Genomic DNA, 105,687 nt, shown 5'->3' on the forward strand with positions numbered 1-105,687 from the left:
TGGTTTTCTGGTATCATAGTCATCGAGTAGAGTCCCTTCTTGGTGGCGTGGTAACCCCGAGGATACTCTACTTTTTTGTGTTTTGGATAGACTCCAAAACTTGGTACACAAACAATTGTACGTCATCTCCTCATTTGAAATTAATGCAAATCTGCAGGATTTTTATGAGAATTGAAGCTCCTCATTTGAAATTAATGCAAATCTGCAGGATTTTTATGAGAATTGAAGCTCCTCATTTGAAATTAATGCAAATCTGCAGGATTTTTATGCAAACTGAGCCCAGATATAACTCTAGTCAAGAAAATGATGTAGAATTGCATCATTTTTCTGTGATCGCGTCCTTTACGAGAAGAATTGATGCACAATTGCATCATTTTTCTGGGATCGCGTCCTTTACGAGAAGAATTGATGCATCATTGCATCATTTTTCTGTGATCGCGTCCTTTACGAGAAGAATTGATGCATCATTGCATCATTTTTCTGAGATCGCGTCCTTTACGAGAAGAATTGATGCATAATTGCATCATTTTTCTGTCATCGCGTCTTATACGAGAAGGATTGACGTAGCTGCAGCATGTTTACGGATGGTTCCACATCGGTGCTAAGAAAGTTACTGGTCCTATCGCTCAATGGCCATGCAGCTCACTGGCCTTTCAGCTCAGGATGGCCATGCAGCTCACTGGCCTTTCAGCTCAGGATGGCTTTTCAGCACCCTGGCGCTCAGCCTCGTCGCCCGAACCATGCCCGCCGCGGCCCAGGGAGCGGCGCGAGCCAGGCCCGGCAGCGCATGCGAGAGGAGCGGCGAGCCAAGCAGCGCCTGGGCCAGCCTGCCCCAGCGCAGGGGACGGCGGAACTCCCGCATAAGGGCCGCGCTATACGCGCGCTCCCACTGCGGAAGCGTCAGTCCGCCGCGCAGATAGCGGTCCGCGAACGTGACGCACAGCTCCGCCGAGCGCAACGCCATCGACATGCCGTCGCCGCAGAGCGGCGGGATGCGGCAGACCGCGTCGCCGATGAGCGGCATATCCGCCCACGGGACAGGCCGCAGGCTGATCCGAACCGGCGATACGGCTGAGGCCGTCTCGGGCAAAGCGGTCAAGTCCGCCATCCGCTCCCGAAGGCGAGGATGGCGGGCCGCCGCTTCCTCCAGCATAGCGGCGACAGACCGATGCGATGCGGGGATATCGTCTCGCCTAAGCAAAGCCGCGGCATTTAGGTTCCCGTCCTCCACCGCGTTCAGCCCTAAGTAGCCCCCTTCGAAGAAGTACAGCTCGACGGCCTCAGAACCGCTCTGGCCGCTTCGCCCATCAGACCTCGCCCGGTAATGCATTTTTACCCCGACATAACTTTCCGCGGCATGGCTTAGCCCCTCCCGGACAATGCCCTTTAATCCTGCGCCTCCCCATGCGCCGATTACGCTGCGCGCGAGCAGCTTCTCGGTCCCGTTACCATGACCCGTACGCGCGGTAATTTCATAAAGCTCTCCGCGCCGCTGCACCGACAGCGCCGTCATGCCTTGGCGAACGAGGACGCCTGCCGTCTCCGCAGCCCGAAGCAAGATCGCGTCCAGCAGGTAGCGGCTAATCCCATACGCCGCCCCTGGCAGCGGAATGGCGATCGCCCCTCCTCGGTGCATATAAAGCTCCGTACGCGTAATCCGGCTCGGCGAAAGCTCCTTCACCGCTTCCTCCAGCCCTAGCCTGGCAAGCGTTCCTTGCGATTCGGGCGACAGAAATTCCCCGCATACCTTATGACGGGGAAACCGGTGGCGGTCAAGCAGCGCGGTACTCCAGCCGCAGTCAGCGAGCGCCTTCGCCGCCGCGCTCCCCGCAACGCCCGCTCCAAGCACGACAGCGTCATACACGCACGTCACTTTCGCATCACCCCGGATTTTTTGGTATCGTCACCACGTAGCGGAATAAAGGTCTCCATGAATAGTGCAGCCCCTCCATGCCCGGCGTTTGCTTCAGCTTCTGCCAATCCTCTGCGCGGAAGCCTTTCGCGACGGACAACGGCCCGTCATGCCGGATATAGGGATTGCGGGACAACATGCGAGTTGCAAGCCAGACGGCCGACCACGGAAGCCAGTGGCGGTGAATGTCGTTCACCACAACGCCAAGCCGGGACACCTGCAGCATATGCTTGGCCGCTCTCACGAGTTCAGTTCCCGAGAAATGATGCAAAAACTGCGTCCCTGTCACAATATCCGCCGAGTCCGGCTCCAGTTCGTACAAATCCGCCTGCACCACGTGGACGCGAGCTTCGTTCCAATAAAAGAGGCTTGCCTCCTTTACCGCTTCCTTCGTAATATCCGCAAGCGTCACGCGAAGATGAACGCCTTCCTCCGTCGCCCATTGCAGCAGCTTCCTGTTGACATCGCCCGATCCCGCTCCAATATCCAAGATGGACAGCTCCTTCGGGCAGCCCGCGGACCGCCACAGCCTCTTCACGCCATAGAACGTCGGTCCTGCCGCGCCGAACAGCGAGTTCAACCTGCGCAAATGAACGAACGCCTCCCGCAGCTCCGCACCGCCCTGCGACCAGTCGTCCATCAGCTCCGGTCTGCTTTCCCGCGCCGCAAGCATCTTAGGCATAGGCATCAGCCTCTGTGCATTTTTTTGCAGCGGCCCCTTTAGGATTGTAGGTCAACCGGAGCATCTCCGCAGTCACGCCCGGCCCAAAAGCAAGCGCGACGCCTTCCTGCAAGCCGGCATTTTCTTCAGACAGCCTCCGCTTCATCTCTTCCAGCACGAACAAGATGGTCGCGGAAGACATATTGCCGTAGTTCCGCAGAATGGAGCGGCTTGCCGAGGTTTGCTCGTCCGACAGCTCGAGCACCTCCTGTAAGACATCCACAATACCTCTTCCTCCGGGGTGAATCGCCCATAGCGGCGGCTTCGTCATACCTTCCAGCAGCCGCTCTACCTCAGCAGGCACATGCTGGCCGATCAGCTTCGGAATGGATGTCGACAGATAGAGGTCAAACCCATGGTCCCCGACCTCCCATACCATCTCCCCGGCGCTGCCCTCCAGCAGAACGCTCCGGGCGTCTCCCAACACGAATTGGCTTACGCTCTTCCCTTCGCCCGCGGCGCCTACGATGCAGGCGGAAGCGCCGTCCCCGAAGAAGGACGCGCCGTACAACGCCTCGCGGCTGCTCGACGGCTGGATATGGAGCGTACATAGCTCGACACAGACCACAAGCACCTTCGCCGACCCTTGACCCTCCACGATTTCCTTCGACAGACTGACCGCTTTAAGACCGGCCGCGCATCCGAGGAACGTGAGCGGGTAACGCGTGACCGCAGCGCGAAGACCCAGCTCCGATACGAGAGCCGCATCCATTCCGGGCAAATATTGACCCGTGCAGCTGACGGTGATCAGATGCGTAATGTCTGCGGCGTCTACGCCGCTGTCCGCAATCGCCTTGCGAGCCGCCTCCGCGGCAAGCGGCACGGACGCGAGCTTGTATGCGGCCATCCGCTCGCTTGTCTTCGGCACTTCGTCCGCCTCTCTCCCGGCGCTCGGAAAATACCTGCAATCCGCGGCCGGTTCCAGCAGGTTGGGCTCGCACGTATAGCGGAAGTCTACGCCGCATTGCTTGAAAATTCGTTTCGCCCACCGGCTGGAATCCGTTTGTCCCGCCCCCGATAACGCCTCCACGAGCCTGCGCGCTGTGTCCTCCTGCTCCATCCGATGCTGCGGTACCGCCGTTCCCAGACCCCATATCGCCGCGTTAAACGCTTGTACGTTCATCGTTATCCCTCATTCCTTCGTTTCTGACCGATTAGAACAAGCATATTCGGACGAGCCGGAATTTATGAGAGAACCTCCGCTCTCCAACAGGCAATAACCGTTATTGGCTGGAGAAGGGGTTTCATGTAAAATACAACTAACAGACAGGCAGAATCGAATGCAGGGATGCGCCTGCCCGCAGTCCGGTATGCCAAAGGAGAGACTAATCGATGCAGCACGAGCGGCATTCTACCGTTTCCTACAAAAAAGAGCTGACGCCAGAGGAAATGCTAAGGACCATATTCGACTATACGGCCAAAATCGCAAACGAAAAAAATCTGGAATCCGTCCTCATCCTGATGGCGAACATGGGACGGGAGCTCGTTGTCGCTGACCGCTGCGCCGTTTGGCTGATCGATTCCGCCCGGGGAGAGCTTTACACGAAGGTCGCGCACGGCGTCAGCGAAATTCGCGTCCCTTACGGCTCCGGTCTCGTTGGCGCTTCCATCTGCTCCGGGGAACCGATCATCATTGACGACGCCTACAAGGACAGCCGTCACAATGCCGAGAACGACAGGAAGACAGGCTATCGCACCAAAGCGATTATGACGATTCCGTTCCGGAATAACGAAGGCGACGTCATCGGCGCTTACCAAGCGATTAACAAAATGACGAAGGCTGAAGTTTTTTCTCCAAAGGATTTGGAATACCTGACCTTGGCGGCCTCCTATTCCGGCAAGTCGCTGGAATCCGTTATGCTGTACGAGGAAATTTTGGAGACGCAGAAGGAAATTATTTTTTCCATGGGGGAAATCGGCGAAAGCCGCTCCAAGGAAACAGGCCGTCACGTCAGAAGGGTCGCTCAGTATTCCTATATCCTGGCGCTTGGACTCGGCATGAGCGAAAGAGAAGCGGATATGCTGCGTTGCGCGTCGCCTATGCACGATATAGGGAAAGTCGCCATTCCGGATGATGTCCTGAAAAAGCCGGGCAAGCTGACGGATGAAGAATTCGACCTGATGAAATCCCATACGGTCACGGGCTATCGTTTGCTGCAGAGCTCGAAGCGCGAGCTGATGAAAACGGCCGCGATTATCGCGCACCAGCATCATGAGAAATGGGACGGAAGCGGCTACCCGCAAGGGCTCAAAGGCGAAGAGATCCATATCTACGGCCGGATTACGGCCGTGGCCGACGTGTTCGACGCGCTTGGGAGCGCCAGAGTGTACAAGCCCGCCTGGGAGCTCGACCGCATTATCGAGCTGTTCCAAGAAGAACGCGGCAAGCATTTCGACCCGCGGGTCGTCGACGCTTTTATGGAGCAGCTGCCTCTTCTTCTAGAAGTAAGAGACAGAGAATCGGACTTGTAAATCATCCATGAACAAAAGCCACCTTCCGATCCGCTCAGAAGGTGGCTTTGCTATGGTATAAAGGCTTGCCGGGTTACCGGCTGCTCAGAACTACCGCGTTATTGTCATTATCGATGACCATTAAAAATCCGGCTAGCTCCTCTACGTATTCCGCATCGGCATATGCAACGCCCCCGCGCAGCGCAATATCGCCATTCCCTATTGTGCGCAGCGCCGCATTCCACTTGCCTTTACTCACTTCGATCGAACGCGCCGCCTCGATCCACCGCACTTCCGCGCCCCACGCTTCAAACAGCTCCCTTACGGGAATAAAAATGTCGGAGCCTTTCTGGAACGGCGCGGCATCATCGGTGAACGTAACCAAATGCCCGTTCAGCCATACTTGAGGCTGTTCGCCTGCAGGCAGCAAGTCCGCCTCCGCCAGTATATCCTCTTCGCTTCTTACCGGAGTAAGCGCCTCCGGCTCGACCGCCAGTGACTTCAAATCACCGTTCAGCGTATCCGTTACATATAGCTTGCCGTTAAGGTACAACAGCCCCGAGGGCTGATTGAACCGCGCTTTATCGCCCGTACCGACCTCTTCGCCCGGAACGCTTGCGCCCGCCAAAGAAATGACTTCGCCATCCGGCTGCACCGCGCGGATCCGGTAGTTCAAGCTGTCCGCCACGAACAGCACGCCTTCGGCATAAGCAAGACCTCTAGGACGATTGAACAACGCTTGCTTCGCCGGACCGTTTCGGTACCCGCCCTCCAGGTAGCCGGTGAACTCGTCTGCCGGCGTCAGCTTGCCGGCATACGTGCTGACGCGTCCGTTGTAAATATAACGGATGACATTATTGCCGGTATCGGCGACGAACAGTCCGCCCTTCTCATCAAGAGCAAGCCCGGTCGGCTCATTAAACCTTGCGAATTCGGCAAGCCCGTTCATAAAGCCGCCTTCCTCGCTTGCGGAGCCCGCAAAGTTCGAGACTTTGCCGTCCTTGCCGATCCGGCGGATGACATGGTTAAGCGTGTCGGCCACGTATACGTTGCCTTCCTTGTCAACGGCCAAACCGGATGGCGCATGAAGACGCGCTTCGTGGAACAGGCCGTTCCGGTAACCCGCGGCGCCGCTTCCCGCAGTCGTATACACTTCGCCGTCTTCCAGTCTGCGCAAGATATGGTTATCCGTGTCGGCGATAAGCAGCTCCCCGTCGGCACTCATCGCGGCAAAGGTCGGGTAACGAAAGGCCGCCTTGTCAGCCGGACCATCCCCAAAGCCTTCTTCGCCAATTCCCGCGACAGCCTTTGTTTCCCCATCCTTATATTGCAGGATGGAGCCCAACGCGTTAACGACATAGATGCCGCCATCTCTGCCAGCCGCCAGCCCCCATGGCTCTCCAAGCCCTTCGGCCTCGAGCACGACCTCATGCCCTCCGCGCGAGGCTGCCGGATCGGCCGGCGACGCGTATACCGGCACGCTTATTGCTAGGGCGAGCGCCGCAAGAAAGGCGCTGCCGATTGTTTTTCTTGCGGATAACCCGCTCTTGCCCGGTGATTGAATTGGTTTCAGCATACTATACCCCGACTCCTTCTGCAGGCGGCGCGGGACACGCCGCATTTTCCGATTCCTCGCATACTTCAATATCGATATATAATGCTGCGTCATTTTCACGGTCGATGTAAACCGGAACGATTAGTCCGTGAGTCCATCCGAGCTTCAATTTGATAAGGAACGAATCGAACAGGCGGAGGTTCCATCCGTTTCCGTTCTTTACCCATTCATAATCATCTTCTGTTAACTCCGTAATCTCGTCTTCAAACACGCCTAATTCAGGATCAATAAAGTACGATAGGATGTACGGCTGGCTGAGCAGCAATGATTCTAAGCCTAAGTTCGAAGGGACAAAAATATCCGTATAGCCGGTAGAATTCGGATGCTCTTTGTTGAAGCTGATCAAGCTAGGTTCAGTCACGATGACAAAAAGGAATCCCTCGATAAAGGGGTATTCCTCTCCTTCATTAGGAGACTGAACGTTGATCGCCATGCGCACCGATTGAATCTCGGTCTGAACCTTCTCCGGGAAATGCTTGTTGCGAAGGGCTCCGGCGCGCACGTCTACATACACATGGTCGAAATAGGTCATCGGATCGCTTAACGTGATGACAAGCTCGTTCCCCTCCGATTGAACGCCCTGTACTTCCAATTTACACGGACCATAACCGTCTGAAGTCTCACACCATTCCCCTAAAGTCACGCTAATCGGCGAAGCCCCATTTTCATTCGAGCTCGGCACCAGCTCAACATCGGTTGTGAACGGCATGCGAATCGTATGTTCATCAATCACATACGAATAGAAATCGCCATAGAACGCCTCCGCGTCAAACTCCGGCGCTCCGGACGGAGCCGGAGTCGGCGACGGACTCGATGATGGGCTGGACGATGGACTCGATGACGGATTCGATGTTGGACTCGACGACGGACTCGGTGACGGCGACGGCGTAGGTGTCGGGCCAGGTGTCACAACGGGTGCCGGAGTCGGCTTCTCATACACGATGTTGGTCGGACGCGGTTCGTCCTGCTGCTCCGCCGCCTTCGCCGCTTCCGCGCGTTTCGTCTCAAGCAGCGCCTGCACCTTCTTCACAAGCTCGGCGTCGCCGCTATCTTTCATGCGCTCCGTATAATCTTCCAGCGCCACAAGCGGCAGATCTTCAGGCTCGAGCGGAGCGACCTCTCCCGCGCCGTCCGTGCCGATCAGCAGCTGTTCGCCCGGGCGGACAACCTCCTGGCTGCTAAGGCCGTCGCCGAAGCTTGTCGATACCGCTCCTTCGAATACGCCGACGTAGCTTTCTCCGCCCTCGTAAGCAACGGTGAACTCCGTGCCCATAACGCCCATGATCGCCGTCGGCGTCTCGACCTCAAACCTTGAGTCGCCCTCCAGCTTCTGCTTGATTTTGATCATGACGCTGCCTTTGGAAAGCGTGATGCTCGTTTTCCCTCCCATAGACTTGGCGCTTTTGGTCAGCTCGGACACCGTCAAAGTCGTATTGGCGCCAAATACTACCTCTTTATCGCTGCCAAGGTCCATCGTCAGCTTGCCGTCCTTGCCTGTCGATATCGTATCGCCCTTGCCGATGGCCATTCCCTTAAACGCGGCAAACTTCTTGGAGCCCCCGCCCTTCTTCACTTCCGCTTTGCCGGATGTGGACGTGACTTTGCCGGCCATGTCGGAATCCTTGGCGATAGCGATAGCCGGCGCCAGCAGAGCAATAACAAGCGTAAACAGCAGCGCTAGCTTGAATGCCTTCATTTCAACCCCTCCAATTCATAGATCGCGATCCCTTGCTCCTTGCCCTTCACCTTCGCTTCTCCGAGCGGAGCGGCAATCGCTCTGTCCTTCACTTTTTCATAAACGGATTGACTCAAAATAATCTGTCCCGGCTTCGATATGCTTTCCAGCCTCGCCGCCGTGTTGACCGTATCGCCGATGGCGGTATAATCCATCCTCGCCCTCGAACCGATATTTCCGAATACGGCCGGCCCTGTATGGATGCCTATGCCGAAGGAAACCGACAAGCCGTACTTTTCCTGCAGCCTGCGCTGCAGCCCGGATGACGCTTCCTTCATGGCCCATGCCGTCTCGACCGCCTTCACCGCATGGTTCTCGAGCAGCAGCGGAGCGTTATAAATCGCCATCGCCGCATCCCCGATAAATTTGTCCAGCGTTCCGCCGTATTGGAAAATGCAGTTCGCCGCAAGCTCCAAATATTCGTTCAAGATGCCGACGACCTCTTCCGGCTCCGCCTTCTCCGACAGCGGCGTAAAGCCCCGGATATCGACGAACAGCACGGTCAGCTCGCGCCTTGTCCCGCCGAGCCGCAGCCCTTCGTCGCCGCTCTTCAAAATTTCGTCGACGACTTGCGGCGCGACGTAACGGCCGAATATATTCGTCACCCTGCGGCGCTCCAGCCTTTCGCTCACATAGCGGTATATGATGGCGAACAAGATGCAGGCTCCGAGAAGAAGGACCGCATAACCTGTCGATAAAATAATGCCCGATTGATACAAGTATCTGCCGCCGAAGAGCAAGGCGGCTGCCGCGAGGGCGGTGCCCCCGATCGCGAAGCCCAGCCACAGCTTCCGGAACAGCCCGTAAGAAAGAGCGGCCAGCAGAGCCATAATAAGCGCGTCCCATCGCCAATCCAGCTTACTCTTCATGCGCTCGTCAAGAAGCGACTGAATGATGTTGGCGTGAATTTCGACCCCGTACATCGCCGTCTTGGCCGACATCGGCGTGTAATATTCATCTTTAAAGCCGGTGGCATAGGGACCAACCAGCACAATGCGGTCCGTAAAATAATCCGCCGGAACTTCGCCGCTCAGCACGGCCGTATACGGGATCGCTTCGAACTGGCCCGGCTCGTTCGTATAATCGATATGGAAGCGGCCGAAGTCATCCAGACGCAGCTTATCAGGTTCGGCGTTCTCCCCGTTCTTCTCCATAAACATCCGGTAAATCGTCCAAGCAAAGCTGTCTACGACGCTGTCACCGTACCGGAACTGGTACAAGGTGCTGCGCACAACGTTATCGCGGTCCGGAATCGTATTGATATGTCCCGTGGCCGCCGCCGCTTCTTTCAGCTCGGCGAACGGCTCCGATATCGCCTCCGCTTCCATCAAGCCCCTGCCCGCAAAAGGCGGGAAGGTGCCATAGACCGGAAGCACGACATTGCCTGCTCTACTTACCGCATCGACAAATTGCGCATCCGCTTCCGTATCCTCCGTCGGGGCTGGGAACGTGACGTCGAACGCAATAACGGCCGGCTTGCCCTCCGACAGCATGTCCACAAGCATGGCATGCGCCGACCGGCTCCATGGCCAAGCGCCCAGATCGAGAAGGCTTTGATCGTCAATCGCGATAATGGCGATCCGCGTGTCCACGTCGCTTTCCTGCTGCATGACCCGATCTTGGAAATAGTAATCGACGGAATCCAGCGTCCCCCTGTACATCAAAAAAATCATAACGGCCGTAAGCAAACCGAATATCGGCCCCAGCTTGACTCGCAATTCGTCTGACTCCCCTCTTGTTCCCGCCCTCCGGGAACCAATGCGGTAATATGTATGAAATGTCTCTATCTTTTTTCCTAGTAACCTAGCAGCATGCACAGGATATGCAGATTTTATCCTATAGGATAAAAGCCCGTTTTACAACTAATTTTTGTTAAACGATGTCGAAATAAATCGTATTTTGCGCCTAAACAAAAAAGCCTTCTCCCAACGATTGAGAGAAAGCTTCTAATTTAAATATTGCCGCGGCTCTTTAATAGGGCGTCCATCCTGCCCGACGCTTCATTCAGCGTCTCCTCGATGTCCCGGCCCCGAATAAAGATATCCTCCATCGCCGCGTCGTACAGCTGCTCGATCTCGTTCCACTCGGGTATAGCCGGACGATAGAAGGCGTCTTTGATGCCGTCCATAAACGGGTTCAGGTAGCTGTTCACCGGCAGGCTTAAGCTTCTTCCTTCCTCGAACGCTTCCGAGTTGGCCGGTATCAGTCCCGCTTCCATCAGCTTCAGCTGCGTCTCCTTTCGGGTCATCCAGCTCATGAACGTCCAAGCCTCCGGTTTGTTCCGCGCGTCTTTTGTCATGACGAGGCTCTCCCCGCCTATTATCGAGCGGTATTCGCCACCGCCCGGGAAAGGCGCCACCGTCGTGCGCTGAAGCAGATTCACATCGACGCTGGAGCTGTTCAGCAAAATGCTGTAGTACCAAGGGCCCTCATCAATCGTAAGCAGGCGGCTTGAAGTGTAGATCTCGCTCCAGAGATCGGCGCTCCCTTCGAGCATCCAGGGGTTGATGACGCCATCTCGGAACAGCCGAAGCAATTCCTCCATCGCCGCAACGCTTTCCGGACTGTTGAAATAACCGTCCGTCTTCGTAAAACCGGAATCCGCCAGCCGTCCGCCCAGCGAGAAAAAATAAGGGATGCTGTTCCACAGCTCAATGCCCGACATCCCGATGATATAATCGTTGCTTTCGGCCAGGCTTATTACCTCGGAGAAGGACGACGGCGGTTCGGCAATGCCCTGCTTCTCCAGCAAACGGGCGTTATATAACGCCGCTTTCGTCGTGATATTGAGCGGTAGACCGTAGACATGGCCTTTATAACGGTTCGTATCCAGCATTCGGCCTTGCAGCTGGGACGACACGTTCTCATAGTCCGGGAACGAATCGACGGCGTGCAGCAGCCCCCTCTGCGCGAATCCCGGTATCCAAGTGTAGTCCATGCGAATGATATCGGGCGTCTTGCCGGCCGAAGCGCGGGCCAGCAGGGCGGAGTGGTACTCTTGATTATGCGTTTGTCTTACCGATTCAACAACGATATCGGGATACTCCGCTTCGAAAGCCGGAATGACCGCCTGCTCGAAAATCATCGTCTCTTCATCGCTGTACGTATGCCAGATCACAATCCGTTTCTCCTTCTCGTCGCCGATCCGTTGAACGGCTTCCGGAACATCGATAATGGAATTGTTCATGCAGCCGCCAAGCGTCATCGCCGCGAGGACGATCCCGGCAAGAAGACGGCGCCGGACCACCGCTGCCATCACGCGTCTCCCCCTTCCTTCGTCCCGCTGCCTTTGCCCTCGTGATGCCTTTGCTCCCGGTAATCAACCGGAGACAGGCCCGTTATTTTTTTGAAAAGCTTGCTGAAATATTTCACGTCATTGAACCCGGACTGCTCCGCAACCTCGTACACCTTCAAATCCGCTCCTGCCAGCAGCTCCTTCGCCCGCTGCACGCGAAGCTTAATGACATAGTCGATAAAATTTTCACCGGTCACTTTTTTGAACAGGATCGAAAAGTAGTTTTTGCTGACATGAACATAATCAGCCACCTGCTGCAGCGTCAGCGTCTCTACATAATGGGAGCGGATATAGTCCAGCGCCTTGTCGATCGGATGGGTGGAGCCCATCGCGTCGAAGCTGTCGGAACGGGCTTTGCGCAGATCGGCTATACAGGCCAGCAGCGTCTTACACAGCTCCTCCAGCGTCTCCGACTTGAACAGACGGTCAAACGACTCGACCAGCGTGTACGGATCGACCTGCTGCTTGAACAGATTGGAGAGCACGCGGCTCGCCTCCTCCTTCAGCTGCAGGGGCGGACAGCCGCCGCCGGACCAATCCCTGCGCCAGTCGGCCAGTAGAGAAGCCGCCTTTTCGCCGCTCGCTTCGGCGATCTCATGGGCTAGCTCAGGCAGCCTTATGCCGTTCCGGCGAACGTCCAGGTCAGGGTGATAGCGGTAGATGCCGATTCCTTCGAAGAAGCCCCGGTTGGAGGCCGATTGACTCTCAGCGTAGACGGCTCGAATCCGATCCGCTCCGCGCCCAAGCGTGTAACCGATCGTGACGCTCGCCCCGATCTCCGACTTCAGCTTGCCTGCAAGCCGCTGCAGCCTGGCGCTGCAGGCATCCTCTTCCCATGCGGCGGCCTGAGGCGGCTTCGGCAAGAGAAAGAACAGCTCGTTCTCGCCCGTCTGAACCGCAAGCCCTTCCCGTTCGTGCTCGTGCAATGACTCTGTCAGCTGCTCCAGCAAGACGGATTTATGCAAATAGCCCTCCTGCTCTTCGATCCAGTACACCCGGTTCAGAATGAGGACCAGGCCGACATATTCGCCGTTCAGCCATTCCGGAAATCCGCCGTCCGGAAGACGATCGCTTCTTTGGAGCAGATGAAGCTTTAATTCTCCTTCGTGACGCTTCCGCACGGCCGCGCGATCCTCTTCACTGTCCGGCAAGCTTCGTTCTTTACGCGTTGTCTCCAGCATCGCCTTGCATCTTCGGATCACTTGAAGCAGCTCTTCGGGCTCCAGCGTATGCTTCAAAATGTAATCCGCGACGCCAAGCTTCAGCCCTTCCCGGACATATTCAAAGTCGTTATAGCTGCTTACGAGCACGATCTTCAGGTCGGGGTAACGCTCAAGCGCCTGCTTCGATAAGGTGAGGCCGCCCATAACCGGCATCTTAATATCTGTAATTAATATATCGACGGGGGTCTCCTCCAGCAGCTTCATCGCTTCCGCGCCGTTCGCGCAGTCGGCGACGATCTCGATCTCCTCCCGCGTCCAATCGACGGAGGCCTTAATTCCGAAGCGGATAATCGGCTCGTCGTCCACAATCATTGCCCTCCACATGCTCTGCTCACCCTTCCTGCTTTGGCGTTTTTTTCGGATACAAGACGATTCTCGCCAGCATGCCGCCTTCCTCCCGCGCTTCAAGCGTTACGCCCGAACCGAGGCCGAAATACAGCCTTGCGCATTCATGGACGTGATGGAGCCCGATGCCGGCGTGGCCTTCCTTCACCGCCTTTTCCACCGATTCGATGACGTCTCCCTTCTCGGGAGGCAAGCCGATCCCGTCATCCGTGACCGCAATCATAACCGCTTCGCCTTCCCGACTCACCTCGATGCCAATCTCCCCGTCCGTGCCCTTAGGCACGATGCCGTGGAACACCGCATTTTCGACGAGCGGCTGAATCAGCATCCGAGGCACGAGAAGCCCAGCCGCCTCCGGGTCAAGCGCAATATTCAGCTTAAACCGTTTATGGTACCGCATCTCAAGGATAACCAAATATTTTTCGATAACCGAAAGCTCCTCGGCTATGGTGACGAAATTGCCTTTGCGGCCCATATTGGCTTCCAAAAGCCGGGTCAAGGCAGAAATCCCCTCGTAGGCCTGTTCGGATTGCCCGTATTTAATCAGCCAACGGATCGTGCCGAGCGTGTTGAACAGGAAATGCGGGTTGATCCGATGAACGGCGGCGCGCAGCTCGGCCTCCTGCTTCCTCTGCTGCTCCTCCGTCACCTGCTCCATCAGCACGTTGATGTCGGTAATCATTTTGTTGAACTGATGGCTCATCAGTCCAAATTCGTCATTCGTACGCACATCGGTGCGAACGTTCAGATCGCCCTTCTGCACCTGCTTCATTCCCCTGGTCAGCTGTTTGACTGGCCGCGTTACCCGGCTTGCGATGACGAGCCCCATGCCGATTCCAAGCAGCGTGAAGATGCCGAACGACCGCAATATATTGCTGTGCAATGCGCTCAGCCGGTCCGTAATTTCATGGACGGGCACCGTGCCGACAAGCTGCCAGCCGTTGCTGAGCGGCTGCTTTATGCCGTAGTAAGGAATATCGCCTTGTTTATATTCGAATTCGATATGGGAATCCTCCGTAATGTGGCCGAGCAGCTCCTTGTTCGGCACGATGCTGCCGATGCTGCCCGTGTCGGACGACACCATGATCCGCCCTTCATCGTTGACGACCAGAAAGCCGCCCGTCTCGCCGAGCTTCATCTCTTTTATCTTATCGATGACCTTTCGTCCGTTCAGATTGACCAGAATATAACCGACCGTGTCGCCGCTCGCGTAATCCGTAATCGCCCTCCCGATCGGCAGCACCATCTCGGTATAATCGCCGCCGCTGCTAAGCTGGTCCGCGGCAATCGCATTCCAGACCAGGCCGCCCTCAAGCGCTGTCGCTTCCTTGGCCCACGGCTGCTCCTCGACGAAATACCGGGCCAGCTTAATGCGCGAGAACGTGCCGCTGCCCCATCCCGTTTCGTGATTCTTCAGGACGTATACGATATTTACGAAGGAGCTCGAGTAAACGACGTTGTTCAAAAAGCTCTTCATATAATCCTCGTTCTCCCGCCACTGCGCGAGATCGAGACCGCCCGAAGGCTGATTCGTCAGCACATGCCGGATGCGCGAATCGATATAGATCATGTCGGATACGTCGCTTCCCGCATTGAAGATGAAGGACAGGGAATCGGCGCCTTGCTTTGCGATTTGGATGGAAGCCTCCCGCACATTCCGCTTCACGGTCGAGCCCGACACCACATAGAAGGAGTAGCTGGTGAACAAGGTAGGAATGAGAATCACAAGAACAAAAGCCGTAATCATTTTGGCCGTAAAAGACATCCGCATCCGCTTTCGCCATATCTCCGCCACGCGCATCCCGCCTTTCTCGTCGTCCTTTGTCCGGATTTCTAGTATACATGGTCATTCGTATCTCTGCATGCAGGGCTGCATGAACGACGCAAAGACGCCCCCCATGAGGCGCCTTGCATTGTATTAATATTCCAAAACAACCATATCCCAATACTTCAGCTTCGGAAGGGTCAGCGTAACCTCGCCGTCCTTCTGCTTGAAGTCCAGCTCCACGGCCGAACCGTTGTAATAATCCGGCGTAGCGAGCCAAGCCTTCTTCACCTTGGCGTCCGCTTTTACGGTCAGCTTCAGATCCGAAATTTCAATCGGCTCGGCTTGATCGGCCTTGTTATCCTGCCAATTAAGCGTCGTCGCATCCGTGAAGTTGATCAGATGCAGCATCGTCCGGCCTTGCGCTTCCTTGGCGAAGCTCCATACTTTGCCAAGCTCCGGCGTATCCGACAGCTCCGCCCCTTCCGCCGAAACCGATTCCAGCTCCTTTTCGGCCGTTCCGTCACGGAGCAAATTTTGATAAGCGGTCAAGAAATCGTAGTAGACGACCAGCGCGTCCTCCAGCTCTGCGGGAATCGAAAGGTTCCGGTTCGGGAAATATTCCTTCGCCAGCATGTTCTCGCCCAGCTCCAGATGCGACGCGCCGGAGGCGAACATAACGGCATCCGTCAGCAGGACGCCCGGCGTATTGAACTCGCCTTTGGAGTCGGCGTGGTCATAGTTCATGTAGGCTGCGAAAACAGTGTTCAGCGCGCCTTTGCCGTACTTGGCATTCTGGTCGGCAATTTCCTTCAAATTACGGTATCCCGGATGCGCGTCCCATACTTCCGTGTACAGGAATTTCACCGGCGTCTTGGCGATGTTCGCCTGCCCGAATTGGCTGACGGCGTTCATGACGTAGTCGACGTCGATCGCTTCCTTCGCCGCGTTCATGAACGACTCGTATGCAGCCGGCAGGTTGACTTTGTCCGCGTTGCCGTCGTACAGGTTGCCCCGGTCGCCGAGCTGGTCGACATGCCAGCCGTCGAACGGCAAATGCTCGAATACGTTCTTCTCCTGCTCGAACAAATAATTTTGCCACTCGGCGTTCGCCGGATTCATCAGCAGGATATCGCTGGCCCAGCTGTCTGGCAGAGGATGCATATCCTGATTCGTCAGCAGCGGGTCCTTGAACAAGCCCCACTCGCGCTTTACGCCGTCCGCTTCCGCATCCTCGAAGGCGCCGAACAGCAGGTTGTAGTTCATCGCCTTCATATTGCTCTCATGCGCGAGGTCGATATAATTTTTCACCGTGTCGTAGGCGACTAGTCGGTTTGCGATTTCAGGCCATTCGGATGCCGGAGCGCCGCCGTCCAGCTTCAGCGGCATATGATGCTTCCACTGCCAGTCATAGAACTGGATGCCGTTAATCCGGAACCGATTCAGCCGGTCGATCACCGCTTCCTGCTCGGAGGCGTCCATCGCGTGGAAATCGGCCAAATAGCCGTAACGCGGGAACTTGCCCCAATCGGAGGAGACGTCTACCGCGATATTCGCGTGGTCGACGATTTTTTTGTCCTGCTTCAAATAAATTTCCGTCATATAGCCTTTGAAATCATCCTGCGCAGGCGTCCACTCCCAAGCCACCTCCGGCGAACCGTCCCACTTAACGGTCGTCTCTTCCACAACCTCGTTCAAATGCTTGTAGCGGACGACCAGCTCGCCGCCCTGCCCGGACTCGTTCATCGTAAGCGTATAGCGGACCGGATCGCCGGGATTATACCTTGCTTTATCGGTTGTCACATAAGCAAGCAGATCGCCGTTCTCCGCCTCTTGCGGATGGACGGCGGTTTTGCCGCCGCCGAGGCACCCGGCCAGAAGCGATGCGAGGACGAGCGCGCCGGCGCAGGTTACGGCCGTTTTCGTGCGAAATACGTTCGATTTCATCGATTCATTGTTCTCCTTGTCGCGAATAATGGGATCAGCCCTTCACGCCGCCTTCGTTGAAGCCGGATTGGACGAATTTTTTTTGGAACGTGACATAGAGCAGGATGACCGGCAAAAGCGCGATGATCGATGCCGCGAACACTTGGCCGTAGTTGGTCGAATATTTGTCGTTGAACATCAGAATCGCGATCGGCAGCGTCCGCATCGCTTCGCTCTTGATGAGCGTCAGCGCCAGGAAGTATTCCTCCCATGTGCCTTGGAAAATAAAGATCGCAAGTGTGCCGAGCGCGGGAAGCGACTGCGGCAAATAAATGTTCCAGAAGATGCGCCAGCTGCCCCCGCCGTCGATCAGGACGGACTCCTCGAGCTCCTTCGGGATGCTCTCGAAAAAGCCGCGCAGGAAGAAAACGTTGCCGATGACGCCGCCCGCGATGTAGACGAGCCATAAGCCGCTGTAGGTGTTCACGAGTCCCATATCTTTGATGATGACGAACTGCGGGATAATGTTGATGACGCCCGGGATAAACATCGTGAGCAGGAAGATCCGGAATACCAGCTCCTTGCCCGGGAAGGTAAATCTGGCGAAGCCGTATGCCGTCAACGCGCCCAGGAATAGGGAGCCCACCATCGCAACCGACGTCACAATGACGCTGTTCATGAAGTAGTTCACGAAATTGTTTTTGTTCCAAACGGTAACGTAGTTGGAGAAGTTGACTTTCACCGAGAATACTTGATCCGGCTTAGGCAGCGTGTTGGTTCCTTGGAAAAACGTCGTCAGTATCATGTAGATGAACGGGAAAACGAACAGAAGAGCGCCCGCTATGATAACCGCGTAGACGATGAACTTGTTAATAAACGATGTTTTCATGTGCGCTCCTCCTTAAAACATTTTTTGTTTTCCGATTTTTTTCATCTGCGTATACGTCAGGACGAATACCAAGAGTCCCATCATGACGCCCATTGCAGCCGCCGGACCGAACTTCAGATTTTGGAACGCTTCAATATAAATCAAGCTCGGGATAACATGCGTCTGGTTCATCGGACCGCCAGCCGTAATGAAATAAACCTGCGGGAAGAAACCGAATGCCCCGTTGATCAGATTGATGACGATAAACAGCGTGATCGGCTTAAGCAGCGGAATCGTAATGCGCCAGAACTTCTGATAAGCATTCGCTCCGTCGATGTCGGCCGCTTCGTACATGTCCTTCGGTATGCCTTGCAGCGCGGCAAGATAAATCACGACGCCCCAGCCGACCGTCTTCCAAATATGGAACAGCCAGATCATCACCATTGCGGACCAGTAGTTGCTGCGCCAGGAGATCGGCTCGGATAAGATGCCCAGCTTGGCATGAAGAATGTAGTTAATAAAGCCTCCGTCGCCGTCGGCGAATAGGTATTTGAACAAGAGTGCGATAATAATCCACGAGGTTACGATCGGCAAATAATAGATCGTGCGGAACGCAATCTTGAATTTGACGAATTTAGCGTTAATCAGCACCGCGAAAAAAATCGCGAGAAACCAGTTGACCGGCACAGTGGCCAGTACGTTTAGAAAGGTGTTGCGAAGCGCGATAAGGAACCGGTCGTTCGGATCCTGGAATACTTTCGTATAATTATCGAAGCCAACCCACGGATTCGCCGCGTTCGGCATAATGCTGTAGTCTTGAAAGCTGATCATGATGTTGCGAATCATCGGGTAGATGACGAATACGGCGATGCCGATGAAGCCTATTGCCACGAAGGGCAGCACAGCCATCCATTGCCGCAGGCCTAGCTTGAATTTGTTCTTGCTTGATACGGGCACTTGCTTCGTCTCCGGCGTCAACATGGAAGTGGACATGAGCTGAAGGCCTCCTTTCAATAGATGAAACACGTTCGCGTTAAGTCAGGAAAGGGCTCCTTCGCCGAAGCGTCCGCTGCTCCCCGCGAATTCGCCCTTCCCGCTTTCGCTGCTTCTTGTTAGTTCAAAATCGCTTCGATTTGCTTAACCGCTTCGTCCAGCGCGGCCTTCGGCTCCTGCTCGCCGCGGATCGCTTTCTCGAACGCTAGGTTGAAGATGCCTTCCACTTCTCCCCATTGCGGGATCGGCGTACGCGGCAATGCCGTTTCAAGCTGCTCGACGAACGTGTCGACGAATGGAATATCCATTGTTTTCATAGCGTCTGCAGCCGCTTTGTTGGATGGGATCAGACCCGTTTCCGCCATCATCTTCTGCGGCTCCTCCGTCAGCATCCACTTCGCGAATGTCCAGGCTTCTTCCGGATGCTTGGAGTTGGCGAACATAACGAGATCCTCGCCGCCGATTACGGAACGGCTTCCGCCTTCGCCCGCAGGCATAAGCGCTCTAACCGTTTGCTCCATCGGATCAAAGCCGGTTTGTTCTTTTTCTGCAATCTTCGTGCTGTAGAACCAAGGGCCGTCGTCGCTCATCAGGTAGTCGCCGCTAATAATGCCGTCCCATGTGCCAGGCTCGCCGCCCAGCATGACCGGCAGTACGAGTCCTTCGTTGTTCCAATCTACAATTGTTTGCAGCGCCTTCACGCTTGCTTCGCTGTTCAGGTAACCGTCGACTTTGGTGTAATCTTCGTTCGTGATGGAGCCGCCAAGGCTCCAGAACCAAGGGCCAAGCCCCCATGCATGAATGCCGGATACGCCGATGCCGTATTTGCCTTTTTCCTTCAGCGTTCTAGCCGCGGCAACCAGTTCATCCATTGTTTTCGGAGCTTCCGTCAGCCCCGCTTCCTCTAGCGTCGCTTTGTTGTAGATCGCGATCTTTGTGTTCGTGTTCACCGGCACGCCGTAGTAGCCGCCGTTATAGAAGTTAGTTGCCATCGGAGCTTCGAATACGCTTGCTTTCAACTCTTCGAAGCCTTCCAGCTTGCTTACGTCCATCAGCGCGTTCTGCGCCGCGAACTCAGGCACCCATACGATGTCCATACGCATCAGGTCCGGAGCAGCGTCGCCCGCAACGCCTGCAATTACTTGCTGCTTCAAGCCTTCATACGGCATGCGAGTCAGCTTCAGTTCGATATTCGGATATGCAGCTTCGAATGCAGGCTTGATCTTTTCAACCAATGCCTTCTCTTCCGCGTCGCTGTAAGTGTGCCAATATTCAATCGTTACTTTTTTGCCGGACGGTTTATTTTCTCCGCCGTTGCTTGTGCCGTTGTCGGCTGCGTTGTTCGCGCCATTATTGCCGCTTCCGCATGCCGCCATGACAAGCACCAGCACTAGAGCCATTACCGCCAAAGCCGATTTTTTCATCGCTTTCATTCTCTATTGCTCCCCTCTGTTCTCTTGAGTAGTTACATTCTGATTATCTCGCGGGAGACGATCTGGGGTAACCGTTTTCATTCTCATTGTCGTGTCGTATTTTCTCGTGTGTGGATGCTGCTTGTACCTGGCATGGTGTGCGATATTCCGATAGGGTGTAAATGTTACACCCTTTCGGAGCGGTGCCGGGAAGCTCCCTTATACCGTTAGCTTGTACACTCTCGCCTCGTATGGACGGAGCTTCAAATGTCGGATGTCTTGCGCCGCGTCGACATCATCATAGCTGCTGATCATCAGCTCTCTTGCGTTATGCGCCAAATGCTCCGGAAGCTCGAATACGGGCTCTCCGCCGAAGAAGTTCAGCATGACAAGCCACAATTCGCCGTCCAGCTCTCGCGTATAGGCATAGATTTCATCATGCTCCGGCAGGATGAGCTCGTAACGGCCGTAGGTGATGATGGCGTGCTGCTTGCGAAGCGCGATGAGCTTCTTATAATAATGGAAGATCGAGTCCGGGTCGTTTATAGACTGCTCCGCGTTAATGGTTACGTAGTTCGGATTGGACGCGATCCACGGCGTTCCTGTTGTAAAACCGCCGTTCGGTGAAGCGTCCCACTGCATCGGCGTCCGTGCATTGTCTCTTCCTTTGGCATAAATCGATGCCATGGTTTGAGCCTCTGGCTTGCCTTGCTCGATATGATGCTCGCGGTACATATTGAGCGTCTCGATATCGCGGTAATCGTTAATCGACGGGAATTTGACGTTTGTCATGCCAAACTCCTCACCCTGGTAAATATACGGCGTGCCTTTCAGCGTATGGAGCAGCGTCGCCAGCATTTTGGCGGACTCTTTATGGTAGCGCTCCGCGTCGCCGAATCGCGAAACCATACGCGGCTGGTCATGGTTGTTCAGATACAGGCTGTTCCAGCCCGTATGTTCCAGGCCTACCTGCCATTTGTGCAAAATATCCCGCAGCCCTTTCAGCGTCCAAGGCCGCACATCCCACTTGCCGCCGGGGCCGGAGTCGACGTCCATGTGCTCGAATTGGAACACCATGTTGAGCTCGCCGCGGTCCTCGCCCGTGTACAGCTTCGCTTGATCCACCGTCGCGCCCGGCATTTCCCCGACCGTCATAATGTCGTATTTGGACAGCACCTCGCGGTTCATTTCCTGCAAAAACTCGTGGATGCGGGGACCGTTCATAAAATGCTCGCCGCCCCACGCGTACCGGTCTTCGCCGACGCTAGGCAAGCCAGGTGTCTTCGAAATGCAGTTGATAACGTCCATGCGGAAGCCGTCGATGCCTTTATCGAGCCAGAACGTCATCATATCGTACACTTCTTTGCGAAGCGTCGGGTTTTCCCAATTCAGATCCGGCTGCTTCTTCGAGAACAGGTGCAGGAAGTACTCGCCTGTCGCCTCGTCGTACTGCCATGCGGAGCCGCCGAAGAACGACACCCAGTTGTTCGGCTCCTCGCCCTTCTCGTTCGCGGGGCGCCAAATATAATAATCGCGGTACGGGCTGTCCTTGGACGACCGCGATTCCATGAACCACGCATGCTCGTCCGACGAATGGTTCACGACGAGGTCCATCATCAGCTTCATGCCCCGGCCGTGTATGCCTTCGAGCAGCTGCTCCCAATCCGCCATCGTGCCGAATTCGTCCATAATGTCGCGGTAATCGCTTATATCGTAGCCGTTGTCGTCGTTCGGCGACTTGAACACCGGGCTCAGCCAAATGACGTCCACGCCCAGCTCCTTCAAGTAATCCAGCTTTGACGCGATGCCCTGCAAGTCGCCGATGCCGTCCCCGTTCGAATCCATAAAGCTCCGAGGGTAGATTTGATACACAACCGCTTCTTTCCAAAACGCTTTTTTCATCTCGCTCACTCCTTGCGTGCTTATGCTCTAAGTATGAAAGAGCCGCCCGCCCGCGGAAACGTGCAATAATCACATGTTGCGGAATAAAGTGCACCCCCCGCACGCCGGCGTGTTAAGCTGCTCTCACCGCCTTCGTTCCGCCCAACTCCCGCATTCCGCACATTTAAGCCGGTCCCGCCGCCTTCGTTCCACCAAGCTCCCGCATTCCGCACATTTAAGTCGGTCCCGCCGACTTTTTCCTGCCAAACTCCCGCATTCCGCTCATTTAAGTCGGTCCCGCCGCCTTCGTTCCGCCCAACTCCCGCATTCCGCACATTTAAGTCGGTCCCGCCGACTTATTCCAGCCAACTCCTGCATTCCGCACATTTAAGTCGGTCTCACCGTCTTCGTTCCACCAAATTCCCGCATTCCGCACATTTAAGCCGGTCTCGCCGACTTATTCCTGCCAAACCCCCGCATTTCACACATTTAAGCCGGTCCCGCCGCCTTCGTTCCGCCCAACTCCCGCATTCCGCACTTTTAAGTCGGTCTCACCGTCTTAGTTCCACCAAGCTCCAGCATTCCTCACATTTAAGCCGGTCTCGCCGACTTAGTTCCACCAAGCTCCAGCATTCCTCACATTTAAGCCGGTCTCGCCTACTTATACCTACGTAACTCCCACATTTCACACATTTAAGCCGGTCTCGCCGACTTATTCCTGCCAAACTCCCGCATTCCGCACATTTAAGCCGGTCTCGCCGACTTATTCCTGCCAAACTCCCGCATTCCGCACATTTAAGTCGGTCCCGCCGACTTTTTTCTGCCAAACCCCCGCATTCCGCACATTTAAGACGGTCTCGCCGACTTATTCCTCATTCCGTTCTGCCTCAAAACAAAAAAAGCATCTCCCTGCGCCGGTTCGGCCGACGTGGAGAGACGCTTTGTCTTTAACTAGCTTGTTCTTTACTACTTGTTCTTTACTACTTGTTCTTACTACTTGTTCTTTACTACTTGTTCTTTACTACTTGTTCTTTACTACTTGTTCTTTACTCACTAGTTCTATACGAAATCGCCCTGTTTACTTCGCCTTCCCGATCGGCTCGATCGGGTCGACGCGGCCGGCCTTGGTGGATGCGCCTGCAACAGGCTCCGCCCAATAGACGGCGTTGGAGATGACCTTCAGCACCTCCGGCTGGTGGTAGATCGGGAACGTCTCATGGCCCGGACGGAAGTAGAACAGCTTGCCTTTGCCGCGGCGGTAGCAGCAGCCGCTGCGGAACACTTCGCCGCCTTCGAACCAAGAGATGAAGACGAGCTCGTCCGGAGCCGGAATTTCGAACCGCTCTCCATACATCTCTTCCTTCGGAATTTCAAAATAATCGCCGAGCCCTTCCGCGATCGGATGGCCGTGCTCGATCACCCATACGCGCTCGCGCTCGCCGTCGTCGCGCCATTTCAGCGTGCCCGTCTTCGTGCCGAGCAGGCGCTCGAACAGCTTGGAGCCGTGTCCGGAATGGAGCACGATAAGCCCCATGCCGTCCAATATGCGCGTCCGCACCTTCTCCACGATATCGTCGCGCACTTCGCCATGCGCCAAATGTCCCCACCAGATCAGGACATCCGTATTTGCCAGCACCTCGTCGGTTAGTCCGTGCTCGGGCTCATCCAATGTCGCCGTCCGCACCTCGATACGCTCCTGCGTTTTCAAATAATTCCCGATCGCATTGTGAATGCCCTCCGGATAAATGCTTGCCACATGCTCGTTCTGTCTCTCATGCCGATATTCGTTCCATACCGTTACTTTAATCGCTGCCATTGCTTCTCCTCCTATGAAAAATGCTGATCTGCTAAAAAGCCTCCATCAAGCAAATCGCCTTCTACTTCGCCGACACCCACCGCTCCTGCTCGAACGATTCAATAATCGCGTCCAGCGTCCGCTGATTGATATAACCATCTTCGATCGTCGCGTCCAGCCCGTCCGCCTTGCCGAGCAGCAGGTTGAAGAAGGACTGCATCTGCTCCGCCCGGCAAGCCTCCGGAATGTCCGCGCTGCGGAAGCCGCCTTCCTCATCGGCGAAATTCACCTCGAGCGTGTCGTTCTCTTCCAAGCTATAAACGAGCGAGCCCTTAGAGCCGTAAATTTCGATCCGCTGGTAGTTGCCCCGTCCGTAAGCGAACCTCGAAATTTCCATGGAGGAAGAAATGCCGCCCTCCAGCTTGGCCAGCACATGACAGAAATCGTCGACGTCAACCTCGCCTGTGCCCTCGCCTCTCGGAAGGCTGCGTTCCCGGATAATCGTGTCGGCATGCCCGATCACCTTCTCCGTCTCGCCTACCAGGAACCGGTGAAGATCGAGAATATGCGAGCCGAGATCGCCCAGGGCGCCGGAGCCTGAAAGCTCTTTGCTGAAGCGCCAGACGAGCGGAACCTCCTCATTGATCGCCCAGCCCTGCAAATATTGGCTGTACACGTGATGGATGCGGCCCAGCTTCCCTTCGCGGATCAACTGCCGGGCGTAGCGCGCTGCCGCTTTATACCGGTACGTGAAGCACACCATATGCGGAATCGGCGACTTCCCCAGCTCCTCGCGCAAAATTTCCGCTTCTTTCGTATTCATCGCAATCGGCTTCTCCAGCGCAAAAGGCATGCCGTATTGGATCGCGTCAAAAGCCACTTGAAAATGATTGAAGTTCGGAGTCCCGATCATCACCGCGTCGAGCTCTTTATTTTGGAGCATATCCTCATGCTTTGCGTACCTGCGTTCCTCCGGAATGCGCAGCGCGTCGCCTCTTTCGGCAAGCGCCTTTTCGTTCACGTCGCATATTGCCCACAGCTCCGCGTCCGGGCTTTGCTCGATGCCCCCAATATGAAAATTCGCGATGCCGCCCAGTCCGATTACGCCGATTTTCAGCTTTTTCATATGCACCATCCATTCGTTATACGGATTGTCGTTCCATGAACAGTATAGGGTGTGCTAGAATAATCGAAAATGCGAAAAGGTGACCCTTTTTGTACAATAGCGACTTTTTAAGCAGGGGAGGTTAGGTGCGGCATGCTGAAAATGAACGTCGGGCTCGTCCCCAAAATTTTGCTGATCGGCTACGTTTCTTACAAGTCCCCCTGGATCCATTTCCATCGGAATACGGATGAGCAGATTTTATACGTCATAAAAAACGGCGAATTGCACATGAGGGAGAACGGCGTGGAATACGTCCTGCGGCGCGGCGATATGCTGCTTCTCGAGCCGGGACTCGATCACGAAGGGACAAAAAAAGCGACCTGCGACTACTACTATTTTCACTTCAAGCACCCGGAGATGAGCGCGGCTGCCGAACAAGACCCGTTCTCGCTTGCGAAAAGCATCCTGCTCGAGGACAGCGGAGAGCTCGAGGATGAGAGCGGTTATTACTTCCCGAAACGCCATACGCTTTCCGACAAAAACAGCTTCCATCAGACGATGTACGCGATGAATGAGCTGCTGCTGCTATACCGGCGCAAGCATTACAACCGCGGCTTAACCGCGCTTCGCTTCTCCGAGCTCCTGATCGAGCTGTCGCGGGATTATTTCCTTCATGTGCTGCAGAACGAGAGAGGGAAGGGCTCCAAGGCTGTAGCCAAGGTGCACGCGCTGCTTGACTTTATTCACCTTCACTACACCGAAAAAATAAGCAGCGAGCGGATTGAGCGGGAATTCGAATCGAACTACGATTATTTGAACCGGATTTTCAAAGACATTACGGGTCACACCATTACGCGGTACGTCAACAAAGTCCGCATTCAGCACGCGCAGGAGCTGATTCAGGCGACGCATATGAGCTTTGGGGAAATCGGCTATTTGACGGGGCTGAACGATCCGTATTATTTCAGCAAGGTGTTCAAGCAGTTTACGGGGGTGTCCCCGGCTCAGTATTACAAAAAAGTACGGGAGACGATTTAAGGGGGAGTAGAAATGTCCACAAAACGAGAACTGACAACTGCTCAGCTGCAGGCTTTGGAGCATGTTGCGCAATATGCCAAATCCCGAAGGAGCGAGGCGCGGCAATCTCTGGAGGACATTTTCGGCATGTCCAATATCGGATGGGAAACGTTCGAAAACGCGGCGGCTAAGTTTAAGCATAACGCGTGTGTAGCCCTGCATTTCCATCCCGACCGCCCGGCTGCCGGCAAGCGCAGCGTCGCCCAGGCGCTTCTGGAGGACGGCGTATATGAAAGCCAATTCGTCACCCGCATTTCGAACGGCAGCGTTACCGCCTATTCGGGCGGCGCAAGAGATTTGTGGGAAGAGCGGCTGTTCGGCGGCGCCTATCAGCAGGAAGGCGTTCCGGACAGCGATCGGCCCAAATACGGCGCGCTTGACTTTATGCTGCATCCCGACGGACCGGCGCCCCGATTCGGCTCCTGCTACTTCCTGCTTAAGCCGGAGGTCTCCTCGCGCTGCACGTTCACCTATCTGGATTCGCACCAGGACCCGAAGCAACGAGGCACCTTGGCGGAATTCGACGATGTGCTCGCCGCATTGTTCACGGATGCCTTTATTCTGGAATATGCGATCGGCGAGCGCGATTTGACGCCTCCGAGACTGATCCGCCGCCTGCAGGATTGTACCGATCAGCCGCTTGGGAATTTGTCTGACCGGAATGCCGGACGGAATCTGAATCATTACATCGAGGCTCAAGTTCATGGCCCTGTTTCGTTACGGGAGGACGCGGACCTGCTCGTTGCCGATCCTTCGTTCAAGGGGACGGAAATCGGAGAAACGCTTCAGCAGCTTTGCTCCAAATATAGCATCAAGCTCCACTGGCATATGGGATTTGCGCTGAGGGCGGATGAGGTGCCCGCCGATTTCAGAGGACCGGGTATGCCTTCTTTGGGCAGAAGGATCGCGTGTGGCGGCTTTATCGACGCCGCCGCGATCGGCGCCGCCGTCGTCGATCTGCGGCGCGATCCGGATGCGTGGGCCGACCGCGGAAGCGTAGATGAAGTGCTGCAGGAGCTAAAGTATATGTGGCATGTGCTGGTCCGGTTTGGCGGGCCATTTGGAGGCGGCAATACTCGGTCTAACTCTTAAGCTGAGCTGCGTTTAATACAACAGCCGCCACAAGTAGAACGTAGCGTACGCCTCCCAGCCGCTCCAGCCCTTCGACAGCTCAAGCAGCTCCGCCTTCGTCGGCTTCCGGTCGAGCCCGAGCTGCTGCTTGAGCGCGTTATGCAGCCCGACGTCGTCGATCGGGAACGCGTCCGGAAGCCTGAGGCAGCGCATCACCGCGTAGTTCGCGGTCCAAGGCCCGATGCCGCGCATGCCGGTCAGAAGCTTCTCCGCTTCCTTCAAGCTGCCGGCCGCCGTCAGCCTTTCCTTGGACAATGTTCCCGAGGCGATGGCCTCGGCCGCGCCAATCAAATATTCGCATTTCTTAACCGTCATGCGAAGCGGCTCCAGATCCGTCGGCGACAGCGCCGCGATTTCCTCGGGCCGAGGGAACAGCCAGTACCGATGGCCGTCCGCATCAATCGGCCGCCCATAGGCTTCCACCAGCCTTCGCTTCAGCGTATACGCGAACGCCAGATTAATCTGCTGGCCGATAATGCCCCAGCAGAGCGCTTCGAATAGGTCGGGAATGCCCATAAGGCGCAGCCCGTAAAAACGCCGCGCCGGCTCCACCAGCAGCGGATCCGAAGCCGCCAGCGCATAAAAGGGCGACAGATCGCGCTCCAGGTCGAACCATTCCTTCACCTCCCGCATCGCCGCTGCGCGCAAACCTTCGCCAGCTCTACTGCCAGACGCAGCGCCTAACAGCCGAACGGCAAGTCCGCCTTCCGGCGACTCGCCCACTTGTATGACAGCCGCATCCTCCCCAGCTGAAATCGCTTTATACACGAAGCCGTCCTCGATTCTGTACATGCATTCGTTCGACGACCTCGCCAAATAACGCAAATTCGGCTCGAACCGGAACAGCTCCGGCGTCTGTACGACGAACATCTCAGACGAGGCCGCTCCGCGCTCCCCGCTCTTTTCGTGCAAATGCTCCTTACGCTTCCCGTTATCCATTCTCAACCTCCTTGCCTTCGGTTATCCTACTTTAGTTGTACCACATGGCAGAGCCCTGTAAGCCGCACAATCTTGCGGTTTTATCCCTCCCTCAGCGCAAGCAGCTCCTCGGCAAGCCACTCCTTCGCCGCCAGCTCCTGAAGGGCGGAGGATAGCATTCGCGCCTGCTTTTGCAGCACATCCGCCTCGTCCGTTCCGTTCAAATACCGGGTCAGGAAATGCAGAAAAACATCCACCTGCCGAAGCCGGATCATGGCCGGTATGGCCTCCATTTCATCCGCGTGAAGCCGCACCTGACTGCCGAACCCCCGGCAAAATAAACGGACGGCCTCCCTTTCTCCCGCAGCGCCAAGCAAGCCGGAGAGGATAACCGCCGGCTCCATGACCCTTAGATCCCGCGTGCAAAACTCAAAATCGAGAAGCGCCGTCACTTCGGACGGAGATTCGGGAGAAACGAGCAGGTTGGATGCGTTCAAATCGCCATGCACCAGCTGATGAGGAAGCTTCTCCAGCCCTTCGAGCGAATCCATAATTTGAGTGTAAGCCGCGTGCAGCACCATTAGCTCCTCCCGCAGATGCTCAAACGGCGCCGGCGGACGAAGGCAAAAATCGCGGGTGGTCCGGATATCGCAATCCGGATACGCCTCCTTCAGCCGATAGTATGGCGGATAAGCTGCGGGAAGACCGGGCCGCACGGCGGTCAGCGCAGCTGACAGTTCTCCGGCCGCTCGTCCGAAGGAATAAGCAAAAACATCGCTCCCTCCGGCCGGAGACACCCCTTCGATATAACGGAACAAGCATGCGAGCTTGCCGCTGCCGTCGCCGAGCGGAACGATTGTGCTGCCGGATCGCGACGGGATCGGGGACGGCACCCCGAAGCTAAGCGGCAATCCGCTTAATCGGATTAACAGCTCATGCTCGAAGCGGATTTTCTCCAAATCGCCGTGAGCGTAGACGCGCAGCACGGATCGGTAATGTTCGTTGGCGATAAAATACGTCGAGTTGTTCCAACCGCCGTCTCTCTCCCGCAGCTCCCCCGCCCGTTCCGGCCAGTTTTCACGCAGCAGCGCTTTAAGCATGACTGCTACCTCCTTGATAGGTTTGATGGACCCAATCGGCCACGTAATCGATTAGCTTTTTAGCGGCGGGGGAGCATTTCCCGAACGACCTGGCCGCCAGTCCGACCGCGCGGTAATGGCCGCCGGCCAGCGGGAGGACGCATATGCCGTCCGATTGCCCCGCCACGATCATCTCCGGCAGTATGCTTACCCCAAGTCCGTTCCTTACCATGGCGAGAATCGCTTGATCGTCCTCCAGCTGATATTTGATATTCGGAGCAAACCGGCTTTCCGCGCAAATTCTTCTGACATCGTTATCGCAGCCCGCGGCCGGCATAATAAAAGGCTCATCCTGCAGCTGCCCGACCTCCAGTTCGGATAGCCGGCCAAGCGGATGCCCGGCTTCCAGCACGCATACCATCCTGTCTTTATGGAGGGCGATGGTCTCCAGGCCTTCCGCCGCCGGCAGATTGACGAACCCGATATCGATGCCTCCATTCGCGAGTGAATCCTCGATTTCCTGGTAGCTGCCATCCTGCAGGGTGATTTCGATAAGCGGATACTGGCTGTGAAACTGTTTGAGAATACCCGGCAGCCATTGAATCGAGACGCTGGTGAAGGTGCCGAGCCTGACCGTTCCTCGTTCAATCCCTTTAATGGCCGCTACTTCCTGATGGAGCTGTTCGTTTAATTGCAGCATCTCCCGCATAAGACGGATCATCCGTTCACCGTCCGCCGTAAGCCGTACGGCGGTTCGATTCCTCGCAAGCAGCGTCACTCCAAACTCCCGCTCCAAGCTGGAAATGGCATGGCTGACCGCCGATTGCGTAATATTCAGCTGCTCGCCCGCTTTCGTTAAGCTTTCAAGCTCCACGGCCGTGCAGAGAATCTGATATTTAAACAGAGACAAGACGCTCCCGCCTTTTCCATGAAATGAATTCATCCTTTGATTGACAAACATTCATTTTATTTATCTTTATTATAAAGCTATAATCAAAATATTCAATGACACCCCACCGATAAAAGGAGAGTTTCAGGATGGAGAATACGGCGCGGGAAGGCCAGAACTTTTATTATGCGGTTATTTTTACAAGCCAGCGGACGGAAGGAGATAACGGATACGGAGCGATGGCGGATCAAATGGTTCAGCTTGCCTCCGAGCAGCCTGGATTTATCGGCGTCGAAAGCGTCCGGGACGCGTCGGGCTCAGGCATTACCGTCTCTTATTGGGACAGCCTTGAAGCGATAAGGAACTGGAAAAGAAACGAAGCCCATCGCGTCGCGCAGGACCGGGGCAAGCAGGAATGGTACCGGCAGTACAAGGTCCGCATTTGCAAGGTCGAACGGGAATACGGACTGGAGTAACCGGTCGATGAGCAGTCGAAAGCCCGCCAACTTGACGGTTGGCGGGCTTTTACCTGCATTTCGTCTCCACGCGCGTTGAGCCAGATTTGCCCATACGGCTATGCGGCGTCTACCTTGTCGATATTTCGGAAGCTGAGATAAGTCAGCAGCACCCCCAGCACGCCAAGCGAGAGCGGAATCGCGATAATCGAGCTTAGACTAAAGCCCATGTTATTCGAGCATACAACCATTACGATAAAAACAGAGCTGATAACGGTGGACGTTATCGATTTTTTACGCATGCCGACGGCGAGCGGAAGCAAGCTCATGCCGGCAGCCGCGATGGCATGCATGACCACATGCGCGCCATGGCGGTACAGCAGCTCCGTTGTGATCGTGTCGTCCACGTACCCCATTTTCGTATTAACGGCCAGAAACAAAGCTCCCATAATCGCATTTGCAAGCACGATATTGACGAATGTCCAGGAGAAGACAATGCTGAGCTTGGCGAAAATCAGCTTTTTCCGATTAACCGGGTAGGTGAACAGCAGCGCCATCGTTTTATCCCGGAACTCGCTAATTATAAGGCGGGAGAGAAGCGCGGAAGCGTAAATAATGAAGGTCGCCCGCACCAGCGTATCGATCAAGCCGAGCATTTCCTCGTAGCTGACGAATACCGGATCGGTCTGGCTTGATCCTTCCACCATATAGATAAGCAGCAGAAAGCCGATCATAATGCCGTAGGTCAATACGGAGCCCCATAAAAATCCCGTCATTTTTCCTTTTTTAAGCTCCAGCTTGATTAAATGCATCATGGCTTCCACCTCCGCGCGTCAATTCCAGGAAATAATCTTCGAGGGAATGATGTCTCCGATTGATCGATTCCACCGGAACATCGTTCAATATCAAACCTTTGGACAGCTCCTCCGGCGTAACGGACGCATCGTATACGCGAAGCGCGTTTCCGCCGGCCAGCTTGAAATTCCGCAGCTTCAGCTTATCTTCAAGCACATAAGCCGCAAGCTTCGGATCGGAGGTCGTAATTTCGATGTAATTCGTCGTGGAACGGCGAATGCTCTCCATCGATACTTCCTGAAGCAGCCGCCCCCGGTCGATAACGCCGATCGTATCCGCTACCTGCTCCACTTCGGCGAGCAGATGACTTGATATAAGCAGCGTTATCCCATATTCGTCCCGAAGCCTGCGGAACAGCACGCGCATCTCTTGAATGCCCTCCGGGTCGAGTCCGTTAATCGGTTCGTCCAGGAGCAGCAGCTCCGGCTTCGTCATAATCGCTCTGGCGATGCCGAGCCTCTGCCTCATGCCGAGCGAATATTGTTTGACCGGCTTGCCTTCAACGCCTCTCAGCTGAACCATCTCCATCGCTTCCTTAATGGCTCCTGACCGATAATAGCCCATATATTCCGCATGCAGCTCCAAATTTTGCTGAGCCGTAAGCTTCTCATAAAAGACCGGCGTCTCGATCATTTGGCCGATGCGCTTGAGCGGCTCCACCGCCGTGGGCATGAGACGCTCGCCGAACAACTCGATTTCCCCGCCCGTCGGCTTCACCAAATTAAGGAGCATCTTCATGACGGTTGACTTCCCCGCGCCGTTCGGGCCAAGAAAACCGTATATTTCGCCCTTGCGGACTTGCATGCTAACATTCGTTACGACGTCCGACTTCCCATAGCTTTTACTGAGCAGCCGCGTCCGGATTATTTCCGTCATCCCTTCACTCTCCCGCTTGATTCGTTATGTCCTTATCTTAACGCGGGTCCCTCTCTTCTTTCTTTCTAAAATCTTACTTATTTCTTACCGCATAAAAATTGATATGTTTCCAAGTCTATTGGAACGAGAAGGTCGGTCATCTCTGAAATGCCTCGATAAAGGTGTTCTCACTTTCGCTCGTCATCACCGAACCCCGCCCGCTTCAGCGAGACGGTAAAGCTGGTACGGATATGGGGTACGCTTTGGAGCGAGATGCTGCCGCCGAGCTTTTCGACAAGCCGCTTTGTTATCGTCAATCCGAGTCCGCTTCCCTGCACATTGCGGTTGCGGGAATCCTCCAGCGTATACAGCCGCTCGAAGACCCGGGGCTGATCCGGCAGCGGAATGCCGGGTCCCCGGTCAGCCACCTCAATCAGAACGTACGAATCCCGCTCTTCCATCTTCAGCCCCAAATACCGCCCCGCCGCGCCGTAACGGACGGCATTCGACAGCAGGTTATCCAGAATGCGCGTCAACGCCTCTTCGTTCGCGTAAACCATCAGCGGCCGATCCGGAATGTCGAGCTCCACCTCGTAACGATCGGCTGCGAGCAGATCGTAATATTCCAATAAGCGCCTTCTCGCCAGCTCGCCGGCGTCCAGCAGCGCAAGAGGGAGCTCAGTATCGTTCGACTCCAGCCTCGCGAGATCGAAGAACGCGTTCATCAGCTCCAGCACTTCAAGCGTCTTCCGGCGAACTTGTCCGAGCAGCCGTCTCCGCTCCTCAGGCTCGGCATCCGGATTGCGTTCCAGCATCTCCGCATACCCGAGCACGACCGTGAGCGGCGTCTTCAAATCATGCGACACATTCGATAGCATTTTGCGCATCGCCTGCTCCGTCATCGCGTAATCGGATGCGGACTTGCCGGCGAGATCGAGCCATTGATTGACGGACCGCAGCAGCTCCCTCAGCTCGGGCTGGTCGGTTATAAGCTGCACGCGCTCATTGGAAGCCATAGGCCGGCAGGCCAGCTCGTTCAATTTCTCCGAAATATAGCGAAGCTGCCTGCGCAAGGCCCGGCTTCTTCTTTTCTCATATAAATACATCAGCAATAAAAAAAGAATCAGCGCAATGGCTGCAGGAATCATGATAAGCCTTCCCCCAGTCTGTAGCCGATTCCCCATAATGTGCGAATATAGCGCGGGTTCGACGGATCGTCCTCGATCTTCTCCCTCAGCCTTCTCATATGGACATTGATCACATTTTCGTCCCCGTAATAGTCTTCGTTCCATATCAGCTCGTAGATCATCGCCTTCGTATAGACCCTGGCCGGATTCTGAACGAACAGTTTAAGAATCTGGAATTCCGTGGCGGTTAGCTTTATAGGCTCGCCGCGCTTAGCGACGGAGAAGTTATCGGGATCGATGCACAGCTCGCCAACCGTTAGCAGCTTCCGCCCGGGCTCCTCAGGCTCCGGCTCGGCGGCCGGGGCCGCATACTGCGTCGCTCTTCGAATCGACGCGCTTACCCTAGCGGAAAGCTCCAGGAGCGAGAACGGCTTCGCGATATAATCGTCCGCACCAAAACGTAAGCCCAGCGCCTTGTCTACCTCCCCATCCTTGGCCGACAGGATAAGAATGGGGACTTTGCTGCGTTCCCTTATCCTTTGCAGGACATCGAGTCCATTGGCGTTCGGCAGCATCAAATCCAGCAGCACAAGATCGAACGAGCCTTCCTCGAAGGCGCGAAGCGCCTTTCCGCCGTCTTGAACAATCGTAATGCGGTAACCTTCCTGGATCAAATAGCGCTCGACCATCTCGCTAATGGACGCGTCATCTTCAATGAGAAGCAAGCTTGCGGACATGCCGTATCCCTCTCCTTTCCTGCCATCCGCCCGTGCAGCGCGGCCCTCTTATCTCTTTTTAAATACGAGCAAAAGAACGGTAATGATCGTAAACGCGGTTAGCGCAAGAAACGGGATCGTGACGAATCCCCACCAGTTGATGTATTGCCCGCTGCATGGCACGCCCTTCGTGCAAGGTTTAATGGCCGCAAAGCCGGGAATCTTTTGCTCCATGTAATGGAACGAAGATACCAGCATGCCGAGGATGGACAGCGGAAGCACGTATTTGCGGATAGCATGTTCGTCATAGAAGGCCGCAATGCCTAGAATGACGCTGAGCGGATACATCAGAATCCGCTGATACCAGCACAGCTCGCATGGAATAAACCCGCGGATCTCGCTAAAGTATAAGCTGCCCAGCGTCGCGACGACGGCGACGAGCCAGGCCAGGTATAAAACATTTCGCCGGATGAGCTCCATAATGCGCCTCCTACTTTAACGCCTGCTCGATCGCCGCTTGAATCGCCTTGTAATCGAACGGGTTCGTGATTTGGACTTCGTTGATCATAATCGTCGGCGTTCCTTTTATGTTGAACTGGTTGACTAAAATTTCGTCCAGACCTACAAGCTTGCTTGCTTCCTCTGTATTCATCGTCGTTTTGAGCTGCTCCGCGTCGAGATCCGGCACGGCTGCCTTCGCGACCTCAAGCACCTTTTCTTCCGTCAGCCACAGGCTGTCGTGATCGTTATCCGGCTGTTCGTCGAACAGCTTTTTATGGAAGTCCCAGAATTGATCCGGATGCAGCTTCAGCATCGACTCGCTTGCAAGCGCGCCTGTTACCGATTCCTCGCCGTGGAAGAGGACGTTGATGTAGGAAAAGGTCGCTTTGCCCGTGTCTACGTAATCCGCCTTCAGCTGAGGCCATACCGTCTCTCCCCACAATTTGCAAGAAGGGCATTTGTAATCGCCGAATTCGACGATCGACACTTTCGCCGAGGCGTCGCCCATCACGGGCTGAGCAACCGTCGACGGCGCGCTGTCCATGCTCACATTTTCGTTGTCTCCGCCCTTTGACTGCTGATTAATGACAAACAACGCGACTGCCACCACAATAATAATGGCCGTATACAGAACGAAATAACGCGATCCGCCCGCCTTAGCCCCTTTTTTTGTTGACATAGCTCCAACCACCTAACGAATAAATTTGCGCAGCATAAATCGCCTGCTCTCCAAACGATAACATAACGCTCGTCCTTCCACTATACAGCTTTCTGCGCTAATTCGCACAATTTTGAAAACGGCCGTCCGCGCCGTGCTACAATACTCTAGAAGTGTGAAACTTGATACTAGCGAGGTGTATCCATGGAAGCCAAACGCGCGGCCGCAGAGCTTGCGGTGGAACTGCTGCAGGATGGCATGACTGTCGGCTTAGGCACAGGCTCGACCGTCTATTATTCGATTCAAGCGATCGGCAGAAAGGTTGCAAACGGACTCTCCATTCGGGCCGTAGCCACTTCCGTCCGCTCGGAGATGCTGGCCAAAGAGCTGGACATTCCGATGATTCCGTTCTCGGAGGTTGAGGAAATCGATATGACGATAGACGGCGCCGATGAGGCCGATCCCGAGTGGAACTTGATAAAAGGCGGAGGAGGCGCGCTGCTGCGGGAAAAAATTGTCGCCGATGCAAGCAAGCAGCTGATCATCGTCGTCGACGAATCCAAGCTTGTTCAACGTCTCGGCCGGTTCCCGCTCCCCGTCGAGGTGGTCCCCTTCGGCTTTGAGCTTACGCAGCGGAAGCTGCGCCGACTCGGCTGCGAGCCGAAATTGAGAATGTCGGATTCTCAGCTCTATATGACCGACAACGGGAACTATATGATGGATTGTGAATTCGACAGCATCGCGCAGCCCGGCCGGCTCAGCGAGGAGCTGCACCGAATCCCCGGAGTCGTCGAGCACGGGTTATTTGTCGGTATGGCTTCCCAGGTCATCGTCGGCCGCTTAGACGGTACCGCTTATACGCTGGATCGCGTTCGAACGTAGCGCTTCCGTCCGAGGCGCCGGAACAAAAAAGCGCAAGAACCGGCTAACTTCCCGGTCTTGCGCTTTTATTCCATTAGCTATGGAATTCGAGTCCGTTATAGACCGGCTTCACGTAGCCGGTGCGGACGACGAAGTCGCCGAAATGCTCGCCTTTTTCGCGTTCCGTCGCGTAATGCTTGAAGATCGGCGTCAAGATGTCGATAATTTCGTCCTCGCCCACATTCTCGCGGTACAGCTTGCTCAAGCGGTCGCCAGCAAAGCCGGCGCCCATGTACATATTGTATTTGCCCAGCGATTTGCCGATGAAGGCAATTTCGCCAAGCGCAGGACGCGCGCAGCCGTTCGGGCATCCTGTCATGCGGATGTTGATTTCATCCTCTTTCAGGCCAACCTCTTCCATGATCGGCTCCAGCTTATCGAGAAGCGTCGGCAGGTAACGCTCCGCCTCCGCCATCGCGAGTCCGCATGTAGGCAAAGCTACGCAGGACAGCGCGCTGCGGCGAAGCGCCGAATAGTTGCCGGCTTCCGCTATGCCGTATTGGCCAAGAAGCTCAATGATTTGCTTTTTCTTCGCCGTCGTAATGCCCGCGATCATCAGGTTCTGGTTCGCGGTCAGACGGAAGTCGCCGGTATGGATCTTCGCGATCTCGCGCAGACCTGTCTTAAGCTGAAGGCCGTCCGTGTCCGCAATACGTCCGCTGTTAATGTACAGCGTCAGATTCCAGCGGCCGTTCTTATCCTTCTGCCAGCCGTAGCGGTCGCCGCTGCTTTCGAATGTGAACGGACGAGCCGGCTGAAGCTCCCATCCGAGGCGCTCTTGCAGCTCGTCGACGAACCATTCCAAGCCGTGGCGGTCGATCGTATATTTGAAGCGCGCATTTTTCCGTACGGAGCGGTTGCCGTAATCGCGCTGAATCGTCACCGTCTTCTCGGCAACAGCCAGCACCTGATCCGGCGTGATAAAGCCGATAACGCGGCCGAGCTGCGGATACGTATTCGGATCGCCGTGCGACATGCCCATGCCGCCGCCGACGGTTACATTGAAGCCGGCCAGCTTGCCTTTCTCCACAATCGCGATGTAGCCCAAATCCTGCGAGAATACGTCAACGTCGTTGGACGGCGGAACCGCGATGCCGATCTTGAATTTACGAGGCAGGTAGACAGGTCCGTAGATCGGCTCTACCAGATCTTCTCCTTCGACCTTCGCGATTTCAAGGCTGTCGACAATTTTTTCGCCGTCGAGCCAAATCTCATGGTAAGCCGGCGTGCGAGGCGCCAGATGCTTCGTTATCTTCTGCGACCATTCGTACACTTCGGCATGAATCTCGGATTGCTCCGGATTCGGATTGCACATGACGTTACGGTTAACGTCGCCGCATGCCGCCAGCGTTGTCAGCAGCGTCTTGTTGATGGTATGGATCGTATTTTTCAAGTTCCACTTCAATACGCCATGAAGCTGGAACGCTTGTCTCGTTGTCAAACGGATGCTTCCGCTGCCGTATTTGTCGGCAAGCTCGTCGATGACCAGCCACTGCTCCGGCGACGATACGCCGCCCGGCGTCACGACGCGAAGCATGAACTGGTATGAAGGCTCCAGCTTCTGCTTCTGGCGCTCGTTGCGCACGTCGCGGTCGTCCTGCATGTAGCTGCCGTGGAATTTCAGCAGGCGGTTATCCAGCTCCGACAAACCGCCCGTTATCCGGTTTTGCAGCGATTCGACGAGCGAACCGCGCAGGTAGTTGCTTTCGATCTTCAATTGCTCAACGTCGCTCGGCGGTCCGCCGATCGGCTCCACTTTATGTCCCTTCGCCATTGCTGCGGGCTCCTTTCCTATGCGCCTCGCGCGCACATCCAATCTCTATAATTAATACACGTCGCGTTGGTAACGCTGCTGAGCCTGCAAGTCCGCCAAATAGGCTTTCGCCGCCTCCGCGTCCATGCCGCCCTGCTGCTCGATAATCGTGAGAAGCGCATTGTGAACGTCATGCGCCATATGCTTCTCGTCGCCGCACACATAGACATGCGCGCCTTCCTTCAGCCAAGCGTACAGCTCTGCCGCATGCTCCAGCATCCGATGCTGCACGTACACTTTCTCTTCGGAGTCGCGCGAGAACGCGACATCCAGCTTCGTCAGCACGCCGTCCTTCAGCATGCGCTGCCAATCCGTCTGGTAGAGGAAGTCCGTCACAAAATGACGGTCTCCGTAGAACAGCCACGTTTTGCCTTCGGCCCCCAGCTCTTCACGCTCTTCGAGGAACGCTCGGAACGGCGCCACGCCTGTGCCCGGTCCGATCATAATAACCGGCGTTTCCGGGTTAGCCGGCAGCTTGAAGTTCGGGTTCTGCTGGATGAAGATCGGCAGCGTATCGCCCTCCTGCAGCCGCTCCGACACTTGTACGGAGCATACGCCGCCGCGTTTTCTGCCATGCGCCTCGTATTCAACCTTGCGGATCGTGAGATGCACTTCATCCGGATGGGCTTTGCCGCTGCTTGCGATCGAATACAATCTCGGCGGCAGCTTGCGCAAAATCGACACGAGGTCGGATGCGCTTAGCTTCCAAGGACCGAAGTCCTGAAGCAGATCAAGCAGATCTCTGCCGTTCGTATACGCTCTAAGCTCTTCCTTGTTCTCCGGTTTCACTAGCTCGGCCAGCTTGCCGTTCTCCGAGAACGCGGCCGCTTTCTCAAGCAAAGGCTTCGTAAGCACCGTAATTTCGAACTGGCGCAGCAGCGCGGAACGAAGCGTGCCTTCGTCTCCGGCCTTGCCCGGCACAACAGCTTCGTCCGGCGACCAGTTCATTGCCGTAATAATCTGATCGACAAGCGCCGGATCATTCTCCGGATAAATGCCGACGACATCGCCCGGCTCGTAGGTTAGACCCGATCCCTCAAGCGACAGCTCGAGATGGCGCGTCTCACGGTCCGAGCCTCTGCCGTTCAAGTTAATCGTCGTCATGACTTCCGCTTGGTACGGATTCGAACGCGAATATTGCGATTCCGCCGGCGCAGCCGCGGATACCGCCTGTCCGGCAGGCGCTGCGGACGCCGCCGCGCCGGATGCCGATTGAAGCGCCTCAACAACGCTCGACAGCCATGCGGACGCGGGACCTTCGAAATCCACGTCGCAATCGACGCGCTCTACGATGCGCTCCGCGCCAAGCTCAGCAAGCCGCTCGTCGAAATCTTTGCCCGTCTTGCAGAAAAATTCATAGGACGTGTCGCCGAGCGCAAGCACGGAATATTTCAGACCGTCCAGCTTCGGCGCGCGCTTCGAATGCAGGAATTCATAGAAAGTAAGCGCGTTATCCGGCGGATCGCCTTCGCCATGCGTACTCGCTACAATAAATAAATGCGCGGTCTTCTTCAGGTTGTTCGTCTTATAAGCGTTCATTGCGGAAAGCGTGACTTCAAAGCCCTGCTCCTTCAGCGTATTCGCCAATTTCCCTGCCAACCGCTGCGAGTTGCCTGTCTGCGAACCAAAGAGGATCGTCGCTTCCCGCGGTGCCGAAGGCACGGCAGCTGCAGCTGGAACCGGCTGCTCCAGAACAGGCGCTGCAATTGCGGCCGCCGCCTCGTTGGAAGCCGCGCCTGTGCGATAGAAGGTTAAAAATCCGCCTAACCATTGAATTTGGGACTCCGTCAAGGTCGGCAGCAGCTGATTAAGCAGCTCGGCCTGCGCTTCCGTGAACGGACTGTTCGTCACTTTAAGTTGCAACAACATCCACCTCGCATCAAATCTCGTTCATATTATAAATCCAAGTATATCACTATGGTTTTTTATACTGCATTAAAACTACCACAGTCGCCATTTTCGGTCAATGAATTACACCTGTTTTTGGCTATAAGAAGTTTTGAAGAAAGCCGTGAGCTTTCCTTATAGAGAGTCATTCTCAGCAAAACGCATGAAAAAAGCCTTCATCCATATTCCGAATGGACTGAAGGCTTCTCCTCACCCGTCTTTTCAATGGGGCAAACGTTTACTTCATCGATGCAAGCCAGTTGGTCAAATTGTCGATATCCGCCGCGCTTAGCTGGTCTTTAAAAGCCGGCATGCCGCCTCCGCCGTTCTCAATGCGCGTTCTGATCTCGTCAACCGATAGATTGGCGCCCGCTTTCTGCAAATTCGGTCCAACTCCGCCAGACAAGTCCGCGGCATGGCAGCCGACGCAGCTGGCTTGGTAGACGGCCTCTGCCGCTGTCGCGTCTACCGTCCCGCCGCCTGCAGCGCCGTTATTTGCGCCGCCGTTGTTCGCAGCGCCGTTATTCGCGCCGCCATTGTTTGCGGTTCCTCCGTTATTCGTGGTTCCGCCGTTATTCGTAGTCCCACCGTTGTTGTTTGTTCCCGCGTTGTTATTTCCACCGCACGCCGTAAGCCCGATGGCCAAAGCTGCGGACGTAACAAGCAGCATCCATTTGGCAGTTCGCATAGTTAACAGCCTCCTTCTTTGGTAAATCCGTTATTACATTTCCCTATTCCCGCCATCCTATACGCACTGTATGGCCTAATTAGACGGAATGCATGATCTGCGGCGCATAACCAGCCAATTGCTGGACAACCTATAAACGTCATGACAAGATTTAGCAAAAATATTGCCGCAGCTAAGAGGTGAGGAACATGGATTCTCAAAAGGAATTAATCGCCCATTTGTCGGAGCTGAGGAAGCGGCTGCTGATCGTATTCAGCTGGTTCATCCTGTCAATGTGCGGAGGGCTGTACGCATCCCCTCATATATTGCGGTATATCAAATCGGGCCCGACAGCGAACGCGGTGGAATGGAACGTCTTCTCTTACACGGACGGCTTGTTCATTTATTTGCGATGCGCCTTTCTGTTCGCCATCTTGTTCACGCTCCCCGTGCTGCTTTACCAGCTGTGGGCGTTCGTCCGGCCCGGGTTAACATCGACGGAGGCAAAAGGAACGCTGGCCTACGTGCCGGTATCCTTTCTGCTTTTTCTGACGGGTACCGCCTTCAGCTACTACATCGTTTTTCCGATGATGATTGAGTTTATGGCGGAAATGAATCAAAACGTAGGGGCTGTCGAAACGTACGGGATCGATCGGTACTTCAGCTTTATGTTCAGTATCATCTTCCCGCTCGGCGTCGCTTTTGAAATGCCGCTTGTGATGCTGTTCCTGACCCGGCTCGGGCTGCTGACCCCTGAACGTCTTACCGTTACGAGGAAATACGCGTATGTCGGACTGGCGATCGTTGGCGCTTGCATCTCGCCGCCGGACTTTGTATCGCATCTGTCCGTAACCGTGCCGCTGCTGGCGCTGTTCGAGATCAGCGCGTTCCTGTCCCGCCGGTTTGCAAGGCGGATGTCGGCCGCTCCGACAACAACTTAAACATAAAGGAGAGTTTGTGATGTTCAATAATATCGGTGTATCGGGATTGCTGATTATTTTGCTGATTGCGCTTATTGTGTTCGGCCCTGCCAAGCTGCCGATGCTCGGACGGGCGTTCGGTGACACGCTCCGCGAATTCCGGAGCTCCACCCGCGGCATTGTGGAAGAAGATCCTTCCGTTCCAAAGCTGGAGAAAAAGGACGAGCTGGATAAGCTGCTGTAATGAACCACCCCCGTTCGGCCAGAAGCCGGCGGATCAGAGCAATAGATAACAACAAGGAAGGCTCGCTGCTTGAAAAAGAGGCGAGCCTTCTTTATTCGGGATTTCGCCCCTGCTTTTATCCGTTTGCGCCACTGGCTCTAAACCAATTCACCGTATCCCGAATCGTCTCCTCAAGCGGTCTGCATGTCACCTTCAGGTGACGGGCAGCCTTTGCTCCGCTCGTTCGTTTCATTTCCGTCATAACGCGCAGCTCATCTAATGACAGATCGGTTTCTTTATTTCGTAACGCCGCTATTCGTTCATTTATCCATGTTGACAGGTAGACCATCGGAATCGGAAATTTTTTGGACGGTCCTTGAACGCCGGAAACCTTCTGAAGAATGGCGAACAATTCCTCTAAACTCGTATAGTGGCCGGATATAATGTACCGTTCGTTGCCGATAGAGGATTCGGCTGCTTTCATCATCGCATACGCGACATCCCTGGCATCCACGACATCTATACCGGAAGGGAAAGATCCCGGCAGCTTCCTGGACAGAAAATTTAATACCAGCTGGCCGCTGCCGGTTGGCGCGGAATCGCCGGGCCCGAACATCCATGCGGGCAAAAACGTAACGACCGGCGTTCGGTGACTCCGTAAAAACTTATCAATTTCCTGGTCGCCGACCACTTTGCTCTTTCCGTATAAGTTTAGCGCTTCATCCGGATTCATCCGGTCATTCTCATCGCTTGGCTTTCCGTCCTCGCGTTTGCGAAGCGTCGCGTTCGTACTGGTATGCACAATTTTCCGTACGCCGTATTTCTCGGCATATTCAAATAACCGAACGGTATGGGTTACATTGATTTGCTTTAAAGGCGTCCAGTGATCTCCCCTGCGAAACGTCTCGCGAAAATAGGCGGCCGTATGGAAGAGAACATCGCAATCCTGCAGGTGATGCGCCCATGGTTCAATGTCCATCATATCCCCGGTAATAATCTCGACATTTAAACCGCCAAGCAGCTTTTCCGCTTTTTTTGCCGATCGGACAAGCGTCTTGACCTGATAACCATTTTCCGCTAAAAGCCGAACCAAATTGCCGCCAAGTAATCCTGTACCACCAGTCACAAACGCGCGCATCTTGCCTCTCCTCCTAATGTCAATTATTGGTGCAAATCAAGCATACAACGAAAAGTGAACAAAGTAAACTAAAATTATAAAATTAGTTCATTTTGTACATACCGTTTATTTCAGTTTACTTCGAAGGAAATGTGAGTTACGATGGAAGGGATGAGATTGGAGGCTGGGAAGATGGAGAAGGACCAAATTCGATTCAAATATTTCGAAAAAATAAAGCCTGTTTTCAGAAAGAACCGGTTTAGCCAGCTCAATATGGACGATATTGCAAGGCATATGGATATTAGTAAGGCGACCATGTACAAATACTTCTCGTCGAAAGACGAAATCGTCAAATTGTTTGTCGATAGCTGCGCGGACTACTTTAAATCCGGCGAGAACATGATGTTAGACGAGGGACTATCCTATTTGGAGCGGTTTCAGATCACCTTTGAGCATTCTTTGAAAGCCGCGGTTTACGTGCCGGATATTCTTCTGCAAGATTTAAAAGAGGCCTATCCCAAGCTTTTAGATACTCTCTTGCGCGCTGAACAAGAACGCCTGGCCTGTTTCAAGCAGTTTTTCGATGCCGGCGCCGCCGAAGGCGTCTTCAATCCCATCAATCCTGCATTGTACTTAGTCCAGGACGACGTCGTTCTTAGACGTATATTGGAGCCTTCGTTCACCATTCAGTTTGATATCACCTTGAAAAAGGCGCTATCGGATTATTACTTGATTAAAAAACATCAATTCATTACTCCGCCGTTTCTGGATTCGGTTGACGATGGCATCATGGATAAGAAGATCCAGCAAGTCATTCAACAAATTTCATGAGCAGGGCGGCCTGCTGCCAATAAACCAGCGGCGAACGAAGACTGCTTGTCGAGTCCTTGTTTGCCGCTGCTGCTTTACCCTGCGCGGTTTTCAACCTCATCCGGACGAGCTGGCAACGCAAAAAAAGCCGGTTCCAGAGCTCCCGCCCTATTCCCGGCTTTCCCCAGCTATTTAGACGAGCATGCCGCCCTTTTCTCTGTACTTCAAAATACCTTCCGCCGCCCGGTAAGCGAGCGCGCCCACCGTTCCGGTAGGATTGTAGCCCGCGTTTTGCGGGAAGCTGCTTGCCCCTACGACAAACACGTTTTCCGCGTCCCACATTTGACTGTAATTGTTGACGGCGGACGTTCCCGGCTCAGCGCCCATAATGACGCCGCCCGTGTTATGCGTCGATTGGTACATCGTAATTTCGTACGGGCCAAGCTCCTTCATATATTCCACGTTATCCGCGCCCATCTCTTTCATAATATCGGCGCAGCGCTCCGCCAAAAACTTCGCCATCTCGCGGTCTTGATCCTCGAAGTCGAACGTGATGCGCATAAGCGGATCGCCGAATGCGTCCTTGTAGGTCGGATCCAGATCGATATAGTGATGCTTGTAAGCCATCGACGAGCCTTGTACCCCAACGGACAGCGTACGAGTCGCGTAATGAAGCGACTGCTTCTTAAACTCCTTGCCCCAAGTCGCCGTGCCTTGCGGCACCGGGTTGTTTTGGATCGGTCTGGCGCCCGTCTGGGTCAGGGCAATAACGCCTCCGTGGATGAAATTCAAATTGCTATGGTCGAAGTTGTCGCCGTTATAGTCATCAATCGATACGCCTAGAGCGCCCGCTCCAGCGAACGTATTGAACTGCTTATCCTCAAAAAAGCCTAAGGCGCTTCCTTTGATAACTTGATACGCGTAGTTCGCCCCGATGACACCTCGGCCAGTGGACGGATCATAAGGCGCGCCCAGCTCGGACGTCAGCAGCAGCCGCACGTTATTGAACACGTAGCTGGTCACAACAACGATATCCGCCGGCTGAATAATTTCTTCGCCCGTCGTCACGTCTATGTACATCACGCCTGTCGCCTTGCCGCCTTTGTGCAAAATCCGGCGGACATTGGAATGCGTGCGGATCTGGAATTTGCCTGTTTTGTTCGCAACCGGAATGACGGTTACGACAGGATCGGCCTTCGCGCCGTATTCGCAGCCGAAACGTTCGCAATAACCGCAATATTGGCAGGCTGCCCGGGCTACGCCGTCCGGATTCGTATAGTTTTCCGACAGATTGGCCGACGGCAAAATATACGGATGCAGGTTCAGCTTTTGCGCCGCATCAACAAACATTTGCATCGGCGGACTTTTCTTCATCGGCGGAGTCGGATACGGATTGCTCCGTTTGCCGCCCAGCGGATTCTCTTCCCCGGAAATGCCGGCCATCTTCTCGAACTTATCGAAATACGGCTCAAGCTCTTCATAGGTGATGCCCCAGTCCCGAATCGTCATTTCGGGCGGGATTTTATTTTTGCCGTACCGTTCGATCGTTTTGCTTCTAATTTGGAAATCGTAAGGAAGGAACCGGTATGTCTGTCCGTTCCAATGCACGCCGGATCCGCCAAGATTGTCTCCCAGCAGGAAAGAACCGTACTGCCTCATCGGCAAAGCGCGAATTTTCTCGTTGCTGCGGAATGTTATCGTTTCTTTGGACAGATCCTGCATCAATTCGTAGCGCAAGGCGTACCGCAGCTCATCGTGCACCATGAAATAATCTTCCGTTTTTCTCTCCTTGCCTCTCTCGAGACCTACTACGTTTAAGCCGGCTTTTGTCAGTTCGGAGGCAATGATGCCGCCCGCCCAACCGACGCCTACGATGACTACATCCGTTTTTGGTAATGTCTTCGCCATGCTATCCTCCCGCTTCGCCGCCTTAAGAGCCCATATGTGCCTGCAGGCTGGTCGGCTCCATCTTGGTAAAATCTTTGTCAATCACATTGGCATAGCTCATTTGGGCGCCCGGATAATTTCGCATCCGCCAGCCGTCCATATTATTGTTGCCGCCATACAGCGGATCGCTATAGACGCCTTCAATCGTGGCGCTCCGCAGCATTTTGAAGAAGGTGCTCGCCGTAATCGTCGTCAGCTTCGCTTCATCGGATTCGAAAGCTTTCAGCACCTCGTCCTGCTGCTCCGCCTCAAGCGCGGCGAAGCCTTTGCTGTACTTCGTCATGCTGTAGTTCTCCATCTCGCGAAGGCCGATATCAAAAATTTCTCTGCGCTTCAGCCTGCCTTGATAGCCCTGCGTTTTCTCGCCGGCATAGAATGGAGGCTGCATATAATCACGCCCGTTAAAGCCCCAATCTCCGGCGAGCTGGTGATCGATAAAAAAGGCGACGCCCAGCTTGCTTGCGCCCGGCCCCAGATCGTCCTCGGGAAAAATGCGTTCGGTCGCGCTGTCGACGATGCGGAACTGCGCAGGCGTGAAATACATAAGCGCCCGGTTGTAGTTAGGTGCAGCGGTCTCTTTGTTGTCATCGGCAGGAGCCGCTTCCTCCTGCTTGTTCCCTTCATTGTCGTTCGCGCAGCCGAACAGCGTGCTCAGTGCTCCCCCTACTGCGAGAGTTCCGAGCACATAACCGGAATTGACAAGGAATTTGCGCCGCGAACGGTCATGGACACCGGCAGATTCCCGTACGTCCGTATCGGATGTTATATCGCTGCTTAGAGCCGATCCGGCTTGCTCGCCTGTCGATTGCTGTTCCGGCTCGCTGCCTTCCGCCGGCTTCTCCGCCACCATCTCATTACTGTTGTTCCGTACCACACTTACACCTCCATAATGCTGCAACTTGATGTATTCCGGCTTATTATTTTCCAATTGCGCATGAATATTCATTTGATGCCATGGGCTATCCTAACAACGACATTTGAATGAGCTAACGGAGGTAGATGACCCAGATGAAAACATCGATGAAGCTGTTCGCGCTTACGGCCGCGGCGCTGATTGCTTTAACAGGCTGCGGGGGCAATAACGGAGGCAATAACGGGAACACAGGCAATAACGCAGGCAACGCATCCGAAGGACAGAACAACCACGAGAACCACCAAGCGGAGAATAACGCCAACAACAACGGCAACAACAATAACGGCTTAAGCGCGAACGCGATGCGCGATTCCTCGCTTATCCCGAGCGAAAACGGGCAAAAAACGTATACGACCAATAATCTCGGCCAAACCACTTACGGCATGGGAACCTCCGTCTACAGCATGATCGGCAGCTCGGGGCTGCACTCGAACGGCTTCTCCGCTCATCTGGAGTCGCGCCTCAGCGGCGCGGGCATCGAGGATGTGCGCGTCTTCGTGTTCGACGATACCGTCGTGCTGGCAACCGCAAAGCGCGATGCCTCCGCTTCCAGCAGCGATGAGCTTCAGCGCAGATTACTCGACCCGCAGGAGGGCATGTCCGCCAGGGGCGTGACGCCCCGCTTAGGTATTGGCGGCGTGACAGGCAACAGCAGCAATACGGACCACGATAACCTGACCATGGCCGCCTCTCAAATCAAGACATTGATGGGCGCCGAGGTGAAGGTGTTGACCGTTGAAGGCGCGGAAGCGGTGCAGGCAATCGAAAAAATTCGCGCCGGCGCGCTTGCCGACAACATGTCGCCGGATCAAATCGCGCGCGACATCGGCAATCTTCTGCGGTTGGTGAAGAACGGACAGCAATAGCGGGAATTCCTCCGCCAATACCAAAAAGCCCATCCGCAGCGCCTTACGGCGCCGTCCGGATGGGCTTTTTTCGCATGTACAGGTTATCTAGCCGCAGGATTCGGAGATTTGGCCCTCCGGATGGAGGACATCGCGAATACGACGAGCGCCGCCCAGATCAGGGAGAAGCTCACAAGCAGCACCGTCGAGATGTGTTCATCAAAAACAAGCACGCTGAGCAGCAGCGTAATCGAAGGCCCGATATATTGGACGAAACCAAGCGTTGAGAGCGGCAGCTGCTTCGCCGCCTTGGCGAAAAAGAGCAGCGGAAGCGCCGTCGCCGCTCCCGCAAGCAGCAGGAGGAGCAAAGATCCGGCGGACAGCGACCACGCGGTGGCCGTATGAGTCGCCCCCAAATAGATCCAGTACAGGAGTGCGAGAGGCGTCACGACCGCCGTTTCCATAAACAGGCCGAGGCTGGATTCGAGCGAGACCTTTTTCTTGGCAAGGCCGTACAGCCCGAAGCTGAGCGCGAGCGACACCGAAATCCAAGGGAATCTGCCATAGTCGATCGCGACGAACAATACGCCCGCACCGGCGAGAGCGACCGCTAGCCATTGTCCTTTGCTTGGCTTCTCCCGCAGGAACAAGATGCCTAGCAGCACGTTTAACAACGGGGTCAAATAATAGCCGAGACTGGTCTCCACGACATGACCGTTATTGACGGCCCATATGAAGATCATCCAGTTCGCCGTGATAAGCAGGCTGCTAACCGTCAAGGACAGCAAGGACGACCGGTTCGCCGCCAGCGCCCTCAGCTCGCTCCATTTGCGCTGCGCCGCAATGAGAATCGCAACGAACACAAAGGACCAGATGATCCGGTGAGACAAAATTTCTCCCGCGGGCGTCGTCTCGAACAGCTTCCAATAAAGCGGGAGAAGTCCCCACATGATGTATGCAATAATGGCGTATAGTAATCCGTTCTTCATCTTCATGCTCCGTTCTAGTAAGGTTCTGTATGAATCATGAACGGAATTATACTACCGATCGGGCGGCTGTACAACAAAATGAAAAATGGGCATCCATTAGGGGAATTTTGTTCCAAAAAAGCACGGCTTGAAAAAATAGCTTGCCAAGGACTGACACGCATGGTAAGATACTTCTTGTGTCTGAGAGACACGCCTAATCGTGTGGAGCCGTGGTGTAGAGGCCTAACATGCCTGCCTGTCACGCAGGAGACCGCGGGTTCGAATCCCGTCGGCTCCGCCATTTACAAATCGTTGCTCAGACCGGGCAATATACATATTTTCAGAAGAGAGCGGCGGCAGCTGCTCTTTTTTGCATAGGAAAAAAGCTTGTACATAAGGAGGGTGCAGGATGAAACGAAGGGGACGATTCGCTCCGACGCCATCGGGGCTGCTCCATATCGGCAACGCATTAAGCGCGCTTGCGGCCTGGCTGCAAATTCGGCAGGCAGACGGAGAGTTTATATTGCGGATCGAAGATATCGATAAGCCGCGGTCCCGGCCCGCTTATGCGGAGCAGCAGCAGGACGATCTGCTCTGGCTCGGCATCGATTGGGATGAAGGGCCGCGCGCAGGCGGTCCTCATGCGCCGTACGAGCAGAGCAAGCGCGAAGAGCTGTATGAAGACGCGCTCCAGGAGCTGCTGCGCAAAGGACGAACCTATCCCTGCTACTGCAGCCGGAGCGAGCTGGCCTCTATCGCAAGCGCTCCGCACGGTCTCTCCTCCGAAGGCGCGGCTTATCCCGGCTTTTGCAGGCATCTCACCGACGAAGAACGCGCGGAGAAAGAAGCGAAAAAAACGCCGGCCCTTCGGTTTATTATGCCTCCGGAGCCGATCGAGTTCCTCGACGGCTCGTCCGACTCGCCTATTCGTTATGACGGAGACGCGCTTGGCGATTTCGTCGTCAAACGCGCCGACGGCATGTACAGCTACCAGCTTGCCGTTACGGTGGATGATGCGGCCATGGGCATAACGGACGTATTGCGCGGAGCGGATCTGCTGGATTCGACGCCCCGCCAGCTTGCCCTGTACGAGGCGCTCGGCAAGCAGCCGCCTTCGTTCACCCATGTGCCGCTCGTCATGAGCGAGAGCGGCGAACGGCTGTCCAAGCGCGACAAATCGCTTACGCTTGCCTCCATTCGGGATGGCGGCGCGCAGCCGGAGCGGCTAGTCGGGGCTATCGCTTATATGGCAGGCTGGGTGGACCGGCTTGAGCCGGTCGCATCCCGCGAGCTGATCCCGCTGTACCGGACGCCCCGCCAATCGGACGGTCCGTTTATTTTAACGGATCGGCTGCTGAGCTGGATTACAGAATCGTAATCGGGCCTAGCCCTGTATCGTCTTGACGTAAAACGTTCTCGTCCGCGGCCCGTCGAACTCGCAGAAATAGATGCCCTGCCAGGTGCCGAGCACCGGCTTTCCTTCATGAATAAGCACGGTCTGGCTCGTGCCGGTCTGGATCGCTTTCAAATGGGCCGCCGTATTGCCTTCGGCGTGGCGGTCCGCCGGATGCTCCCACGGATACAGCTCATCCAATCTGCGCAGCACGTCGCGGACAACGTCGGGATCGGCGTTTTCGTTGATCGCAATCCCGGCTGTCGTATGCGGACAATAGACGATGGCATAGCCTTCCCTCACGCCGCTTTCCCGGACAGCCTCACGCACCATGGAAGTAATATCCGCCATTTGATCCCTCTGCCGCGTAGCGATTTGATACGTCCGCAAGCTCATGACAGCGCCTCCCATCTCGTCCACAGCTCGCGCGGATTGAGCTCGTAAATTTCTTTTTCCCGGAACATGTATTGATGCATAATTAGCTCCCTCCGCAGCGTCGCAAAGTCCTCGTGATATTGCTTAATAAATGCGTTGATCTCTTTCTCCGAGTAAGAGCGTCCCTTTTCAAGCCGGGACACCATATGTTCGAGCGCAATCAGCTTCTTCTTCAACTGGCTTGGAATACTCTTCAGCCTGCCTTCCGCCGTGAAAAAATTGCGGATGACCGAAGCGCGCATCGCTTCGTTTTTTTCTTCCATCGTTTCTCCCCCTTCCGCTCCCCGGTAGATCAGCTCTTCCGTTGCGGCAGCGCTATTTTTAATAAAGTAATGGTTCAGACTGAAATAAATCGTGTTTTTATCCCGCCGCTCGTTAATGAGGCTCGCCTCTCTCAGCTTCGCCGCATGATGGGTTATCGTTGCCGGCGTGACGGACAAACGCTCCGCCAGCTCGCCGCCGTTCAGCTCGCCGCCGGCCAGCAAAATCAGCATTCGGATTCGCGTCGGGTCGGCTAACGCTTTGTGATACGTTACCACTTTATCTAATTGCACCGCAGCAGCCCCTTTCGCATCTAATTTAATAAATATCTAATTAGATGTTTGTTAAATCGAATCATACACAAACTTTCTTTACCTGTCAATCCCATTTATTCAGGAATTGCGCCATATGGAATTTTATAGATACAATGGTTGCCGGAGGGGATATTTTGTTAACAGCTAAATTACGCGTTGAAGAAATGAATGCGATGGACGATCTGGCGCTGATCTCCGCTTGCTTCGCGCCTATGATTCGGGCTTACAAGGAGGCCGAGACGAAGGGAGAGGATTTCAGCGAAAGCGGGTTCCGAACCTTAAGCAAGGGTCAGCAGGCTTTGTTCCCGTTCTGGGCGTATTGCACGCATGTCGTGAAATCCGAGGCCGACCTGTATTGGTGGACCGCTTATTTTATGGCGAGGCCGAAGCGTTGGCTAGGCGTCTTATCCGGCCTCCGCTTTTTTGGAGACATCGCGACGCTTGGCATCGCGGAGAATATGGCCGCGGCGCTCGCGATGCGAAATCATCCTCGCAGCCTGGACAGGTTCGACGCCGCATTCGACGACCTGCTTAAGGAGGCGGAGTTGGCGGACATTACCGCGAGCTTGTATGGCAGGCTCCTCGCAGGACTGCCCTCGACCTGCCGCGCGATCGCCGATCATATTAGACGCCATCCGCACGATTTTATCGCATGAAGGGACTTCCTCGCCCCGCTTCCTCATAGGGCTGGTCATTACAGAGTGTGCAAAATAAAAAACCTTCGGATCCGCCCATGAGAGGGCGCGATTCCGAAGGCTTTTCACTTTATCCGCGCACTGCCGGCAGCTCGAATAGCGACAGCTTCACGCCGGGAGCGATCTCAATCTGTTTCGCTTCCGTAAAGCCAAAGCTTCTATATAAGGACTTGGCCGGTTCATTCCTTTCGCCTGTGCTTACCGTTACTTTCTTATGGGCGGCAGCTCCTGCCAGCAGATGAGACAACAGCTGTCTTGCGATGCCTCTGCGGAAATAGTCCGGATGCACGACCATTCTGCAAATGTCTACGCAATTGCCATCGTCCGCAAGCTCATAGGAGACGAACCCCGCAAGCTCTTGATCAACGGTGAAGCCGATAAAGGATTCGCCGCTTTCCCGGATCGTTGCCGTCGTATCGCGCAAAGGCGGTATGTCATGGAAGCCGATCAGCTCCGCTTCGACCAGGTAGGAAGGAAGCTGCACATCTAGCATCTTTTGCGCTGTGTCCGCGTCTTTATGGTTCAATTCAACAATCATGGCCCAACCTCTCCCGCTTCTAACGTTTCGCTCAATTTATCATATGCTCATTCTTTGGTCCAGCCTTTTTCGTTAAAGTTCCCGCTCATCAGCTCCCACGAAATACCACTGAATCAGCTTTCGACTTGAACCGATATAATGAATTCAAGCCCAATTCGGGAAATCGCATGTCACCATTCTTAACATATAACCTAGGCATCGTTTCCATTTATAGAAATAACCTATAACTTTATAGATTTTAACATTGTAAAGCTGGTCCTTTTGTAATATATTTGAAAAGCAAAAAATTCGACATATCGATAAAATAGGAGTTAGGAGTCGTACTATGAAACTATCTTTCAAGCTTCCAAACAGGCAATCCTTCCGTTTCACCATTCGACGGAAAATGTTTGCAGGTTTTATGGCCGTGCTGATTATCCTTTGCGCTACGGTCGCCGTCGGGTTTGTGCAAATCACAAGAGTCAGCAATCATTACACGGACATTGTAGACGATAAGTCCTATAAGCTGAATTTGATTCAGCAGTTGAACGTCCAGGTGAAGAAGGAGCAGTCCGGCGTTCGCGGTTATTTGCTGCTCGGCGACGCAGATTCTCTGCAAGATTTTACGGACGCGCATAATACATACAAGGATTTAAGCCGAGAACTGGAAGCCATCATTAAAAGCGCTGAGGCTGAGGTTTTGCTGCAGGAGCTTATCGCCTTGGAGAACGATTTTTATTATACATCGAATCAGGCGATAAAGCTGAAGGTTAAAAACGACACCCAAAAATATACGGACCTTATCTCGACCAAAGGGCAAGACATTATCGCAGCGTTCGACCAGAAGGCCGAGGAGCTGGAAGACTTTCAGGAGGGCTTGCTGAACGACGGCAAAATGACCGTTAAAGACGAGGTCCGGGATATAAAACAGCTGGTTCTCATCCTAGGCGTTGCGGCGATTGTAATCGGTCTAATCGTATCCCGCGTTGTCGGCCGCATCATTGCCGTACCGATTGTGGTGATTTCGAAAGCGGCCGAGCGGATCGCGCAAGGCGATCTGACCTCAGAACCCGTAACCGTCCGCTCAAAAGATGAAGTCGGCGAGCTCGCCGCTTCCTTCAATAAAATGTCGCATCAGCTCCGTGTGCTGATCCAGCATGTCGCGGGCAGCACGGAGCAGGTAGCCTCCTCTGCGCAGCAGCTGACAGCGGCAAGCGAGCAAGCCTCGATCGCAACCGTTCAAATCTCGGAAACGATGCAGCAAGTGTCGGCGGATGCCGGAAACGGCTTCAATCACCTTGCGGAAGCATCCAAAACGATCGGCGAATTGTCGACAGGCGTTCAGCATATTGCGGACCGCGCCCAGCATGTGTCCGATACGGCGGCAGGCGCTTACGAGAAGGCGGCTGAAGGCGCCGAGGCGATTCAGACGGCGGTAAGGCAAATGAATTCGATTCATCAGACGGTTGAAGGATTATCCGGGGACATTCATAGCTTGGGCGAACGTTCAGCGGAAATCGGACAAATTCTGAATGCCATCACTGCCATCGCGCAGCAAACGAATATTTTGTCCTTAAATGCGGGGATTGAGGCGGTACGCGCCGGCGAGCATGGTCGAGGATTCCTCGTTGTAGCCGGTGAGATCCGCAAGCTGGCGGAGCAATCGACTCAGTCGGCTGCTCAAATCGCGGAGCTTATCGACGCGATTCAGAAGGATACAAAGCGCGCCGTTCATACCATGGGCGTAACCACGCAGGAGGTCGCCTCCGGCATCGATGCCGTACATTCGGCAGGCGAGGCTTTTACCTTGATTCAAGACTCCGTCCACTCTGTAACCGGGCAAATTCAAGAGGTATCCTCCTCGATCGAGCAGATGGCGGCCGGCGCGGAACAGATTGTCGCCGCGATGAAAGCCGTAACGTCTGTTTCGGAATCTACCGTCGCAGGCGCGCAAGAGGTAACCGCATCAACGGAAGAGCAGCTTGCCTCGATGGAGGAAGTATCCGTCTCCGCCAAAGCGCTCTCACAGATGGCCGAGCAGCTTCAGTCGCAGATCGACCAGTTCAAAGTATAGAAAAAACCATGGAATCGCCGGCTTGTCCGGCATGATTCCATGGTTTTTTTATACGCTATTCTTTCTTTACAGCACTCTTCTTGCCGTCGAGTAACGGAACGAGTAATCGCTCAGCTTGTTGATTCGAACGCCGTTAAAGCTGCTGCTGATCGTGTTGTGAATAAATTGGCCGTTGCCGATATAAATGCCGACGTGGCTGACTGTTTTCGATTTGCCGTTATTAAAGAAGATGAGGTCGCCTTTTTTCAAGTTCGCTTTCGATACATACTTTCCTTGCAGCTTTTGATACTTCGTGCCCCATTTCAAGCTGACGCCATATTTGCCGAACACGTATTTTGTGAACGAGGAGCAGTCGAAATACAATCTGCTTGGGTTGTTGACGCCGAATTTATACGTGACTTTGCCCCGCAAAGATTTGGCCATTGAGATAATGCTGTCCGCTTTGGCGGATGCCGTCGTCGAGGATGCCGCATGGGCTTGTCCGACATAAGCATTGCCGGCTACAGCTTGTACAGAAAATAGAGCCAAACAACAAGTCGTTGCGATAAGTGTCTTTTTCATCCAGTTTGCTTTCATCTATGATGTACCTCCTAAGTTGTATTGAAGCTGTGTTGCGCCAGTTGATGTATTGGAGTATATCATGATGAAATAGGCGGATGGGCTTTATGAGCAGTTTCTCATTAGTCAATATCTTCTTGTGGAGGAAAAAAACTCTTTTAGATGCATCTTGTCGAATAGCTAATCCTCGCTGCATCCATACTAAATAAAATGTTGAGGATTAACTGTCTAAGCAATCATGCAAAAAAGCAAGCGTCATTTTGAAGCAAAGGGCCGCTTCCTCCGTATCCAGTTTAAATTGATACTCGTGATGCACCGTTCCTTCGGTAATCGAAAAAAACAAAGAGGTTACAGGCACACCCTTGGCTAGAAGCTTCCCTTCAAGCTCTTGGCCGTGCTTTTCGAACGAGCCCGTATTGCCATCCGTTATGAAGACCGGCGGAAACTGCTCCGTCACATAATTGACCGTGGACGCATGCTCCGACTTTTCATTTTCTCGCCAATTCCGCACGCCGATATAAGCCCAGCCCAATAGATTCATATAAAATCGCTCGATTCTTCCCTTTGCGTTCGCTAGGCGCTTTACATTATAAGGTCCGCAATAGAGGATTGCCGCTTTGAGCGACTCGCTCGGGACACAGGCTGGGATACCGGTCACCCGCGCTAGCTCCGGATTGGTCTGTACCGCAATAAATTGCGAAGCGATTTGAGCGCCGGCGGAATCACCGCCTATTATAAGCCGCGACAAATCCAATGTCGGATACTGCTCCTCCTTGGATTTCAAATACTGATATACCTCCGCCATCTGATGGATCGGCGCGGGATAATGAGCTTCAGGCGCAGTCTCATAATTCATGCTGACGACCGTATACCCCTTGCTCGCCATCATCGTGCACCAGTAAGCCGTCCCCGACTTATCGCCCGCGACGAAGGCGCCGCCGTGTCCCCATAGAATGGTCGGCAGCTTGTCTCTGCGGCCTTTCGGGCTGTATAGATCCAGCTGGTTGGAACGGAAAGACGAAGGATATTCCGCATCTCTGTGAACGTCAACCAGGCCTTCATAGGCGGCAAAATCGGGCGGAGCCGATGGACCGGGATCGGGGAGCCGCCGAAACCAGCGAATAAACGGCGCGGGCGACCTCACGATTTGGCACCAAATCGCAAGTCCAATCATGGTCATTAACAGAAGAAGCCCTTTTCCAATGCTTCTAAGCTTATTCATGCGGATGCTTCATCCTCTCAGTATGATACCCCTATCCTACAGCTCGCTCGCGCAGAAGCTCTGCCGTTATTCCGACAACATCGTAGTCCAATTCAGACCATTTTTAGCCGCTCGTTATGGATCCGCGATCTAAGCAGACAATAAAAAATCGCCCCCATTCAGCCGATTGCCGAATAGGAGCGATTTTATTTCGCAGCAGCTATTGCCTTACCATTTGCTTCGCTTCCACCTGCAGCCTGATGGATTGCCCCTCGCTTGCATTCGGGCCGATCCACATGGTGAAAGCTCCAGGCTCGACTGTCCAATTCATGTGCTGGTCCAGAATAGCCAAGGCGTCTGCGCCGACGCGGAACGTTACGTCTGCGGATTCGCCCGGCGCCAGTCGAAGCTTCCGGAACCCGATCAGCTTCTTAAGCGGCTGCGTAACGCTTGCCGCTTCATCCCGCACGTAGAGTTGAACGGTCTCTTCGCCAGCCCGTTCTCCCGCATTCGTTACCGCAACCGTCAGTGTCAGCTCTTCGTCCGCAGTCATCGATGTCCGGTCCGCCGTGATGGTGCCGTATTCGAACGCGGTATAGCTCAGTCCGTAACCGAATGGGTACAGCGGCTCCGTCGTCGAATCGATATAATAGGAGGAATATACCCCGCCCGGCGGCCTGCCGGTTTTCTTCCGGTAATAGTAAATCGGAACTTGCCCGACATTGTGCGGGAAGGTGACGGGCAGACGGCCGCTTGGGTTGTAATCGCCGAATAGCACATCGGCGATCGCATTGCCGCTCTGGACGCCAAGATGCCAAGCTTGAACGATGGCGGACGCGTATTCCTTCAGCCAAGGCAGCGCAAGCGGTCTTCCGCTCAGCAGGACAGCCGCGACCGGCTTGCCGGCGCCCGCTACCGCTTCCGCGAGCTTGCGCTGCGCGCCCGGCAGATCAAGCGAGGTGCGGGAACGCGATTCGCCGCTCATCTCGAGCGATTCTCCAAGCGCCAACACGATGACATCCGCTTGGCGCGCTATAGCGACAGCAGCTTCGATGCCGCTCTCGTCCTCCGAATCGATGGCGCAGCCTTCCGCGTACAGCACGCTTGCCCCCGACCGCTCCGCATGCCGAACGCCTTCCAGCAGGCTCACCACATCCTCCGGCTTGCCGTCGAACGCCCAGCAGCCGAGCGGATCCTTCTTGTTGTCCGCGAGCGGTCCAATGACGGCGATTTTGACGCCTTCTTTGTTCAAGGGCAGCAGCTGTCCTTCGTTGCGGAGGAGGACTATCGATTGTTGGGCCGCTTCGCGCGCCAGCTCTGTGAACGCGGCGCGATCAGCCGCGGCGGACTCCCCGGACTGAATGTTAATGTACGGCTGCTCGAATAAGCCAAGCTTGATTTTCACAGCTAGAATGCGACGCACGGACTCGTCAATCGCGCTCTCCGGCACCCGGCCCTCCCGAACAAGCTTCGGCAGATACCGCATATAAATGCCGGAATGCATATCCATGTCACAGCCGGCAAGAACGGACCGCTCGCATGCTTCTTCCTCGTCCGCCGCCACGCCATGCACGATCAATTCCTGAAGCGCGTTGTAGTCGCTCGCCACAACCCCCTCGAAGCCCCACTCGTCGCGAAGAATGGTCTTCAATAAGTAGGAATTCGCGCATACGGGAATGCCGTTTACTTCGTTGAAGGAAGCCATGATGCTGAGCGCTCCAGCATCCACCGCTGCCCGGAACGGCGGCAAAATAACCTCGCGCAGCACGCGGTCCGACAGGTCGACGGTATTGTAATCGCGCCCCGCTTCCGCAAGGCCGTATGCGGCGTAATGCTTCGGGCAGCTGGCCGTCCGTTCGCCCGCTCCCTCCTGAACCTGCGCGCCCTCAACCCAAGCCTTGGCGTATGCCGAAGTGAGCAGCGGATCCTCGCCGATGCTCTCGGCAATCCGTCCCCATCTCGGGTCCCGGCTAATATCGATCATCGGCGCGAATACCCAGGCGACGCCGTCCTTCATCGATTCGCGCGACGCCGCTTCCGCCGTCCGTCTTGCCAAGTCCGGGTTCCATGCGGACGCTTGGGCTAGCGGAATCGGGAATACCGTCTTATATCCGTGAATGACATCTCGTCCGATCAAAAGCGGGATGCGATGCTGCGTATGCTCTTGGATGAGCCGCTGCAGCTCATTCGCTTCTTCGGCTCCCGATACATTAAAGATGGAGCCCACTCTGCCCTGGCGAATTTCCTCGAGCAGCAGCTCTCTTGCCGAAGTCCCTGTCTCCGGGTTGATCGGGTTATAGCCCCAATCATATTGGGTCATCTGCCCGACCTTCTCCTCCAGCGTCATGCCGGATAAAATCTGCTGTGCCTGCTGCGCGATCTCGGGCGTCATCCATTGGCGCGGCGATGCTTCAGTTGTCATGTTCGCAGTGCACTCCCTTCCCTCTCCAATATGCTTTTATTATAATAGGGACGACTATGCTGCTTGTAGAAACAATATGGTCGAATATATCAACAATCTGATTGCATTTACTCAGGGGGGGCGGCAGCCACGAAAACTATTCATGTCCATTTTTGCGAGCTTTCCCGACACGAAGCGCCGTTCCGGCATTATTATCCGAACGGATTAGATGCTTATATTGTAAGGCTTCAGCTGGAGGGGGTATGCCAAGCGCTCGTCGACGGCGCCATGAAGGAGATTCGCCCGGGCGATCTCATGCTGTTCCAGCCGGGAGATATGTACGATTTGCGCATCGGCTATTCGGAGGCTACGCAGCTGTCGAGCGATCTGTATTTTCTGGGTAATGGCGAAGGCATGCAGGAATGGTGGGAGCGGCGGGAACGTGCGAAGGTCGCTAACCTTGCAGAAAATAACCGTTTGAAGTCTTTGTGGCAGCAAATTATTTTGGAGAAAAGACGGCTGGACGGCGGCAGTCCCGAAATGATTACCGCTCTCGTCTGGTCGCTGCTTCTGCAGATCGACCGCGCCATGGATGAAGCGCCGGAGAATCTATCGCCGCTCGCGTTCCACGCGCTTCGTATGCGGCAATATATTGAGGAGCATGCGGCCGAAGCTTTTACGCTGAAGGAGGTGGCCCGGCATACGGGACTAAGCGTCTCGCGGGCCGTCCATCTGTTCAAGCAGCATTTCGGCGTCTCGATTATCGGCTACGCCCAGCAGCTGCGGCTCGGACGAGCCGTGAGCCTGCTCGAGCACAGCCCGCTGTCGCTCGAGCAGATCGCCGCAGAGACCGGTCTAGGCAGTTACGCCTACTTTCACCGGCTGTTCCGCGAACGCTACGGCATATCTCCCGGCGCCTACCGGAGAAGAAGAAGCTAGCTCAGCTTCTCATGCTCCCGTCCCCGCCTCCGCTGACTCGTAGGCTTGCATGATGGAGTCGAGCAGCCCGGGAAAACGGTCCTCCAGGTCTTCGCTTCGCAGCGACAGAATGCGCTGCGTACCGTGGATCCGCGTATGGATAACCCCCGCCTCGCGAAGCGTGCGCGCATGATGCGATAACGTGGACTTCGCCACCGGCACGTCGAAGTTGCTGCACGCCTGCTCGCCGTTTTTTCGTATTTGCGAAACGACATGCAGCCTCACCGGATCGCTTAACGCGTAGAGCACGGCGGCCAATTGAATTTCTTTTCGGTCCGGATGGTAGAGCACCTTCATCTATCGTCAGCTCCCTCTTTGTTGTTTCCTCGTGGTGTCAGCCTCTATTGCGTACTTATGTCCTATTCAACTGCCAAGCTGTTCTTTAGCTGAGGGTCACGGCGGCCTGTTGCGTCCCTGTAAGCCGATTTTTTCGGCTTATTGGGATCGCGGCGGCTCGCTGCGCCCCTGTAAGCCGATTTTTTCGGCTTATTGGGATCGAGACGGCTCGCTGCGCCTCTGTAAGCCGATTTTTTCGGCTTATGGAGCTTACGGCGGCTCGTTACCCCCAGACAAGCTTAACAAAATCCATATTTGCATTTTATACCACCCCGTGCTATATTTCAAATGTTCGATAACAATCGAACTAACAAAATATAGAGAGCGAGTGGTGAACCATGCAAAACCAACAAACGGTCTCCGATGCTGCCGGGGCCGATACATATTCTTCGGCAAATGCTGCGCTGCCGCGCGAGAAGCTGCTTACGGCACTGCTCGGATTGGCCGTCGTGCTGATGATTATGAATACAGCTATGTTCAATTTGGCCTTACCCGATGTAACCGCCGAGTTCGGCGTATCCCAAGCTGTCGCCTCCTGGATCGTCACGGGCTATTCAATTGTATTCTCGATCGCTTCGATTACGTACAGCCGCCTATCCGACTTCGTGCCGATCCGCCGACTGTTCGTCATCGGCCTTCTCTTGCTCGGACTCGCCGCGATTGCCGGGCTGTTCAGCGCAAGCTTCATCATGCTGCTGCTCGCCCGGATTATGCAGGCAACAGGCGCCGGCGGGATCATATCGCTGTCGCTAGTGCTTCTTAGCCGCTATATTCCCGTCGAACGCCGCGGCAAAGCCATGGCGACTATTATGTCGGCCGTGTCGCTTGGGCTAGGGCTTGGTCCGGTTGCGGGCGGCGCGATCGTCGAATATTTCGGCTGGCCCTACCTATTCCTCGTAACAGCCGCTTCGCTGCTGCTTGTCCCGCTCTTCTTAAAGCTTCTGCCTAAGGAGGAGCCTCAGCGCGGAAGCTTTGACGCGCTTGGCGCGCTGCTGCTGGCGGTAGGTACGACCGGCATCCTTCTTTTCCTAACGAATGATTCTTGGATTGCGCTCGCCGTCGGCGTCTTGGCTATTTTCTTATTCGTATACCGCATCCGAAGCGCGCGTGATCCTTTCGTCCAGCCGGCGCTTTTCCGGAACCGCCGGTACTTGGCGCTTGCCGCCGCCGGCATCGCGTCCTATATGTGCAGCTTCGCCACGCTGTTCATCATGCCGCAGATGCTCGTGAACCGGTTCGAGATGACCGCGAGCCATGCGGGCTTCATCATCTTTCCCGGTTCTCTGCTCGCGATGCTTGTATCCCGGCGCGTCGGCGACGCGATTGACCGGTATGGCAATACCGCCATCCTTACATTCGCTCCGCCGGTTATGCTCCTATCGGCGCTGCTGTTTGCGATATTCGCCGGTCACTCTTGGATAGCGATTCTGCTTATCTATATGCTCATGAGTCTTGGGTTCACCGTCATGTCGAGCAGCATATCCAACGAAATGTCCCGGATTCTGCCGAGCAGTCAGATCGGCTCGGGCATGGGCTTATTCCAGCTGCTGCAATTTTTCTCCGGTGCGTTCAGCGTCGCGCTAGCGGCGACGGCAATGGAATGGCAGCATCACCTTTCGCTTGCGGCAGCCTATGGAAACCTCTTCTGGGGGCTTACCGTCATCGCGCTGCTTGCCATCGTCTGCTCTTTCCTTTATCTTCGCGGTCCGGCGAAGGGCATTGCCCGCAATAATGCTTACAGCTCTCCTGAAGCATAAACCGCTCCGAAAACAAAAAAAGCCTCGAATCGAAAATCGAGGCTTTTTCCTATTCAAGCTGAACACCTTTCGTCTATTAAAAACGATACGTCCAGAACCGTTCCGTACCGAACCGCTCTTCCAGCTCCGCGGCGGACAGCTCTTTCTGGCCGACCAATTCCGGCGCTTGGAACTGGGAGCGATGAGCCCGGATCGAAGCCAGCTTCTGCTGCAGGAAGCCGCGAACATCCTCCAGCACATCGGGCTGACCGATTCCTTGCTCGAGATTGCGGGCAAACGCCACACAGCGGACCTCCGGTCGCTCTTGCTCCGGCAATCTGCCGATGCACCGAATGACGGCGGCGCCGCAAGCGTCATGGTCGGGATGCACGCTGTACCCCGGATAGAAGGTATACACGACATCCGGGCGCACCTCCGCCAGCAATCCGCTTATTACCCTATCAAGCAGCTCTTGATCCTCGAACTCAATCGTTTTGTCATGGAAGCCAAGCAATCTTAAATCCTGAATGCCAATCGCCCGGCAGGACTCCTCCAGCTCGATCTTCCGGATATCCTTAAGCGTAACCCGATTCGCAAAAGGCGGGACCCCCATATTCCGTCCCATCTCTCCTAGAGTCAGGCAGCCGTACGTGACATGCGCCCCGCCCCGAATTTCTTTGGCAAGCGTACCGGACATGCCGAAAGCTTCATCATCCGGATGCGGCAATATAACAAGTATGCGTCGTTCCATAGCTTCGCTCCTCCTTCACCCTTTAGAATGGCTCTGCGCTTAGCTGCAGAGAAACGACCAGCTTACCTTGGCTGTCATGCCCCGCCAAAATCAATCGATCGCGCTCGTCTTCCGCATAGTGCGTCAAGCCTTCCGAATACACCCATCCATGCGCCATCTTCAGGCCGACCCGGTACGGTCCTTCTCCCGAAATCGAACCGTTCGAGAAGCGGATTCTCGTATTCGTAATAAAGGTAGCCGCCGGGTGCTTCGACGTATCGAAATGAGCGGCATAGGCACCTGTCGTTAATTCCAGATGAATGTATAAATCCTGATCCTTCAGACTGTCGATCCTTCGCTGAACTTCAGCAGGATGAATAAGCTGCATGGGAATCCCTCCGTTTCTACTCCATCATACCAAGAAACATTTCGTTCTGGCAAAACGGAATGATATGGCATCTTCAAATGCCAAAACCGCCAATTGCTTGGCGGTTTTATCCCGGTTCATGTAGCGATGACATTTTTTTGCGGCCGCATCAGAAGTGACGTTGAAGCCAAAGGCTCCCGCCAGATCGCGAAGCTTGTAATAAACGAGCTTATCCGAGCAAAAGCGTAACAGGACGCCAGTGCCAATAACAAACAGGCACGCGTCCCCCGCGTGCCTGTTAGGATCGGCTTATACGAAATGCCGATCTTTCCCAAGTCTCCAGCTTATATATTCATCGTCCCTTGAAACCTCGCGAAACCCCATACAAATCAGCGTCCGTGCCGAGGCTGTGTTGCCGGTCAAGCATTTCGCCGTAATGGCCTGCACGCCCGGCTGCCCGAAAGCCCATTCGACCAAGGCTGACGCCGCCTCCGTCCCATATCCGGCTCGTCGCTCCTGTTGAATAATCGCATAGCCGATGTCCGCTTCACCCGAAGCGTTCGGCCTGCCCTTAAAGCCTGCGTCGCCTATAATACGCAGGCCGTCCTTCTTGAGCACCAGCCATGACTCGAAGCCGGTCGGCGCTCCGCCCGCCAGCTCCAGATTGCGAAGAATCTTCGGAAACGTTTCGATCGCGTCCTGATCCGGCCAGCCCTGTTCGGCCTTCAGCCCTTCTCTCTCTAGTATGCCGAGCTCGTTCCGAATCAGCGCCGAGGTCGCCTCGCGGGTAAACGGAATGAGCAGCAGCCTGTCCGTCTCGATTCGCAGGGAGGCAGACGTTCTCTTTCTTTCTGGTTGATGAGACAACATCGCCTATCTACTCCCCGTTCGTCTTCACATATCTTGCGCGGTATTCATCCTCCAGCATACTCATGATGATCGAATCGTAATAACGATGCTCATAAAACAACGCGTCGCGCTGAACCCCTTCCTGCACGAAGCCGAGCTTCTCATAAACATGCTTCGCCCGTTCATTATAGGAGTACACGTACAGCTCGATTCGGTGCAGATTAAGCACACCGAAGCCGTAATCCAGCATGAGCAGCAAAGCTTCCGACCCGTAGCCTTTCCCCTGATGCGCATCCTGGTTTATGGCGACCCGAATGGACGCGTTACGGTTGATTGAATCGATGCCTTGTATCGCGATATCCCCGATCAACTCATCGTTGTCGCTCTTCGCGATTAACAGCAGCACGGACGACGTATCCTTCGCTTTGCCCGCGATATAGTCGGCAATCTGTTCCCTGCTGAAATGCTTCTGCGTTCCGGTCAGCCGTCTTGTTTCTTTCCTATATACAGACTCGAAATACCAATCCGCATCCGCCGCTTCGATCGGCCGCAAATAAACTTGTTTTCCTTCTAAAAATCGTACTGGCGCCATAAACCGTCACGCTCCTTTATGAATCTGTATTCTAATGTAACGGATTGCTGTATATTTGAATATATACAGAAATCCTAAACTTTAGACGACAGATTGGAGACCGCGATGCTGTACACCCCCGATATGCATACGAACGGAGCGGAGCCGCTGCCGATCTATTCCGCCTTATACGAAGCGGTAAAACGCGACATTCTCGCGGGCAAGCTTCGCCCTAATGACCGGCTGCCCTCGATACGAACGCTCGCGAAGCATTTGAGCGTAAGCGTCACGCCCGTCGAGACGGCTTATCAGCAGCTGGTCGCGGAAGGCTTCGCCGAAAGCCGGCCCAAACGCGGGTACTTTGTCGTGCCTCTGCCCAGCCCGTACGGCGGTCTGGCCTTACACGGCGGCGAATCGGCATCCCTTCATCAAGCAGGGCGCTCTCCCGTTTACGACTATGATTTTCATATTGCCAAAAACGATTTTTCCGTCTTCCCGATCGAAGAGTGGAAACGGCTGCTGGGTCAAGTGCTTCGGGAACAATACCAAAGCCTGCTGTTCTATGGGGACGCGCAAGGGGAAGCCGGACTTCGAAAGGAGCTGTCCTTCTATCTTCACCGCTTTCGCGGCGTCGTCTGCCGCCCGGAACAAATCGTCATTGCGGCGGAGCAGCATCAGCTTGTCCACTACCTGACCTTGCTGCTCAAGAGCCTGCCTCCCGTGCTCGCGACGGAAAACCCGTGTTACCCGCTCATTCCCGCCGCCTTTCAGTCGCAGAGCTTTCGAATCGCGGCTGTAACGGAAGCGGACTCCGGCATATGCTATGAGCGGCTGCATGAAAGCGGCGCGGGCGTCATCGCGCTTGCCCCGTCGCATCAATTTCCCGGAGGGCGGGTTATGCCTTATGCGGAACGACTGGATATCCTGAACTGGTCGAAGTCAACCGGAGGCTTTATTATCGAAGACGATTACGGCGGAGAATTCCGTTATCAGGGGCAGCCCGTCCCGGCTCTGCAAGGCATCGACCCTGCGGCGAATGTCGTCTATTTAAGCGGGTTCTCACAGGTGCTTGCCCCGGATATGTGCATTCACTTTATGGTTCTTCCGGAGGCGCTCGTCGAGCAATTTCAAGCGCTGAGAAGGGAATTGCTGTTCGAAGGCTCCTCGTCCCGCATCCTGCAGCGCACTCTCCAGCTCTTCATGGAGAAGGGCTATTACGAAAGGCATGTCCGTAAAATGCGGACGCTCTATCGCAAAAAGAGCCGACTGCTTGCCGGCTTGCTGCAGCGTGAGTTTCAGGAAGCAGGAGAGGCGGTGCCCACGGATTCCGGCATGCATGTGCTTCTCAAGCTTAACGCTTCCGCCACGGAAACGGAGATGGCCGCCGAGGCAAGGCGTAACGGGCTGCACATCGCGGAAGCCTCGCTATTTTATGAGAATGGCGTCTCGCCAGGGCCGGAGAATCGCTTCCTCATCGGCTTCGGCGGCATTCCCGCAGAACGAATGGAAGAAGGCGTCCAAAAGCTTCGCGAAATATGGGAGACGTATTTGTAAAAGCATTGTCCCGCTCTGATTGAACAGAGCGCAAACAAAAGCAGGGCCTCGACGGCCCTGCTTTACGTTTTGATAGCGGAAGTCCAGCCCCAGAAAAAAGCGTCGCGGTCCCATGCCGCCTTGCCGCCATGAAGCTTCTTGAACGCTTTCTTCACCTCTTTGTCGATCGAGGCATGCCCTTTCTCATTCACATAAATAAAATGCTCGCCGAAATGGGTCCGAATATAGTTGACCGCGTCCTCCTGATACAACATGCCGCGATCCCGCATCTCGCCGAACATCCATGCGGCGACCTCATCCGCTGTATGACTCATTTTTTTCTCCTCCTTATTGTTCCGCTAGATGCCCGGCTGCCTGAAAATCGGATAACGTAAGCGAAACGTTGATTTGAAACCGGAAATCGATGGACCGGTCCTTCATTTTTACCCAATAGGTAACGATATACGGCGTCTCGATAAAATAGATCGTCAGCCTGAGCGTATCGGCATCCTCCCAAGCCCCATAAGTCACTGCTTCCTGCAAATGGTCAGCAAGGTCTTTCGTAAATCGGAATGGGGCGGATGTTTGCTTCGTGAAGCTGAACGGAAGCCGCTGCTCGCTGCCATTCTCGTAAACATGGAGAAGCTCCAAACCTTCCTGAGCCTGAACAAATCTTAGCATGGCGAGCTGAAGAGGGTTGTCTTCCAGCCTATAGCATTTGTTATGCAGCGTTGGAGCATGCTCGGGAATAGGAAGAAATAGCGGGACCGCAGGGACGGCAGCCGGCTTTCTTTCATTTGTTGTTGCAGTTCCGTCCATTACATATTCATATATGAGGTCCAAAAGGGTCTGCAGCTGCTGCATGGACGAAAAGCTCGACGTTGCCGCAATGACAATGTTCTCCTTCGGCGCGACAAAGCATAATTGGCCGAAGGAACCGTCCCCTCGAAAAGCTCCGCGCCGGCATAAGTGAAGCTGGTAGCCATAGCCTTGAGCCGAATCGATCCGTTTCGGGCTGGCTGCCGCCCGGTTATCGCTATGCTCAGTCGTCGCAAGCTGAATATACCGCTCGGAGACGATCCGCCTTCCTTCATATTCTCCTTTATTCAAGAGCATCTGGCCAAACCTGGCGATCCCTTCCGTCCGAATACTTAATCCCATCCCGCCGGCGGTAATCCCGAGCGGACAGGTCTCCCAGACCGGTCTCTCTATTCTAAGCGGCTCGAATAAGGCAGGCATCAGAAAGTCGACCAGGCTTTGGCCGGTTACACGCTCCAGGATGGCAGCCAGCATATAAGTCGAGTGCGTGCTGTACCGGTAATGCGTGCCGGGCTCATGATGAACCTCCATCGACAAATACGCCTTTACCCAATCCTGCTCCTTAGCTACAGCCGCATAAATATTATCGTCATGCCCCGCATTCATAGAGAGAAGGTGATGGATCGTCATCTTCTCCAGGTTGGCCGACACCCTCTCCGGGAGCTTGTCCGGGAAGAAGGAAATGACCTTGTCCTGCAGGTCCAGCACGCCTTGGTCCCATGCAATGCCAACCGCTATCCCGGTGAAGCTTTTGCTCAAGGAATAGAGCAGCTGCGGGCAATCGCGGCGGTAGGGCTCGCGCCAAAACTCGGCCGCCGTCTTCCCGTCTTTCAGCAGTATGAAGCTGTTCATATTTAGCTTCCGTTCTTCGATTTGTTCGAACAATGCTAGCAGCGCTTTCGACGATAGTCCGTTCGATTCACAAATGATTGGTTGCATGACGATATCCCTCCTTCACAACCCCGAATGAGCTAGCCTGGCAGCAGCTCGCTCAACACCATTTCGCTGAGATGGCCATTGCCCGCAAGCATCACATTCATCCGTTCCAGGAATACGGGCGCTGAAGGCGCCCCCCCTCTTCTCGCAAGCAGAATCCACCTAAGCATGGCGATCGCCTCATACGCTTCAAGCTCCTCCGGCGCCATCGGACGCTCCTTGAGATAAAAGGCGCGCAGCCAGTCGGCATGCCGCTTAGACACGTACAGCTTCAGCAGCACAAGCGCCCACGCCAGATCGTAGCGGGCATCTCCCAGCTGGCCGTTCGTCCAATCGATGACGGTTATCCGATTTTTTTGCTCCACAAGGTTGCGCAGATGAAAGTCGCCGTGAATTAGATGCTCCTGCTTAACCGGAAACTGCCGCAGAAGCCCGGACAACACCGATGAAAGCTTAGTCATGTCGCCTACTCCCGGGAAAAAGTAATTGGTGAACTCGCAGCATGGCAGACCAATAGACCCAAGCTCCCGCGCGCTTACCCGGTGGATGCCGGATAAAACGGACGCCATTTGCTTCACTTTTTCTTTATTTACTTTCAGCAAGGGGTCTCCGTCGTATGTTGTGAGGAGCGCCCGCTCCCCGTCCGCATTCATCCCCCACCCAATCGGCCTCGATACCGAAACGCCTTGCTCGTGTAGCGCTTGAAGCAGCCGGTATTGAAATTCAACATTCGGCCTGGAGCTTTTGTTCCAAAGCTTAAGCACAAAGCTGTCCTGCTCCGCGCTAAACCTTATGACCTCCGCCTCGAAGCCCTGCTCGATTTCCTGCTTCATCAGCTGCGGCTGCTCTAACAGCTTGTCCAGCCATTCGTTTTTTGCCTTCCACTCTATATCCGTAAGCGGAATTCCCACTCCCGTTCCTTCCTTTCGCTAGAAGACTACCAAAATTATACACGCTTCCGCCAGTTTCGCCTATTAACAGATCAAAATGACCGTACGCGCTTCGGCTCACTGCTGCCGCAAAAAAAGAACGGCCGCCAACACTGCGCGATCGTTCTTCCTTTTCTATGACTTGGCGGTATCGACCCGAACGGAGCCGACCTCGACTGTTGCCTCCAAAGCAGCGCCGCCTGAGCCGAACTCGCCTTCCTTCGAAAGCGCCGAATTTTTACTGTAATCGATATGATTCAAATCGGCATTTACTTCTCCGACCGTAGAATGCAGGCTGACCGTTCCCGACTTCGGCGATTCGTCGAGGGTAATTTTGATATCGCCCACATCCGCCGTCGCGGTTAAATCATGATCTAGCTTGAAGCCGTCAACCGTAATTTCGCCTGCCGAGGTTTCTAATGTCGTCTTCCCGGTTAGATCGCGGGCTGTAATGCTGCCGGCGTCGACCGTAATATTTACGCTTTCCGCTTTAATGGAGGATGCGTCTACCGCTCCAAACTCGGTTTGCACCGTAACCCGATCATACAAATGATCCGGCAGCAGAACCGTCAGCTTGCGTTCTCCCTGCTGGCTTTTGTTCGTAATTACGCTCTTTTCCTCCACTGTAATTTGAAGCTCCCGCTTCTCAACATGGACATCCAGCGTGATTTCGTTATCGATCGCCTTGTCCGTCGTCAATTCAATTTCGGCCTTGTCGCCGGCTGCGGGCTCCACGATGATTTCCATCGCCTCCGCCTTTACGGCAACGGAATCGAATTCATCGGCTTTCACCGATTCCGTCTGCTTTATCGTCTCGCCAGACCCCGAACTTTCACCGATTGCGGCCGCGGTCGTACCGTCCACAATGTTTGTTACGGCGCCGGAGCAGCCGGTTAGGCTTGCCGCCAGCAGAAAAATCGAAATCATCATGCCTGTTTTTTGTATCGCATTCATCTTTCATTCCATCTCCCTATTCTCTTCTCTCTTGCAACATCATATCGTCTTCCTGCATCTGCCAAAACGGTCCCCAGACCATACATGCACTAGACCTTGGTCGCAGTTGCCGCTCAGTTGTTGATATCGTGCTATACGGATGACGGGCTTTGAACGCGCAAAGATAGTACGGGTATCCCGCAAAATTTTGCATTTACAGCGCATTACAATTGGATAAATTAGGGTTAAAATACCGACACCTTTTTCCGATAACCCTATTAAACAAAACAAAGGGGTGCTCCTATGAAAATAGCAAGCAGCTTGCCCTCCCCTCTTCCAAAGCTCGATATGCGCAGGGGAGATACGGAGGAGAGGACCTTCCGGCAAGGACAACTCCCAGTAACAAGGCCCGTAACCGACTTGTTGGAGATTAGCGCCGAAGGGAGACAGCTGGCCGAAGACGCCATTTTGCATCATGAGGCTTACCGCTACGACAGCTTACCGGACAAGCCTAACGGCGCGCCTGACGACTATATCAACCCGGCGGATTTGATGAAGCGGTTTGAGCCGGAATCGCACGAAAAATTTCAAGAGGCTATGAACAACAATGCGGCGGAGGGCTTGTCGCTCCTGCTGAAGTTCGCTAGGCAAATTCCGAAGCATCCGGACTGGATCGAGACGTACCGGAAAGAGCGGGAGAGCAGCGAGCCATAAAAAGAGGCGCCCTTGCAGGAGGCCACTGAGGCCTCCTGCATTAGGCACAAAAATAGCACATCTGAACCGATTTCCTTCGGCTGGTCAGCTTCGAGCGTATCTTAGAAAGAACTTTAATAATGAACCTGCATAAAATGAGATGAGATTGGTCATTTGACTACTTCATCCAAATGTGGGGGTTATAAATGTTTATGTTTTTCCATACCGATCGACAGATGATGCCGACGATGCCGCCTCATCCTATTCTTTTGGAAGCAAGACAGGTCGCTTCAAATCAAATTTTATTGACGTATGATAAGCGGGCTGACATAGCGTCAGCGACAAACGTTTCGAACTATTGGATTCGAAGTAATATGGCTGTCGGCATCGCGAGCGTAGGAATGAAAGATGCGCTAACAGCAGAGAACGCCATACGCCCCGATATGGCAATGATAACGCCTGCCGATAATTCCATGATGAGATTCACCTTGACATTTCGGGTAAACGCCATGTCTGGCGTAATGTACACTGTACTCCCTTGTTTTGTGAACCTGGAGGGTATGACTGGATATAGAGGAGAAAATTGGGGTCCCTTTAGCAAAAATATGTTTATTGGCATGTAATTCAAATGCTGCACTTTTAAGAATCTATTCAGCCCATCACCGCCCAATAAAGAGGCCGTTTTTTTGTTCTGAAAATCAACTATCAGTCATAACAGAGCCTAAAGAAAAAAAGAGCAAGCTCCTCAACAAGATGAGGTGCTTGCTCTTTTTGGACTTTTTCAGCGGCCTCCCTTGTAGGGGCGCCCTTTTTGGTTTTACGGCTTAAGATCGTAATAGATAAGACCTTCGACGAGCTCGCCGCCGGCTTGAAAGCCCAGCTTCTCCAGCAATCGCCTCGACCTTGCATTCCCCGGCTCAACTGTCGCTTCAATACGCTCGAGGTTCATTGGGCCAAAGCCGTAAGCAAGTATAGGCTTCAGCGCCTCCGTCATGTAACCAAGCCCCCAATAGGACTTGGACAGGTCGAAACCGATTTCGGCTCTCCGCTCAGGCTTCGTAACCCAGCAATGATAGCCGCTCGTGCCAACGAGCTCCCCGTTTTTTTTATCGAACAGCCCCCAGCGGCAGCCCGAATCCTCGAGATGGAAACGGATAATCTCCTCCGCCTCCTGCAAATCCTTGCATGGCGCGATGTCCATAAATCTCGTAACCTCTTCATCCGCAAAATGCCGGAAAACAGCTGGGCCATCTTTTAACGTTAATAATCGCAATACCAGTCTCTCCGTCTCCAAAGACGGAAATGTAAACTTTGCCACGATGAAAACAGCTCCTGTTATGTGCCGGAACGATTAAGGCTGGTTCGCTGCCGGCTCGTCATACGCATAATTCGCGCCAAGCTTTTCAATTAACCGCTGATGAGCTGCCGCATTCGCTTCGCTTCCATAATCAATGTTGTTATCGATCAAAATCAGACTCTCCAGGTTCAAGTCTGCGGCGCCAAGAGGAATGTCCGTTAATTGATTGCTGTAGGCTACCAGCCTGACCAAGTTTGTCAGACCTTGAACGTCTAATGCTAGTAGTTGATTGCCCATAAGATTTAGAAGTTCCACATTCATAAGTCCGCTAACATCAAGCCTGGATAACGATGTCCCTGTTACGGTCAGGTATCTCAGCTTTGTTAATCCGCTAACTTTTAAACTTTCTAGGTTTGGATTTCCTGTTAGCATGAGCGTTTCTACATACGGAAACACCGTAGCGTCAAACGATGTCAACGCCGGCATACTGTGAATCTGCAGCGTCGTCACATTCAGACCGTTGAACAGCTCTAACCCAGCCAGACTTTCAACCCCAGTGCCATTAATGGCGAGCGTCCCGTTCATTTCTTGAAGGCGGCTCACAAGGTCGGCCCGCGAAATTCGATCCTCTATGGTCGTCTCATGACCCAGCCACCTCGCGATGACTGCCGCGAGCTCCGGGTCTTCGAATTGTTCAGCGATCGTCGGCAGCGTTACATCGACAACCTCGACCATAAAGCTGATCGAACCGCTGCCGCCCCTTCCGTCCGAAGCTTTAACCGTAACGGTTACTTTTCCCGGGCTGACCGGTATAATTTTCAAGCCTTCAAGCTTCACAATAGCTCCGGTTGTGTCACTTGAGCTTAAAGAGAGGGTCATGCTGTCTCCATCCGCATCCTCGAATAAACCTTCGGGAATTTGATAGGAGCTGCCGCCCGGAAGCAGCCGCTGTCTCGTAATTGTCTGCTTACTCGTTGGATAACTATTTTGAAGCTCGGGCGGCTGGTTCTCGTAAGCATACCTTGTCCCAAGCTTGTCGATCAGCCATTTATGAACCTCTGCATTTTGCGGGCTCTTCAAATTCATCCGATTGCCCGATAGATGAACGGCATCGAGATTCCACGATTTTGTAATACCTGCAGGGATGTTCTCAAGCAGGTTGTCGCGAACGGTCAGCGTAGTAAGCGCGTACCAGTTGCTTACATCAAGAGAGACCAGGCGGTTATTCGTGAGGTTGACCGATCTCAGACGTTCGCCCGCCGCAAGCGATGCGATCTGGTTATCCCTTGCAAATAGATGCATCGCGTTAGGAGCTCCCGTCAGGTCCAGCTCCGTCAATTGGTTATTGTTTATAGTGATGCTTTCCAGCATCGGCAGACCTTCCAGTCTTACATCGGTTAACGCATTGTATTCAAGACCAAGTGTAGCTAATTTCGCCATGTTGATGGCCTCGAACTGTTCCAAATGGTTGTTGCCGATCAATAAAGCCGTCATTTGATGAAGCCCGGCGACCTCAAACGATGTCAGTTTATTTTCAGGAACGCTTAAAATTTTCAGATTACTCGCGCCGCTGACATCGAGAGAAGTCAAAGCATTATGATCCGCAAGCACCGTCTCCAAAGACGTTAGGCCGCTCAAGTCAAGAGCTTCCAACTGGTTTTCTTTGGCTATGAGCTGCTTCATCCTCGTTAGTCCGGAGACGTTAAGACTTTTAAGATTTATATTTTTCTCCACATATACATAGATCAAGGAAGGATAGATGCTTAGATCAAGGGCCGTTAACCCTGTAACTTCACTCAATACCAACTCTTCCACACCCAGCCGCGCAAAGCGCTCGAGCCCGTTCATGCTGCTGATGGCGGCTTTCCCAATGTACAACGATCGTTGGATCTCCGGCTTTGCCAAGTAGCTCGCCAAGTCGGCCTGATTAATCTCGTCCTCCACCGTTTTCCCCATCCAGGACGCAATGGCGCCGGCCAGACCGGGGTCTGCGAATATATCCTTTATTTTCGCTTTTACATCATCGATTTCGACCGAGAAAACAACCGACGCTTGGGCGCCGTCGCCGTCAATCGCCATGACGGTGATCGTCGTCGTCCCGCCTATAACCGGCGTAACCGTCAGCTTATTCCCCTCGATAGCCAACTTCGCCGCATCTAGATTCGACGAATGAATCTGGAACGTCAACGAATCGCCATCTTCATCGGAGAAGACCTCCGATAAATCGAACACACGAGCCGCAGCCAGCGCATCGGTTGCCCAATCGTCAATCGCAAGGTTCGCCACCGGAGCGTGATTGGTTGGTGTCGGCGTCGGTGTCGGCGTCGGTTCCGCAGTCGACGTGGACGTTGGTGTCGGCGTCGGCGTTGGTTCCGCGGTCGACGTGGACGTTGGTGTCGGTGTCGGCGTCGGTTCCGCGGTCGACGTGGACGTTGGTGTCGGCGTCGGTTCCGCAGTCGACGTGGACGTTGGTGTCGGCGTCGGCGTTGGTTCCGCAGTCGACGTGGACGTTGGCGTCGGCGTTGGCGTCGGTTCCGCGGTCGACGTGGACGTCGGCGTTGGCGTCGGTTCCGTGGTCGACGTGGACGTTGGTGTCGGCGTCGGTTCCGCGGTCGACGTGGACGTTGGTGTCGGCGTCGGCGTCGGTTCCGCGGTCGACGTGGACGTCGGCGTTGGCGTCGGTTCCGCAGTCGACGTGGACGTTGGTGTCGGTGTCGGCGTCGGTTCCGCGGTCGACGTGGACGTTGGTGTCGGCGTTGGCGTCGGTTCCGCGGTCGACGTGGACGTCGGTGTCGGCGTTGGCATCGGTTCCGTGGTCGACGTGGACGTCGGCGTTGGCGTCGGTTCCGTGGTCGACGTGGACGTCGGCGTTGGCGTCGGTTCCGTGGTCGACGTGGACGTCGGCGTTGGCGTCGGTTCCGTGGTCGACGTGGACGTCGGAGCCGGCGTCGAAACCGGCGCCGGCGTTGAGCCGCTGCCAGGTCCTTGACTTAAACGTCCGCCTGCGTCGGTCAGCGTTCCGGACTCGCTCAGCTTGTTCCACAGCTCCCGATTTTCTACGGAGATGCGGGCTGTATCGTTCGCAAACGTAATATGTTGTATGTCGCCCGCCATTTGCAGCACAATCTGTCCCGAGCCAGCAGCCGTTAAGCGGTTAATTTGCGCGTCGCCCGCTATCGTTACCGGAGCGTCGTTCCGAATTTGCAGTTGTCCAACCGCGCCTAGCAGCTCAAGACGCTCCGTCCCTGCTTGCACGGTCAGCTTGGGCAGCTGAATGCCTTGATCAGCCTGGATGACCGCATTCGTGAACACGCTGATCTCAGGAACGGTTGTTTTACCCGCAAACTCGACCCTGACTTCCTTCTTGCGCACTTCAACAGGGTTTAACGACGAATCGGCGAATACGACCGTATTGGTGTCTCCCCCTTCAACGATCGTGTCACCGAGAACTTGAAGCCGCTCCGCATAAAAATCCTGCTCAACACCTTGCATAATCGCCAGGTTTCCGGTCACCTTCATATGTTTCAGAGTCACAAAATCGGCATTTACGCCCAGATTCCCGTCGATCTCCGAGCCGTTCCCGTCCAGCACGGCGTTACCGCTAAATTCCGGAGCGTCCGGCTGGGCCGGAGCGCCACCGTTCTGGATTTGTAAGAACGTGATCGAACGGATCGTCCGCCCAATCGGCGTATATGTAAATTCTATCTTTGCCCCCTGCAAAATCTCGGCGTTCGCTTTACGCAGAATACCGGCCACTTTAGCGCCTGCCGAATAAGTCGCTCCGTTGATGACGACTTGATGATCCGTCACTTCATCAATGACTTGCTCGGCTGTTTGGTCCGACTTCAATGAATCTTCGTACTGTGCCGGCTCCATGCAGCGCACGATAACCGCCGCCATCTCTTGGCGCCGAACAGGCTCTTTGGGCCGGAACCTTGTGCCGTCTCCCTGCATAATCCCTTCTTCCAAAACCGCTAGAACAGAGGGCTTCGCCCATAGGCTAATCTCATTCGCATCCGCTATCAGAGAATCGCTATCCGGCAAAGGCGCAAGCTTGAGCGCTTTGGAAAGGGCTGCCGCCACTTCCTCCCTCGTAATCGGCTCGTCTGGATGAAAGGCTCCGTATCCATCGCCTTGCATAATGCCGGCAGAAGCAACCGCCGCGACCGCAGGGTATCCCCATGCATTTTTCGGAACATCCCGGAAGGAAATGCTCTCAACCTCAGCATTCCCTGCGTTCAATTTCAATAGATGAGCTAGAATAACTGCCGTCTCTTGGCGGGTGATGCTGGCAAGCGGCCGAAATGTGCCGTCTCCGTAGCCTTCCATCAGACCGGCGCGTTCCGCCAGTGCAATGGATGAAACCGCCCAATCTGCTGCAAGCTCCATATCGATAAACGAAACGGAAGAAGCATCGGTGCCGCCCAGCTCCAACGATACGGCGGATGGCGCATCGGACGCCATGGCTGTCGCAGGCATAGCCGCAGCAGTCGATATAGACAGCATGGAGGCCAAAAAAACTTTACAAGACCTTATCTTTAATTTGTTAATCAGGATGCTCACTCTCCTTGATGTTCGCCAACCGATTTCATGTATCGAAAGTCCTATAAAACTAGTTTATCAGATTATTCCATGGAATAAATAGAGTTCTTAAAAACAAAAACAGCCGATCCTCCGATCGACTGTTTGGGCGCGGCCTTTACTCGTACTCATCGATTAACCGAAAAAGAAGTCGAGAACATTCGAAGCGCCTGACGCCCTTCGATTATAAAACTCCGAATAACCGCAATTTTTACAGTACACCACAACAAATTCGTTTTTCTGGATATCGAACATTTTGGACAACCCTGTCCCCGTCATTGCAACTTCCTTCGTATCCGCGTCTCTGCTGCCGCATTTGATACAGCCCTTTTCGTTCATTGTTCATCCCTCCTGTTTGTCATCCAATACGTACGCATGGAATCGCTCGTTTCGGCATTCCGTTGTCTTTTTCCAACCGGTGGATGTATTCATTTTGTAAGGGAAATACTGGTATAGATTTCATTTTAACGCGAGGTGGGCTTCATGTCATTTTTCAGTAAAATCCTATCCTACATGCTAGTGACAAAGCCTGATCCGCCAACGCATCAAAGCCCTGCGGAAACGGAAAGCAACGAACCGCCGTCATTCGAGCATACGCAAAACGAATTCCGCGATTGTATGGATTTCACGGAAAGAACCTTCCCGTCCAACTCGGCCAAGGCCGTCTATCTCGTCACCCTGGCAGGCAACGATGAACTGTTGCGTGAGGTGATCGGACCGCTCTCTACCGCTAAGGATGACGCTCTGCCCGCGATTCTTGAGCAGTCTCCATACAGCCGGGTAACCGATTCGAAGGTATGCATCAAGGACATATTGAGCGGGAGGGCCGTTATCTTCTTTCAGAATGAAGCCTACTCCGTCGATATCGCGCATCCCGTCGGCCGATCCATCGAACAATCGGAGACGGAGACCGTTATTGCCGGACCGCATGACGGCTTTGTCGAAAATATCGGCCAAAATTTAGGTTCTGTCCGTAAAAGAATCCGGAGCTCCCATCTAAAGGCGATACGTCTGCAAGTCGGAGAGATTACAAAAACGGATGTCGTTCTCATCTACTTGGAGGATATCGCCAATAAGGACTATGTGAATACGCTGGTCGAACGGATCCAAAGCGTCGAAATCGACGCCGTATTTGAAGCGAACATGCTGGTGCAGCTCATTGACGACAATCCGAATTCCGTGTTTCCCCAGTACATGACGACCGAGCGGCCTGATTCCATTTGCTCCAAAATTTTATCGGGCCGCGTTGCCTGCTTTGTAGACGGCAGCCCGTCAGGGATCAGCGCGCCGACTTCGTTTTTCGAATTTTTCTCGTCGCCGGACGATTACTATCAGCGATGGCATTTGGGGACTGCCCTGCGGATGCTCCGTTTTCTTGGGTTTGTCATTACGATCGGCTTTACGTCCTTATACGTTTCCGTAACCACGTTCCATTACGAGATGATTCCGCATACGATGCTTCTCAACCTGACGGAATCAAGGAACAAGGTGCCGTTCCCGCCTTTGATCGAGGCTTTGCTGATGGAAACGACCATTGAGCTGCTAAGGGAAGCCGGGGCAAGATTGCCTACCAAGATCGGGCAAACCCTCGGTATCGTAGGCGGTATCGTCATCGGACAAGCGGCGGTGCAGGCGGGGTTTACCAGCAACATTCTCATCATTGCCGTCGCGTCTTCCGCCATCGCTTCCTTTACGATTCCGAGCTATATTATGAGCGCCACCTTGAGGCTTATCCGGTTCGGCCTCATTATTATGGCCGGATTTCTGGGGAACCTGGGACTCCTTATCGGCATGGGAATCCTCATCATTCATATCGCCGGCGTGACCAATTTGGGAAGCTCCTATCTTAGCCCGTTGGCGCCTATGAACAAAAAGGATTGGCTGGACACCTTCATAAGAGGACCGCTGGCGGTGCTGAACAAACGCCCCTCCCAATCTCGTTCCGCTAACGCGACGAAACAAAAGATGAAAAAATAACGCAGTCAAAGTAGGAAAGCAGATGAAAGAAAAATTAAATTATATTCACATCGTATTTCTGTTATATGTGGTGCAGTCAAACGTTTTTTTATTTTCCGTGCCGCGAATCGTCGCCGAAAATTTCGGAACGAATGGCTGGATCGCCTTTCTCCTGTGCTCAGCCGCCGTGCTGCTGAACATCTTCTTGTATGCTTTGGTGTACAAGCTGGGTAAAGGCCGATCCGTATTCGATATTCTCGAAAGCAGCCTGCCAAAGGCAATCGTATATCCCATCTACTTAGCCGTCGCCCTGTTCTGGATCGCGCTCGGTTCTTTCGTCGGGAAGCAATACATGAACGTTCTGCAGACCGTCACGTTCCCGACCACCAACACCATGCTCATTTATTTACTTTATGCCTATATGCTCTATCTCTTATTAACGAAAAGCATTTATGTCATCGGAAAGGCCAGCATTTTGTTTTTTTTAGCGACAATATGGATGGTAGCTCTGCTCGTCTATTTCCTTCCCTATTGGGATATTCATAACCTGACTCCTTTTCTATTCCAAAATGCCGCGAATCCGGTTTCGCTCAAGAACTGGCTCGAGGTGTACAGCGGCTTTATCGGCTATGAACTGGCTGTTCTACTCATTCCCTATGCCGAAGCGGACAACAAGCTGTTTAAGGGGGTATATTGGGGACATCTGCTGGTCACCTTTGTGTACTTTAGCGTCATCCTCGTTTCCTACGGTTTTTTCGGTCTTCGATACTTGCAAGCCGCTCAATTCCCGCTGGTGGACCTGCTCGCTTTCATCGAGTTCCCCTTTATAAACCGTATTGAAAACTTGCTTCTGCCCTTTTTCCTATACAAAAATTTGATGACGACGGTCATGTACTGCTGGGCCGCGATGATGATGATAAAGCGGATTGCCCCGGTCTTTAAACCGAAGGTGCTGGAGGGGGGCATTGCCCTCGCTTCCATCGGGTTTGCTTCGTATCCGAAGCTGCTGAGGGACAGCCAGCTGCTCGTTCGCCAATCGATTTATGTAGAGATTATGCTGGCCTTCGCGTTTCCACTCCTTCTCATGATGTTGTTGTATTGGCAAAACATTCGCAGGCGGGGACAAATACATGAGTTTGAAAATTAGCAAAGTATTTCTGGTCCTGACCTTGTTGCTTGCCGGCTGCAGCGATCGAAAGATCATTGAGGAGCTTGGCTTCACCCGTCTCACGGCGTTTGACAGCGTGGAGGACAGCGATAATATCCGGGTAACCATCAATATTCCCAAGGCGGATCAAAAGGGACGGTTTATCCTGTCCACCGTCGCCAAGACAAGTAAGGAAGCGAAGACCACCTTCTCCCGGCAGAACAATCGGAAAGTGGTCAGCGGGCAGCTCAGAATGGCGCTTTTCAGCGAAAGCTTAGCTAGAAAGGGCATTTGGAGACATATGGACACCCTTATACGGGATCCGGCTATTTCGAAGAAGCTGTTTCTTGCCATTGTCGAGGGAGACGCAGGATCGTTAATCGGCAAGGAATATAAGCCTTATCCGACCACCTCCGATTATTTAACCAGACTGATGGAAACCGACGAGGATGCCGGTCTCATTCCCGATATAAATCTCTTTACGTTTACAAGGGATTATATGAACGACGGAATCGACCCCGTTATGCCCATTCTTAAGCAAAGCGCTAAGTCGGTCATGACAACAGGCGTCGCCCTCTTTCAAGACGACCGCTACGTTGGACGGGTCGAACATAAAAAGTCTGTCATCTTCAGCTTGCTCCAAAGGAATGTAAAGGGTGTGGATTTATCTATGCCTATTGCCGACGGGCAGCAAGTGATGCTAGGCAATGTCATCAGCCATAGAAAGCTGAAGGTAACAGGCCGTTCCGTCGAGCAGATGAAGCTTATCATCCATGTAGAGGTATACGGCTCGATTCAAGAATATACCGGGCAATTGGACTTGAATAAAGGGGCTAACCAGGTCCAGCTGGAAAACGTAATGAGCGAATCATTGAAGAAGCTGGTCACGGAGCTAGTGGACATGTTTCAGAAAAAAAAGATCGACCCGCTCGGTATCGGCAAGCTCATAAGAAACCGAATGGGATCCTATGCGGAATGGGAAGCTCTCGATCAAAGAAAAACGGTGAGCGAGATCCCCGTGGAGGTAGTGGCCGAAGTGCGCATAAAGGACTACGGGCTGCTTCAGGAGGAATAGCGTGCGTACAATATGATTTAAATGATTTTTTCGCTAGCAGACGCGAAGCAGAGTCTGGTACTATTCACCCTAGAATAAGCAAATAAATTGGGGGCATGGTCATGTTACCGGGAAAACAGGTCAATCTTCGCTTCATTCAAGACGAGGATTTGCCGGAGCTGCTTACGTTAATGAACGACTTGACGAATAGAGGCGACTACCTTGGAGTCGAGCTGCATCACGAAACGAAGATTCAAAAATATTATAACGACGCGGGCTATTGGGAGAGCGACTTCGGCAGAATGCTCATTACCCATAAGTCCGGCCGAATCGCGGGAGCGATTACGTTCTTTAAGGGCGCTGCCGACAATGAAGGCTACGAGATCGGTTTTCAGATTTATAGAAAGGAAGACCGCGGTAAAGGGTATGCCACCGAGGCGCTTCGACTGTTCAGCAGCTACCTGTTCGAGTGGAAGCCGATTCCGCGGCTGCAAATCTGTACAGCGAAGGAGAACGCGGCCGCTAGACGAATTGCGGAAAAGTGCGGATTCGTCTATGAAGGCACGATGCGGCATGCTTATTTCGCCAGAGGAAAATATGTGGATTTAGACCTCCTGTCGATGCTTCGGCACGAATGTCCGCCATTGTCGGAGGTTATGGCCGAGGGATCGTGAAAACCAGCCTAAAAAGGGGCGCGCCTGCAATCGGCCAGCCCCTTTTTTCATGAGAATGGATTTAGGATGAAGACAATGGCGCTTCGATCCAGCTTGAAATTCCAATCGACGAAGGCATCTGCTACCTTTGCCTTTAATATATGCTGAAACTGTTTAAATTCCCGCAAATGCTTCTTTTCAAGATTATGAACCGCCTGCTTTAAATTTTCTTCATAGCCGAGCCGAATCAGCTCTTTGCTCATATCGGTCAAGATCCCGCTGCGCGCAACCAGCAGCGTTCTCTTATTAATCATGCAGGAATAGATGCAGTCCGGGCTTTTTTGTACCTTGCTGCTCATATAATCGATCTCCCGATGAACCTCGTCCTTCCCCGTATAGCTCTCCTGCGTAACGGTTTCGGGTTCGAAGCTCCCCTGCTGCCGCCCTACAAACACGCCGGAGTAATTATGCAATTCCCAATCGTAATAAAATTCCACAATGTTCATGCCAGTCAACAGCAGCAAATAGGCTTTGATCTCCGGAATTAACGATGTCATCACAATATCTCTCGTATGCTGGATAGAGCGGACCTGTCCCTGCCTTAAAAGGATCCTTTCGGTCGGCGTCAAAAAGTTTCGCAAATAAATGACGATAAACGGCCAATTCATACTGACATGGATCGATTGTGGCCCTTTTCCGAAAGCGTCCCTCAGCAGCTTTCCCACGTGGCTTGCAATTTCATTCGGGTAATAGTTTTCATTCATAGTCAAAAAAACTCATCCTCAATCTCGTATATACGTCGCCGCTTAACCTCTATAGGTAAAGGGAATACTCGCACTACTTCGCATACTCCTCAAGGGCCTGTTGAAGCGTCCCTCTCGTCTCCACCTTCTCATGCAGCGCGATCCCTAGTTCAACCATTGTATTCGTTATTTCAGGACGAATACCGGTAATAATCGCTTTACAGCCTTGAATGGCGATTCCGTCCACAATTTTAAACAGATGGGACACAATGGCCGTGTCCATAAAAGCGACGCCGGACAAGTCGATAATCATCTTTTTGATTTTCAGCTGATAGATTTGAACCAGCACATGCTCTTGTATTTTTTTCGCCCGAAGCGTGTCGAGCGTTCCAACGACAGGGAGTATGGCGATATTGTCGGTAAGAGGGATAATCGGTACTGACAAGTCCTCAATGACCTCGCGCTGCGAACGCAGCACCTCGTTTTTGTACTCCGAGTAGCTGGATGCAAAATGCTTTAAATAGGAGTCGAGCGTGTAATTAACCTGCCGCTCCAGCTCAAAAAACTGTCGTTGATTCTGCTCCAAATGCGAGTGGTAATTAAAGAGAAAGTCCCAATACAGCATGCGCAGCACTTGAATCCATTCCAGCTTCAAGATGAGATCCAAATTGTTTCTGGCCCAATTCCTCCCGTGCTCCTTCGCGTGCAGAATAATGCCGTGTTCATTTCGGTCATTGAGAAGAAGCACCACATTGTGCGCCGAGTCGAGGACGTAGTCCGCATCGATCGCCGTTTCTTTTATCGTTTCAAACAGCTCTTTCCCCTGCACTTTAAGCAAATCCATAAATTCTTTCTGATTAGCCAAATAATATTGCGCGAAATCTTGGTGCTCGACGTACTGCAGCTTCAAGCTGACCACTCCTACCTGACTGATATTTTGAATCGGGAATTGAATCGTAAACTCGGTCCCAACCCCCACTTCGCTCTTGACGCGAATTTTGCCGCTATGCTCATAGATGGTGGAGAACACCTGGGTAAGTCCCATGCCGGTGCCTTCCGTCTTGGACGTATAGAACGGCGTTCCCAGCAAATTGATTTTTTCCTGCGGAATCCCGACTCCGGTATCCGAAACCTTAATCGTTAGCTCATTATCCGATTTATAGTGTTTAATCGTAATCGTCCCTTGATCGGAAATCGCTTCAAACGCATTTTTTAACAGGTTGAAGAAAGCCTTTTTCAGCTGATTTCTTTTCCCGTACACTCTCGCGTCCGTGTCTTGAAAATGCTTTTGAATCGAAACGTCATAGGATCTCTCCTGGAATAGGTACAACAGGGACTCCAATTCGGAACAAAGATTAATGCAGTCGAACGGCTCATCCTCCAAGTCGGGCTTAGAGACATGCAGCAAGTTTTGCAAGGTGCTAAGAGCGTTCTCCAGCTCCGAATACGCGTAATCCAGATACTTATGCTCCGATTCGTGCTTCAGCAGCTGAAGAAACCCTTTCACCGCAGTTAAAGGGTTTTTCACCTCATGGGCGATGCCTGCGGCAATTTGGCCAATGGAGGCCAGGCGGTCCAGCGTAAGGTCGGATTCATTTACCTTGTCATTTCCATTTGGTACAGACAATTTTCGTCCCTTCTTTCGACGTATAAATTTCGAACTGATCCATCATTCGCTTTGCGCCTGCCAATCCGAGCCCTAAGCCTCGATAAGGTTGGACCGCTTCTCCGCTCATCACCCGATCCAGGTTAGAAATGCCTTTACCGCGGTCTTGGACGGTAATCCGAATGCCGCGCCCTTCTACGAATTCGAAGGACACGTATCCTCTGGACTCTGCATGATCCAAGATGTTCCGGGTTAATTCCGAAACGGAAACGATCACCTTTTGTTGATTCATTTCCGAAAAAGACAGCTCATTCATCATGACTCGAGCGCTGTGAAGCGCAAGGTAAATATCATCCTCCGATTGAATTTGCATCCAGTCTGCCATGGTCTGCGCGTTAATCCTCCTGATAATAATGAAAAAAGCCTAAATAAAAGCTGATCCTACAGCTTTTATTTAGGCTTATGTCCAGCATGGTCTCTGGCTCATTGCTACCCAAATTATTGAGTGGGATTTAACATGAAAACAAACACGCTTTTATCAAGCTCAAAATCCCAGTCCGCAAAAACATCAATAACTTTCGTATTTAAAATGCGATGAAAATGATTGTTGTTATGCAAATGTCCTTTTTCCAAATTTCGTTTCGCCAGCTTTAACTTCTCGTCATAGCCGAGCCGAATGAGCTCCTTCTCGATGCTGATCAGAATGCCATTGCGGATAACCAGAAGTGTTCGTTCGTTGAGCATGCACGAATATATCTCTTCCGGGAGCTTCTGCACGTGCTGGCTTATGCTCGCGATTTCAAGGTGGAGCTCTTCTTTCCCAAAATACATTTCTTGATTGAATAAACCCGGGTCGTCTTCATAGGACTCGATGCCTACGAAAACTCCAGAATGATTATGTAAGCCCCAATCGTAATAAAACTCACGAATCTGCATGCCTGCAAGAAGAGAAATATAGGCTCTAACTTCTGGGATGAGCGATTTCATCAGCAGGTCTCTTGTTTGCTGAATAAAAAACACCTGATCTTGCTCGAAAAGGACTTTTTCCGTAGGCGACAGTAAGCCGCGCAAGTAAAACACAATGAACGGCCTGCGGATACTGACATAGACCGACTGCGGTCCTTTCCCGAATGCTTCTCTAAGCAGCCTTGCAACATGACTGGCTAGATCCGATTGAATGTTCTTTTCTTGATCCAAAAAGTATCATCCCTCATGTGAGGTAAAAGCATTAAATTCTTTTACCCGTCACCTATTGTACCTATTAAATAGGAGTCAAGCAACCGCTCTCAAAAATTTACTTCATCATTCTTGACTAAATTGTTTTTTTTATTCATAAAACGACGTTAAAAGACACGGTAAGACAAATCCGTGCCTCTCGAACTAATCGGGTTAGATTCCTGCCTGACCTATTTCATTCCTATTATTACCAAATGTTTTAAAAAAATCCAATAAAGAAAGCCCCTCTTTCGAAGGGCTATCGTTCAATCCGTCCATATTCGTTGAATGACGGGCTTCTCTTCAGAGAAGGCAAGCCGGAACACATCCGGGTTGGATAGGGCCTCCCACTCGTCGAATCCAATCGTGTCATCGAAATGCTTGAGCAAGAGCGAAATCAAGTTGCCGTGCGAGACGATGACGATTTGATGATTGCCGCTCTCCAGAGCATCCTTGACTACATCCAAGGCTCGGCCCATCGCCGTTCTGCTGGATTCCCCGCCCTCAAAGCTTAAGTCCAAATCCTCGAAAGTCCTGCGAAGCATGTTGCGCCATTCCGGTTGATTGCGGCTGGATAAGACTCTCTCAGCCAACCGCTCATCCAGGACTGCTTCTATTCCAAGCCGGCCGGCAAGCGGTTGTATCGTCCGGTAAGCCCGTTCGTACGGACTTGAGATAATCGCGTCTATCTTTTTATCAAATAAAAATTCAGCAAGCGCCTCAGCCTGCCGGACGCCTTGCTCCGTCAGCCCGGCGCCTGGCTCCTGTCCCTCCGCTTGACAGTGCCGCACAACAAAAATGGTTTTCATCATGATCAGCTCCTAACCGGTCTAGCACCTCACATGCTTGCGCTTAAAGCCCAGCTGTCCTTTATCCACTGCCTTTTGAATATTTTCGTACGCGTTCAGGAAGCTGCTCTTCTTCTTGTCCCGTTTCATCTCGATCGGGCCTGCCGCCTTGGCGGTCTCCAGCGCCTTCTCATGAAGCGGCTTGTAGGAAACCCCTACGGTGTACATAAAATTATTCATCGCAGATTTCGCCCGATCGGGAGCATCGTAAATCGTATCTTTCACCCGATCAAGCATGCCGGCCAGCTTGCTTTCGGAAAAATCGATGTCCGGTCTGCTGCCTAGAAGCCAGCAGTAGCAGCTCCAGCCCGCCGACATTCTCAGCTCTTCGCCGCTTGCGATCCATTTATCTGCGACCTCCTGGGCTATATCGGCTTCCGCCAACGTTACCGCAACGACGTAGTCGGACAACATATAGAAATAAGCCCCATCCATCCAGCGGTCATAATCCGCTTCCGTCATCGCATTCGGATCCGCTATAATGCCCGCAAAGTACATAGCATCGTAGTTCCCCGTCGCATAAAGCTCATCGGCCAAGGGCTGATTGATTTTAATTTTTTTGAAGAGCGGCTTCATCTCTCCTGTCGCTACGCCAAATAGCGGCTCGTGCGCGCCATTGGATATGTACATTTTTTTCAGCCGTTCCTTCCCGAGCGCTTCAAGCTCCCGCATGACCGTTTCGACATTCATCGGCTCACACTTCCTTCCTTGGTTTTCGATCCTTAACCAATTCGACGTGAACGATCCTCATCCTTGTCGATGACCTATCGAAAAAGGCATGGAACGAGTCCATGCCGCTTTATTTCTCCATGACCGAACAGCATTGAGGCGGCACGCGGTCAGCCAGCCAGACCTCGTTCCCCGCGTAATAGAAAGCAGTTCCTAACTGCCTCGCTTGCTGCGTATCGACCGTTAGCATCACCAATCGTCCTCTGCGGCTCCCCGCCAACGCCGCGAACGCGGTGCTCTCCGACAGATGGACATACTGCCGGATTATCGGTAGCAGCCCTTCCTTTACGATCGAAGGGAGAGCCTTTTCATTTGTACCGTGATACAAAATCGCCGGCGGCTCCCCAGGCGTATATTGAACTCGGTTGTAGCTGTGGCCGTATCTTGCCCTTATACGTCCGTCTTCAATCGCAAAACGCTGCTTATCCGAATTGCGGACCACCTGCTCGATATCTTCCCGTTCAATCCGCGCCCACCGAGGTTCAGCCTGAATCGCTGCCAGCAGCTCGGATAACGGACAAGAGCCATCCTCGGGATCCAAAGCGATTCCGAACTCCTCGGGGGCATGCCGGAGTATCTTGGTCATCAATTTGCTTAAACTTTTTTCCGCATTTTCATCTAACAAAGCATTCACTTCACTTTCTAATCCTTGCTTTTATCCCCTTCCATTACCATTATAAATCTTTTCTAACGCCTAGAATGCGTAAAATTCGACTATACCCATCCCTTCTCCATCCGTCACGCGCCGCGAATAACGCGGAAGCCTTGATCGGGGCCAAAACCGCTCGCCTCGAATTTCCCCCGGAAGGATATCTCGTTATTGCTGACGTCGCCGATCCAGCCTCCGCCCTTCACTACCCGGAAGGAGCCGCCGCTAGCGCTGCCCGGGTCACCGTCCGCGTACCAGTTCCAGCACCATTCCCTCACATTGCCGGACATATCGTATAAGCCAAGCTCATTCGGCTTTTGGAGACCGATGGATTGCGTCCGGTTCTTATTGGTTTCGATAATCGGCCAGTTCCAATCCCCCGATAAATATTCATCTCCAGCGTTTCTCCAGTACCACGCGACTTCATCCGCGTCGTTGCTTCCGCTGTACGTGTAGCTTTTGCTCAATTGTCCTCCGCTTGCGGCGTATTCCCACTCCGCTTCTGTCGGCAGCCGGTAGCCGTTTGCGCCTTCATTAATCGTTACCGTCCATTTGATCGGATCATATTCACTCTTATTATTCGGATCTATTTTATTCTTGTTCACGTTGTAATACGGCTTTAATCCCTCTCTTATACTCCTGCTGTTGCAATATTCGACCGCGTCATACCAGCTTACCATTTCGACCGGCAGCTGATCGCCTTTGAAGGCGGAAGGATTGCTGCCCATGATTTCCATCCATTCTTTTTGCGTGACCTCGTATTTACCGATATAAAAATCATCTATCGTTACCTTTTTATCATAATAATTGGTCTTTGTGTTCCCGAAGCTTCCGCCTTTGACAAGCACAAGGTTGTCCTTCGTTACCTCTATTTCATTCACCGCTGGTGGCTCATTCTTCTCGGGAGGGTCTTGCGCACAACCGCTGACAATAGCTGCCAGGGCTGTGAAAAGGAATAGGAAGAGCAATGGCTTTCTCATAGTCGTTCTCCTTTAAAATCTTCGGCTTGAAAGAATAAGGCCGCCGGCTGTGAGACCGGCAGGCCTTTGCAATCCCGGCTTGCAGTTACGCTGTTACCATACCGTTACGTTGGAACTGCCGCTGCTTTGATACCCCTCCGTCGCGAGCACCTGATAAGACCAGCTGCTTCCCAGGTTCATGCCTTTGCTTCTCCATGCGTTAACATGGTTGCTGAACGTGATCGCGACGTTGCTTCCGGTCGCTCTCTTCGACTGGCGGACGCTCCAGAACTGCTGGAACGTTTGCGTGCCGTCAATGGAAGGCGCATTGTAGCGCATTGTCGTATAAATATCATAAGTGCCGCCGTCGCTGGTTACCGTGCCTTTATGTGTTCCTGTCGGTCTATAAGTACCCCAGCTGTCCACGACGTAATATTCGATGAGCGAGTTTCTCGTCCAACCGTAGAGCGTCAAATAAGCGTTGCCGGACGGCTGCCAAATGCCGGCATTATAGTTGATCGTCCGGGATGGCGATCCGGTAGCCCAGCCTTTCCCGACAACAAAATTCCCGGTATTGGACCAAGTCACGCTGTAATTGCCGCCGGACCCGTTGACGGCATTGACCGTTCCGCCGCCATCCGTCCAATTCTGCCAATACGTATTCGCGCTTGCGGTCGCCGCGAACGAGCTAAGAATCATGGTTGCTGCAAGAAACGCCGTTAAAAACTTCTTGTTCCATTTAAACATCCTCAAATCCCTCCAAAAATTTTTTTTGTCACTGCTACCTTACCTACTACCTTGTGTGTTAGGACTCCGCAGTACGTAACCGATCCTGTGACTATCCTGTAAGCGCCTCTAACGGCCACCTCCTTTCGTGGAAGATTATAGAATGTAAGCGTGTACATAACAATTTTAAAAAGTTTAGATTTACCCCCATTTTTTAAACATGCATACTCAGGGCTCTCTCATTCCCCGAAAAAAATGTGAAAAAGCCGCCCCATTAAGGGACGGCTTTTCCTAGCTAAAGGCGAATTACTAAGCGGCTGCGCTTTTAGTTCTTCTCATATTTAAATTTATTAATGCTGATTTGCATTTCTGCGGACAAGTTCGCAAGTTCTTTACTCGCTCTGGAGATTTCCTCCATAGAAGCCGTTTGCTCTTCTACGGATGCGGATACCTCTTCCGTTCCCGCGGCGTTCTCCTCGGAGCTCGCAGCCAGATTTTCAATGATGCCGATCATCTCATTCTTTTTGACTTCCATTTTCTCTGCGGATTGATTGATATGCGAAATCACTTGCTTCATTCTATCAATGGCTGAGGATATGCCTTCCACCTGCACATTCGTTTGGTCAACGCTCTCTGCCTGCGATTGAACGGTTTGTTCGACTTCATGAATTTTCCTCACGGCGTACTCCGTTTTTCCTGTAAGCTCGCTCGTGATCATTGAAATCTCTGCGGTAAAGGTGTTCGATTGCTCGGCAAGCTTGCGTATTTCCTGAGCAACGACCGCAAAGCCCCTGCCATGCTCACCCGCTCTAGCCGCTTCGATAGAGGCATTTAACGCAAGAAGATTCGTCTGCTCGGCAATACCCTTAATCATTCGGCTGGCATTTTCAATTTTTTCCGCACTCTCATTTGTATTCACAATGACCTCAGATACATCTTTGGCGGCCGAATAGCTTGTTTGGGTCTTATCCACCAAGTCCTTCAAAATCTCCACCACTTCATTTTTCATCGTATCGACTTCTTTAGCCGATTCGTTAAGATCATGGATGTTACTCTGTTCATCCGTAATCAAACTTCCTAATTCGTTAATGTGCAGAGCGCCTTGCTCGGTGTCGCCGGCTTGCGCGCCCGTGCTTTTGGAAATTTCCCCAATCGTTCGGGCTACCTCATTTGCCGCAATGACGGAGTGTTCGCTTGTTTCCATCAACGCTTTGGAGGAGGAGGATACTTGGCCGGACGCTCTTGCAATGTCCTGGATCAACCGGATCAGACTCTTCTGCATATTATGGGTATCTCTCATAATATCGCCTACTTCATCGCCGGCGCGTAAGTACTTCTCCGGTATTTCGTTAGTGAAATCACCGTTTCCTAACCGTCGCAAATGAGAGGACGCGAATTGAATCGGCTTCGAGATCTTACTCGAAACATAATAAGCAATAAAGATAGACACGACGACCACGCATAGCGTCACCATGATGAGAATATTCGTAATTTCTTTTGCGCTTTTGGAGAACTCGTTTTCTTTGACAAAAACCAAATATTGAAGACCAATTTCTTCGTTAGAAGCCGGAATGACGCGCGCAACATAGTTGTTGCCGTCTTGCAGCTTCGTTTCGAACGGCTCAGTTGGAAGCTGCTCGACATGTTCCAACTGTTTGATTCCTAAATCGGAAATCGCGGTTGATACTAAGCCTTCATTTTGAGGATGGGCGATAATGTTCCCTAGTCCGTCTACGAGCACGATATATCCAGAGTCACCAATTTTACTGTTCTTCATCATTTCAGATAAGCTTGCCAAATCGATATCTACGCTAAGCACGCCGCGAAGCGCGCCGTTATCGTCCTTTATCGCTTTTGCCGCGTAAATAACCAGCTTCCCGCTTGAAGTTGTATACGCGTCAGAAAAATGGACTTGCTCCTCGTTGGAAAGCGCTAATTCGTACCAGGATCTTTTTCTTGCGTCATAGCCTTCATCCCGGTCATTCTCAGGAAACTGGACGAATCCCCCGTTCTCCTCAACGCCCAAGCTTGAGGCCAGCACGGTAACGTGTGAACCGACAAAAGCTTTAAATGTTTTGTACACTTCGGCTTCATAAGGATCGCCTTCGAGCGGCTTCATGGGAACCTTGCCATTAACGCCCTTCTTATCGATGTAGGAAGTGACTCTGCTATCCGCATCCTTCAAGAGGGTAAGGCTTGTAAGCATATTCACATTCGATTCGACTTCGGAAAAAAAGCTGCCGATGCTTGCATCCACGTCCCTGAGCTGCGCTTCCATGGCATCATTGAAATCTTGCTCCGTTTGTTTGCTTACTTTCATTGATACGACCATGCTGACAACAGCTAAGGCAACAATGGTCACTCCCACAATGGAAAGAACCACTTTACTGTTGATACTGTTAAGCTTCACTTTGCTAGCAAGACTACTCTTTTTCCTCATCTGCCTACGCCCCCGATGTGTTAGTAAAAGTTACATAAGTATAGTATCGGAGAGTTAATCTATTTAATTAATATTTGTAAGTTAGAAACATATAAAAAGCCGCCCCATTAAGGGACGGCTACCATTACTTTTCGATGAGCTGCTTTCGGTCTGTCGTTAGGGGCGGCTGTTCCAGCCATTGCCTCTCCACCACGATATCGAATATATCTTTGGCGTAGGACATGACTTTTGTAATGATTTTGGTGTAGTTCGCCGTCAGGTCAGCTCTCATGCTCAGAGACAAGGCATGTGAAATTAAAAGGATGTCAACCGAATTCAATATATTGATCATCGAAAAAATAAACTTATCCGAGAACGGAGAAACAGTCGATTCCGTCACTTCCATGCTGACGGTTACCGTCCCGAGCAAATCCTCCTCCATAAGCAGCTTATTAAAAAGCTCGATTTGCTCTTCGCTTAATTTTTTGCCCCGAATGATTTGGTCCTTAAGCTTCTTATCCTCCATGACCTGCGCAAATCCAAGCATGATAATCACGGAAAAGTAATTTCGCTCGATATTAAAAAACATTTCGGACAGCTCGATCGCATTCAATGGCCGCTTGGCGCCTATCACCCCGTCAAGGAACGAGGCTTTATGCACATATTCGACTTTGTTCGGATAGTTCATTTTCGGAGGGCGGTCATAAATCCCTTTCTCCAGCATCATCCGCACAGCTTTCCCGAACATCTCGGTCGACGTATGCAGGCACTCGTTAAAAAAGTCGAGGACGTCGAGCCGGACGTTATTCGATGCCGTAAAAGAATAATTGATCATGGAGAGCCTGTTCATCATGTAGATAAAGCTTAACGTAAACGTGTCGTGAAAAAGCGGAGGGGCCGATAAATTGACATCCGCGTCCGAAAATCCCGCCGGAATCGGGAAATTTTCCGCAAGAAACAGTTTTTTAATTTTGTTTACGCGGTCCTTCGATATTTGCATCGCTTCTTCAGCGAGCGGAATAATCTGCCCGTCTTGAAGATGATGCAGAAAGTACATAAGAAAACATACCGTCATGCTTTCCTGCATATAGGTGCCCCACAGGCCTCCGATTTCCGTACAGCTTAATTCAATATTTGCCGGTTTCGCTTCAGGCTTCTGATTTGTCATGTGCTCCGTCCCCTACGCTGCTTATTCAAGTCGTAGTATTCTAACTTTTTCTGGATGTTATTCACATGTCCGTTCCAAACCATATGCCTCTCGCATCCTCATTAAAGCTTACACATGGATCGCGCGCTTCACTTCCTCGATGACGGCTTTCACCCCCTCTTGTATCTGCTCAGGACGAGCCCGGGAAATGCTGATTCGCAAAAACTTCTCCCGCTGCCTATAGTCCGTCAGGTAAAACAGCTTCCCGCTCAGCGCGAGAACGCCCCGCTTCTGAAGACGGTCCACTACCCGCTCCAAATTGACCTCCAGCGGCAGCTTAAATTGCGTATAGACGCCTGACCGAACATCCGCCACCTCGAGCAGCCCTTCGCTGTTGTACAGCTTCACTGCCTCATGCAAAATTTCGATTCTGGATTCATACTGCCGATAGATCTTTTCCCTGTGCCTTTCGTACATGCCGTTTTTGATGTAAATATCAAGAGCCGCCTGCGACAGCAGGGCAGCGCCGTTCTGCTGGTGGTACGCATGGAAGCTGTCCAGAAGAGCCACGGGCAGCACGACCGCCCCGATCCGCAATCCTGGGAAAATGATCTTTGAGAAGCTTTTCAGGTACACCACACGCCCGCTCTGGTCATACGCAAATATCGGATCGAACCCTCGCTTGTCCCCGAGGTCCGCCATATAGTCGTCTTCCACGACGTACACATCATATTTGGCGGCCAGACGGGCGATCGTCTTTTTCTCCTGGACGCCGTAAGAGGTGCCAAGCGGATTATGATGCCTCGACATCGTGTAGAAGCATTTGATATCCCCGCTCCGAAACAGCTCCTCCAGCCGCCTCAAATCGATGCCGCCTGCCGTCCGCTCGATGCTCTTCACCGGCAGCCCTTCCGTTTCAAGGAATTTTAAATACAAATTATAGCTCGGCTGCTCCACCAGCACTATGGACCTGCCGTTCGGGAACGGCATCCTCGCTAACGTCTGAAGCGCCTGCTGAATGCCTGATGTCACCGCGATTTGATCGGCTTTCGCGAAAATTTGATCCTCTGCGAGATGCTTAACAAGCGTTTCGCGCAAAGCGGGCAGCCCTTTCGGATCCCCATAGGTAAACAGATGGTATTTATAGGTGTCGATTGCCTTATTCAAGCAATGTTGAAAATCCCGGTAAGGAAACACATTCAAATCGGGAGAGGAAGACGCAAAATCGATGACCCCGTCATCCGTGACGGCTTCCTCCTCTTCCTCCTCCACCACATAGTAGCCGCTCTGCGGTATCGAATAGACCGCATGCCGCCTCTCAAGCTCCGCATAAGCCCGCATTACCGTGCTGATACTGCAGCCGTACCGCTCCGCAGCCTGACGGACCGACGGCAGCTTCTGTCCCGGCCGAAGCTCGCCGGCCGCCCGCTGTTGATCAAAATCCGCCAGGATCGCCGAATATTTTTTCATAGCTGGATCCCCCCACACCCCATGAACCATCCTCTTCTTAACCCTCACTATACCGAAAAAAATATCCCCCTGCCATAACCGCTATCCTTAACTGTACCGATACAGTTGCTTAACTTTCGCGTTGTGGCAGGCAGCGGGATGCTTTACGATTCGAGTGACAGGTTCGAACCCTTTCATTCGCCAAGAGGAGGAATTTAGCTATGCAATCCCAATCCCAGCCCCAACGAGGCCGCGCCTACGCTTATATCGCCGTTCTCGTCTACGCGGCCATCATCGGGCTATCGTTTATGTTTACGAAGGTCGCTCTTACTTACGCCAGTCCTATCGACACGCTTGCACTTCGTTTTACCCTCTCGTTCGCGGCCATTGTTATCCTGATCGCCACCGGGATATTCCGGGTGTCGCTGAGGGGGAAGCCATGGCCGAGGCTGCTCATTCTGGCGCTCATGTATCCGCTCGGTTTTTTCACCTTGCAGACGTTTGGACTCGAGCACGCTTCATCTGCGGAAGGCGGCATCATCTTTGCCGTGACGCCGATTCTAACGGCCTTATTGGCGGGAATTTTTCTGAAAGAATCCACGACGCTTCGGCAGAAGCTCTCGATTCTGCTGTCCGTATTCGGCGTGGCTTTGATTTTCGTTATGCAAGGGACCGGCATTGATTTTACAAATGCGGCGGGCATCTTGCTGCTTTTTCTTTCTTGCCTTGCGTCAGCGGGCTATGTCGTGCTTTCCCGCTATTTGCTTCGCACGTTCACGCCGACCGAGGTTACAAGCGCGATGATGGCGATCGGATGCGCGTCCTTCTGGCTGATGTCGCTTGTCGCTCATGCGGCTGACGGGACGATGCATCAGATTTTCGACCCGCTGGCGAATATGGATTTTGTCTGGTCGATCGTGTACCTCGGCATTCCGGCGTCTCTGGTGACAGCCTTCACGTCAAGCTATGCGCTCTCCAAGCTTGAGGCCTCCCGAATCAGCGTATTCTCTAATCTGTCTACCGTCATCTCGATCGCGGCCGGAGCCTTCATCCTCGGGGAGACCGTCACCGTCTACCATCTCATCGGCTGCGCGCTCATTATTGCAGGAGTGATTGGCACGAATGTAAAGCAGAAGAGCAAGCAGGAGAGCATCGCGCCGAGGTATCGGACGAATAAAGCTGGAGGCTAGTCCCTCCATACAAAGACAAAAATCGAATAACGAAAAGGAGTGTATTGAAAAATGAGTACAAAAACGAATAGCAAGCTGGATTTCTTTGCGTTGCTGAAGGAGAGGCATGCCGTAAAACGGTACGACAGCGGCTATCGGATGGTTGAAGAGGACATTCTGGCACTATTACAAGCAGCCTCGGACGCGCCATCCGCCTGGAATCTGCAGCATTGGAAATTTCTCACCATTACAGATCAGGCCCATAAGGAGACTTTGCTTGATATTGCGTTCGGGCAACGGCAGGTCGTTGAAGCTTCCGCTGTCGTCGCGATTCTAGGCGATTTGCAAGCGGATCGCAATGCGGAGAAAGTGTTCGGCTCGGATGTGCAGGCTGGACGAATGTCCGTGGCGATCAAGTCCAGACTGATCTCGCAAATCAACCTTGCCTATGAAAACAAAAACTGGGCCCGGGATCAGGCCATATGCAACGCATCGCTTGCGGCGATGCAACTGATGCTCGCCGCGAAAGCGATGGGACTGGACTCCTGCCCGATAGGCGGCTTTGATCCGGGCAGGCTGATCGAAGCCTTCGCGATCCCGGACCGTTACGTCCCGGTCATGCTTATATCGGTTGGCAAAGCAGCAGAGCCCGCCCGCCCGTCCGAAAGGCTTCCGATCGAGGAGTCGGTCGTGTGGAACCGGTTTTGAATGAGTCGAAAAGCCAAACCTTTATGCATGGCGATCAGCTTGAACGACTGTAACCTCCGTCGATAGAGCCAGCCGCTTCTCCTCGTTCGATATAAAACCAAGCTCCTCCATCCGATTCAGCACGAGCTGCTGACGCTCCATCGCCAGCTCTTTGTTTTTCAGCGGCGAATATCGTTCGGGAGCTTTGGGCATTGCCGCAAGGATGCCGGCTTCGCTTAAGCTGATCGTCTCTTGATCCTTGGAGCCGGCGCGAACCGTCTTGCCGAAATACAGCTGAGCGGCTTGCTCAATCCCGTAGGTGCCATGAGCAAAGTAGATCTGGTTCAGATATAATGACAAAATTTGTTCTTTGGAATAGTTCCGTTCGATATGAAGCGCGATAGCCGACTCCTTCAGTTTTCGCGCAATTGTCTTGTCATGCGATAAAAACAGATTGCGCGCCAGCTGCATCGTAATCGTGCTGCCGCCTTGCACCATGCCTCCCGCCTTCAAATCGGCGGCAAGCGCTCTTCCAAGCGACAGGATATCGATGCCGGGATGAGACATAAAGCGGTGATCCTCCACGGCGAGAAAGGCTTGCCATATATAATCGGGCATCTCTTGGATGGGAATATAGCCGCCCTCGTCTAAGATGGCGGTTATTTCACGGTCATCTGTCAGCACGTCGCCGGCGGCCGACATGCCAAGCCACGCCGTCAACGACAACACGGTCAGCATCATAGCGGCCATGACTAATCTTTTTAAACGAATGGCATGAAGCATATAAGCTCCCCCTCCCATTAATGACAATGGTGATCTGTAACTATTTTACAGCCTCCCGTAGCCTTTACCTATCGAATATCCTTTCACTTCCCTTACAACGCTGTAAGGTTTCCAACCCATAAAAAAAGGTTCCGAAAGCAGTATGCCGCTGCTTCGGAACCCTTCTATAGCCGCCTGTAAGCGTCTCTTCTACGATTAATTGGAATCGCGAATAAACTGAAAAATGCCAATCACAACTAACAGAAGCACAAAAACGATGATAAAACTTAATCCAAATCCAGCCATTCCTGCTCGTGACCTTTTGTGCTGGATTTGATTTTCGAGATTTTCTATCCGCCTTTTCAGCTCTTGGATCTCTTTTTCTTGTTCCATGCTATTTCCTCCCCGGATGCAGGCGACTACCCCAACGACCGGGCGGAAATCGCCGTAACCTTTTGAATAAAGGACTGCAGTTCGCCTATAAATAGTTTTGCAGCTTGATTCATAAATTTATCCTTCCGGTAAAGAAGGCAAATATCCTGGCTTGGAGTAGGATTGAGCAGCTTTACGGCCGCGATGTTATCGCGTTTCAAATAATCCAGCAGCAATCGCGGAAGAATGGCTCCGCCCATCCCTTGTTCGACTAATGACAGTACCGTCGATAACGTAGAGGTTACGATCGTATTATCGATCACAATCCCTTTTTCTTCGCAGCAGGAGCGGATGACCTTCGTAATCTGATGCTCCGGCGCGAACATAACCAGCTTGATCTGCTGCAGTTGCTCAAAGGGAATCGCCTTTGACTTGGCAAACGGATGATCGGCGTTGATGGCTAGCGCAAACTCCTCATGGAACAAAGGAATAATCGAGACACGGTTATCCGGATGATCAGGCACAACCGTAACGCCAAGGTCCCGTGTGCCGTCCACAATCTGTTCATATACATCTACGGTTTCCGTAACGCGTATGGAAAGCTTGGGATAGGCGCGGTGGAAATTGATCAGAAGCGAATCAAACAACAAATCCCCGTCTCCCGGAAGAATGCCGATGTCCAGCCTTCCGCCTTCCAGCTTCTTCAGATCCGTAATGGCTCCCTTAATATAATCAACTCGTTCAAAGATAAGGTGACATTGTTCCAGCAAAATTTTACCCGCATCCGTCAGCGCTATCCGTTTGCCAATGCGGTCGAACAGCGGCGTTCCGAGCTCGTTCTCCAAAAACTTGATTTGCTGACTCAAATTAGACTGCGTGGTGCACAGGTTCTCGGCCGCTCTCGAAAAATGCATTTCCTTGCAAACGGCCGCAAAATACTCCAGCTGCCTGAATTCCACTCCCTCGCCTCCCTTAAATGTCGTCTCAATCATCCATTTAGATCATCATACCACTTTATCCCAATTCTGCGTGCCATCATTACTGAAACCGATCAAATGAATCGGAATCTCGCGATTGTTGCCCTTCGGGGAGAGAGATACACTGTGGATAGAAAGCAAAACACTTATCAACCAATTCATTGAGGAGGCGTTTTAACCATGACCCATTCGATTATTGCTACCGGAAAAACTTTGCGTCAGATCGCGATCGGGCAGCTTCAGAACATTTCGGAAGATCAATTCGATAGGCAAGCGAAAGGATTTAACAACACCATTCGTTGGAATACCGGCCATATCGTGTACTGGATGGATAAGTACTCCGCTTTATCTTTTGGATTCCCGTCTGCCATTCCGGTTCATTATGAATTGCTGTTCGGCTCCGGCACGAGGCCTTCAGATTGGACGATGGCCCCGCCCGCGAAGCAGGAACTGATCGAGCAGCTATCGGCACAGCTTTCCCGGCTTTCCGAGCTGAAGCCCGAAATGCTCGATATGAAGCTTCAATCGCCGTTCCTCTTAGGCCCGTTCCAATTTCCAACCTCCGGCGAATTGTTCAATTTCGCGCTAATGCACGAGGCCATCCATCTTGGCATTATTTCGAGCCAGCTAAAGGCGATTCAATAAGTGCCATTCTTTATTTGCAACACGAGGCTGCCGCATGACGCGGACAGCCTCGTTACTTGAATATGTTGCTCATACCCTCAACAATCCCCGAAAACCTCTGGCGCCATAGTAAGATTCCGCTCCATTGTGGTACACAAAGACCGTGTCGTAGCGGCGGTCACAGAAGAGGGCTCCTCCAAGCTTTCGAATATGTGGAGGTGTGACTACCCAGCTCGATGTCTTCAAATCGAAATTTCCGAACTCCTGCAGCTTCCGATATTGCTCTTCCGTTAAGAGCTCGATGCCCATTTCGGCAGCCATATCCAAGGCGCTGTTTGCCGGTTTATGCTCTTTCCTCGAATCCAGCGCCGCACGGTCGTAGCAAATACTTCTGCGGCCTTTCGGACTTTCCGCCGAACAATCAATAAAGAGGTATTCGCCCGTTTTCTTATCGTGACCCACGATGTCCGGTTCGCCTGCGGTCTTCTCCATTTCATGGAGCGACCACAGCTTTTCAGGACTCGCCTCGAGCTTTGCTTTAATATCAGCCCATACCAGATCCTCGTGACGGTTCATGTTTTTTTCAAATCGGCGCTGCAAGGTTAGTAGCAGTTCCTCGCTTTGTTCTGGTGTTAGCGCTTTATTGGTCATAATAAATCCTCCCTCGTGTATTGTTTAGCGAATAACGAATGATATTTATAGCAAAACGTTTTCTGTGATTAAAAAAAGATGCTCCGCACGATCGCAATTACTTTCTTATAAAACTCTGATGTAATATCCACTTGCCCCACAACGTCTGCGTTTCTTTGATTCATATCTAGAGCTTTAACTTGCTCGCATAGTGCCTGTCCAGTAAGAAATACAACTCCCTCTTCTGGATGATTAATTTCTATCTCATTTTCGGGAACGGGGACATGGTATGGATACTCCCTTTTTGTATTTGCAAGAGGCACGATAGCGGCAAATTTTTGTGCAAGCGTTCCCGGATTGACGATCCCATCAGATACCACAAGCGCTGGTCTTCTTCCGCCCTGCTCGTACCCGGCCTGTGGGCTTAGTTCTATATAGACAATACTTCCGCGTTGGATGTTACCGGTTATAGCCATTACCACATCTCATCTCCTACAAGATCTGGTAGTGCATCTTCTATTTCGCTAACCTCCGATTTTTCGCATTCTTCTCGTAGTTTCAATGATAATGCACGCAGATAATCCGGATCCTCTTCATCAATCTCAGCTTCGACAGCTCGTAAAACTAGCTCCTTATTCTCTGTTACTATCATTTCAATCCCAACCCCGTCTGCGAACTTTACTAGCTCGGAAACTTCCTGCGGGATGCGGACGGCCAAGCTATTTCCCCATTTCCGGACAGTTGCTTTCGTCATATAAATCATCCCTCTTCTTATTCCACCATTTTGTACCATTTTAGCACACCCTCCAGGGATTGTATATACACAGTATATACAACACCCGAGTGAAGGATACATGTATGTTTCAGTAGCTATTGCCGATTCTACAGCGTCTCCGTGCTCAGTGTAAATCCTTCAATCACCGCGTCCTCGTCGACCTCGATCAAAATGCACCGTTTTCCTCGGTAATTGACCTGCTTCACATATTTCAAATCTTGCGGGCTGACCGAGATTGTGGCGACCTTCGTTTCGATTTTTATCGACTTCGAAGTGAACTTCGGAATGACGCTGCTCGCTTTGATTTCATAGTTTTTGTCGTCAACCACCGTTTCGAACGCCCGCTCCACCTTCTCCGTCGTCACGTTCTCCACGCCACTAGCCGTCAGCATATGCGCCACATCTTTATAATCCAGCTTCGGAGGCTCTTCCTCCTCGTTCGTTTCGATGATCTGGTGAATTTCCTCGTATACATGAGCGATCGTTGCCGCATCGAGCTGCTCTCCCGCCACTTCCTTCACGATCTCCTCGAAAATGCTTCTTTCTTCCTGCGCCGTCACCGTCTTCTCGGCATTCAACACTTGCTCAATGAAACGGAAATTCGGCTCGTTGGCTTTCCCCGTGCAATACATAATGCGGTTCACGTCGGAATAATTGTCCGTCACGCTAGGGTAGAAAAAGCCTTGCTCCGGCGCGTTCAGCTTGATAATCGGATCAACGAAGACATTATATTTAAATTCCCTCTCGACATAATCGAACATGAGCGTCTTCCGATGCTGCTCCGTGGAATTCACGCTGCACAGAATGAACGGATTGACGAACATCTCATCGTTTTCGCTCTCCTCGGCTTCTTCGTTCCTTTCCTTGGTCGGCCGAAAATATTGCCCGCGGACGAATGTAACCACCGTGTCCCGTTCATATTTGGTATCGGCCAGCATTTTCTCCACGAGCAAAATCATAAGATCATGCCATTCCTCCGGATCGCCGGTCACCAGCGCTTGATGGAGAAGCACCCGCGAAGGATCCTCCGCTTCCTCCATAAACTTCAATTCGAATAGCTTCTGGTCCAATTCGCCGGTCAGCAGTTTTTTGAAATTGCTCATATACAGCTCCTGCTTCTCTCGGTCCAAGAGGGCGAACGGCTGACGCTCGAAATGATAGATTTCGTTGCTTTCCTTCATAATGTACACGTTCAAAATGTCATAAAGGTTGAGCTTATGATTATCCAGCTTGAATTGCTTGCGAATATGCGCGAGTTCTTTTTTTATCATGGTCCGTCGAACAGCTCCTATGTTATAAGATGGCTTATCCAGTATAATCGATTGCTCTAAAAAAATGTAACACATCAAACTGAAAAAGCCCCTCGGAAGAAGGGCATTACGAAAATTATTACGGCGCTCATTGCAGTCGACCCGACTTCACAAAAACAAACTTCCTTTGAACCCAATAACTGAACAAGAAGATGGTTGTTTCCGTAAAAATCTTCGCTAAGATCAAGGACAATCCGATTGTGCTGTAATAAAAATCGATGACGCCGTAGTTCGCAAGCATCACGACGAGCGCAAGGAGCATATATCGGGGCAGCGAGCTTTTAACAGGCACATCATTGGACGTTGAAAATACAAAACGCCGATTGGCGGCGTAATTAAAAACTGCGCTGCAGACTCTCGCCCCTACTACCGCAAGCAATAGATTGGAAGTAAAGAGCTGAATAAGTACAAGAAGCAGCACATCGAGGAATGCGGACATAAGCGAAGACACGCTGAATTTAACAATCGGCAAGTATACGCGGAAAGAATCTTTTAGAAAATGAAAATGAGAAGATTGATTCCGCTCCAGATAGACGGTGTCGATATCGATCTCTTTAAACGTGCAGCCCGCCGGAACGGCCTCGAGCAGCATATTCATTTCATACTCGAACCGGTCGCCTGTAATTCTGCACAGCCACGGAAGCATCTCCGCCCCGAATCCCCGAAGTCCCGTTTGTGTATCGTATATTTTCGCGCCGCTGACAAAGGAGAATATGCTCCTCGTCACACTGTTTCCAAATCGGCTGCGGAAGGGGACTTTTCCTGCAAATTTCCTGCTGCCAAGCACGATCGTTTTGGGGTGGCCCTGCACGACTTCCTCCGCTATTCGGATAATATCTTTCGGCAAATGCTGCCCGTCACAATCCGCCGTAACAACGCCTGACGCTTCCTTCGTTTCAAGTATATAGCGAAAGCCGGTTTTTAACGCCGCTCCCTTCCCTTTGTTATGCTCATGCGTTAACACCGTACAGCCTAGACTTGCAGCCCTATCAAAAATAGACTGATATGCCGGCCCGCTGCCATCGTCTACTACGACGATCTCATCGTCACTTCTATCCTTTAAATCATGAATCAAGTGAATAAGCCTTTGACTCGGTTCGTAAGCCGGGATCAAAATAATCATTGATGTCCCCTCCTTCTCACGGCTAATGGGCCGGCGGCTGTAATGAGACCTGCGGCGATGAAGCCCCACCCCGCCGCGTCGTAATAGAACAAGTGGGAGGAGTTTGTGCCGGCAATTTCAAACACGCCGCTTAGGAGGCTCGCAATGGTCAGCGCAGCGATTCCTGAATTATGAAGATTTAAAAATACCCGGCAGCTGACAGAATGCGTGATGCTCGGAAAGAGTCTGCCCATGATGAAGCAGTAAAGCGCTCCTCCAACCAACGGATATAAAAACATCCAGCTCATTGCCGCCGAATCGACTCCATGGCTGTAGATGCCATAAACCTTGTCCACGGCTGCCGCTGCAGCTGCCGCGATCAAGTGGCCCCATACTGTTCTTCTAAGCTGCTTTTCATATTTCCCCGTCTTAATAGCCAATGTAGACAATGTCGCTCACCTTTCTTTCTCCTATGCTTCTGCCGCTTGTCGGCTTATTCACGACTTCTCCGTTAAAATACATCGTTGAGGATCCGCCGCCGTCCAGGTTATAAGCGACCGTACATCCCCGATCCTTCAGCTCCTGCGCCAGCTGTAGAAGGGATAGTCCTTCGCTCTCGCTCGTGCGTCCGTCCGATACGACGACCATATAATGAAGCTCGGAAACCTGGCCGATGGCCGTTCTTGGATTGCTTGCCATGGCTTTTCCTACTTCGCTGGAGCTGTCAACCACAATACTGCCGCCCTCCACAAGGCCCGGTCCAAAGGATAAAACCTGCCACGCTCCTTGCTCGGATAGGGAGTCCATGCTTACTTCTCCTTCGGAAACGACGGACAAGTTGCCGTCCTTATCAATGACTAGGGCATCATTGTCGCCGCTTCTGGCTGTGTCCCGGTAAGCGACACCGTTCCGCAGCACATACCCGCTGTCTCTAAACCCGTAAAAGTCCCCGTTTATGGCAAAAATCGCGTTGTTCTCCTCTGCGATGTCCGAGGTCGTTGCCGTTATGTTTCGGCCATAGGTTTGGTTGGCGAGGGCCGTTTTCAGGTAAGAGGGGTCGGAAACTTGAATATCTGCAACATAAAGGGTTGAATCATACTTCCGAACCGTTTCAATCGAGATTTTCACGTTTTCGTCCTCGTAGGACGTGTCCGTAATAACCGCCTTAGACTGCGATACTGTTTCGGTTTCGGCTGCTGCGGAAACATCCTCCCACGATGACGCTGCACTTCCTGATGATCCTGCTACGGTTGTTGAAGGCGGCGATGTAAAAGACGCATCGGCCAGCGATTTGGGCAATACAAAGGTATCCAGCAGGGTAAAAGAAACGGAAGCCGTTAAAATAACGGAATAAATGACGGCCCATCTGTAGGGCCTGAACAAAGGCTGTTTCATTCCATATTCGATCCTTTCTTGTAGAATTGTTCTGTGCACATGATCTTGCTTACACTCTTAATCTACAGGGCGAAGCTTTAACGCAGCTTAAATGGTTCGGTGCTTGTACTAAAGAAAAAAGCCAGTTTCGATGAAATCGAAACTAGCTCAGTTGGCCTGCTCTTCCGTTATTGTCGCACTCCTCTTCCGAAGCCAGCCCCGCCTCGGCCACCGCCTCCGCGGGATTGGGTAATTTGAGTGATTTGTTCACCATTCACCGTAACATTGCCGCCATTTAATTGTGCTGTACCATCCGAGTCGAAGGCCGACCCCGCTTCTACAAGAATGGTTCCGCCATTAATATAGATATCGCCGTTTGAATCAAAGGCGTCCGTATCCCCACTGCCCATACTGACATCAATGGTACCGCCATTGACTTCAATCACTACGTTGGAATTGACTTTCTGCGAAGCATTAATGCCGTCATTATTCGCATACAAAGTAATCTGACCGTCATTCACCTTAATAGAATTGGCTTCAATGCCTTCTTCACTGGTCTCTATGTTAATGGTGCCGCCGTCGATTTGTACAAGGTTATTGCCGCGGATGGCATCATCGGCAGCGGTAATCGTTAAGGAGCCGCCTTCAATATAGATGTTCCCAAGAGAAGGATCCTCATCGTTTTCGCTATGCAAAGCGTCCTTCCCGGCATCTATGGTGATGGTTCCATCATGGATAAGAATGGCATCATTGGCCTCTAGTGCATCCGCAGCTGAATGAATGGTATACGCGCCCCCCGTTATTTTGAGGTCATCCTTTGAAGAAATACCATTCCCTTCGTTAGACACAATTTCTAAGGTTCCTGTTCCATTCAAGGTTATATCCGCTCTAGAGAAAATGACGGCATCCAAATTCGTGTCTCCGTCCGCCGCGTAGGTTCCGGTAACCTCCATATGGTTCTCGCTGTCAGTCGATGTGACGAATACTTTATCCGCTGCTTTCACATAGATGGCGGGTGAATCTTCATTCGTTATACGGACGCCGTCCAGGACGATTTGAACTTTTGCATCCTCGGCAGCTTCCACCACGACCGTCACATTTTCCGCCTCACCGCTTAAGACATAGACGCCTTCCGTATTCAGCGTCACATCTTGATTGCTTACCAGCTTTATTGGTGTTGCTGATGTAAGATCGGCTGTCTGTTCTAAATCCCGATCGCTGAATAATTCCGACGTGGACGAACCGGAAACGGAAACGGCAGCTTCCGTTGAGGAAGCATCGGAAGAGGCTTCTGCGGAGTCAGCTTCCGCCGCCGGCGATGCGCTCGTGCTTGTTGATCGATTGCTTGCAACTGCAGCTGCGGCTGCATCCCCGTTGCCGACCTGCGCCTTAGAGCAGCCAACGGCAGATAGGCTAAGGAATAAGGCCATCGTAACGATGCTTATGTTATGCATCCTTTTTTTCATAAATCAACACTCCTCGTATCATTCACTGTTTATTTTTCAAAAAGCATGATCGCTTCGTGACTTATTTACATCCTAATGCCGATAGCTTTAATCAAACTTAAATGAATCAGCCTACAAAACAAAATTCCCCCAAGCTATCCGCTTGAGGGAATTAAAAGACACGTACATGAATTCATTTCATAGCCTTCGGACCAATTGTCAGTTCGATCACTCTAAACTCTAAATTAATTCCGACTTTTCCAGCAAACGGTCAACAATAGCGGCGACCTCTGCTCGGGTAATATACGCCTTTGGCGCAAGCTTGTTGCCGTTTTTCCCCGTTACCACGCCTGCTTGAATACTTTTCGCCATACTCGTTTCTGCCCAAGAAGCCACATCCTCCGAATCGCTATAAGAATGAAGCATGGCTTCTAACGATTGTTCAAGTATTCGGTCGTTCAAGCCAGTTAGGTTCATGGCGCTGGCGATAATCTGCATCGCTTGTTCTCGGGTAAGCTTATCATTCGGACGGAACGTACCGTCTTCAAAACCATTGATTAACCGGTACTCGTACGCGGTCTGAACCGCTCTGCTGTACCAGTCCGTGAGCTTCACATCCTTGAAGCTGCTATCGCCCTTTTCCAACCGCAAACCTAAGGCTCTCACAATAATGGCTGCAAACTCGGCCCGGGTAATGTCTTGCTCTGGGCTGAACATGCCGTTGCCCGTTCCTTCCACGACCATCCGCGAGCCCATGTTATTCACGGCGTCTTTCGCCCAGTGGTTCTTTACATCCTCGAATTCAAGCGGATGCCAAACAACAGAGTACGTGCTATTCGTGAGACTGTTCATTTGCGCATAGTAGCGGCCGTCTATCTGAACAACTTTGGTCGGTACGTGACGCACCGCGCCGTCCGGCTCGACGACGACTCCCGTTGTAATGCGGCTCGGATCCGCACCTTCGGGAATCGCCACCATGCGCTCCACGTAAGCGTTGAAGTTCGATATTTCTTCCGCTTGGTCGCCGTAAACGGCGCTCACTTTGAAGTCGAGCGGCGGAACGACTAACGTGAATTGGTTGCGGCTTGCAGCATCCTCAACCAATTGGACCGTTTCCGTAAGCGGGGCAGCGATTTCGATCTTCACCTTAATGTCTTGTAAGGCGAGGTTCGTCCCGAATCGCTCGGAAATCGCATCAATATTGATTTGACCGGCCGGCAAAGTATATGCGGCATTCTCGGTACGAATCTCTACGACCGCTTGCCGGTTCTCCATGTTCTTGACCATGCGGCCGTTCAGTTCACCAACGACGACATCACTTGCTGTTGACACAGGGATCGTGATCGTCGCCCCGCTGCCTTCTGCCTGAAGTCTCTGTTGCAATTTATCCTCGTTCACCGCAATGGTGGTCACTTGCTGCCCATTCACCTGATCCGTCGTTGCGGTCCCTGCGTTTTCTATTTTGCCGTTGACGAGGACGTCTACTCCCGTGTTCACAGGGCCAGGTGCCGGCGGAGCTTGATAAACCGGTAATGCCGTGACCGTGATCGTGGCCGTATCCGCCTTCGTTCCATCGAACGTCGACGTTGCTGTAATGGTGTACGTTCCCGGCGCTGCGTCGGAGGCTACTCGGACCAGTCCGCTCGCATTGACCGTCACTTTTCCGCCGCTATCACTGCTTGACCACGT

98 protein-coding genes and 1 tRNA gene are annotated in these 105,687 nt (G+C 53.0%); 25 read left to right on the forward strand and 74 right to left on the reverse strand.

Annotation, left to right across the window (positions count from 1 at the left end; genetic code table 11):
* Window positions 1-676 precede the first annotated feature (676 nt).
* The 3 genes from D3P08_RS24010 to D3P08_RS24020 are packed head-to-tail and all read right to left on the reverse strand — an operon-like array spanning window position 677 to window position 3,756.
* A complete protein-coding gene (locus D3P08_RS24010) occupies window positions 677-1,873 on the reverse strand; it encodes an NAD(P)/FAD-dependent oxidoreductase (RefSeq protein WP_119602674.1) in 1,197 nt (398 codons plus the stop codon).
* Window positions 1,874-1,880: 7 nt separating this feature from the next.
* On the reverse strand, window positions 1,881-2,600 hold the full coding sequence (locus D3P08_RS24015; protein WP_420819057.1) for a methyltransferase domain-containing protein: 720 nt from the start codon (window positions 2,598-2,600) through the stop codon (window positions 1,881-1,883).
* Window positions 2,587-3,756 (reverse strand): type III polyketide synthase, encoded by a 1,170-nt coding sequence (locus D3P08_RS24020; protein ID WP_119602676.1) that lies wholly within the window; start codon window positions 3,754-3,756, stop codon window positions 2,587-2,589. The genes D3P08_RS24015 and D3P08_RS24020 overlap by 14 nt, the downstream gene beginning before the upstream one ends.
* Before the next feature lie 209 nt (window positions 3,757-3,965).
* Here D3P08_RS24020 and D3P08_RS24025 point away from each other — a divergent pair, with 209 nt between their 5' ends.
* Window positions 3,966-5,105: an HD domain-containing phosphohydrolase gene (locus tag D3P08_RS24025; RefSeq protein ID WP_119602677.1), complete on the forward strand. Its 1,140-nt coding sequence runs from the start codon at window positions 3,966-3,968 to the stop codon at window positions 5,103-5,105.
* A 73-nt stretch (window positions 5,106-5,178) separates the two neighbouring features.
* On the opposite strand, the gene D3P08_RS24030 is transcribed toward D3P08_RS24025, so the two are convergent.
* The 13 genes from D3P08_RS24030 to D3P08_RS24090 all read right to left on the reverse strand — a co-directional run bounded on the left by D3P08_RS24030 (window position 5,179) and on the right by D3P08_RS24090 (window position 25,063).
* Window positions 5,179-6,660: a stalk domain-containing protein gene (locus D3P08_RS24030; protein WP_162848588.1), complete on the reverse strand. Its 1,482-nt coding sequence runs from the start codon at window positions 6,658-6,660 to the stop codon at window positions 5,179-5,181.
* A gap of 1 nt (window position 6,661) precedes the next feature.
* The gene (locus tag D3P08_RS24035) at window positions 6,662-8,395 is read right to left on the reverse strand and encodes a FecR family protein (protein ID WP_119602679.1); all 1,734 of its coding nucleotides are present in this window, start codon (window positions 8,393-8,395) and stop codon (window positions 6,662-6,664) included.
* Entirely contained in the window at window positions 8,392-10,152 is a 1,761-nt protein-coding gene (locus tag D3P08_RS24040; RefSeq protein WP_119602680.1) for a CHASE2 domain-containing protein, read from the reverse strand. Before D3P08_RS24040 ends, D3P08_RS24035 begins: the two co-directional genes overlap by 4 nt.
* A gap of 233 nt (window positions 10,153-10,385) precedes the next feature.
* Window positions 10,386-11,690: an extracellular solute-binding protein gene (locus D3P08_RS24045; RefSeq protein WP_119602681.1), complete on the reverse strand. Its 1,305-nt coding sequence runs from the start codon at window positions 11,688-11,690 to the stop codon at window positions 10,386-10,388.
* Entirely contained in the window at window positions 11,690-13,276 is a 1,587-nt protein-coding gene (locus tag D3P08_RS24050; RefSeq protein ID WP_119602682.1) for a response regulator, read from the reverse strand. The genes D3P08_RS24045 and D3P08_RS24050 overlap by 1 nt, the downstream gene beginning before the upstream one ends.
* Window positions 13,277-13,283: 7 nt before the next feature.
* Window positions 13,284-15,092, reverse strand: a complete 1,809-nt coding sequence (locus D3P08_RS24055; protein ID WP_162848589.1) for a sensor histidine kinase — start codon at window positions 15,090-15,092, stop codon at window positions 13,284-13,286.
* Window positions 15,093-15,215: 123 nt separating this feature from the next.
* A complete protein-coding gene (locus tag D3P08_RS24060) occupies window positions 15,216-17,009 on the reverse strand; it encodes a glycoside hydrolase family 66 protein (RefSeq protein WP_119602684.1) in 1,794 nt (597 codons plus the stop codon).
* A 34-nt stretch (window positions 17,010-17,043) separates the two neighbouring features.
* On the reverse strand, window positions 17,044-17,877 hold the full coding sequence (locus tag D3P08_RS24065; protein ID WP_119602685.1) for a carbohydrate ABC transporter permease: 834 nt from the start codon (window positions 17,875-17,877) through the stop codon (window positions 17,044-17,046).
* Between the two features lie 12 nt (window positions 17,878-17,889).
* A complete protein-coding gene (locus D3P08_RS24070; RefSeq protein ID WP_119602686.1) occupies window positions 17,890-18,849 on the reverse strand; it encodes a carbohydrate ABC transporter permease in 960 nt (319 codons plus the stop codon).
* Between the two features lie 119 nt (window positions 18,850-18,968).
* Window positions 18,969-20,282, reverse strand: coding sequence for an extracellular solute-binding protein (locus D3P08_RS24075; protein WP_206099002.1), 1,314 nt, complete (start codon window positions 20,280-20,282; stop codon window positions 18,969-18,971).
* A gap of 198 nt (window positions 20,283-20,480) precedes the next feature.
* Entirely contained in the window at window positions 20,481-22,163 is a 1,683-nt protein-coding gene (locus D3P08_RS24080; RefSeq protein WP_119602687.1) for a glycoside hydrolase family 13 protein, read from the reverse strand.
* Between the two features lie 1,057 nt (window positions 22,164-23,220).
* On the reverse strand, window positions 23,221-23,958 hold the full coding sequence (locus D3P08_RS24085; RefSeq protein ID WP_119602688.1) for a ThuA domain-containing protein: 738 nt from the start codon (window positions 23,956-23,958) through the stop codon (window positions 23,221-23,223).
* Between the two features lie 61 nt (window positions 23,959-24,019).
* Window positions 24,020-25,063, reverse strand: coding sequence for a Gfo/Idh/MocA family protein (locus D3P08_RS24090; protein ID WP_240647730.1), 1,044 nt, complete (start codon window positions 25,061-25,063; stop codon window positions 24,020-24,022).
* Between the two features lie 132 nt (window positions 25,064-25,195).
* Here D3P08_RS24090 and D3P08_RS24095 point away from each other — a divergent pair, with 132 nt between their 5' ends.
* Window positions 25,196-26,080, forward strand: coding sequence for a helix-turn-helix domain-containing protein (locus D3P08_RS24095; protein ID WP_119602690.1), 885 nt, complete (start codon window positions 25,196-25,198; stop codon window positions 26,078-26,080).
* Window positions 26,081-26,092: 12 nt separating this feature from the next.
* The gene (locus tag D3P08_RS24100) at window positions 26,093-27,211 is read left to right on the forward strand and encodes a DUF3626 domain-containing protein (protein WP_119602691.1); all 1,119 of its coding nucleotides are present in this window, start codon (window positions 26,093-26,095) and stop codon (window positions 27,209-27,211) included.
* Between the two features lie 12 nt (window positions 27,212-27,223).
* Here D3P08_RS24100 and D3P08_RS24105 read toward each other — a convergent pair whose 3' ends face one another.
* The 3 genes from D3P08_RS24105 to D3P08_RS24115 form a co-directional block, all read right to left on the reverse strand.
* Window positions 27,224-28,189 carry a DNA-3-methyladenine glycosylase 2 gene (locus tag D3P08_RS24105; protein ID WP_338068744.1) on the reverse strand — a complete coding sequence of 322 codons (966 nt, stop codon included), beginning with the start codon at window positions 28,187-28,189 and terminating at the stop codon, window positions 27,224-27,226.
* Between the two features lie 80 nt (window positions 28,190-28,269).
* Window positions 28,270-29,268: a phosphotransferase gene (locus D3P08_RS24110; RefSeq protein WP_119602692.1), complete on the reverse strand. Its 999-nt coding sequence runs from the start codon at window positions 29,266-29,268 to the stop codon at window positions 28,270-28,272.
* Window positions 29,261-30,157: a LysR family transcriptional regulator gene (locus D3P08_RS24115; protein WP_119602762.1), complete on the reverse strand. Its 897-nt coding sequence runs from the start codon at window positions 30,155-30,157 to the stop codon at window positions 29,261-29,263. Before D3P08_RS24115 ends, D3P08_RS24110 begins: the two co-directional genes overlap by 8 nt.
* 128 nt (window positions 30,158-30,285) lie before the next feature.
* Between D3P08_RS24115 and D3P08_RS24120 the strand changes: the two genes are divergently transcribed.
* On the forward strand, window positions 30,286-30,612 hold the full coding sequence (locus D3P08_RS24120; protein ID WP_119602693.1) for an antibiotic biosynthesis monooxygenase family protein: 327 nt from the start codon (window positions 30,286-30,288) through the stop codon (window positions 30,610-30,612).
* Between the two features lie 98 nt (window positions 30,613-30,710).
* Here the strand turns inward: D3P08_RS24120 and D3P08_RS24125 are convergent, their stop codons facing one another.
* The 6 genes from D3P08_RS24125 to D3P08_RS24150 form a co-directional block, all read right to left on the reverse strand.
* Entirely contained in the window at window positions 30,711-31,406 is a 696-nt protein-coding gene (locus tag D3P08_RS24125) for an ABC transporter permease (protein WP_119602694.1), read from the reverse strand.
* Window positions 31,378-32,322, reverse strand: a complete 945-nt coding sequence (locus D3P08_RS24130; protein ID WP_119602695.1) for an ATP-binding cassette domain-containing protein — start codon at window positions 32,320-32,322, stop codon at window positions 31,378-31,380. The genes D3P08_RS24125 and D3P08_RS24130 overlap by 29 nt, the downstream gene beginning before the upstream one ends.
* Before the next feature lie 167 nt (window positions 32,323-32,489).
* Window positions 32,490-33,449: a sensor histidine kinase gene (locus D3P08_RS24135; protein ID WP_119602696.1), complete on the reverse strand. Its 960-nt coding sequence runs from the start codon at window positions 33,447-33,449 to the stop codon at window positions 32,490-32,492.
* Window positions 33,446-34,165 (reverse strand): response regulator transcription factor, encoded by a 720-nt coding sequence (locus D3P08_RS24140; RefSeq protein ID WP_119602697.1) that lies wholly within the window; start codon window positions 34,163-34,165, stop codon window positions 33,446-33,448. Before D3P08_RS24140 ends, D3P08_RS24135 begins: the two co-directional genes overlap by 4 nt.
* A gap of 48 nt (window positions 34,166-34,213) precedes the next feature.
* Entirely contained in the window at window positions 34,214-34,624 is a 411-nt protein-coding gene (locus D3P08_RS24145; RefSeq protein ID WP_119602698.1) for a disulfide oxidoreductase, read from the reverse strand.
* Between the two features lie 10 nt (window positions 34,625-34,634).
* Window positions 34,635-35,324, reverse strand: coding sequence for a DsbA family protein (locus tag D3P08_RS24150; protein WP_119602699.1), 690 nt, complete (start codon window positions 35,322-35,324; stop codon window positions 34,635-34,637).
* 183 nt (window positions 35,325-35,507) lie between these two features.
* On the opposite strand from D3P08_RS24150, the gene rpiA reads away from it, so the two are divergent.
* Window positions 35,508-36,185: a ribose-5-phosphate isomerase RpiA gene (gene rpiA, locus D3P08_RS24155; protein ID WP_119602700.1), complete on the forward strand. Its 678-nt coding sequence runs from the start codon at window positions 35,508-35,510 to the stop codon at window positions 36,183-36,185.
* A 73-nt stretch (window positions 36,186-36,258) separates the two neighbouring features.
* On the opposite strand, the gene cysI is transcribed toward rpiA, so the two are convergent.
* The 3 genes from cysI to D3P08_RS24170 all read right to left on the reverse strand — a co-directional run bounded on the left by cysI (window position 36,259) and on the right by D3P08_RS24170 (window position 40,612).
* The gene (cysI, locus tag D3P08_RS24160; RefSeq protein WP_119602701.1) at window positions 36,259-37,998 is read right to left on the reverse strand and encodes an assimilatory sulfite reductase (NADPH) hemoprotein subunit; all 1,740 of its coding nucleotides are present in this window, start codon (window positions 37,996-37,998) and stop codon (window positions 36,259-36,261) included.
* A gap of 51 nt (window positions 37,999-38,049) precedes the next feature.
* On the reverse strand, window positions 38,050-39,900 hold the full coding sequence (locus D3P08_RS24165) for an assimilatory sulfite reductase (NADPH) flavoprotein subunit (protein ID WP_119602702.1): 1,851 nt from the start codon (window positions 39,898-39,900) through the stop codon (window positions 38,050-38,052).
* Window positions 39,901-40,162: 262 nt separating this feature from the next.
* Window positions 40,163-40,612, reverse strand: a complete 450-nt coding sequence (locus D3P08_RS24170) for a c-type cytochrome (RefSeq protein ID WP_240647731.1) — start codon at window positions 40,610-40,612, stop codon at window positions 40,163-40,165.
* 188 nt (window positions 40,613-40,800) lie between these two features.
* Between D3P08_RS24170 and tatC the strand changes: the two genes are divergently transcribed.
* Together tatC and tatA are read left to right on the forward strand one after the other, a co-directional pair.
* Window positions 40,801-41,532 (forward strand): twin-arginine translocase subunit TatC, encoded by a 732-nt coding sequence (gene tatC, locus D3P08_RS24175; RefSeq protein WP_119602703.1) that lies wholly within the window; start codon window positions 40,801-40,803, stop codon window positions 41,530-41,532.
* A gap of 19 nt (window positions 41,533-41,551) precedes the next feature.
* Window positions 41,552-41,755, forward strand: coding sequence for a twin-arginine translocase TatA/TatE family subunit (gene tatA / locus D3P08_RS24180; RefSeq protein ID WP_119602704.1), 204 nt, complete (start codon window positions 41,552-41,554; stop codon window positions 41,753-41,755).
* Between the two features lie 115 nt (window positions 41,756-41,870).
* Here tatA and D3P08_RS24185 read toward each other — a convergent pair whose 3' ends face one another.
* A complete protein-coding gene (locus D3P08_RS24185) occupies window positions 41,871-42,872 on the reverse strand; it encodes an NAD-dependent epimerase/dehydratase family protein (RefSeq protein WP_119602705.1) in 1,002 nt (333 codons plus the stop codon).
* A gap of 171 nt (window positions 42,873-43,043) precedes the next feature.
* On the opposite strand from D3P08_RS24185, the gene D3P08_RS24190 reads away from it, so the two are divergent.
* Window positions 43,044-43,682, forward strand: a complete 639-nt coding sequence (locus D3P08_RS24190; RefSeq protein ID WP_119602706.1) for a TetR/AcrR family transcriptional regulator — start codon at window positions 43,044-43,046, stop codon at window positions 43,680-43,682.
* Between the two features lie 171 nt (window positions 43,683-43,853).
* On the opposite strand, the gene D3P08_RS24195 is transcribed toward D3P08_RS24190, so the two are convergent.
* Entirely contained in the window at window positions 43,854-45,569 is a 1,716-nt protein-coding gene (locus D3P08_RS24195; protein WP_119602707.1) for a GMC family oxidoreductase, read from the reverse strand.
* 22 nt (window positions 45,570-45,591) lie between these two features.
* A complete protein-coding gene (locus D3P08_RS24200; RefSeq protein ID WP_240647732.1) occupies window positions 45,592-46,482 on the reverse strand; it encodes a gluconate 2-dehydrogenase subunit 3 family protein in 891 nt (296 codons plus the stop codon).
* Window positions 46,483-46,616: 134 nt separating this feature from the next.
* Between D3P08_RS24200 and D3P08_RS24205 the strand changes: the two genes are divergently transcribed.
* A complete protein-coding gene (locus D3P08_RS24205) occupies window positions 46,617-47,387 on the forward strand; it encodes a hypothetical protein (RefSeq protein ID WP_119602708.1) in 771 nt (256 codons plus the stop codon).
* Window positions 47,388-47,470: 83 nt separating this feature from the next.
* On the opposite strand, the gene rarD is transcribed toward D3P08_RS24205, so the two are convergent.
* Window positions 47,471-48,355, reverse strand: coding sequence for an EamA family transporter RarD (gene rarD / locus D3P08_RS24210; protein ID WP_119602709.1), 885 nt, complete (start codon window positions 48,353-48,355; stop codon window positions 47,471-47,473).
* A 203-nt stretch (window positions 48,356-48,558) separates the two neighbouring features.
* Between rarD and D3P08_RS24215 the strand changes: the two genes are divergently transcribed.
* A tRNA-Asp gene (locus D3P08_RS24215) sits at window positions 48,559-48,635 on the forward strand.
* 108 nt (window positions 48,636-48,743) lie between these two features.
* The gene (gluQRS, locus tag D3P08_RS24220; RefSeq protein WP_119602710.1) at window positions 48,744-49,712 is read left to right on the forward strand and encodes a tRNA glutamyl-Q(34) synthetase GluQRS; all 969 of its coding nucleotides are present in this window, start codon (window positions 48,744-48,746) and stop codon (window positions 49,710-49,712) included.
* Between the two features lie 6 nt (window positions 49,713-49,718).
* Here gluQRS and D3P08_RS24225 read toward each other — a convergent pair whose 3' ends face one another.
* Both D3P08_RS24225 and D3P08_RS24230 read right to left on the reverse strand, forming a co-directional pair.
* Window positions 49,719-50,123 carry a secondary thiamine-phosphate synthase enzyme YjbQ gene (locus tag D3P08_RS24225; RefSeq protein WP_119602711.1) on the reverse strand — a complete coding sequence of 135 codons (405 nt, stop codon included), beginning with the start codon at window positions 50,121-50,123 and terminating at the stop codon, window positions 49,719-49,721.
* Window positions 50,120-50,716, reverse strand: coding sequence for a DUF2087 domain-containing protein (locus D3P08_RS24230; RefSeq protein ID WP_119602712.1), 597 nt, complete (start codon window positions 50,714-50,716; stop codon window positions 50,120-50,122). Before D3P08_RS24230 ends, D3P08_RS24225 begins: the two co-directional genes overlap by 4 nt.
* 155 nt (window positions 50,717-50,871) lie before the next feature.
* Here D3P08_RS24230 and D3P08_RS24235 point away from each other — a divergent pair, with 155 nt between their 5' ends.
* Window positions 50,872-51,393: a hypothetical protein gene (locus D3P08_RS24235; protein ID WP_119602713.1), complete on the forward strand. Its 522-nt coding sequence runs from the start codon at window positions 50,872-50,874 to the stop codon at window positions 51,391-51,393.
* 109 nt (window positions 51,394-51,502) lie between these two features.
* Here D3P08_RS24235 and D3P08_RS24240 read toward each other — a convergent pair whose 3' ends face one another.
* A complete protein-coding gene (locus D3P08_RS24240; protein ID WP_119602714.1) occupies window positions 51,503-51,970 on the reverse strand; it encodes a GNAT family N-acetyltransferase in 468 nt (155 codons plus the stop codon).
* A gap of 325 nt (window positions 51,971-52,295) precedes the next feature.
* Here D3P08_RS24240 and D3P08_RS24245 point away from each other — a divergent pair, with 325 nt between their 5' ends.
* A complete protein-coding gene (locus tag D3P08_RS24245; RefSeq protein ID WP_119602715.1) occupies window positions 52,296-54,023 on the forward strand; it encodes a methyl-accepting chemotaxis protein in 1,728 nt (575 codons plus the stop codon).
* A gap of 66 nt (window positions 54,024-54,089) precedes the next feature.
* Here D3P08_RS24245 and D3P08_RS24250 read toward each other — a convergent pair whose 3' ends face one another.
* The 3 genes from D3P08_RS24250 to bglX form a co-directional block, all read right to left on the reverse strand.
* Window positions 54,090-54,599, reverse strand: coding sequence for a C40 family peptidase (locus D3P08_RS24250; protein WP_119602716.1), 510 nt, complete (start codon window positions 54,597-54,599; stop codon window positions 54,090-54,092).
* 202 nt (window positions 54,600-54,801) lie between these two features.
* A complete protein-coding gene (locus D3P08_RS24255) occupies window positions 54,802-55,803 on the reverse strand; it encodes an alpha/beta hydrolase (RefSeq protein WP_119602717.1) in 1,002 nt (333 codons plus the stop codon).
* Window positions 55,804-56,002: 199 nt separating this feature from the next.
* Window positions 56,003-58,204 (reverse strand): beta-glucosidase BglX, encoded by a 2,202-nt coding sequence (gene bglX / locus D3P08_RS24260; RefSeq protein ID WP_240647733.1) that lies wholly within the window; start codon window positions 58,202-58,204, stop codon window positions 56,003-56,005.
* 138 nt (window positions 58,205-58,342) lie between these two features.
* Between bglX and D3P08_RS24265 the strand changes: the two genes are divergently transcribed.
* Complete coding sequence (locus D3P08_RS24265) at window positions 58,343-59,122, forward strand: helix-turn-helix domain-containing protein (RefSeq protein ID WP_276311191.1); 780 nt, start codon at window positions 58,343-58,345, stop codon at window positions 59,120-59,122.
* Between the two features lie 9 nt (window positions 59,123-59,131).
* On the opposite strand, the gene D3P08_RS24270 is transcribed toward D3P08_RS24265, so the two are convergent.
* On the reverse strand, window positions 59,132-59,458 hold the full coding sequence (locus D3P08_RS24270; protein ID WP_119602718.1) for an ArsR/SmtB family transcription factor: 327 nt from the start codon (window positions 59,456-59,458) through the stop codon (window positions 59,132-59,134).
* A 377-nt stretch (window positions 59,459-59,835) separates the two neighbouring features.
* On the opposite strand from D3P08_RS24270, the gene D3P08_RS24275 reads away from it, so the two are divergent.
* Window positions 59,836-61,254 (forward strand): MFS transporter, encoded by a 1,419-nt coding sequence (locus tag D3P08_RS24275; RefSeq protein WP_119602719.1) that lies wholly within the window; start codon window positions 59,836-59,838, stop codon window positions 61,252-61,254.
* A gap of 76 nt (window positions 61,255-61,330) precedes the next feature.
* Here the strand turns inward: D3P08_RS24275 and bshB2 are convergent, their stop codons facing one another.
* The 4 genes from bshB2 to D3P08_RS24295 all read right to left on the reverse strand — a co-directional run bounded on the left by bshB2 (window position 61,331) and on the right by D3P08_RS24295 (window position 63,771).
* The gene (bshB2, locus tag D3P08_RS24280) at window positions 61,331-61,984 is read right to left on the reverse strand and encodes a bacillithiol biosynthesis deacetylase BshB2 (protein ID WP_119602720.1); all 654 of its coding nucleotides are present in this window, start codon (window positions 61,982-61,984) and stop codon (window positions 61,331-61,333) included.
* 22 nt (window positions 61,985-62,006) lie between these two features.
* The gene (locus D3P08_RS24285; protein ID WP_119602721.1) at window positions 62,007-62,351 is read right to left on the reverse strand and encodes a YojF family protein; all 345 of its coding nucleotides are present in this window, start codon (window positions 62,349-62,351) and stop codon (window positions 62,007-62,009) included.
* A gap of 288 nt (window positions 62,352-62,639) precedes the next feature.
* Entirely contained in the window at window positions 62,640-63,200 is a 561-nt protein-coding gene (locus tag D3P08_RS24290; RefSeq protein ID WP_119602722.1) for a GNAT family N-acetyltransferase, read from the reverse strand.
* Window positions 63,201-63,207: 7 nt separating this feature from the next.
* Window positions 63,208-63,771 carry a GNAT family N-acetyltransferase gene (locus D3P08_RS24295; RefSeq protein ID WP_119602723.1) on the reverse strand — a complete coding sequence of 188 codons (564 nt, stop codon included), beginning with the start codon at window positions 63,769-63,771 and terminating at the stop codon, window positions 63,208-63,210.
* 105 nt (window positions 63,772-63,876) lie between these two features.
* Here D3P08_RS24295 and pdxR point away from each other — a divergent pair, with 105 nt between their 5' ends.
* Window positions 63,877-65,304 carry a MocR-like pyridoxine biosynthesis transcription factor PdxR gene (gene pdxR / locus D3P08_RS24300; protein ID WP_119602724.1) on the forward strand — a complete coding sequence of 476 codons (1,428 nt, stop codon included), beginning with the start codon at window positions 63,877-63,879 and terminating at the stop codon, window positions 65,302-65,304.
* A gap of 62 nt (window positions 65,305-65,366) precedes the next feature.
* Here the strand turns inward: pdxR and D3P08_RS24305 are convergent, their stop codons facing one another.
* The 4 genes from D3P08_RS24305 to D3P08_RS24320 all read right to left on the reverse strand — a co-directional run bounded on the left by D3P08_RS24305 (window position 65,367) and on the right by D3P08_RS24320 (window position 68,921).
* A complete protein-coding gene (locus tag D3P08_RS24305) occupies window positions 65,367-65,618 on the reverse strand; it encodes a DUF6953 family protein (protein ID WP_119602725.1) in 252 nt (83 codons plus the stop codon).
* A gap of 13 nt (window positions 65,619-65,631) precedes the next feature.
* Window positions 65,632-67,041, reverse strand: coding sequence for a serine hydrolase domain-containing protein (locus D3P08_RS24310; protein WP_119602726.1), 1,410 nt, complete (start codon window positions 67,039-67,041; stop codon window positions 65,632-65,634).
* Between the two features lie 32 nt (window positions 67,042-67,073).
* Window positions 67,074-67,949: a phosphotransferase enzyme family protein gene (locus D3P08_RS24315; protein ID WP_119602727.1), complete on the reverse strand. Its 876-nt coding sequence runs from the start codon at window positions 67,947-67,949 to the stop codon at window positions 67,074-67,076.
* Between the two features lie 153 nt (window positions 67,950-68,102).
* The gene (locus D3P08_RS24320; protein WP_119602728.1) at window positions 68,103-68,921 is read right to left on the reverse strand and encodes a DUF4097 family beta strand repeat-containing protein; all 819 of its coding nucleotides are present in this window, start codon (window positions 68,919-68,921) and stop codon (window positions 68,103-68,105) included.
* A gap of 282 nt (window positions 68,922-69,203) precedes the next feature.
* On the opposite strand from D3P08_RS24320, the gene D3P08_RS24325 reads away from it, so the two are divergent.
* Both D3P08_RS24325 and D3P08_RS24330 read left to right on the forward strand, forming a co-directional pair.
* Entirely contained in the window at window positions 69,204-69,614 is a 411-nt protein-coding gene (locus D3P08_RS24325; protein ID WP_119602729.1) for a hypothetical protein, read from the forward strand.
* 185 nt (window positions 69,615-69,799) lie between these two features.
* Window positions 69,800-70,216 (forward strand): hypothetical protein, encoded by a 417-nt coding sequence (locus D3P08_RS24330; RefSeq protein ID WP_240647734.1) that lies wholly within the window; start codon window positions 69,800-69,802, stop codon window positions 70,214-70,216.
* Between the two features lie 194 nt (window positions 70,217-70,410).
* On the opposite strand, the gene D3P08_RS24335 is transcribed toward D3P08_RS24330, so the two are convergent.
* The 3 genes from D3P08_RS24335 to D3P08_RS24345 form a co-directional block, all read right to left on the reverse strand.
* On the reverse strand, window positions 70,411-70,911 hold the full coding sequence (locus D3P08_RS24335; protein ID WP_119602730.1) for a GNAT family N-acetyltransferase: 501 nt from the start codon (window positions 70,909-70,911) through the stop codon (window positions 70,411-70,413).
* A 33-nt stretch (window positions 70,912-70,944) separates the two neighbouring features.
* The gene (locus D3P08_RS24340; RefSeq protein ID WP_147381847.1) at window positions 70,945-75,396 is read right to left on the reverse strand and encodes an S-layer homology domain-containing protein; all 4,452 of its coding nucleotides are present in this window, start codon (window positions 75,394-75,396) and stop codon (window positions 70,945-70,947) included.
* A 210-nt stretch (window positions 75,397-75,606) separates the two neighbouring features.
* Window positions 75,607-75,810: a zinc ribbon domain-containing protein gene (locus D3P08_RS24345; protein WP_119602732.1), complete on the reverse strand. Its 204-nt coding sequence runs from the start codon at window positions 75,808-75,810 to the stop codon at window positions 75,607-75,609.
* 144 nt (window positions 75,811-75,954) lie between these two features.
* Between D3P08_RS24345 and D3P08_RS24350 the strand changes: the two genes are divergently transcribed.
* From D3P08_RS24350 to D3P08_RS24365, 4 genes are all read left to right on the forward strand, one after another.
* The gene (locus D3P08_RS24350) at window positions 75,955-77,448 is read left to right on the forward strand and encodes a spore germination protein (protein WP_240647735.1); all 1,494 of its coding nucleotides are present in this window, start codon (window positions 75,955-75,957) and stop codon (window positions 77,446-77,448) included.
* Between the two features lie 22 nt (window positions 77,449-77,470).
* On the forward strand, window positions 77,471-78,574 hold the full coding sequence (locus tag D3P08_RS24355) for a GerAB/ArcD/ProY family transporter (RefSeq protein WP_119602733.1): 1,104 nt from the start codon (window positions 77,471-77,473) through the stop codon (window positions 78,572-78,574).
* Complete coding sequence (locus D3P08_RS24360) at window positions 78,558-79,649, forward strand: Ger(x)C family spore germination protein (protein WP_119602734.1); 1,092 nt, start codon at window positions 78,558-78,560, stop codon at window positions 79,647-79,649. The genes D3P08_RS24355 and D3P08_RS24360 overlap by 17 nt, the downstream gene beginning before the upstream one ends.
* Before the next feature lie 101 nt (window positions 79,650-79,750).
* Window positions 79,751-80,302 (forward strand): GNAT family N-acetyltransferase, encoded by a 552-nt coding sequence (locus tag D3P08_RS24365; protein WP_162848590.1) that lies wholly within the window; start codon window positions 79,751-79,753, stop codon window positions 80,300-80,302.
* 47 nt (window positions 80,303-80,349) lie between these two features.
* Here the strand turns inward: D3P08_RS24365 and D3P08_RS24370 are convergent, their stop codons facing one another.
* From D3P08_RS24370 to D3P08_RS24425, 12 genes are all read right to left on the reverse strand, one after another.
* Entirely contained in the window at window positions 80,350-81,045 is a 696-nt protein-coding gene (locus D3P08_RS24370; RefSeq protein WP_119602736.1) for a Na-translocating system protein MpsC family protein, read from the reverse strand.
* A 73-nt stretch (window positions 81,046-81,118) separates the two neighbouring features.
* Window positions 81,119-82,651: an ATP-binding protein gene (locus tag D3P08_RS24375; protein ID WP_240647736.1), complete on the reverse strand. Its 1,533-nt coding sequence runs from the start codon at window positions 82,649-82,651 to the stop codon at window positions 81,119-81,121.
* On the reverse strand, window positions 82,629-83,015 hold the full coding sequence (locus tag D3P08_RS24380; protein WP_119602738.1) for an ATP-binding protein: 387 nt from the start codon (window positions 83,013-83,015) through the stop codon (window positions 82,629-82,631). Before D3P08_RS24380 ends, D3P08_RS24375 begins: the two co-directional genes overlap by 23 nt.
* A 113-nt stretch (window positions 83,016-83,128) precedes the next feature.
* Window positions 83,129-83,827, reverse strand: a complete 699-nt coding sequence (locus tag D3P08_RS24385; protein ID WP_119602739.1) for a Na-translocating system protein MpsC family protein — start codon at window positions 83,825-83,827, stop codon at window positions 83,129-83,131.
* A 284-nt stretch (window positions 83,828-84,111) separates the two neighbouring features.
* Window positions 84,112-84,654, reverse strand: a complete 543-nt coding sequence (locus D3P08_RS24390; protein ID WP_119602740.1) for a histidine phosphatase family protein — start codon at window positions 84,652-84,654, stop codon at window positions 84,112-84,114.
* Window positions 84,655-84,675: 21 nt separating this feature from the next.
* Complete coding sequence (locus D3P08_RS24395) at window positions 84,676-85,383, reverse strand: DNA alkylation repair protein (protein ID WP_119602741.1); 708 nt, start codon at window positions 85,381-85,383, stop codon at window positions 84,676-84,678.
* A gap of 109 nt (window positions 85,384-85,492) precedes the next feature.
* Complete coding sequence (locus D3P08_RS24400) at window positions 85,493-86,047, reverse strand: RNA 2'-phosphotransferase (protein WP_119602769.1); 555 nt, start codon at window positions 86,045-86,047, stop codon at window positions 85,493-85,495.
* 113 nt (window positions 86,048-86,160) lie between these two features.
* Complete coding sequence (locus tag D3P08_RS24405; protein WP_119602742.1) at window positions 86,161-87,051, reverse strand: formylglycine-generating enzyme family protein; 891 nt, start codon at window positions 87,049-87,051, stop codon at window positions 86,161-86,163.
* Window positions 87,052-87,144: 93 nt separating this feature from the next.
* Window positions 87,145-87,777, reverse strand: a complete 633-nt coding sequence (locus D3P08_RS24410) for a glycoside hydrolase family 11 protein (protein ID WP_119602743.1) — start codon at window positions 87,775-87,777, stop codon at window positions 87,145-87,147.
* A 304-nt stretch (window positions 87,778-88,081) separates the two neighbouring features.
* On the reverse strand, window positions 88,082-90,196 hold the full coding sequence (locus tag D3P08_RS24415; protein WP_119602744.1) for a methyl-accepting chemotaxis protein: 2,115 nt from the start codon (window positions 90,194-90,196) through the stop codon (window positions 88,082-88,084).
* Between the two features lie 124 nt (window positions 90,197-90,320).
* Window positions 90,321-91,343: a DUF3231 family protein gene (locus D3P08_RS24420; RefSeq protein ID WP_119602745.1), complete on the reverse strand. Its 1,023-nt coding sequence runs from the start codon at window positions 91,341-91,343 to the stop codon at window positions 90,321-90,323.
* 108 nt (window positions 91,344-91,451) lie between these two features.
* On the reverse strand, window positions 91,452-92,792 hold the full coding sequence (locus tag D3P08_RS24425; protein WP_119602746.1) for an aminotransferase-like domain-containing protein: 1,341 nt from the start codon (window positions 92,790-92,792) through the stop codon (window positions 91,452-91,454).
* A 200-nt stretch (window positions 92,793-92,992) separates the two neighbouring features.
* Here D3P08_RS24425 and D3P08_RS24430 point away from each other — a divergent pair, with 200 nt between their 5' ends.
* Window positions 92,993-93,961: a DMT family transporter gene (locus tag D3P08_RS24430; protein WP_119602747.1), complete on the forward strand. Its 969-nt coding sequence runs from the start codon at window positions 92,993-92,995 to the stop codon at window positions 93,959-93,961.
* A 51-nt stretch (window positions 93,962-94,012) separates the two neighbouring features.
* Window positions 94,013-94,648, forward strand: a complete 636-nt coding sequence (locus D3P08_RS24435; RefSeq protein WP_119602748.1) for a nitroreductase family protein — start codon at window positions 94,013-94,015, stop codon at window positions 94,646-94,648.
* Window positions 94,649-94,669: 21 nt separating this feature from the next.
* Here the strand turns inward: D3P08_RS24435 and D3P08_RS24440 are convergent, their stop codons facing one another.
* The 3 genes from D3P08_RS24440 to D3P08_RS24445 form a co-directional block, all read right to left on the reverse strand.
* Window positions 94,670-95,410: a transglycosylase domain-containing protein gene (locus tag D3P08_RS24440; RefSeq protein ID WP_162848591.1), complete on the reverse strand. Its 741-nt coding sequence runs from the start codon at window positions 95,408-95,410 to the stop codon at window positions 94,670-94,672.
* Window positions 95,411-95,605: 195 nt separating this feature from the next.
* Window positions 95,606-95,782 (reverse strand): hypothetical protein, encoded by a 177-nt coding sequence (locus tag D3P08_RS27450; RefSeq protein WP_162848592.1) that lies wholly within the window; start codon window positions 95,780-95,782, stop codon window positions 95,606-95,608.
* A 26-nt stretch (window positions 95,783-95,808) separates the two neighbouring features.
* On the reverse strand, window positions 95,809-96,720 hold the full coding sequence (locus tag D3P08_RS24445) for a LysR family transcriptional regulator (RefSeq protein ID WP_119602750.1): 912 nt from the start codon (window positions 96,718-96,720) through the stop codon (window positions 95,809-95,811).
* A gap of 198 nt (window positions 96,721-96,918) precedes the next feature.
* On the opposite strand from D3P08_RS24445, the gene D3P08_RS24450 reads away from it, so the two are divergent.
* A complete protein-coding gene (locus D3P08_RS24450) occupies window positions 96,919-97,383 on the forward strand; it encodes a DinB family protein (protein ID WP_119602751.1) in 465 nt (154 codons plus the stop codon).
* A 69-nt stretch (window positions 97,384-97,452) separates the two neighbouring features.
* Here the strand turns inward: D3P08_RS24450 and D3P08_RS24455 are convergent, their stop codons facing one another.
* From D3P08_RS24455 to D3P08_RS24495, 9 genes are all read right to left on the reverse strand, one after another.
* The gene (locus D3P08_RS24455; RefSeq protein WP_119602752.1) at window positions 97,453-98,013 is read right to left on the reverse strand and encodes a DUF4256 domain-containing protein; all 561 of its coding nucleotides are present in this window, start codon (window positions 98,011-98,013) and stop codon (window positions 97,453-97,455) included.
* Between the two features lie 68 nt (window positions 98,014-98,081).
* Window positions 98,082-98,468, reverse strand: a complete 387-nt coding sequence (locus D3P08_RS24460) for a type II toxin-antitoxin system PemK/MazF family toxin (RefSeq protein WP_119602753.1) — start codon at window positions 98,466-98,468, stop codon at window positions 98,082-98,084.
* Window positions 98,468-98,785, reverse strand: coding sequence for an AbrB/MazE/SpoVT family DNA-binding domain-containing protein (locus tag D3P08_RS24465; RefSeq protein ID WP_119602754.1), 318 nt, complete (start codon window positions 98,783-98,785; stop codon window positions 98,468-98,470). The genes D3P08_RS24460 and D3P08_RS24465 overlap by 1 nt, the downstream gene beginning before the upstream one ends.
* Before the next feature lie 89 nt (window positions 98,786-98,874).
* Window positions 98,875-100,038, reverse strand: coding sequence for a DUF4317 domain-containing protein (locus tag D3P08_RS24470; protein ID WP_119602755.1), 1,164 nt, complete (start codon window positions 100,036-100,038; stop codon window positions 98,875-98,877).
* A gap of 127 nt (window positions 100,039-100,165) precedes the next feature.
* Entirely contained in the window at window positions 100,166-101,200 is a 1,035-nt protein-coding gene (locus D3P08_RS24475; RefSeq protein ID WP_119602756.1) for a bifunctional glycosyltransferase family 2/GtrA family protein, read from the reverse strand.
* Window positions 101,197-101,628, reverse strand: coding sequence for a hypothetical protein (locus tag D3P08_RS24480; RefSeq protein ID WP_147381849.1), 432 nt, complete (start codon window positions 101,626-101,628; stop codon window positions 101,197-101,199). Before D3P08_RS24480 ends, D3P08_RS24475 begins: the two co-directional genes overlap by 4 nt.
* Window positions 101,609-102,574, reverse strand: coding sequence for a phosphodiester glycosidase family protein (locus tag D3P08_RS24485; protein ID WP_119602758.1), 966 nt, complete (start codon window positions 102,572-102,574; stop codon window positions 101,609-101,611). The genes D3P08_RS24480 and D3P08_RS24485 overlap by 20 nt, the downstream gene beginning before the upstream one ends.
* A gap of 167 nt (window positions 102,575-102,741) precedes the next feature.
* Window positions 102,742-104,019 (reverse strand): carbohydrate-binding domain-containing protein, encoded by a 1,278-nt coding sequence (locus tag D3P08_RS24490; RefSeq protein WP_119602759.1) that lies wholly within the window; start codon window positions 104,017-104,019, stop codon window positions 102,742-102,744.
* 219 nt (window positions 104,020-104,238) lie between these two features.
* The coding region (locus D3P08_RS24495; protein WP_147381850.1) for an S-layer homology domain-containing protein at window positions 104,239-105,687 on the reverse strand (1,449 nt) is incomplete at its 5' end.

Origin of the sequence: Paenibacillus nanensis (assembly GCF_003583765.1) — a bacterium.
GTDB classification, from domain to species: Bacteria; Bacillota; Bacilli; order Paenibacillales; family Paenibacillaceae; genus Pristimantibacillus; species Pristimantibacillus nanensis.

Excerpts from the sequence above, each read along its gene's own strand:
- D3P08_RS24295 (WP_119602723.1), bottom strand. The coding sequence starts at position 63,771 with ATGGCGCCAGTACGATTTTTAGAAGGAAAACAAGTTTATTTGCGGCCG.
- D3P08_RS24410 (WP_119602743.1), bottom strand. The coding sequence starts at position 87,777 with ATGTTTAAATGGAACAAGAAGTTTTTAACGGCGTTTCTTGCAGCAACC.
- D3P08_RS24450 (WP_119602751.1), top strand. The coding sequence starts at position 96,919 with ATGACCCATTCGATTATTGCTACCGGAAAAACTTTGCGTCAGATCGCG.
- D3P08_RS24065 (WP_119602685.1), bottom strand. The coding sequence starts at position 17,877 with ATGAAAACATCGTTTATTAACAAGTTCATCGTCTACGCGGTTATCATA.
- D3P08_RS24025 (WP_119602677.1), top strand. The coding sequence starts at position 3,966 with ATGCAGCACGAGCGGCATTCTACCGTTTCCTACAAAAAAGAGCTGACG.
- D3P08_RS24170 (WP_240647731.1), bottom strand. The coding sequence starts at position 40,612 with ATGCGAACTGCCAAATGGATGCTGCTTGTTACGTCCGCAGCTTTGGCC.
- bshB2 (WP_119602720.1), bottom strand. The coding sequence starts at position 61,984 with ATGGAACGACGCATACTTGTTATATTGCCGCATCCGGATGATGAAGCT.
- D3P08_RS24125 (WP_119602694.1), bottom strand. The coding sequence starts at position 31,406 with ATGATGCATTTAATCAAGCTGGAGCTTAAAAAAGGAAAAATGACGGGA.
- D3P08_RS24080 (WP_119602687.1), bottom strand. The coding sequence starts at position 22,163 with ATGAAAAAAGCGTTTTGGAAAGAAGCGGTTGTGTATCAAATCTACCCT.
- D3P08_RS24355 (WP_119602733.1), top strand. The coding sequence starts at position 77,471 with ATGAAAGAAAAATTAAATTATATTCACATCGTATTTCTGTTATATGTG.
- D3P08_RS24405 (WP_119602742.1), bottom strand. The coding sequence starts at position 87,051 with ATGAGAAAGCCATTGCTCTTCCTATTCCTTTTCACAGCCCTGGCAGCT.
- D3P08_RS24330 (WP_240647734.1), top strand. The coding sequence starts at position 69,800 with ATGTTTATGTTTTTCCATACCGATCGACAGATGATGCCGACGATGCCG.
- D3P08_RS24095 (WP_119602690.1), top strand. The coding sequence starts at position 25,196 with ATGCTGAAAATGAACGTCGGGCTCGTCCCCAAAATTTTGCTGATCGGC.
- D3P08_RS24360 (WP_119602734.1), top strand. The coding sequence starts at position 78,558 with ATGAGTTTGAAAATTAGCAAAGTATTTCTGGTCCTGACCTTGTTGCTT.
- D3P08_RS24470 (WP_119602755.1), bottom strand. The coding sequence starts at position 100,038 with ATGATAAAAAAAGAACTCGCGCATATTCGCAAGCAATTCAAGCTGGAT.
- D3P08_RS24050 (WP_119602682.1), bottom strand. The coding sequence starts at position 13,276 with ATGTGGAGGGCAATGATTGTGGACGACGAGCCGATTATCCGCTTCGGA.
- D3P08_RS24195 (WP_119602707.1), bottom strand. The coding sequence starts at position 45,569 with ATGGCGAAGACATTACCAAAAACGGATGTAGTCATCGTAGGCGTCGGT.
- D3P08_RS24205 (WP_119602708.1), top strand. The coding sequence starts at position 46,617 with ATGAAAACATCGATGAAGCTGTTCGCGCTTACGGCCGCGGCGCTGATT.
- D3P08_RS24240 (WP_119602714.1), bottom strand. The coding sequence starts at position 51,970 with ATGATTGTTGAATTGAACCATAAAGACGCGGACACAGCGCAAAAGATG.
- rpiA (WP_119602700.1), top strand. The coding sequence starts at position 35,508 with ATGGAAGCCAAACGCGCGGCCGCAGAGCTTGCGGTGGAACTGCTGCAG.
- gluQRS (WP_119602710.1), top strand. The coding sequence starts at position 48,744 with ATGAAACGAAGGGGACGATTCGCTCCGACGCCATCGGGGCTGCTCCAT.
- D3P08_RS24130 (WP_119602695.1), bottom strand. The coding sequence starts at position 32,322 with ATGACGGAAATAATCCGGACGCGGCTGCTCAGTAAAAGCTATGGGAAG.
- D3P08_RS24110 (WP_119602692.1), bottom strand. The coding sequence starts at position 29,268 with ATGCTTAAAGCGCTGCTGCGTGAAAACTGGCCGGAACGGGCGGGGGAG.
- D3P08_RS24225 (WP_119602711.1), bottom strand. The coding sequence starts at position 50,123 with ATGAGCTTGCGGACGTATCAAATCGCTACGCGGCAGAGGGATCAAATG.
- D3P08_RS24430 (WP_119602747.1), top strand. The coding sequence starts at position 92,993 with ATGCAATCCCAATCCCAGCCCCAACGAGGCCGCGCCTACGCTTATATC.
- D3P08_RS24490 (WP_119602759.1), bottom strand. The coding sequence starts at position 104,019 with ATGAAAAAAAGGATGCATAACATAAGCATCGTTACGATGGCCTTATTC.
- D3P08_RS24310 (WP_119602726.1), bottom strand. The coding sequence starts at position 67,041 with ATGCAACCAATCATTTGTGAATCGAACGGACTATCGTCGAAAGCGCTG.
- D3P08_RS24045 (WP_119602681.1), bottom strand. The coding sequence starts at position 11,690 with ATGGCAGCGGTGGTCCGGCGCCGTCTTCTTGCCGGGATCGTCCTCGCG.
- D3P08_RS24395 (WP_119602741.1), bottom strand. The coding sequence starts at position 85,383 with ATGAATGTCGAAACGGTCATGCGGGAGCTTGAAGCGCTCGGGAAGGAA.
- D3P08_RS24350 (WP_240647735.1), top strand. The coding sequence starts at position 75,955 with ATGTCATTTTTCAGTAAAATCCTATCCTACATGCTAGTGACAAAGCCT.
- D3P08_RS24415 (WP_119602744.1), bottom strand. The coding sequence starts at position 90,196 with ATGAGGAAAAAGAGTAGTCTTGCTAGCAAAGTGAAGCTTAACAGTATC.
- D3P08_RS24425 (WP_119602746.1), bottom strand. The coding sequence starts at position 92,792 with ATGAAAAAATATTCGGCGATCCTGGCGGATTTTGATCAACAGCGGGCG.
- D3P08_RS24345 (WP_119602732.1), bottom strand. The coding sequence starts at position 75,810 with ATGAACGAAAAGGGCTGTATCAAATGCGGCAGCAGAGACGCGGATACG.
- D3P08_RS24390 (WP_119602740.1), bottom strand. The coding sequence starts at position 84,654 with ATGAAAACCATTTTTGTTGTGCGGCACTGTCAAGCGGAGGGACAGGAG.
- D3P08_RS24255 (WP_119602717.1), bottom strand. The coding sequence starts at position 55,803 with ATGAATAAGCTTAGAAGCATTGGAAAAGGGCTTCTTCTGTTAATGACC.
- D3P08_RS24060 (WP_119602684.1), bottom strand. The coding sequence starts at position 17,009 with ATGAAATCGAACGTATTTCGCACGAAAACGGCCGTAACCTGCGCCGGC.
- D3P08_RS24015 (WP_420819057.1), bottom strand. The coding sequence starts at position 2,600 with ATGCCTATGCCTAAGATGCTTGCGGCGCGGGAAAGCAGACCGGAGCTG.
- tatC (WP_119602703.1), top strand. The coding sequence starts at position 40,801 with ATGGATTCTCAAAAGGAATTAATCGCCCATTTGTCGGAGCTGAGGAAG.
- bglX (WP_240647733.1), bottom strand. The coding sequence starts at position 58,204 with ATGACAACTGAAGCATCGCCGCGCCAATGGATGACGCCCGAGATCGCG.
- D3P08_RS24085 (WP_119602688.1), bottom strand. The coding sequence starts at position 23,958 with ATGGCAGCGATTAAAGTAACGGTATGGAACGAATATCGGCATGAGAGA.
- D3P08_RS27450 (WP_162848592.1), bottom strand. The coding sequence starts at position 95,782 with ATGGAACAAGAAAAAGAGATCCAAGAGCTGAAAAGGCGGATAGAAAAT.
- D3P08_RS24075 (WP_206099002.1), bottom strand. The coding sequence starts at position 20,282 with ATGAAAGCGATGAAAAAATCGGCTTTGGCGGTAATGGCTCTAGTGCTG.
- D3P08_RS24290 (WP_119602722.1), bottom strand. The coding sequence starts at position 63,200 with ATGTTGTCTCATCAACCAGAAAGAAAGAGAACGTCTGCCTCCCTGCGA.
- rarD (WP_119602709.1), bottom strand. The coding sequence starts at position 48,355 with ATGAAGAACGGATTACTATACGCCATTATTGCATACATCATGTGGGGA.
- D3P08_RS24035 (WP_119602679.1), bottom strand. The coding sequence starts at position 8,395 with ATGAAGGCATTCAAGCTAGCGCTGCTGTTTACGCTTGTTATTGCTCTG.
- cysI (WP_119602701.1), bottom strand. The coding sequence starts at position 37,998 with ATGGCGAAGGGACATAAAGTGGAGCCGATCGGCGGACCGCCGAGCGAC.
- D3P08_RS24305 (WP_119602725.1), bottom strand. The coding sequence starts at position 65,618 with ATGAGTCATACAGCGGATGAGGTCGCCGCATGGATGTTCGGCGAGATG.
- D3P08_RS24275 (WP_119602719.1), top strand. The coding sequence starts at position 59,836 with ATGCAAAACCAACAAACGGTCTCCGATGCTGCCGGGGCCGATACATAT.
- D3P08_RS24135 (WP_119602696.1), bottom strand. The coding sequence starts at position 33,449 with ATGATTCCTGCAGCCATTGCGCTGATTCTTTTTTTATTGCTGATGTAT.
- D3P08_RS24120 (WP_119602693.1), top strand. The coding sequence starts at position 30,286 with ATGGAGAATACGGCGCGGGAAGGCCAGAACTTTTATTATGCGGTTATT.
- D3P08_RS24285 (WP_119602721.1), bottom strand. The coding sequence starts at position 62,351 with ATGCAGCTTATTCATCCTGCTGAAGTTCAGCGAAGGATCGACAGTCTG.
- D3P08_RS24340 (WP_147381847.1), bottom strand. The coding sequence starts at position 75,396 with ATGCTGTCTATATCGACTGCTGCGGCTATGCCTGCGACAGCCATGGCG.
- D3P08_RS24460 (WP_119602753.1), bottom strand. The coding sequence starts at position 98,468 with ATGGCTATAACCGGTAACATCCAACGCGGAAGTATTGTCTATATAGAA.
- D3P08_RS24150 (WP_119602699.1), bottom strand. The coding sequence starts at position 35,324 with ATGTCAACAAAAAAAGGGGCTAAGGCGGGCGGATCGCGTTATTTCGTT.
- D3P08_RS24380 (WP_119602738.1), bottom strand. The coding sequence starts at position 83,015 with ATGGCAGACTGGATGCAAATTCAATCGGAGGATGATATTTACCTTGCG.
- D3P08_RS24030 (WP_162848588.1), bottom strand. The coding sequence starts at position 6,660 with ATGCTGAAACCAATTCAATCACCGGGCAAGAGCGGGTTATCCGCAAGA.
- D3P08_RS24370 (WP_119602736.1), bottom strand. The coding sequence starts at position 81,045 with ATGAATGAAAACTATTACCCGAATGAAATTGCAAGCCACGTGGGAAAG.
- D3P08_RS24420 (WP_119602745.1), bottom strand. The coding sequence starts at position 91,343 with ATGACAAATCAGAAGCCTGAAGCGAAACCGGCAAATATTGAATTAAGC.
- D3P08_RS24325 (WP_119602729.1), top strand. The coding sequence starts at position 69,204 with ATGAAAATAGCAAGCAGCTTGCCCTCCCCTCTTCCAAAGCTCGATATG.
- D3P08_RS24020 (WP_119602676.1), bottom strand. The coding sequence starts at position 3,756 with ATGAACGTACAAGCGTTTAACGCGGCGATATGGGGTCTGGGAACGGCG.
- D3P08_RS24365 (WP_162848590.1), top strand. The coding sequence starts at position 79,751 with ATGTTACCGGGAAAACAGGTCAATCTTCGCTTCATTCAAGACGAGGAT.
- D3P08_RS24185 (WP_119602705.1), bottom strand. The coding sequence starts at position 42,872 with ATGCGCGCGTTTGTGACTGGTGGTACAGGATTACTTGGCGGCAATTTG.
- D3P08_RS24485 (WP_119602758.1), bottom strand. The coding sequence starts at position 102,574 with ATGAAACAGCCTTTGTTCAGGCCCTACAGATGGGCCGTCATTTATTCC.
- D3P08_RS24100 (WP_119602691.1), top strand. The coding sequence starts at position 26,093 with ATGTCCACAAAACGAGAACTGACAACTGCTCAGCTGCAGGCTTTGGAG.
- D3P08_RS24245 (WP_119602715.1), top strand. The coding sequence starts at position 52,296 with ATGAAACTATCTTTCAAGCTTCCAAACAGGCAATCCTTCCGTTTCACC.
- D3P08_RS24145 (WP_119602698.1), bottom strand. The coding sequence starts at position 34,624 with ATGGAGCTCATCCGGCGAAATGTTTTATACCTGGCCTGGCTCGTCGCC.
- D3P08_RS24190 (WP_119602706.1), top strand. The coding sequence starts at position 43,044 with ATGGAGAAGGACCAAATTCGATTCAAATATTTCGAAAAAATAAAGCCT.
- D3P08_RS24105 (WP_338068744.1), bottom strand. The coding sequence starts at position 28,189 with ATGGATAACGGGAAGCGTAAGGAGCATTTGCACGAAAAGAGCGGGGAG.
- D3P08_RS24435 (WP_119602748.1), top strand. The coding sequence starts at position 94,013 with ATGAGTACAAAAACGAATAGCAAGCTGGATTTCTTTGCGTTGCTGAAG.
- tatA (WP_119602704.1), top strand. The coding sequence starts at position 41,552 with ATGTTCAATAATATCGGTGTATCGGGATTGCTGATTATTTTGCTGATT.
- D3P08_RS24070 (WP_119602686.1), bottom strand. The coding sequence starts at position 18,849 with ATGTCCACTTCCATGTTGACGCCGGAGACGAAGCAAGTGCCCGTATCA.
- D3P08_RS24475 (WP_119602756.1), bottom strand. The coding sequence starts at position 101,200 with ATGATTATTTTGATCCCGGCTTACGAACCGAGTCAAAGGCTTATTCAC.
- D3P08_RS24090 (WP_240647730.1), bottom strand. The coding sequence starts at position 25,063 with ATGAAAAAGCTGAAAATCGGCGTAATCGGACTGGGCGGCATCGCGAAT.
- pdxR (WP_119602724.1), top strand. The coding sequence starts at position 63,877 with ATGCTGTACACCCCCGATATGCATACGAACGGAGCGGAGCCGCTGCCG.
- D3P08_RS24250 (WP_119602716.1), bottom strand. The coding sequence starts at position 54,599 with ATGAAAGCAAACTGGATGAAAAAGACACTTATCGCAACGACTTGTTGT.
- D3P08_RS24140 (WP_119602697.1), bottom strand. The coding sequence starts at position 34,165 with ATGTCCGCAAGCTTGCTTCTCATTGAAGATGACGCGTCCATTAGCGAG.
- D3P08_RS24320 (WP_119602728.1), bottom strand. The coding sequence starts at position 68,921 with ATGAATGCGATACAAAAAACAGGCATGATGATTTCGATTTTTCTGCTG.
- D3P08_RS24455 (WP_119602752.1), bottom strand. The coding sequence starts at position 98,013 with ATGACCAATAAAGCGCTAACACCAGAACAAAGCGAGGAACTGCTACTA.
- D3P08_RS24440 (WP_162848591.1), bottom strand. The coding sequence starts at position 95,410 with ATGCTTCATGCCATTCGTTTAAAAAGATTAGTCATGGCCGCTATGATG.
- D3P08_RS24270 (WP_119602718.1), bottom strand. The coding sequence starts at position 59,458 with ATGAAGGTGCTCTACCATCCGGACCGAAAAGAAATTCAATTGGCCGCC.
- D3P08_RS24465 (WP_119602754.1), bottom strand. The coding sequence starts at position 98,785 with ATGGTACAAAATGGTGGAATAAGAAGAGGGATGATTTATATGACGAAA.